This window comes from Bacillus sp. 2175, from assembly GCF_057812155.1.
In genome coordinates this window covers 4,250,411-4,365,753 of sequence record NZ_CM173819.1, presented here as the reverse complement: position 1 = coordinate 4,365,753, position 115,343 = coordinate 4,250,411, and the positions used below count along the sequence as shown (strand labels likewise).

Annotated in this window: 122 protein-coding genes, 4 pseudogenes and 5 other annotated features (2 of these 131 running past the window's edge); of the genes and pseudogenes, 94 read left to right on the top strand and 32 right to left on the bottom strand. The window is 36.2% G+C overall.

The window, feature by feature from the left end:
* On the top strand, positions 1-14 hold the final stretch of the coding sequence (locus ACXKY9_RS22640; RefSeq protein WP_000503989.1) for an amidohydrolase. Its footprint begins 1,555 nt before the window's first position; 14 of the gene's 1,569 nt are visible here — the last part of the coding sequence; the start codon falls outside the window, past its left edge; its stop codon occupies positions 12-14.
* A gap of 234 nt (positions 15-248) precedes the next feature.
* On the opposite strand, the gene ACXKY9_RS22635 is transcribed toward ACXKY9_RS22640, so the two are convergent.
* On the bottom strand, positions 249-1,052 hold the full coding sequence (locus ACXKY9_RS22635; RefSeq protein ID WP_000785187.1) for an NAD kinase: 804 nt from the start codon (positions 1,050-1,052) through the stop codon (positions 249-251).
* Between the two features lie 205 nt (positions 1,053-1,257).
* On the opposite strand from ACXKY9_RS22635, the gene ACXKY9_RS22630 reads away from it, so the two are divergent.
* From ACXKY9_RS22630 to ackA, 5 genes are all read left to right on the top strand, one after another.
* Positions 1,258-1,896, top strand: coding sequence for a DUF2953 domain-containing protein (locus ACXKY9_RS22630; protein WP_002101410.1), 639 nt, complete (start codon positions 1,258-1,260; stop codon positions 1,894-1,896).
* Between the two features lie 12 nt (positions 1,897-1,908).
* Complete coding sequence (gene ytfJ / locus ACXKY9_RS22625) at positions 1,909-2,304, top strand: GerW family sporulation protein (protein WP_000400935.1); 396 nt, start codon at positions 1,909-1,911, stop codon at positions 2,302-2,304.
* 134 nt (positions 2,305-2,438) lie between these two features.
* Positions 2,439-2,939, top strand: coding sequence for a thiol peroxidase (gene tpx / locus ACXKY9_RS22620; RefSeq protein ID WP_000024529.1), 501 nt, complete (start codon positions 2,439-2,441; stop codon positions 2,937-2,939).
* Between the two features lie 198 nt (positions 2,940-3,137).
* Positions 3,138-4,124 (top strand): class I SAM-dependent methyltransferase, encoded by a 987-nt coding sequence (locus tag ACXKY9_RS22615; protein WP_000084367.1) that lies wholly within the window; start codon positions 3,138-3,140, stop codon positions 4,122-4,124.
* A 299-nt stretch (positions 4,125-4,423) separates the two neighbouring features.
* Complete coding sequence (gene ackA, locus ACXKY9_RS22610; RefSeq protein ID WP_000034575.1) at positions 4,424-5,617, top strand: acetate kinase; 1,194 nt, start codon at positions 4,424-4,426, stop codon at positions 5,615-5,617.
* 47 nt (positions 5,618-5,664) lie between these two features.
* Here ackA and ACXKY9_RS22605 read toward each other — a convergent pair whose 3' ends face one another.
* Both ACXKY9_RS22605 and ACXKY9_RS22600 read right to left on the bottom strand, forming a co-directional pair.
* The gene (locus tag ACXKY9_RS22605) at positions 5,665-6,075 is read right to left on the bottom strand and encodes an NUDIX hydrolase (RefSeq protein WP_000283467.1); all 411 of its coding nucleotides are present in this window, start codon (positions 6,073-6,075) and stop codon (positions 5,665-5,667) included.
* 69 nt (positions 6,076-6,144) lie between these two features.
* Positions 6,145-6,780 carry a DUF1796 family putative cysteine peptidase gene (locus tag ACXKY9_RS22600; protein WP_001053732.1) on the bottom strand — a complete coding sequence of 212 codons (636 nt, stop codon included), beginning with the start codon at positions 6,778-6,780 and terminating at the stop codon, positions 6,145-6,147.
* 137 nt (positions 6,781-6,917) lie between these two features.
* On the opposite strand from ACXKY9_RS22600, the gene ACXKY9_RS22595 reads away from it, so the two are divergent.
* A complete protein-coding gene (locus ACXKY9_RS22595; protein ID WP_001256853.1) occupies positions 6,918-7,751 on the top strand; it encodes an EcsC family protein in 834 nt (277 codons plus the stop codon).
* A 31-nt stretch (positions 7,752-7,782) separates the two neighbouring features.
* On the opposite strand, the gene ACXKY9_RS22590 is transcribed toward ACXKY9_RS22595, so the two are convergent.
* Entirely contained in the window at positions 7,783-8,445 is a 663-nt protein-coding gene (locus ACXKY9_RS22590) for a YitT family protein (protein WP_001244515.1), read from the bottom strand.
* Positions 8,446-9,298: 853 nt separating this feature from the next.
* Between ACXKY9_RS22590 and ACXKY9_RS22585 the strand changes: the two genes are divergently transcribed.
* The gene (locus ACXKY9_RS22585; protein ID WP_000910674.1) at positions 9,299-9,508 is read left to right on the top strand and encodes a hypothetical protein; all 210 of its coding nucleotides are present in this window, start codon (positions 9,299-9,301) and stop codon (positions 9,506-9,508) included.
* A gap of 159 nt (positions 9,509-9,667) precedes the next feature.
* On the opposite strand, the gene ACXKY9_RS22580 is transcribed toward ACXKY9_RS22585, so the two are convergent.
* The gene (locus tag ACXKY9_RS22580) at positions 9,668-11,104 is read right to left on the bottom strand and encodes an IS4-like element IS231C family transposase (protein ID WP_001053969.1); all 1,437 of its coding nucleotides are present in this window, start codon (positions 11,102-11,104) and stop codon (positions 9,668-9,670) included.
* A gap of 90 nt (positions 11,105-11,194) precedes the next feature.
* A pseudogene (locus tag ACXKY9_RS22575) lies at positions 11,195-11,506 on the bottom strand (radical SAM protein); the annotation flags it as partial.
* A 166-nt stretch (positions 11,507-11,672) separates the two neighbouring features.
* Between ACXKY9_RS22575 and ACXKY9_RS22570 the strand changes: the two are divergent.
* The 3 genes from ACXKY9_RS22570 to ACXKY9_RS22560 all read left to right on the top strand — a co-directional run bounded on the left by ACXKY9_RS22570 (position 11,673) and on the right by ACXKY9_RS22560 (position 14,715).
* Positions 11,673-12,878: an argininosuccinate synthase gene (locus tag ACXKY9_RS22570; RefSeq protein WP_000412315.1), complete on the top strand. Its 1,206-nt coding sequence runs from the start codon at positions 11,673-11,675 to the stop codon at positions 12,876-12,878.
* The gene (argH, locus tag ACXKY9_RS22565) at positions 12,875-14,263 is read left to right on the top strand and encodes an argininosuccinate lyase (protein ID WP_000041287.1); all 1,389 of its coding nucleotides are present in this window, start codon (positions 12,875-12,877) and stop codon (positions 14,261-14,263) included. The genes ACXKY9_RS22570 and argH overlap by 4 nt, the downstream gene beginning before the upstream one ends.
* A 98-nt stretch (positions 14,264-14,361) precedes the next feature.
* Positions 14,362-14,715: a DUF3139 domain-containing protein gene (locus tag ACXKY9_RS22560; protein WP_000724675.1), complete on the top strand. Its 354-nt coding sequence runs from the start codon at positions 14,362-14,364 to the stop codon at positions 14,713-14,715.
* A 44-nt stretch (positions 14,716-14,759) separates the two neighbouring features.
* Here ACXKY9_RS22560 and ACXKY9_RS22555 read toward each other — a convergent pair whose 3' ends face one another.
* Entirely contained in the window at positions 14,760-14,939 is a 180-nt protein-coding gene (locus ACXKY9_RS22555) for a hypothetical protein (protein ID WP_000342766.1), read from the bottom strand.
* Between the two features lie 95 nt (positions 14,940-15,034).
* On the opposite strand from ACXKY9_RS22555, the pseudogene ACXKY9_RS22550 reads away from it, so the two are divergent.
* Positions 15,035-15,731, top strand: a pseudogene (locus ACXKY9_RS22550) (hypothetical protein).
* Positions 15,732-15,772: 41 nt separating this feature from the next.
* On the opposite strand, the gene ACXKY9_RS22545 reads toward ACXKY9_RS22550, so the two are convergent.
* Positions 15,773-16,231 carry a universal stress protein gene (locus ACXKY9_RS22545; RefSeq protein WP_001066673.1) on the bottom strand — a complete coding sequence of 153 codons (459 nt, stop codon included), beginning with the start codon at positions 16,229-16,231 and terminating at the stop codon, positions 15,773-15,775.
* 147 nt (positions 16,232-16,378) lie between these two features.
* Between ACXKY9_RS22545 and ACXKY9_RS22540 the strand changes: the two genes are divergently transcribed.
* From ACXKY9_RS22540 to ACXKY9_RS22500, 9 genes and pseudogenes are all read left to right on the top strand, one after another.
* Positions 16,379-17,170: an SDR family oxidoreductase gene (locus ACXKY9_RS22540; RefSeq protein WP_023901173.1), complete on the top strand. Its 792-nt coding sequence runs from the start codon at positions 16,379-16,381 to the stop codon at positions 17,168-17,170.
* A gap of 215 nt (positions 17,171-17,385) precedes the next feature.
* Positions 17,386-18,519 carry an alanine dehydrogenase gene (ald, locus tag ACXKY9_RS22535; RefSeq protein ID WP_001219402.1) on the top strand — a complete coding sequence of 378 codons (1,134 nt, stop codon included), beginning with the start codon at positions 17,386-17,388 and terminating at the stop codon, positions 18,517-18,519.
* Between the two features lie 139 nt (positions 18,520-18,658).
* Complete coding sequence (locus tag ACXKY9_RS22530) at positions 18,659-19,081, top strand: hypothetical protein (protein ID WP_000534936.1); 423 nt, start codon at positions 18,659-18,661, stop codon at positions 19,079-19,081.
* Between the two features lie 44 nt (positions 19,082-19,125).
* Complete coding sequence (locus tag ACXKY9_RS22525; RefSeq protein WP_000450931.1) at positions 19,126-19,458, top strand: cupin domain-containing protein; 333 nt, start codon at positions 19,126-19,128, stop codon at positions 19,456-19,458.
* A complete protein-coding gene (locus ACXKY9_RS22520; protein WP_000736729.1) occupies positions 19,455-20,243 on the top strand; it encodes a GNAT family N-acetyltransferase in 789 nt (262 codons plus the stop codon). Before ACXKY9_RS22525 ends, ACXKY9_RS22520 begins: the two co-directional genes overlap by 4 nt.
* A gap of 2 nt (positions 20,244-20,245) precedes the next feature.
* The gene (locus ACXKY9_RS22515) at positions 20,246-20,590 is read left to right on the top strand and encodes a DUF6176 family protein (protein ID WP_001100208.1); all 345 of its coding nucleotides are present in this window, start codon (positions 20,246-20,248) and stop codon (positions 20,588-20,590) included.
* A gap of 73 nt (positions 20,591-20,663) precedes the next feature.
* Positions 20,664-21,119 (top strand): GNAT family N-acetyltransferase, encoded by a 456-nt coding sequence (locus ACXKY9_RS22510; protein ID WP_001222923.1) that lies wholly within the window; start codon positions 20,664-20,666, stop codon positions 21,117-21,119.
* Between the two features lie 336 nt (positions 21,120-21,455).
* Positions 21,456-21,595, top strand: a pseudogene (locus tag ACXKY9_RS22505) (anti sigma factor C-terminal domain-containing protein); the annotation flags it as partial.
* A gap of 63 nt (positions 21,596-21,658) precedes the next feature.
* Positions 21,659-21,865, top strand: coding sequence for a hypothetical protein (locus tag ACXKY9_RS22500; RefSeq protein ID WP_001248905.1), 207 nt, complete (start codon positions 21,659-21,661; stop codon positions 21,863-21,865).
* Between the two features lie 14 nt (positions 21,866-21,879).
* On the opposite strand, the gene ACXKY9_RS22495 is transcribed toward ACXKY9_RS22500, so the two are convergent.
* Positions 21,880-22,704, bottom strand: a complete 825-nt coding sequence (locus ACXKY9_RS22495; protein WP_000941455.1) for a DUF2785 domain-containing protein — start codon at positions 22,702-22,704, stop codon at positions 21,880-21,882.
* Positions 22,705-22,799: 95 nt separating this feature from the next.
* Here ACXKY9_RS22495 and ACXKY9_RS22490 point away from each other — a divergent pair, with 95 nt between their 5' ends.
* Positions 22,800-23,174, top strand: coding sequence for a hypothetical protein (locus tag ACXKY9_RS22490; protein WP_000816708.1), 375 nt, complete (start codon positions 22,800-22,802; stop codon positions 23,172-23,174).
* Positions 23,175-23,215: 41 nt separating this feature from the next.
* Here ACXKY9_RS22490 and pepQ read toward each other — a convergent pair whose 3' ends face one another.
* Complete coding sequence (gene pepQ / locus ACXKY9_RS22485; RefSeq protein ID WP_000994032.1) at positions 23,216-24,313, bottom strand: Xaa-Pro dipeptidase; 1,098 nt, start codon at positions 24,311-24,313, stop codon at positions 23,216-23,218.
* Positions 24,314-24,462: 149 nt separating this feature from the next.
* Here pepQ and ACXKY9_RS22480 point away from each other — a divergent pair, with 149 nt between their 5' ends.
* Complete coding sequence (locus ACXKY9_RS22480) at positions 24,463-25,146, top strand: metal-dependent hydrolase (RefSeq protein WP_000868920.1); 684 nt, start codon at positions 24,463-24,465, stop codon at positions 25,144-25,146.
* 39 nt (positions 25,147-25,185) lie between these two features.
* Here ACXKY9_RS22480 and ACXKY9_RS22475 read toward each other — a convergent pair whose 3' ends face one another.
* Positions 25,186-25,347, bottom strand: a complete 162-nt coding sequence (locus ACXKY9_RS22475) for a hypothetical protein (RefSeq protein WP_000976306.1) — start codon at positions 25,345-25,347, stop codon at positions 25,186-25,188.
* Positions 25,348-25,591: 244 nt separating this feature from the next.
* Here ACXKY9_RS22475 and ACXKY9_RS22470 point away from each other — a divergent pair, with 244 nt between their 5' ends.
* Both ACXKY9_RS22470 and ACXKY9_RS22465 read left to right on the top strand, forming a co-directional pair.
* Positions 25,592-26,905, top strand: coding sequence for a CBS domain-containing protein (locus ACXKY9_RS22470; RefSeq protein ID WP_000201590.1), 1,314 nt, complete (start codon positions 25,592-25,594; stop codon positions 26,903-26,905).
* A 210-nt stretch (positions 26,906-27,115) separates the two neighbouring features.
* A complete protein-coding gene (locus tag ACXKY9_RS22465) occupies positions 27,116-27,379 on the top strand; it encodes a DUF3949 domain-containing protein (protein ID WP_000093045.1) in 264 nt (87 codons plus the stop codon).
* 7 nt (positions 27,380-27,386) lie between these two features.
* Here ACXKY9_RS22465 and ACXKY9_RS22460 read toward each other — a convergent pair whose 3' ends face one another.
* Positions 27,387-27,692 carry a YtpI family protein gene (locus ACXKY9_RS22460; protein WP_001144753.1) on the bottom strand — a complete coding sequence of 102 codons (306 nt, stop codon included), beginning with the start codon at positions 27,690-27,692 and terminating at the stop codon, positions 27,387-27,389.
* A gap of 159 nt (positions 27,693-27,851) precedes the next feature.
* Between ACXKY9_RS22460 and ACXKY9_RS22455 the strand changes: the two genes are divergently transcribed.
* Entirely contained in the window at positions 27,852-28,784 is a 933-nt protein-coding gene (locus tag ACXKY9_RS22455) for a DHH family phosphoesterase (protein WP_000545136.1), read from the top strand.
* 51 nt (positions 28,785-28,835) lie between these two features.
* On the opposite strand, the gene ytrI is transcribed toward ACXKY9_RS22455, so the two are convergent.
* Both ytrI and ACXKY9_RS22445 read right to left on the bottom strand, forming a co-directional pair.
* Positions 28,836-29,339 carry a sporulation membrane protein YtrI gene (gene ytrI / locus ACXKY9_RS22450; protein ID WP_001265740.1) on the bottom strand — a complete coding sequence of 168 codons (504 nt, stop codon included), beginning with the start codon at positions 29,337-29,339 and terminating at the stop codon, positions 28,836-28,838.
* On the bottom strand, positions 29,336-29,749 hold the full coding sequence (locus tag ACXKY9_RS22445) for a YtrH family sporulation protein (protein WP_002005839.1): 414 nt from the start codon (positions 29,747-29,749) through the stop codon (positions 29,336-29,338). The genes ytrI and ACXKY9_RS22445 overlap by 4 nt, the downstream gene beginning before the upstream one ends.
* Positions 29,750-29,791: 42 nt before the next feature.
* On the opposite strand from ACXKY9_RS22445, the gene dnaE reads away from it, so the two are divergent.
* The 8 genes from dnaE (at position 29,792) to ACXKY9_RS22405 (ending at position 40,620) form a co-directional block, all read left to right on the top strand.
* Complete coding sequence (gene dnaE / locus ACXKY9_RS22440) at positions 29,792-33,118, top strand: DNA polymerase III subunit alpha (RefSeq protein ID WP_000673729.1); 3,327 nt, start codon at positions 29,792-29,794, stop codon at positions 33,116-33,118.
* Between the two features lie 133 nt (positions 33,119-33,251).
* Positions 33,252-34,460 (top strand): NADP-dependent malic enzyme, encoded by a 1,209-nt coding sequence (gene ystJ, locus ACXKY9_RS22435; protein WP_161508111.1) that lies wholly within the window; start codon positions 33,252-33,254, stop codon positions 34,458-34,460.
* 14 nt (positions 34,461-34,474) lie between these two features.
* Positions 34,475-35,119, top strand: coding sequence for a FadR/GntR family transcriptional regulator (locus ACXKY9_RS22430; protein WP_000204440.1), 645 nt, complete (start codon positions 34,475-34,477; stop codon positions 35,117-35,119).
* Between the two features lie 185 nt (positions 35,120-35,304).
* Complete coding sequence (gene accD / locus ACXKY9_RS22425; protein WP_000942857.1) at positions 35,305-36,174, top strand: acetyl-CoA carboxylase, carboxyltransferase subunit beta; 870 nt, start codon at positions 35,305-35,307, stop codon at positions 36,172-36,174.
* Positions 36,162-37,136, top strand: coding sequence for an acetyl-CoA carboxylase carboxyl transferase subunit alpha (gene accA / locus ACXKY9_RS22420; protein ID WP_000818807.1), 975 nt, complete (start codon positions 36,162-36,164; stop codon positions 37,134-37,136). The genes accD and accA overlap by 13 nt, the downstream gene beginning before the upstream one ends.
* Before the next feature lie 128 nt (positions 37,137-37,264).
* Positions 37,265-38,224, top strand: a complete 960-nt coding sequence (pfkA, locus tag ACXKY9_RS22415) for a 6-phosphofructokinase (RefSeq protein WP_000821156.1) — start codon at positions 37,265-37,267, stop codon at positions 38,222-38,224.
* A 53-nt stretch (positions 38,225-38,277) separates the two neighbouring features.
* Positions 38,278-40,035, top strand: coding sequence for a pyruvate kinase (gene pyk / locus ACXKY9_RS22410; RefSeq protein WP_001232671.1), 1,758 nt, complete (start codon positions 38,278-38,280; stop codon positions 40,033-40,035).
* A 195-nt stretch (positions 40,036-40,230) separates the two neighbouring features.
* Positions 40,231-40,620: an FxsA family protein gene (locus ACXKY9_RS22405; RefSeq protein WP_000871630.1), complete on the top strand. Its 390-nt coding sequence runs from the start codon at positions 40,231-40,233 to the stop codon at positions 40,618-40,620.
* A gap of 630 nt (positions 40,621-41,250) precedes the next feature.
* Here the strand turns inward: ACXKY9_RS22405 and ytvI are convergent.
* On the bottom strand, positions 41,251-42,369 hold the full coding sequence (gene ytvI, locus ACXKY9_RS22400; RefSeq protein WP_001081388.1) for a sporulation integral membrane protein YtvI: 1,119 nt from the start codon (positions 42,367-42,369) through the stop codon (positions 41,251-41,253).
* Between the two features lie 562 nt (positions 42,370-42,931).
* Between ytvI and ACXKY9_RS22395 the strand changes: the two genes are divergently transcribed.
* From ACXKY9_RS22395 to ACXKY9_RS22375, 5 genes are all read left to right on the top strand, one after another.
* Positions 42,932-43,393: a DUF441 domain-containing protein gene (locus ACXKY9_RS22395; protein ID WP_000625507.1), complete on the top strand. Its 462-nt coding sequence runs from the start codon at positions 42,932-42,934 to the stop codon at positions 43,391-43,393.
* Positions 43,394-43,780: 387 nt separating this feature from the next.
* Positions 43,781-44,929, top strand: a complete 1,149-nt coding sequence (gene citZ, locus ACXKY9_RS22390; RefSeq protein ID WP_002101388.1) for a citrate synthase — start codon at positions 43,781-43,783, stop codon at positions 44,927-44,929.
* Between the two features lie 160 nt (positions 44,930-45,089).
* Positions 45,090-46,382, top strand: coding sequence for an NADP-dependent isocitrate dehydrogenase (icd, locus tag ACXKY9_RS22385; protein WP_000206898.1), 1,293 nt, complete (start codon positions 45,090-45,092; stop codon positions 46,380-46,382).
* 20 nt (positions 46,383-46,402) lie between these two features.
* A complete protein-coding gene (mdh, locus tag ACXKY9_RS22380; RefSeq protein WP_000153232.1) occupies positions 46,403-47,341 on the top strand; it encodes a malate dehydrogenase in 939 nt (312 codons plus the stop codon).
* Positions 47,342-47,556: 215 nt separating this feature from the next.
* On the top strand, positions 47,557-48,030 hold the full coding sequence (locus ACXKY9_RS22375) for a MaoC family dehydratase (protein WP_000914181.1): 474 nt from the start codon (positions 47,557-47,559) through the stop codon (positions 48,028-48,030).
* A 56-nt stretch (positions 48,031-48,086) separates the two neighbouring features.
* On the opposite strand, the gene ACXKY9_RS22370 is transcribed toward ACXKY9_RS22375, so the two are convergent.
* A complete protein-coding gene (locus tag ACXKY9_RS22370) occupies positions 48,087-48,218 on the bottom strand; it encodes a hypothetical protein (RefSeq protein ID WP_001237020.1) in 132 nt (43 codons plus the stop codon).
* Positions 48,219-48,307: 89 nt separating this feature from the next.
* Between ACXKY9_RS22370 and ACXKY9_RS22365 the strand changes: the two genes are divergently transcribed.
* The 12 genes from ACXKY9_RS22365 (at position 48,308) to dnaI (ending at position 61,490) form a co-directional block, all read left to right on the top strand.
* Positions 48,308-48,547, top strand: a complete 240-nt coding sequence (locus ACXKY9_RS22365) for a hypothetical protein (RefSeq protein ID WP_001267373.1) — start codon at positions 48,308-48,310, stop codon at positions 48,545-48,547.
* Positions 48,548-48,702: 155 nt separating this feature from the next.
* On the top strand, positions 48,703-49,422 hold the full coding sequence (gene phoP, locus ACXKY9_RS22360; protein ID WP_001065220.1) for a two-component system response regulator PhoP: 720 nt from the start codon (positions 48,703-48,705) through the stop codon (positions 49,420-49,422).
* The gene (phoR, locus tag ACXKY9_RS22355) at positions 49,415-51,178 is read left to right on the top strand and encodes a sensory box histidine kinase PhoR (RefSeq protein ID WP_001032106.1); all 1,764 of its coding nucleotides are present in this window, start codon (positions 49,415-49,417) and stop codon (positions 51,176-51,178) included. Before phoP ends, phoR begins: the two co-directional genes overlap by 8 nt.
* 285 nt (positions 51,179-51,463) lie before the next feature.
* On the top strand, positions 51,464-54,097 hold the full coding sequence (gene polA, locus ACXKY9_RS22350; protein ID WP_000412807.1) for a DNA polymerase I: 2,634 nt from the start codon (positions 51,464-51,466) through the stop codon (positions 54,095-54,097).
* A gap of 12 nt (positions 54,098-54,109) precedes the next feature.
* Positions 54,110-54,940: a DNA-formamidopyrimidine glycosylase gene (mutM, locus tag ACXKY9_RS22345; RefSeq protein WP_001114479.1), complete on the top strand. Its 831-nt coding sequence runs from the start codon at positions 54,110-54,112 to the stop codon at positions 54,938-54,940.
* A gap of 72 nt (positions 54,941-55,012) precedes the next feature.
* A complete protein-coding gene (ytaF, locus tag ACXKY9_RS22340; protein ID WP_000281745.1) occupies positions 55,013-55,645 on the top strand; it encodes a sporulation membrane protein YtaF in 633 nt (210 codons plus the stop codon).
* A 51-nt stretch (positions 55,646-55,696) separates the two neighbouring features.
* Positions 55,697-56,299, top strand: coding sequence for a dephospho-CoA kinase (gene coaE / locus ACXKY9_RS22335; protein WP_000219309.1), 603 nt, complete (start codon positions 55,697-55,699; stop codon positions 56,297-56,299).
* A gap of 109 nt (positions 56,300-56,408) precedes the next feature.
* Positions 56,409-57,437 (top strand): glyceraldehyde-3-phosphate dehydrogenase, encoded by a 1,029-nt coding sequence (locus ACXKY9_RS22330; protein ID WP_000198974.1) that lies wholly within the window; start codon positions 56,409-56,411, stop codon positions 57,435-57,437.
* A 390-nt stretch (positions 57,438-57,827) separates the two neighbouring features.
* Entirely contained in the window at positions 57,828-58,211 is a 384-nt protein-coding gene (gene speD, locus ACXKY9_RS22325; protein ID WP_098413228.1) for an adenosylmethionine decarboxylase, read from the top strand.
* Positions 58,212-58,494: 283 nt separating this feature from the next.
* Positions 58,495-58,956 (top strand): transcriptional regulator NrdR, encoded by a 462-nt coding sequence (gene nrdR / locus ACXKY9_RS22320; RefSeq protein WP_001203687.1) that lies wholly within the window; start codon positions 58,495-58,497, stop codon positions 58,954-58,956.
* A gap of 152 nt (positions 58,957-59,108) precedes the next feature.
* A complete protein-coding gene (locus ACXKY9_RS22315) occupies positions 59,109-60,518 on the top strand; it encodes a replication initiation and membrane attachment family protein (protein WP_000415029.1) in 1,410 nt (469 codons plus the stop codon).
* Positions 60,519-60,551: 33 nt separating this feature from the next.
* Positions 60,552-61,490: a primosomal protein DnaI gene (gene dnaI, locus ACXKY9_RS22310; RefSeq protein ID WP_000400105.1), complete on the top strand. Its 939-nt coding sequence runs from the start codon at positions 60,552-60,554 to the stop codon at positions 61,488-61,490.
* 34 nt (positions 61,491-61,524) lie between these two features.
* Here dnaI and ACXKY9_RS22305 read toward each other — a convergent pair whose 3' ends face one another.
* Positions 61,525-61,722, bottom strand: coding sequence for a DUF4177 domain-containing protein (locus tag ACXKY9_RS22305; protein WP_000464456.1), 198 nt, complete (start codon positions 61,720-61,722; stop codon positions 61,525-61,527).
* Positions 61,723-61,956: 234 nt separating this feature from the next.
* On the opposite strand from ACXKY9_RS22305, the gene ytxC reads away from it, so the two are divergent.
* The 7 genes from ytxC to ACXKY9_RS22270 all read left to right on the top strand — a co-directional run bounded on the left by ytxC (position 61,957) and on the right by ACXKY9_RS22270 (position 68,687).
* Positions 61,957-62,838 carry a putative sporulation protein YtxC gene (ytxC, locus tag ACXKY9_RS22300; protein ID WP_000569630.1) on the top strand — a complete coding sequence of 294 codons (882 nt, stop codon included), beginning with the start codon at positions 61,957-61,959 and terminating at the stop codon, positions 62,836-62,838.
* A gap of 31 nt (positions 62,839-62,869) precedes the next feature.
* Positions 62,870-63,098, top strand: a binding site (T-box leader).
* A 47-nt stretch (positions 63,099-63,145) separates the two neighbouring features.
* Positions 63,146-65,083: a threonine--tRNA ligase gene (gene thrS, locus ACXKY9_RS22295; RefSeq protein ID WP_000786083.1), complete on the top strand. Its 1,938-nt coding sequence runs from the start codon at positions 63,146-63,148 to the stop codon at positions 65,081-65,083.
* 210 nt (positions 65,084-65,293) lie between these two features.
* Positions 65,294-65,414 (top strand) — a sequence feature (ribosomal protein L20 leader region).
* 63 nt (positions 65,415-65,477) lie between these two features.
* Positions 65,478-65,981 carry a translation initiation factor IF-3 gene (gene infC, locus ACXKY9_RS22290; RefSeq protein ID WP_000973215.1) on the top strand — a complete coding sequence of 168 codons (504 nt, stop codon included), beginning with the start codon at positions 65,478-65,480 and terminating at the stop codon, positions 65,979-65,981.
* A gap of 21 nt (positions 65,982-66,002) precedes the next feature.
* Positions 66,003-66,203, top strand: coding sequence for a 50S ribosomal protein L35 (gene rpmI, locus ACXKY9_RS22285; protein ID WP_001125945.1), 201 nt, complete (start codon positions 66,003-66,005; stop codon positions 66,201-66,203).
* 37 nt (positions 66,204-66,240) lie between these two features.
* Positions 66,241-66,597, top strand: a complete 357-nt coding sequence (gene rplT, locus ACXKY9_RS22280; protein WP_001138362.1) for a 50S ribosomal protein L20 — start codon at positions 66,241-66,243, stop codon at positions 66,595-66,597.
* Positions 66,598-67,039: 442 nt separating this feature from the next.
* Complete coding sequence (locus ACXKY9_RS22275) at positions 67,040-67,531, top strand: dUTP diphosphatase (RefSeq protein ID WP_000365050.1); 492 nt, start codon at positions 67,040-67,042, stop codon at positions 67,529-67,531.
* A 70-nt stretch (positions 67,532-67,601) separates the two neighbouring features.
* Positions 67,602-68,687: a M42 family metallopeptidase gene (locus ACXKY9_RS22270; protein ID WP_000163555.1), complete on the top strand. Its 1,086-nt coding sequence runs from the start codon at positions 67,602-67,604 to the stop codon at positions 68,685-68,687.
* Positions 68,688-68,727: 40 nt separating this feature from the next.
* On the opposite strand, the gene ACXKY9_RS22265 is transcribed toward ACXKY9_RS22270, so the two are convergent.
* Entirely contained in the window at positions 68,728-69,345 is a 618-nt protein-coding gene (locus tag ACXKY9_RS22265; protein ID WP_000023672.1) for a TetR/AcrR family transcriptional regulator, read from the bottom strand.
* 297 nt (positions 69,346-69,642) lie between these two features.
* Here ACXKY9_RS22265 and ACXKY9_RS22260 point away from each other — a divergent pair, with 297 nt between their 5' ends.
* Positions 69,643-70,296: an HlyD family secretion protein gene (locus ACXKY9_RS22260; protein ID WP_001071421.1), complete on the top strand. Its 654-nt coding sequence runs from the start codon at positions 69,643-69,645 to the stop codon at positions 70,294-70,296.
* Positions 70,297-70,308: 12 nt separating this feature from the next.
* On the top strand, positions 70,309-72,108 hold the full coding sequence (locus ACXKY9_RS22255) for a DHA2 family efflux MFS transporter permease subunit (RefSeq protein WP_000095272.1): 1,800 nt from the start codon (positions 70,309-70,311) through the stop codon (positions 72,106-72,108).
* 22 nt (positions 72,109-72,130) lie between these two features.
* On the opposite strand, the gene ACXKY9_RS22250 is transcribed toward ACXKY9_RS22255, so the two are convergent.
* From ACXKY9_RS22250 to sspI, 5 genes are all read right to left on the bottom strand, one after another.
* Complete coding sequence (locus tag ACXKY9_RS22250; protein ID WP_002062504.1) at positions 72,131-72,487, bottom strand: hypothetical protein; 357 nt, start codon at positions 72,485-72,487, stop codon at positions 72,131-72,133.
* Positions 72,488-72,534: 47 nt separating this feature from the next.
* Positions 72,535-72,894, bottom strand: a complete 360-nt coding sequence (locus ACXKY9_RS22245) for a hypothetical protein (RefSeq protein ID WP_000493175.1) — start codon at positions 72,892-72,894, stop codon at positions 72,535-72,537.
* Between the two features lie 142 nt (positions 72,895-73,036).
* Positions 73,037-73,750 (bottom strand): CPBP family intramembrane glutamic endopeptidase, encoded by a 714-nt coding sequence (locus ACXKY9_RS22240; protein ID WP_001182126.1) that lies wholly within the window; start codon positions 73,748-73,750, stop codon positions 73,037-73,039.
* A gap of 139 nt (positions 73,751-73,889) precedes the next feature.
* On the bottom strand, positions 73,890-74,447 hold the full coding sequence (locus tag ACXKY9_RS22235) for an HD domain-containing protein (protein ID WP_000554786.1): 558 nt from the start codon (positions 74,445-74,447) through the stop codon (positions 73,890-73,892).
* A 176-nt stretch (positions 74,448-74,623) separates the two neighbouring features.
* Positions 74,624-74,833 carry a small acid-soluble spore protein SspI gene (gene sspI, locus ACXKY9_RS22230; protein WP_000009509.1) on the bottom strand — a complete coding sequence of 70 codons (210 nt, stop codon included), beginning with the start codon at positions 74,831-74,833 and terminating at the stop codon, positions 74,624-74,626.
* 82 nt (positions 74,834-74,915) lie between these two features.
* Between sspI and ACXKY9_RS22225 the strand changes: the two genes are divergently transcribed.
* The 5 genes from ACXKY9_RS22225 (at position 74,916) to ACXKY9_RS22205 (ending at position 81,593) form a co-directional block, all read left to right on the top strand.
* On the top strand, positions 74,916-75,713 hold the full coding sequence (locus tag ACXKY9_RS22225; RefSeq protein WP_001986644.1) for a TrmH family RNA methyltransferase: 798 nt from the start codon (positions 74,916-74,918) through the stop codon (positions 75,711-75,713).
* Between the two features lie 48 nt (positions 75,714-75,761).
* Positions 75,762-75,990 (top strand) — a binding site (T-box leader).
* A gap of 44 nt (positions 75,991-76,034) precedes the next feature.
* Complete coding sequence (gene pheS, locus ACXKY9_RS22220; RefSeq protein WP_000388219.1) at positions 76,035-77,069, top strand: phenylalanine--tRNA ligase subunit alpha; 1,035 nt, start codon at positions 76,035-76,037, stop codon at positions 77,067-77,069.
* A gap of 18 nt (positions 77,070-77,087) precedes the next feature.
* On the top strand, positions 77,088-79,508 hold the full coding sequence (pheT, locus tag ACXKY9_RS22215) for a phenylalanine--tRNA ligase subunit beta (protein WP_000498191.1): 2,421 nt from the start codon (positions 77,088-77,090) through the stop codon (positions 79,506-79,508).
* Between the two features lie 154 nt (positions 79,509-79,662).
* Positions 79,663-79,914 (top strand) — a binding site (T-box leader).
* 52 nt (positions 79,915-79,966) lie between these two features.
* Entirely contained in the window at positions 79,967-81,358 is a 1,392-nt protein-coding gene (gene asnS, locus ACXKY9_RS22210; RefSeq protein ID WP_000432177.1) for an asparagine--tRNA ligase, read from the top strand.
* Between the two features lie 100 nt (positions 81,359-81,458).
* Positions 81,459-81,593 (top strand): YuzL family protein, encoded by a 135-nt coding sequence (locus ACXKY9_RS22205; RefSeq protein ID WP_000039590.1) that lies wholly within the window; start codon positions 81,459-81,461, stop codon positions 81,591-81,593.
* A 41-nt stretch (positions 81,594-81,634) separates the two neighbouring features.
* Here the strand turns inward: ACXKY9_RS22205 and ACXKY9_RS22200 are convergent, their stop codons facing one another.
* The 3 genes from ACXKY9_RS22200 to rnhC form a co-directional block, all read right to left on the bottom strand.
* Positions 81,635-81,886 (bottom strand): hypothetical protein, encoded by a 252-nt coding sequence (locus tag ACXKY9_RS22200; RefSeq protein WP_000994764.1) that lies wholly within the window; start codon positions 81,884-81,886, stop codon positions 81,635-81,637.
* A complete protein-coding gene (locus ACXKY9_RS22195) occupies positions 81,883-82,152 on the bottom strand; it encodes a hypothetical protein (RefSeq protein WP_000925549.1) in 270 nt (89 codons plus the stop codon). The genes ACXKY9_RS22200 and ACXKY9_RS22195 overlap by 4 nt, the downstream gene beginning before the upstream one ends.
* A 116-nt stretch (positions 82,153-82,268) precedes the next feature.
* Positions 82,269-83,204 carry a ribonuclease HIII gene (gene rnhC / locus ACXKY9_RS22190; RefSeq protein ID WP_000071568.1) on the bottom strand — a complete coding sequence of 312 codons (936 nt, stop codon included), beginning with the start codon at positions 83,202-83,204 and terminating at the stop codon, positions 82,269-82,271.
* Between the two features lie 124 nt (positions 83,205-83,328).
* On the opposite strand from rnhC, the gene zapA reads away from it, so the two are divergent.
* The 13 genes from zapA to srtB all read left to right on the top strand — a co-directional run bounded on the left by zapA (position 83,329) and on the right by srtB (position 98,481).
* Positions 83,329-83,598 carry a cell division protein ZapA gene (gene zapA / locus ACXKY9_RS22185; protein WP_000082701.1) on the top strand — a complete coding sequence of 90 codons (270 nt, stop codon included), beginning with the start codon at positions 83,329-83,331 and terminating at the stop codon, positions 83,596-83,598.
* Between the two features lies 1 nt (position 83,599).
* Complete coding sequence (locus ACXKY9_RS22180) at positions 83,600-84,139, top strand: CvpA family protein (protein WP_000565412.1); 540 nt, start codon at positions 83,600-83,602, stop codon at positions 84,137-84,139.
* Between the two features lie 55 nt (positions 84,140-84,194).
* Positions 84,195-85,913 carry a DNA polymerase/3'-5' exonuclease PolX gene (gene polX, locus ACXKY9_RS22175; RefSeq protein ID WP_000867520.1) on the top strand — a complete coding sequence of 573 codons (1,719 nt, stop codon included), beginning with the start codon at positions 84,195-84,197 and terminating at the stop codon, positions 85,911-85,913.
* 19 nt (positions 85,914-85,932) lie between these two features.
* Positions 85,933-88,293, top strand: a complete 2,361-nt coding sequence (locus ACXKY9_RS22170) for an endonuclease MutS2 (protein ID WP_000893713.1) — start codon at positions 85,933-85,935, stop codon at positions 88,291-88,293.
* A 195-nt stretch (positions 88,294-88,488) separates the two neighbouring features.
* The gene (locus tag ACXKY9_RS22165; RefSeq protein WP_000700747.1) at positions 88,489-89,178 is read left to right on the top strand and encodes a 23S rRNA pseudouridine(2604) synthase RluF; all 690 of its coding nucleotides are present in this window, start codon (positions 88,489-88,491) and stop codon (positions 89,176-89,178) included.
* A 108-nt stretch (positions 89,179-89,286) separates the two neighbouring features.
* Positions 89,287-89,542 (top strand) — a binding site (T-box leader).
* Positions 89,543-89,657: 115 nt separating this feature from the next.
* Positions 89,658-90,983: a branched-chain amino acid transport system II carrier protein BrnQ6 gene (gene brnQ6 / locus ACXKY9_RS22160; protein WP_000842650.1), complete on the top strand. Its 1,326-nt coding sequence runs from the start codon at positions 89,658-89,660 to the stop codon at positions 90,981-90,983.
* A 491-nt stretch (positions 90,984-91,474) separates the two neighbouring features.
* On the top strand, positions 91,475-92,188 hold the full coding sequence (gene isdC, locus ACXKY9_RS22155; RefSeq protein ID WP_000757941.1) for a heme uptake protein IsdC: 714 nt from the start codon (positions 91,475-91,477) through the stop codon (positions 92,186-92,188).
* A 23-nt stretch (positions 92,189-92,211) separates the two neighbouring features.
* Positions 92,212-92,670 (top strand): NEAT domain-containing protein, encoded by a 459-nt coding sequence (locus tag ACXKY9_RS22150; RefSeq protein ID WP_000476162.1) that lies wholly within the window; start codon positions 92,212-92,214, stop codon positions 92,668-92,670.
* A 24-nt stretch (positions 92,671-92,694) separates the two neighbouring features.
* Positions 92,695-94,962, top strand: a complete 2,268-nt coding sequence (locus ACXKY9_RS22145) for an NEAT domain-containing protein (protein ID WP_001083184.1) — start codon at positions 92,695-92,697, stop codon at positions 94,960-94,962.
* 69 nt (positions 94,963-95,031) lie between these two features.
* Complete coding sequence (isdE, locus tag ACXKY9_RS22140; protein WP_002101379.1) at positions 95,032-95,913, top strand: heme ABC transporter substrate-binding protein IsdE; 882 nt, start codon at positions 95,032-95,034, stop codon at positions 95,911-95,913.
* Positions 95,914-95,940: 27 nt separating this feature from the next.
* Positions 95,941-96,924: a FecCD family ABC transporter permease gene (locus tag ACXKY9_RS22135; protein ID WP_001036847.1), complete on the top strand. Its 984-nt coding sequence runs from the start codon at positions 95,941-95,943 to the stop codon at positions 96,922-96,924.
* Complete coding sequence (locus tag ACXKY9_RS22130) at positions 96,914-97,684, top strand: ABC transporter ATP-binding protein (protein ID WP_000403760.1); 771 nt, start codon at positions 96,914-96,916, stop codon at positions 97,682-97,684. Before ACXKY9_RS22135 ends, ACXKY9_RS22130 begins: the two co-directional genes overlap by 11 nt.
* Positions 97,685-97,716: 32 nt before the next feature.
* Positions 97,717-98,481 (top strand): class B sortase, encoded by a 765-nt coding sequence (gene srtB / locus ACXKY9_RS22125; protein WP_001086121.1) that lies wholly within the window; start codon positions 97,717-97,719, stop codon positions 98,479-98,481.
* Between the two features lie 72 nt (positions 98,482-98,553).
* On the opposite strand, the gene isdG is transcribed toward srtB, so the two are convergent.
* Positions 98,554-98,877, bottom strand: coding sequence for a heme oxygenase (isdG, locus tag ACXKY9_RS22120; protein ID WP_000587826.1), 324 nt, complete (start codon positions 98,875-98,877; stop codon positions 98,554-98,556).
* 295 nt (positions 98,878-99,172) lie between these two features.
* On the opposite strand from isdG, the gene ACXKY9_RS22115 reads away from it, so the two are divergent.
* A complete protein-coding gene (locus tag ACXKY9_RS22115; protein ID WP_001255971.1) occupies positions 99,173-100,372 on the top strand; it encodes a class I SAM-dependent rRNA methyltransferase in 1,200 nt (399 codons plus the stop codon).
* 38 nt (positions 100,373-100,410) lie between these two features.
* On the opposite strand, the gene ACXKY9_RS22110 is transcribed toward ACXKY9_RS22115, so the two are convergent.
* Positions 100,411-100,605 (bottom strand): YwbE family protein, encoded by a 195-nt coding sequence (locus ACXKY9_RS22110; protein ID WP_001014310.1) that lies wholly within the window; start codon positions 100,603-100,605, stop codon positions 100,411-100,413.
* Complete coding sequence (locus ACXKY9_RS22105) at positions 100,606-100,779, bottom strand: hypothetical protein (protein ID WP_001293578.1); 174 nt, start codon at positions 100,777-100,779, stop codon at positions 100,606-100,608. It abuts the gene before it with no gap.
* A gap of 168 nt (positions 100,780-100,947) precedes the next feature.
* Here ACXKY9_RS22105 and ACXKY9_RS22100 point away from each other — a divergent pair, with 168 nt between their 5' ends.
* The 7 genes from ACXKY9_RS22100 (at position 100,948) to ACXKY9_RS22070 (ending at position 106,146) form a co-directional block, all read left to right on the top strand.
* Positions 100,948-101,640, top strand: coding sequence for a response regulator transcription factor (locus ACXKY9_RS22100; RefSeq protein ID WP_000018029.1), 693 nt, complete (start codon positions 100,948-100,950; stop codon positions 101,638-101,640).
* 1 nt (position 101,641) lies between these two features.
* Positions 101,642-102,577: a HAMP domain-containing histidine kinase gene (locus ACXKY9_RS22095; RefSeq protein ID WP_000609140.1), complete on the top strand. Its 936-nt coding sequence runs from the start codon at positions 101,642-101,644 to the stop codon at positions 102,575-102,577.
* Between the two features lie 125 nt (positions 102,578-102,702).
* Positions 102,703-103,626: an ABC transporter ATP-binding protein gene (locus ACXKY9_RS22090; RefSeq protein WP_000221066.1), complete on the top strand. Its 924-nt coding sequence runs from the start codon at positions 102,703-102,705 to the stop codon at positions 103,624-103,626.
* Positions 103,619-103,780 (top strand): hypothetical protein, encoded by a 162-nt coding sequence (locus tag ACXKY9_RS22085; protein WP_000931763.1) that lies wholly within the window; start codon positions 103,619-103,621, stop codon positions 103,778-103,780. Before ACXKY9_RS22090 ends, ACXKY9_RS22085 begins: the two co-directional genes overlap by 8 nt.
* A gap of 34 nt (positions 103,781-103,814) precedes the next feature.
* Positions 103,815-104,519 (top strand): ABC transporter permease, encoded by a 705-nt coding sequence (locus ACXKY9_RS22080; RefSeq protein ID WP_000945212.1) that lies wholly within the window; start codon positions 103,815-103,817, stop codon positions 104,517-104,519.
* Positions 104,520-104,553: 34 nt separating this feature from the next.
* Entirely contained in the window at positions 104,554-105,426 is an 873-nt protein-coding gene (locus tag ACXKY9_RS22075) for a DUF4097 family beta strand repeat-containing protein (protein WP_000239297.1), read from the top strand.
* A 24-nt stretch (positions 105,427-105,450) separates the two neighbouring features.
* Positions 105,451-106,146, top strand: coding sequence for an ABC transporter permease (locus ACXKY9_RS22070; protein ID WP_000945179.1), 696 nt, complete (start codon positions 105,451-105,453; stop codon positions 106,144-106,146).
* 65 nt (positions 106,147-106,211) lie between these two features.
* Here ACXKY9_RS22070 and ACXKY9_RS22065 read toward each other — a convergent pair whose 3' ends face one another.
* On the bottom strand, positions 106,212-106,544 hold the full coding sequence (locus ACXKY9_RS22065) for a YfjL-like protein (RefSeq protein WP_001093292.1): 333 nt from the start codon (positions 106,542-106,544) through the stop codon (positions 106,212-106,214).
* Between the two features lie 136 nt (positions 106,545-106,680).
* The gene (locus ACXKY9_RS22060) at positions 106,681-107,184 is read right to left on the bottom strand and encodes a DinB family protein (protein ID WP_000284977.1); all 504 of its coding nucleotides are present in this window, start codon (positions 107,182-107,184) and stop codon (positions 106,681-106,683) included.
* A gap of 184 nt (positions 107,185-107,368) precedes the next feature.
* Between ACXKY9_RS22060 and ACXKY9_RS22055 the strand changes: the two genes are divergently transcribed.
* Both ACXKY9_RS22055 and ACXKY9_RS22050 read left to right on the top strand, forming a co-directional pair.
* Positions 107,369-107,923: a sigma-70 family RNA polymerase sigma factor gene (locus tag ACXKY9_RS22055; protein ID WP_002101375.1), complete on the top strand. Its 555-nt coding sequence runs from the start codon at positions 107,369-107,371 to the stop codon at positions 107,921-107,923.
* Positions 107,916-108,584 (top strand): hypothetical protein, encoded by a 669-nt coding sequence (locus ACXKY9_RS22050; protein WP_001031137.1) that lies wholly within the window; start codon positions 107,916-107,918, stop codon positions 108,582-108,584. The genes ACXKY9_RS22055 and ACXKY9_RS22050 overlap by 8 nt, the downstream gene beginning before the upstream one ends.
* A gap of 78 nt (positions 108,585-108,662) precedes the next feature.
* On the opposite strand, the pseudogene ACXKY9_RS22045 reads toward ACXKY9_RS22050, so the two are convergent.
* Positions 108,663-108,849 (bottom strand): annotated as a pseudogene (locus ACXKY9_RS22045) (ABC transporter substrate-binding protein); the annotation flags it as partial.
* Between the two features lie 312 nt (positions 108,850-109,161).
* Between ACXKY9_RS22045 and ACXKY9_RS22040 the strand changes: the two are divergent.
* The 6 genes from ACXKY9_RS22040 to etfA all read left to right on the top strand — a co-directional run.
* The gene (locus ACXKY9_RS22040; protein WP_000100323.1) at positions 109,162-110,946 is read left to right on the top strand and encodes a BclA C-terminal domain-containing protein; all 1,785 of its coding nucleotides are present in this window, start codon (positions 109,162-109,164) and stop codon (positions 110,944-110,946) included.
* Between the two features lie 188 nt (positions 110,947-111,134).
* Positions 111,135-112,820: a long-chain-fatty-acid--CoA ligase gene (locus ACXKY9_RS22035; protein WP_000414742.1), complete on the top strand. Its 1,686-nt coding sequence runs from the start codon at positions 111,135-111,137 to the stop codon at positions 112,818-112,820.
* A gap of 106 nt (positions 112,821-112,926) precedes the next feature.
* Positions 112,927-113,514: a fatty acid metabolism transcriptional regulator FadR gene (fadR, locus tag ACXKY9_RS22030; protein WP_000742223.1), complete on the top strand. Its 588-nt coding sequence runs from the start codon at positions 112,927-112,929 to the stop codon at positions 113,512-113,514.
* An 11-nt stretch (positions 113,515-113,525) separates the two neighbouring features.
* Positions 113,526-114,302, top strand: coding sequence for an enoyl-CoA hydratase (locus tag ACXKY9_RS22025; protein WP_000911292.1), 777 nt, complete (start codon positions 113,526-113,528; stop codon positions 114,300-114,302).
* Between the two features lie 78 nt (positions 114,303-114,380).
* Positions 114,381-115,154: an electron transfer flavoprotein subunit beta gene (gene etfB / locus ACXKY9_RS22020; RefSeq protein WP_001029028.1), complete on the top strand. Its 774-nt coding sequence runs from the start codon at positions 114,381-114,383 to the stop codon at positions 115,152-115,154.
* A 36-nt stretch (positions 115,155-115,190) separates the two neighbouring features.
* On the top strand, positions 115,191-115,343 hold the 5' portion of the coding sequence (gene etfA, locus ACXKY9_RS22015) for an electron transfer flavoprotein subunit alpha (protein ID WP_000101949.1). 825 nt of this gene lie beyond the right edge of the window; only the first 153 of its 978 coding nucleotides appear in the window; it begins with the start codon at positions 115,191-115,193; the stop codon falls past the right edge of the window.

The window sequence follows — 115,343 nt, the reverse complement described above, 5'->3', positions numbered from 1 at the left end:
GAAAAAATGCGTAAAAATATATCAGCGATTTTCGGAATATATCGACTGTAACTCGAAATATATAAGCGATTATTGAAATATATCTATCGTAACTCGAAATATATGAGCGATTATTAAAATATATCGACTTACCGACAAAAACTGACAAGAATAACGGGTGGATAGTAAGAGAGTATTGTCCGCGCCAATCGGGGTAAATAAATAACCGCAGAATTATGGAATTCCATAATTCTGCGGTTATTTTAATCCTATAAAAACGTTCTCTGTACTTTTTCCCAGAAAGAATTGTTTTTTAATTTAACTGTTTTAATTTGTTTATCGCTTAAGCGTACAACAGCTTTTTCCACTTGTTTAATGCTAAGCGCTTCGTTATCCATGCCGATAACAGGATAATCGTTACCGTCTGGTCTTAGTTTTAAAGTTAATGTACGTTCGTGATTTAAAATGAAAGGTGAACCGAGCGTACGGTAAGTGTTGTTGTTTAAAGATGCTAGTTCGCTTACTTGGAAACATGGAATAAGTGGGTCAACAACTGCGCCATGCAATGATTTATTGTAAGCAGTACTTCCTGTTGGGGTAGAAACTACTAAACCGTCACCTCTAAATGTTTCGAAATATAAATCATCAACGTGAACATCTACAACGAATGTTTTTATAATACTAGAACGTAATGAGAACTCATTTAAACAATGGAAAGATGTACTGTGATCTACATCTACCTGAATTGTTGGATATTTACGCACTTCAATTTCATTTTTTGTAATTTCTTGAAGGGCTGTATCAACGTGATCAATATGGAAATCACAGTAGAACGAAGTTTCATCTTTCGTAGAAATCCCTGCGTATAAGCAATCTTCCCTAAAACCAGTTTTACGAACGGTTTGTAAGAAGGTTGCATCATCTCCAACACTGACGATAGCGTTTGCATTTTTTGGATGATCTAATATGGTAAATCCATTCTCTTCTAAAATACGATAGATTGGTTTCATTTTTTCAACGAGCGTTGCTTTGTCATCACCATAAAAGAAAAATAAATTGCGACGATCTGCCATTATGTATCCCTCCACTGCAGTTAAATTTTCTGTTTTTCGTGCTACATATCATTAGAGTCCGTTCCCTGATGATATGTTCAAATAATATATTTCGATATAAAATGTCAAAACACCTTTTTATTTTTAGAAAAATTTTTATATTCAATCTTATAGAACTCTGTTTAATGATGAATAAAGTTGTCGATAATGGGTACGGAGTGAAAGGATGATACGTATGAAGTGGCTCGTAATTGGAATAATAATTCTTCTTCTTTTTATTTTGTTTATACTATTGTCAAAAATAAAGCTTAAGGTGACATTTTTATATTCAGAAATGGAAAAGAAATGTTTGCTTCAAGTGAAAATATGGATGATTCGATATACATTTGATGTGTTGGAAAGAATTGAAAAACAGCAGAAAAAGACAGGACAGAAAATCGAAAAAGCTGAAGAGGACGGCGGACTCGATAATAAAATTATGGCGCAACTTGACAGCATTGGTGAACTGATAAAAAAGCTTCAAGAAGTTCATACTATTGTTAAAGATTTTCTCAAACGAGTGAAAATCAATGGTTGGAAATGGCATACACAAATTGGAGCAGGCGACGCAGCTAGTACTGGAATTGTCACTGGATATGCATGGGGGACAAAAGGTATGGCTGCTGGAGTTGTCGGACAATATATGCATATTGTCGACGTACCAGAATTTGAAATTACCCCAGTTTTTCAAGGAAAAGGATTTGCATCAAGATGTGAGTTAACAGCATCTTTTCGTATATTCCGCACTATAAAAACAGCGGTGAAATTGCTCATATTTATGAGGAAGCAAAGATCTGGTATGACAGAAAAATCTGTTCAAGCATAGGGGGGATATAGAATGGAACATCCAATTCAAGGTTTAATGACAACAGCAATGCAGCATTTAAAACAAATGACTGATGTAAATACAATTGTTGGTGACCCAATTAAAGCGGCAGATGGAAGTGTAATTCTTACTGTTTCGAAAGTAAGTTTCGGGTTTGCTGCTGGTGGAAGTGAATTTGGTAAAGTAGAACATTCAGGCCGCCATCCATTTGGCGGGGGAAGTGGTGGAGGAGTTTCTATTAATCCTGTTGCCTTTCTTGTTATAAATGGAGATGGTGTGAAAGTATTGCACTTAGATAAACAAACACATGTCATCGATAAAATAATTGAATTAGCGCCACAAGCTGTTGATAAAGTGAAAGAAATGATGGATAAACGAAAAGAAGATGATCCTGAATTTCAAATTTAACGAATAAAGAAGCTAATCAATAGGTTAGCTTCTTTAATTTTTTTGTAAATAAAGCGATTTTATTTGCATTATCGATAGGGACAAACTATCATTTACATTGTACATATTTTGTTTAAATAAGGGAGGATTTTCAAGTGGCAAACGTAACTTTTAAAGGTAATCCAATGACTTTAGTTGGAACAGAAGTTAAAGTTGGCGATCAAGCGCCAAACTTCCAAGTATTAGCAAACGACTTATCTCCAGTAAGTTTAGAAACATACAAAGGCGAAGTGAAATTAATTAGTGTTGTACCTTCAATCGACACAGGTGTGTGTGATGCACAAACACGTCGTTTTAACCAAGATGCAGCAGGTATTGAAAACGCGAAAGTATTAACAATTAGCGCTGATTTACCATTCGCTCAAAAACGCTGGTGTGCAGCAAACGGTTTAGAAAATGTTGTAACACTTTCTGACCACCGCGACCTTTCATTCGGTGAAGCTTACGGCTTAGTAATGAAAGAACTTCGTTTACTTGCTCGTGCAGTATTCGTAGTAGATAGCAATGACAAAGTAGTTTACGTAGAATACGTAAGCGAAGGTACAAGCCATCCAAACTATGAAGCAGCATTAGAAGCAGCTAAATCTGCGAAGTAATGTGAAGAAAATGACCTCTTATAAAGAGGTCGTTTTTTCTCATATATTGCTCTGTAACGGCATCGATATATGAGAAAAAACGTTATATCATATATAACTAAAGGGGAGCTCTTTACAGGAGGTCGCTTTTTCTTTTTGGAAAAAATCACTTTGTGGTATGATATAAGTTATGTGTAAAAGAGAGAAGGAGGAATGTACGTGAGTCAGACAGTAGAAACATTATTTTCTATTTTTGATTCTTCTGCGGTAGTTTTACGTAAAGAATTAGATGTAACATATTTAGAGGCGCTTGTAGAAACAGGTGATAACTTGTTTGAGGGAGCGATTTTACAAGAGGAATTATCCGAATCAGCAATTGAAAGGCTGAATCGTGAATATAGTACGTTTAATGAAGAAACATATAAAGGTGAAGAAATTCGTAAAGCATTTCAGTTAGCCATCTTAAAAGGAATGAAAGAAGGCGTACAAGCGAATCACGAAATGACACCTGATGCAGTTGGGATGTTCATGAGTTACTTATTCCATAAATTTATGCAAGGTCAAAATGAAATTACAGTTTTAGATCCTGCAATTGGAACAGGTAACTTAATGACTACAGTGTTTAATAGCGCTAAAGAAGGACTAACAATGAGTGGATTTGGTGTAGAAGTGGATGAAGTGCTAATTAAACTTGCTTTAGTAAATGCAAATTTACAAAAGCATGCAATCGAATTCTTCCATCAAGATGGACTAGCACCACTTTATATCGATCCAGTTGATGCAGTCGTTTCAGACTTACCGGTTGGTTATTATCCAAACGAAATCGGTGCAAGTGAATATAAATTAAAAGCAGATGAAGGAATGTCGTATGCCCATCACTTATTTATTGAACAAAGTGTGAAACATACGAAAGAGGGCGGTTACTTATTCTTCTTAGTACCAAACTTCATTTTTGAAAGTGACCAAGCACCGAAATTACATGCATTTATTAAAGAAACATGCTTTATTCAAGGGTTATTACAGCTTCCTGTTTCCATGTTTAAAAACGAGAAAAATGCAAAAAGTATATTTGTTCTCCAAAAGAAAGGCGCTAATGTAACAATGCCAAAACAGGCGTTATTAGTGGAGTTGCCTAAATTCTCTAATATGAAGGCGATGGAAGACATTATGGATCAATTAAATACTTGGTTTGCAACACATAAATAAAGCTAGGTATATGTAACAGCATTAGTGATTTATGTAGTACAGTTTTATATAATATGTCATATTTTTAAATATATACAAGATTTAACTGAATTTTTTTGAAATCTGTAATATATATTTTTTCTTGGTGTTACAATTTTTTCACTTGAAATATATGTCGGACGATGTTTAAATTAAAATCGTGAGTATAAAATTTGCTAATGATGAAACGTTTTCATATTTAGTGAATTTGATCAGATAAAATCGAGCGGTTTGTGGAAACATCCACACAACTACCAAGAGAAAAAGGGGCGAAAGACTAGATGTCAAAAATCATCGCGATTAACGCAGGAAGCTCTTCCTTAAAATTCCAATTATTTGAAATGCCAAGTGAAACAGTATTAACAAAAGGTTTAGTAGAACGTATCGGTTTAGAAGATAGTATCTTCACTATTACTGTAGATGGCGAAAAACAAAAAGAAATTACAAACATTCCAGATCACGCAGTAGCAGTTAATATGCTTCTTAAAAAGTTAACTGAAAACGGAATCGTTAAATCTCTAGATGAGATTGGCGGTATCGGTCACCGTGTTGTTCACGGCGGCGAAAAATTTGCTGACTCTGTTTTAATTACTGATGAAGTATTAGCTGATATCGAAGAATTAAGCGATTTAGCACCACTTCATAACCCAGCAAACGTTGTTGGTATTAAAGCATTCCAAGAAGTATTACCAAACGTACCAGCAGTAGCAGTATTCGATACAGCATTCCACCAAACAATGCCGGAATCTGCATTCCTATACAGCTTACCATATGAGTACTATGAAAAATTCGGCATCCGTAAATACGGTTTCCACGGAACTTCTCATAAATATGTAACTGAGCGTGCGGCTGAATTATTAGGTCGTCCAATTGAAAGCTTAAGCTTACTTTCTTGTCACTTAGGTAACGGTGCAAGTATCGCAGCAGTAGAAGGCGGTAAATCTATTGATACTTCTATGGGCTTCACTCCACTTGCTGGTGTAACAATGGGTACACGTTCTGGTAACCTTGACCCTGCGTTAATTCCATACATCATGGAAAAAACAGGCCAAACAGTAGAAGAAGTAGTTAACGTATTAAACAAGAAGAGTGGTATGTTAGGTCTTACTGGTTACTCTAGTGACCTACGTGACATCATTGCGAAAGAAGAAGAAGGCGACCACCGTGCGAAAGTAGCACTTGATGTATTCGTAAGCCGTATCCACAAATACATCGGTTCTTACACTGCTCGTATGAAAGGTGTAGACGCAATCATCTTCACAGCTGGTGTAGGTGAAAACAGTGCGATTATTCGTGAGCGCGTATTAGAAGGCCTTGAGTACATGGGCGTATACTTCGATGCAAAACGTAATAACGTATTCGGTGAAGAAGCATTCATCAGCTTCCCACACTCTCCAGTAAAAATTATCGTAATTCCAACTGACGAAGAAGTTATGATTGCTCGTGACGTACTACGTCTTGGAGATATTGGTTAATATATGAAAAAAAAGACGAGATCCTATAGGATTTCGTCTTTTTTCTTTTAGATGTATTTTAAAACTCCATCCGGATATAATATTTTTTCTTTCTGAATGAATGCCGTAATAGGAATCCATTTCGCATATGCTACTGTTTCCTCATCTTGTATATTTAATATTTTCATTTCATATAGTGACGTGTCTAATAAACGCAAAGAATATAGTTGAATAATTTCATGACCAATGTCTCCATCTAGATGAAAGACATTTTCTAAACAGCCTAAATAATTGGTGATTTCCACTTCTGTATGAAGCTCTTCCCTAAATTCACGAATAACGGTATGTGCTGATTGTTCACCAAGTTCAATTGAACCACCAAGAGGTCGGTAAAATGTTTCATCGGCTGAATGATATTCTTGTACGAGAAGACGCCCGTGATGTATAGCAATGCCAAAAGCCTTTGCACGTGGATACATATACAATCACTCCTTATTTTTTTGTATAAGGAAGATTATAATATGTTTTGTAGTAAAGGTGTCATGTATTTAAGAATGTGGTCTAATCGTAATTCCATCAAATAAGTCTTTCCAAAATGCTTCATTGTATTGGTATACATCCATAATAGGACATTTCATAACGCAAACACGTTGTAATCCCCAATCTTCTTGGGTGATAGTTGGTATATCGGCAGGAATTAGTAACAGGACAGAGAATGTATGTGTAACGATTTGAGATAAAATTTGTTCTAGGGAACATGCTTCTTCATATGTTCCTCCAGTTCGAATAAATAATATGGATTCGGCCGTTTCAATTGTAGCTAGAAAACGATTAATACGATGTTCATAATTTAACTTAATTTCTGTATAAGAAGGCCAAGAAGTTGGTGTGTTTACATCTGTTTTAAAGTCATGACAGGAGTCAATTTCATAAAGGTTGTCCCTTAATCTTAATTTTGCATCATCATCCCAAAATGAGATGAAGGATAAATTTTCGAAATTTAAAAAGCGGTCAAATCGATTTTGTAATAATACATTCACTTTTTCTAATGAGGGGCTTAGCATAAAATCAATAACGCCAAAAAATGGTGATAATTCTAATTGATATAATGCCCAAGCAGGCCAGCAGTTTTGTCCTAAGCTGAATACCGCATTATATTCTTTTTTTATATCGGATAGATTCATGTGATTTATCTCATCCTTTTTGTTAATATTTTATGCCATTCAAAAATGGTATGTGAATAAAGATAGACAAGCATATTTGCAAAGAATAAGCAGAAATATGTTACAATAGAAAAAAATCGAACGAGGTGGTTGTTACGATGCGATCGAAGCGAGAACAAGCCATTTTAGACAATATAAAAGAATGGGAAGCGCAATTAGTTGAGCAAGAAGCGACCGATTTTCAAAAAGTGTTTGATAAATGGTTACATACTACAGTTGCGAAATTACCTGAGAAAAAGCGAAAAGAATTCTTCACGAAAGCAGATGGATGGCTCTTTCATTTGCATGCATTTATTCAAAGTTCACAAGCACAGTTAGATGCACGTAATCGGATTTTAGGAACATCAAGATTATTTGATGAATCGATTGAACAGCTTGAAGATTTGAAAGCATTATCTATTGATCAATTAACATACATAGCAGAGCAGCAAACAGCACGTCATCGTCTATATTCATTTGTACAAGGCGGGGCAACAGGTGCTGGAGGTTTATTATTATTAACGGCGGATTTTCCGGTTATGATCGCATTAAATGTGAAGGCAGTCCAACTTATTGCAACATCATTTGGACATGATGTGAACAAGCCGTATGAAATGATGCTTGCGTTAAAGGTGTTTCATGCGTCATTACTACCAGGAAGACTTCAGCAATACGCATGGTACAATTTATTGCAAGAGCTGGAGCAAGAAGATTCGTTCTTCTACGAAGGAGACGAAGCAGTGCTACAAACAGCTTCTACTGAGGTTGTGTTAAAACAAATTTTGAAGACATTTTCGATTTATGCTCTTCGTCGTAAATTATTCCAAGGTATACCGGTAATTGGAATGGCAATTGGATCTACAGTGAATTATCGTTTAACAAGAAACGTTACTGAATTTGCAAATAGATTTTATCAAGTGCGCCATATAGTCGAGAAAGAAAAAAGAGCATAAAAAAAGCGAGAGGCCGAAGCCTTTCGCTTTTTTAATTTGTTGCATGTTTTTTAGACATTGGAACAGATACTGGCTGCTTTTCTGCTGTTTTTTCTGTTTTTGGATAATAAATTAAATCCAATGTTTTTGCCTGTACGGCAATCGAAAGAATAGTAAAAGCAATTTCTGTCCAATTTAAATAATATAATGAAAGCGCAAGAACAATCGCGTCAAAGACGAAGAAAATTTGCCCAATTGTAAAACGAGTTCGTTTACTTAATACAATTGTTAAAATATCGTCTCCACCGGTTGCACCGCCAAATCGCAATATAAAACCGAGTCCAATACCAGCTAACGCACCGCCAACTACTGCAGCTATAAATAAGTTATTTGATAAATCTACCGTAAATGGAGAATAATTTTCCATAAAGGAATAAAATACTCCGAATGAAATTGAACCTAGGAATGAATAGCCAACCATTTTTCTACCTAAAAATGAAGCACACAGTAAAATAATTGGGATATCCATTAATACAGTTGAAATAGATGGTGAAATATCATAAAAGTTTTGAATGAATAGTGCAATTCCTACAAAGCCACCTTCTGTTAAGTGGTTTTGGAAGTGAATGTGATATAGCGCTGCTGCTAAAATAAATGAACCGATTAAAACCATAAAAATTTCTTTAATAATTTGCCGACTTTGGATGTTCCTCATCGTTATTCCTTCTTTCCGTAGTTAGTAGTCCTTTTTGTGTTGTAAACTAACTACGAGCTCACATGTAGCTTTCAGTTAGTTTACGAAAAAACTAACTACGCTATATGTCGCTGAAGAAATAACGAATAATCCTCTCGTCCATCAATTCTCCCTACCTTCGTTTTAGTTTAAGTCTTAAAACGACTAAACAAAACGTGGAGTAGGATTCTTCATTTAGCAATCCTGCTCTTCTTTGTTTTGTTTAGTTAGTAACAATTAAGTCCTAAACAAAACGCTATGTGTAAGAAGAGTCTTTTTTTTGCCAAATTATCCTTCGGGCAATCATAATTTCCCCACTCTCGTATTTTTTTCGCTAGACTAAAGTATCTGAGCTGAAAAATACGCTACGTGTATGATTCGTCAATACGATGCCACATGCTCCTTCGAGCGATCATGATATCAAAATCCCTTCCTTCAAGATTTATACTATTATATCATACTTTTAAAAAATGTATGCGGATGGAAACCGACAATAAACGGAGGGAATCTACAAAAAATGTTATGTTTAAATATTTTTGTAGAAAAGCCTAAGTTATTTCGGAGGATTGGACAGTTTGTAACGGTTTGTCCAATAAGTAAGAAAAAAAGGTTTTATTCCGTTGTATTCTTTTCATCACTTTTATCTTTGAAAAACGCATCCCAACTAATCACACTTAAAAAAGTTAAAGCGATAATAACGAAAGCACGCATAAGCTGTAGACCTCCTTTTGTACATAGTATATGAATCATTCGATTCGGAATGTGTCATTTTTTTACAAGTCTTAACTATTATGAGAGTATATTAATATAGATAGATGAAGGGGAGAGTGAAGGTATGCTAAAAGAAATGTTCAAAAGAAAAGAATTAATATGTATTTCATGTCAGAAAAAAATTCAATATGAAGAAGAGCTTGTTGCTTTTGTAAAGTTGCCGAAAGAAAGAAGTATATTAGTTGGCCCTTTTGATGTGTGTTTGGCAAAAACAGCACAAGAGATATATTGTAAATCATGTTACGACAAAAAAAGCATGACCCAAAGTAATTGAGGGACATGCTTTTTTCATTGGTGTGCTTTCCCCATGCCCATCAACTTAAGGATAGAAACTCTACGGTTTTCCATTAATTGAAATGAACAAACTTTTAAACAGTATAATCCTCTTAAAAATGAGCATACGAAATAAACCCTAACGGGTTTCATTTTTTTCTTATGCAGCTTTCTTTTGTTTTCTCAATCCATTATACTCATAGACAACACCCATAATATCAAAGATAGTTTTCTTCTCATATCGATGGGATTTCCGGCCATTTTTCTTTAGTAGGGTAAACAGGCGGATTAAAACCTTTGTTATTATACGGGTGTTTCTCTGTATCGCTTGATATAACAGGGATAGATGATCTTGAATCATCCCAATTGCTTTATATTCGCTTAGTTCTCTTTTGTGCTTTTGCAACAGAAGTTGGCGCATCTTAAACATCGTGGAAGAACATATAAAAATGGCAATGAGTTTTCCATACACATGGCATTCTAATCGCTCTTGTTTGATAGTTTGCCAATGATGAATTTGAAATAGAGATTTCCACGTTTTAAATATGATTTCGATCTGCCAGCGGAGGGAGTAAAAATCATGGATTTGTTCCATCGGAACCACTTCCCAAGGCGTATTCGTAACATATATGTTGATACCCGTTAATCGTTTACTCTTTTCTGAAAATGTAATCCCCTTTTTACTTTCGGTATAGCTTTGTTTTTTTCTACGTTCCAGTATTTGTTCCTCTGTTAATCGGTAGATAATTACTCTTGTAAATAATCTTTGATTCTTGCCAATATACGACTCTTTTATTTCATACGTTTGTCCTGGTTTTAACGTGTGCATAATGTTCTCTAAATCAACTTGGATATACTGTGACTGTTTTTTGATTGTCCCATTTCGAAAGTATTCTGGAAATGGATTTTTCGTATAGACGGTATGGTTTAACTTAAGTCTTGATATATAGCACACGCCACGTTGATCCATTTGATCTAAGTCTTCCAATGAAAAATATCCTAAATCACGAATACACAGATCACCCGGCCGTAAGGTATCTAAGCAATCTGTTCCAAATGTTTTATCATTATTTTTTCCAGGACCTACCTGGAAGTTTAAAAACTGTCCGCTGTGTAAGTCATATTCTAATTGAATCTTGATACCTGCAGTTTGTGCACAACCACCTGACCCAGGATATACATGTGCTAAATGTTTCGGTACTTGGAAAATCGTCGCATCTAAAATACGGATTCGTTGAAAATACGTGAGTGCTGCACTTGAAATGGCTGATGTTTTACAAAGTTTACTTTTCCATAATGCAGAAAAAATATATTTCAAAAATTCAACCGCTTTTTTATCAAAGCGTTTATTGAGTCCTTCTGGACTCATAAGAGTGCCTGTGGCGGCGTGTAATTGACTGCATAGTCGAACGAGAGAATCACTCGCTGTACGTTGACTGACCCAGATACATATGGTAGCTAATTCATTTCCTGAAAACTTTCGTTTTCTTTTTACAAAACCTAATTCTTTAGCGAGTTCTTCCAAAAGAGAAGGGGTTAAATGACGATACAGCTCTTCAGAAAATAGTTGTAATTCATCTTGAATTGAAAGATTCATAAAAAATGTCATCCTTTCTAGCTAGCTTTTTAGAAAGAATAACGTTTTTTGACACTTGGGGGTAGTGCAAATTCTTAAGTTGATGGGCATGTGTGCTTTCCCCTCAGATACATTTTGAGTGAGTCGATACCAAAGCCAAAGGTCATTAATGATGGAAGCAAGATCGGCAATTTCTGAATTTAGTTTACAAGAAACTTCGAAGTCTTCTTCGTTATTTAAATAATGTTGTTTTTTATTAATATAGTGCTCAAGTTCTTTTATACGATCAGGAATTTTCCCGCGAACTTGTTCCCATTTTAGTAAAATAGCATGTTGCATTTTTTCGGGGATTTCTTCCCAGTCTTCTTGTAAATGTGGAATTTCAATTCCTAGATGTTCATCGTATAAGAAATACTTTTCCATAAGTTCACCCCCGTTTTCCTGCTTATATTGTACAGAAAAACAGAAAGAAGTTCGACGAAATTGTTTGAAAAAATTTGAAAATGACTCTTGATACATTTTGTGAAAGGTGTTAAAGTGTGAATTATTATAAAAGAAAATGAATATTTATTCTTTAGGAGGATGCAAAATGGAGAAGAAAAAAGTTGTATTAGCATATTCCGGAGGTCTTGATACTTCCGTTGCAATTAAATGGTTACAAGAGAAGAATTATGATATTATCGCGCTTTGTTTAGACTTAGGGGAAGGTAAAGACTTAGCATTTGTAAAAGAAAAGGCACTTTCAGTAGGTGCAATTAAATCATATATGATTGACGTTCAAGAAGAATTTGCAAACGAATATGCATTGATGGCGATGCAAGCACACACATTATACGAAGGAAAATACCCTCTTGTCTCTGCATTATCTCGTCCGCTTATTGCGAAGAAATTAGTAGAAATCGCAGAACAAGAAGGCGCAACTGCAGTTGCACACGGATGTACAGGAAAAGGAAATGACCAAGTTCGTTTTGAAGTTTCTATCCAAGCATTAAATCCTTACTTAGAAGTGATTGCGCCTGTACGTGAATGGAAATGGTCACGTGAAGAAGAAATTGCATATGCAAAAGAAAACGATGTACCAATTCCGATTAATTTAGATAGCCCGTTTTCAATCGATCAAAACTTATGGGGACGCAGCAACGAATGTGGAATTTTAGAAGATCCATGGGCAGCGCCGCCAGAAGATGCATATGAGATGACATTAGCGTTAGAAGATACACCGAATAAACCAGAGTTTGTAGAAATCGGATTTGAAGCGGGCGTACCGACTACTTTAAATGGCACTGCATATTCACTTGCAGAATTAATTAAAACGTTAAATGCGCTTGCTGGAAAACACGGCGTTGGACGTATTGATCACGTAGAAAATCGTCTTGTCGGTATTAAATCTCGTGAAGTATACGAATGCCCAGCAGCAATGACGTTAATCACTGCGCATAAAGAGTTGGAAGATTTAACACACGTAAAAGAAGTAGCGCATTTTAAACCAGTGATTGAACAGAAAATAACAGAACTTATTTATAACGGTTTATGGTTCTCACCTTTAAAACAAGCGCTTCATGCATTTTTACAAGAAACGCAAAAGAATGTAACAGGTACAGTGCGTGTGAAATTATTTAAAGGTCATGCGATTGTAGAAGGACGTAAATCTGAATACTCTTTATACGATGAAAAATTAGCAACATATACTGCCCAGGACGAATTTAATCATGATGCAGCAGTTGGATTCATTTCATTATTTGGTTTACCGACGAAAGTATACAGCCAAGTGAATCAAAAGAAGGTGGAAGCGTGAGCAAACTTTGGGGCGGACGTTTTACTGAAGAAGCGGAAGCGTGGGTTGAAGAGTTTGGAGCATCCATCTCTTTCGATCAACAATTAGTAAATCAAGATATAAACGGGAGTATTGCACACGTAACGATGCTAGCAAAGCAAGGCATCGTTACGAAAGAAGAAGCAGAGAAAATAAAGGTAGGTCTTCAATATTTATTGAAAGAAGCAAAAGAGAATAAGCTACAATTTTTAGTAGAAGCAGAGGATATTCATTTAAACATCGAAAAAATGTTAATTGAACAAATTGGCGAAGTAGGAGGAAAACTTCACACTGGCCGAAGTCGTAATGATCAAGTAGCGACAGATATGCATTTGTATTTAAAAGAAAAGGTAGAACATATTATAAAAGCTACAAAACAATTGCAAACTGTTCTTGTTCATCAAGCAGAAAATAATATTGAAACGATTATGCCTGGCTATACGCATTTGCAACGTGCTCAGCCGATTTCATTTGCTCATCATATTCTCGCTTACTTTTGGATGTTAGAGCGTGATGTAAATCGTTATGAAGATTCGTTAAAGCGTATTAATATCTCCCCATTAGGAGCAGGAGCGCTAGCTGGGACGACATTCCCGATTGACCGAGAATATAGTGCGGAGCTTCTTGGATTTAATGGAATATATGAAAATAGTTTAGATGCAGTAAGCGATCGTGATTTCATCTTGGAGTTTTTAAGTAACTCATCTATGCTTATGATGCACTTATCGCGCTTTTGTGAAGAACTTATTTTATGGAGTAGCCAAGAGTTTCAATTTATTGAAATGAGCGATCAATACGCAACTGGAAGCAGCATTATGCCGCAAAAGAAAAACCCGGATATGGCGGAACTAATCCGTGGTAAAACAGGCAGAGTATACGGTAATTTATTCAGTTTACTTACAGTAATGAAAGGATTACCGCTCGCTTACAATAAAGACTTGCAAGAAGATAAAGAAGGAATGTTTGATACAGTAAAAACAGTAGAAGGATGCCTTCATATTATGGCGGGCATGCTTGAAACGATGACTGTAAACAAAGAAAAAATGGGGCAAGCTGTGACGCAAGATTTCTCCAATGCAACAGAAATTGCCGACTATTTAGCAAACAAAGGACTACCATTCCGTCAAGCTCATGAAATTGTTGGGAAGTTAGTGCTATATTGCACACAAAAAGGAATTTATTTATTAGATGTCTCGCTTGAAACATATAAAGAAATGAGCTCTTTATTTGAAGAGGATTTGTATGAAGTTCTTTCACCATATGCGGCTGTAAAGCGTCGTAATAGTTCGGGTGGAACAGGATTTGAACAAATCAAAAACGCTTTGGAGAAGGCGAAGGGGTTAACGAAAGAATTTATTAAGAATTGAGTTGGGAAGTACGCCAGTCTAGTAAAGTCTGGCGTACTTTGTTTTTTAATAATATTTAAGTTACAATATAGTAAAAAATAACAATTTAGGGGAAGTCTATGAAAAAAATAGTGTTTATCATTGTACTGGTAATTAGTTTAATTGCAAATGCTAAAGTGTTTCTTTTGGACAAATATATGTATGTTGGTGAAAAAGAAAAGCGAGAAGAAGCGATTATCGCAACGATGTGGCATTTGCAAGATAAAGGATATAAAGAAAGTGATATTTTATATATAAAACCGGCCTTTTATAGCAAAATGGATTCGTATGGAATGAATGTGCAGTTTAAAGATGAACCAAATGAATCATATACATATAGAGTTTTAAAAGATACGAAAACAAATAAACTAACTGTACACCAAGATAGCAATGAGCAAGGTGGTATGGGCGGGAAGCATCAAGAGCTTAAATAAAGAAAGAAAACGACTGATGGCATTCGCCTGCAGTCGTTTTTCTTTTAATCATACTTATGTCGTTCTTCCGTAATTCGAATATACTCAATATCCATCAAATCTCTAAGTAATGCACCGTTACTTAGTTCAACGCCATGTTTCTCTTTAAAATGAGTACGAATCGTATCTAGCATTTCGAGTTCTTTCCCATTCACATCTAAAATAATACGTTCAGAATCATCCATGTTGCATCCTCCTTTTTTACACATATATATTTTGTCCGTCTATTTCTAAAAAATGTATGTTAACGTAATGTTAGGAAATAAGAAAGGGATGAAAAATGAGACGTATTTATTTTATAGGGTTAATTTTGTACACGCTAATTGTATTACACGTTGCATTCCCAAATATCTTTTCATTTGAGGATTTAGAAACAGTACACGTTGCGATATTTATTTTTGCTCTATTTGTAGTAGATTGCTTTATTTCTATATGGATTTCGAAAAGAAAAGATATACAAGGTGAAAAAGAAATGGAACGGAAAAAGAGAAAACATTCATTTTGGATGATGACATACTGTTTGTCTTTAGTGCTTACTGCTGCTTTTTTTAGTGAACATATTCCATTAGAAAGATTAAATATTGGATTTGGAGCGTTCGTATTCGCATACTATTTTTTTTATGCACTTTCTTCCTTATATGAAAGAAAAGCGAGGAGAAGAGGAAAATCCGCTTGTAGAAGAAGCGAAAGAACAAGAGAGTAAGAGAATTGAAGGAGATATAAAGAAACTTGGAGAACAAAAATGGTATTTAAAATCAAAAATCATATATGTTCTTTGCTTCATTACGCCGCCAATCGGCTATTTGTACGTCTTCTTACTTCGTAAAAAAATGACAGAGGGTGCAAAGCAAACGTACTTAACGATCGCGACAATCATGATGGCGTTATGGTCTTTGAAGTTTCTTCCGCCTTATGTGTTGGCAATTACCGTTGTTGTCGTAGCATGTCTTGTGTTTATAGTGAAGTTTATGAAATGAAAAACACCAAGCCTATGTGGACTTGGTGTTTTATCTATAAATTAAAGCTCACCTTGCTCTTCATCACCACGAACAACAAGGACATCGCATTTCGCATAGCGAATAATATGTTCAGAGACGCTACCAATTAGGAAACGCTCAACAGCATTTAAACCAGTCGCACCACACATAATTAAATCTACTTTATGGTTTGGAGCGATTTCTTTTGAAATTTTTGATTTAGGATTACCGAATTCTAATACAGTTTCAATTTTTTCAAGACCAGCTTCAAGCGCAGTTTTTTTGTAGTCTTCTAATAAGTCTTCTGCAAATAGATTTGCCCGTTCAGCAATTGCACGGCTATAAGCTTCTACTGCTGAGTATGCTTTTACATCAACGATATGAGCAATTGTTAATGTTGCATTGTTGCGCTTTGCGACTTGAATTGCTTTTTTAAAGGCTTTTTCTGCTTCTTTAGAACCATCCACCGCGATTAAAATATTTGTATATGTATTATTCATAGTAAATTCCTCCCAATCTGTTTTATAACTGTTTACAACTTAATTATAAAACAAATTTTGGTAACGTGCTTGCCAGAAACGTTACAGAATTTTGAAAACTCTGTTTCAATTCATTTTAGTTGTAATTGGAGCGAGAACTTGTTACATATGAAGTATAGCAATTTAAAAGGGGGCAGTTTTGTGAGACATGCGCTCATTACAGCCGGTACGAAAGGTTTAGGAAAGCAAGTAACAGAAAAGTTATTGGCTAAAGGCTATTCAGTAACAGTAACGTACCATAGCGATACCACGGCTATGGAAACGATGAAAGAAACATATAAAGATGTGGAAGAGCGTCTACAATTCGTGCAAGCGGATGTCACGAAAAAGGAAGATTTACATAAAATAGTAGAAGAAGCGATGAGCCATTTTGGCAAAATTGACTTTTTAATTAATAATGCTGGTCCATATGTATTTGAACGAAAAAAGTTAGTTGATTATGAAGAAGATGAATGGAATGAAATGATTCAGGGGAATTTAACAGCGGTATTTCATTTATTAAAACTTGTCGTCCCGGTCATGAGAAAACAGAACTTTGGCCGTATTATTAATTACGGATTTCAAGGGGCGGATAGTGCACCGGGATGGATTTATCGTTCAGCTTTTGCCGCAGCGAAAGTAGGACTTGTTTCATTAACGAAAACAGTTGCTTATGAAGAAGCGGAGTATGGTATTACTGCGAACATGGTATGTCCTGGTGATATTATAGGCGAGATGAAAGAGGCAACTATTCAAGAAGCACGTCAGCTGAAAGAGCATAACACACCGATTGGTAGATCTGGAACAGGTGAAGATATTGCAAGAACCATTTCGTTTTTATGTGAGGACGATTCCGATATGATTACCGGTACAATTATTGAAGTGACTGGTGCAGTGGATGTTATTCATAGACATCGATAGAATAAAATAAGATGAAGTTTCGAATAATTGGACAGTTTATCCATTGTGCTGAGAGGTGCGGATAATACTGTCCTTTAATATAAAATTAAATCTATCGGAAAACTCGTGTTATTTTTTTGTCAAATATTGAGATATTATGTTAAAATATAAGAGCGTAGAAAGCGCTTTAAAAAAATGATTCAGGGGTCATTTCATAACTCAAGGGGGAACTAATCATGCGTATCGGTATTCCAACAGAAATTAAAAACAATGAAAACCGTGTGGCAATGACGCCAGCGGGAGCAGTACATTTAGTACAAAATGGTCATGAAGTTTTTGTTCAAAAAGGAGCAGGTTTAGGATCTGGCTTTACGGATGAAGAATACGTACAAGCTGGTGCGAAACTTGTAGAAACTGCTGAAGAAGCATGGAATCAAGATATGGTTATGAAGGTAAAAGAGCCAGTAGCAAGTGAATACGGCTATTTCCGTGAAGGTTTAATTTTATTCACATACTTACACTTAGCTCCAGAACCAGAATTAACGAAAGCATTAATCGATAACAAAGTTGCATCAATCGCATACGAAACAGTACAATTAGACAATCGTTCTTTACCATTACTTGCACCTATGAGTGAAGTAGCTGGTCGTATGTCTGCACAAATCGGTGCACAATTCCTTGAGAAAAACAAAGGTGGTAAAGGTATTTTACTTGCAGGCGTTCCAGGGGTAAAACGCGGCAAAGTAACAATCATCGGCGGTGGTCAAGCTGGTACAAACGCAGCTAAGATTGCAGTAGGTTTAGGTGCAGATGTAACAATCATTGACTTAAGTGCAGAACGTCTTCGTCAATTAGATGATATTTTCGGTAACCAAGTAAAAACATTAATGTCTAATCCATACAACATTGCAGAAGCTGTTAAAGAATCTGACCTTGTTATTGGAGCAGTATTAATTCCAGGTGCAAAAGCGCCAAAACTTGTAACTGAAGAAATGATTCAATCAATGGAACCAGGTTCTGTCGTTGTAGATATCGCGATTGACCAAGGTGGTATTTTCGAAACAACTGATCGTATTACAACTCATGACAACCCAACTTACGAAAAACACGGCGTTGTTCATTATGCAGTTGCTAATATGCCAGGTGCAGTTCCACGTACGTCAACTCTTGCATTAACAAACGTAACAGTACCATATGCAGTACAAATTGCGAACAAAGGTTACAAAGATGCTTGCTTAGGCAACACTGCATTACTAAAAGGTATTAACACATTAGATGGCTATGTAACATTCGAAGCAGTTGCAGAAGCGCACGGCTTACAATACGCTGATGCGAAAGAGCTTCTTGAAAAAGCTCCTGCTTTATCATAATAGAAATACATTCGAGACCTTCCTTTATGAGGAGGGTCTTTTTTTATGGAGAAATAACATGTGAATAATTGTTATTTATTGGTGTAAATCATTTTTTATTATGATAATTTAGAATTATATAATAAAAAGAGGGGATTCAATGGGGAGTAAAAAGAGGAAGAAAAAGCAAGCAAAGAGACAAAAGTACATAAAGAAAAAACAGGAGCAGAACATACCTTTTTCACAAAAAGTAGTCCTTATGATAGAAAAAGTATTTCGATATATTTGTATGTTCTTGTATGTGATTTTTTGTGTGTTTTTATGTGGGATGGTTAAATGTTTGGGGATAACACCTAATGTTATTGAAGGTATTTTTGGCGTTATGCTTGTTATGGTAGAAGGAATCTTATTCTTTATATTATTTGATAAGGTTTGGCCTAGTCATGAAAGTAAAAAAGATAGAAAAAGAAGCAAAAAATCTTCATCCAATTCAAGCTCATCAAGTGGATTCGGTGACTACAGTAGCAACGATTGTAGCAGCTCAAGTGATGGCGGAGGAGATTGCGGAGGTGGTGGAGACTAAGTTGGTTTTTCAGAAGAACGACTAATGGAAGGATGGGATGAAATATGGAAACTGTGAACTTAATAGAATTAACAAAAGACATTCAAGATCAACATAAAAACTTCGTCGTTTCAAACATAAACAGTCATTGCTTACGCATCGCTGTATTTACTGGTGAATATGATTGGCACTATCATTCTAATTCGGATGAATTATTTATTGTGCTAGAGGGAGAGTTACTTATTGATTTTGAAGATGGAGAAACGGCGGTTTTAAAGCCAAATGATTCTATTTTAATTCCAGCATGTACGATTCATAGAACGAGAGCATTAAAGAGGACGGTAAATCTTTGTTTTGAACATATAGAGGCTGATACGATTATAGTGGAGCAATTATGAAAAAATTATCTGTAGCCGAGTATAGAAAAATCATTCCGATTTTGGAAAGTAATACAAGAACGACGACATTTGCTTATGCGGTATGTGATCAAATGGTAGATGGTGAGGTTTTTGCCAACGAGAAGTTAACAGCAGGATTAATTCGTACAGTTAACGGTATCTATTATTTATTTGGTCATACGGATGATCAAAATTATAATGAAGATTTATTGATGTATTTAAAAATGGCTATTGAAAAAACAGAGAAGAGATTTACACTATTCGCTTCAAGTGAAGAGTGGGAAATGATGATTGAAGGGTGTTTTAGTAATGTACTTCGGAATATGCCACGAATGAAATTCCAAAGAGAAATCTTTGAAGAGCGAACACAAGATGCAAATAAAAATACATATGCAGTGAAGCGTATTGATAAAAGTGATATAGAACGAAGCAGTGAATTTACAGAGGAGTACTACAAAGGATATTGGGGATCAAAAGAAACGTTTTTGAATAGTGGTTTTGGATTTTGTATAGAACAAGATGGGATAATTGTAGCTGAATGTGTCTCAATATTTAGCGGGAATGGTTATGCTGAAATAGATATCGCAACACATGAAGCATATCAAGGAAAAGGATTAGCTCAAGCTGTTGCGACACGGTTCGTTGAGCATTGCATGCAAAATGATATTACACCGTGCTGGGATTGTTATGTAGACAATATTCCTTCGCAAAAACTAGCTAGTAAATTAAGTTTTCATAATCCGATAGAATATAGATTGTTTGTAAGTAAGAAAACGGGGGAATAAAAATGAATGTGGAATTAACGAGATTTAAAGTTAAGCCTGGTAAGAGTCATCGAGTAGATGAATGGATGCAGCTTCTTAATGACAATATGAAAGAAGTCCTTTTGACATTAAACGACGAAAAGATGTACGTTGAGACAATTTTCCGGGAAATAAGAGATGGAGAAGAGTACTTATATTGGTATTCTGTGCAAGGAGAAGGCGGGGCTCTTGTCGAAAATTCTCATTATGAAATCGATAAAAAGCACTTAGCGTTTTGGTATGAATGTATTGATGAAGAAGCAATGTCTATTGATATGAAAACAGAAGTTGTTATGATTCAAGATGTTGTGAGGGAAGCGATGGAGTAATAGAGTAATATTTTGTGAACAAAAAACAGTCTTATTTTTTTGCTGAAATATATATTATTGGAGATGCTATAGGATGAGAATTAGTAATAAATATATCACTCTCGATGAAATAGAGATAATAAGAGAATCCTTAAATAAATTGCATGAATATCATAATAATAAATCAAAATATTTTTCTGGCGATTACCCAAGAATGACATTTGAGGAACGTATTGAAAATTATAAAAAGAACTCAAAGTACGGAGAATATAGAATTGAATTATTGATTGAGTCAGAAACAGATAATATATTAGGATTTTGTATAGCGTATAGTAAAAGCGTAAGCGGAAAGATTGAAGTTTTATTTGTTGATGAAAAATACCGAAGAAACGGATTTGGTTTGAAATTAATGAATAGTGCAGTGGAATGGTTTAAAGTGAAAAAGATAGATGAAATTGAATTAACAGTAGTGTATGGAAATGAAGCTGTATCATTTTATGAAAAGCTGGGATTTTATCCTCGTTCAATTATTATGGCAACTAAGTCATAACGATAGTATGGGGAGAGATGAGTGGGAGTTTTTGTTTCAAAAAAATGGTTCATATTTTACTAAATTATATGTGAAGAGCACATCAAAATAAATGTGCTTTTTATTATGGAAAAATTTATAAAAGCTGTATTTGGATATCTTTAAGTGAAAATAAAGAGGGATATCGAGAATATTTTAGGATAAACTATAAAGTGAAACTTTAATCAGTGGGGGGGGCATCCCCTACTGATTATCAGCCCTCACCAATCGGGCTTTTACGAGCAGTCCGCCCCCCCCTAACTTCTTTGCTTCCGCTGAATTTTGATGTGGGGGTCTTACTGCCTGTTAATGCGGGATAAAGAAATAAAAAACACCAAAACAAAAGACTTACCAATATACGGTGTAGTCGTAACAGGAAAACAGAGGATTTACAAAGTTTACAAGGGTCACCGTATATTAAGGCTGCTGTAAGAGGTGTAACAGTTGAGAAATATTGATTACGAGTAATTAATGTGAATAATCAGAAAACTTATGTTATAATATGGGAAAAGGAGGTTTATATGAGGCAAATACATGGAGCAATTTATATTTACATAACAATGTTTTTCGTGGCGATATCCTATGGATTGGGGCACGTGTATTCGCATCCTATACTAACTTTTTTAAGCGGAGCATGTATGGCGTTTGCGCTTCTTGTCCACCTTTTCTCAGTTTGGATCGTGAAATTTCAATTAAATATTAGTGAAATAGAAGAAGGCACTTTCTAAGTGGCCTTCTTTTTTTAATAATATTTTGGAAGGTCTTGCAGCAATTTTTCAATTTTGCATTCGGTTTCTTCACATATAGACAGTGTGCGTAGTCGGAAAAACAAACTACGTAAGAAAGATTTTATATTTCCGTATAGGTACTCGTACGATTCAGTATGTAATGTCTGTTTTTTGACGGGTAATTGAGCTACTAATTCATGAAGGGCTAATAGGAGTACCTCTTCCTTTAGACCATTTTGTAGCATTGCGACAATCGGATAAACGAGACGTTCGTCTTCTTCATATTTGTAGTAAATAGAATGGACACAAACTTTGTTTAATAAAGTTTGTAATATTTCTTCGTAATATAAAGTTTCCAGTTTAGGACTACGAACAAGCGCCTCAAATGTATCAGAAGCGTGAGCGATACTATGTGCCCAGCCGTGGTCTTGCACATATCCGCGGAAATCATGCTCGTTGTTCATATATAACACTAATCGATCTTTTACATGTAAAAGATCAGCCTGTGATAAGAAATTATGATTTGTATCGGCATCAATAATGAGTGCAATTAATAATGTTGTAAATGCACGGGTAAATACCGCATCTTCGTCATCCGAATGAATCTTATACAATAAATATTTGTCACTGATGCTTTCTAATAATAGTTTCTGTAATTGTGTGTGTGAAAGGTAGTCCTTTTTGATGAGATGGTAAAAAGTAGAGCAAATAAGTTTGTCCCTTAAATAGCTATCGGTAACACCGATATGTTTAAGCATATTGGAAATTAAAGAATCCATGTTAATTGTATCCATTACGTAATGATTATTACGAATTTCTTCTAACTGTTGTTGTAACATATAAACCACCTATTTTAGAAAATTCTGTATTTTAATAGTATAATAAGAGGAAGAAATAGACAATAAATAAATGCTTTTGAATGGAGGGGGGCATTATGAAGAGAGCATTATTCTTTTTCATTAGTATTTTCTTTTTAGGAAGCTGTTCCATTTCGTATGTTACTTTTTCTAGCGAGAGCAAAAGTTGGACTGGACAATATAAAGGGCATATTAAGGATGACAGTGAAGATGGGATGTTTACGTTTCAATATAAGGGCGGGGATGGAAAGACAGAATTTAAAAACTTAGAGATTGCTATTAATGGAGCCTTTAGTACAATGACACAAACGTCAGAAGTTCATAGAGGAGCAAAGATTGAAATGAAGTCTTCTTGTGTAAGTTGCGCGCCTATCTCTAAAGATGAACCTATAGAAGTTGTGATTAAATGGGATGATAAGTATGAGGAGAAGATGGTGCTAAATTTGAAATAGTAGAGAAATAGAAAAAGGCAGCAATCCCGCTGCCTTTTTTATTATTTTACAAATTGTAATTCTTTCGGGAATTTCGTTAAAATTTCTGATCCGTCTTTTGTGATGTAAATATCATCTTCAATACGAACGCCACCTACGTTTGGTACGTAAATACCTGGCTCGATTGTGAAGACCATACCTTCTTTTAATGGAGACTCGTTGCCAGCTTTTACATCTGGATATTCGTGTACGCTAATTCCAAGTCCGTGACCCAGGCGGTGTGGGAAGAAGTCACCGTAACCTGCATCTGCGATAACAGAACGAGCAGCGTTGTCGATTGCGCCAAGTGTAACACCTGGTTTACATGCTTCAACTGCTTGTAGTTGTCCAGCAAGTACAGTGTTGTAAATGCGAGTTTGCTCTTCAGAAATTTCACCGAATGCTACTGTACGTGTAATATCAGAGCAATAACCATCAATGATTACGCCTAAATCAAATAGTACGAAATCGCCGCGTTTCATTTTGTTTGCGCCAGGAATACCGTGTGGAAGAGCAGAGTTCGCACCTGCTAATACCATCGTATCAAATGACATTTTATGTATGCCTTTTGTTTTTAATTCGTGTTCAATAATTGCTAATACTTCTAGCTCGCTGCGGTTTTCTTTAATTGCATTTACACCAACTTCAACAGCATAGTCCGCCATTTTAGCTGCTTCGCGTAAAATAGAAAGTTCTTTTTCATCTTTAATTAAACGAAGTTCGCGAACTTTCTCCTCAGCTGATTTGAAAGCTGCATTTGGGAATAATTTCGTTAATTCTTCGTAGCGCTCTACGTTTAAATGTTCTTTTTCAATTGCAACTGCATTTGCATTGATGCCGCGGTCTTTAATTGCTTTTGCAATCATATCCCATGGTCTGTCAGTATCAGTAAATCCGATAATTTCATGTGCCCAGCCAGCGTTACGCGCTTGACCTTCTTCCATTTTAGGGCAAATTAAAATAGGTTCTTTTTCTTGGAATACAAACATACCAAGTAATCTTTCGTGTGGTTCACAGTGGAAGTTTGTCATGTAGAAGACGTTCGGTGTAGAAGTTAAGAACGCAGCTTCTACGTTTTTTTCTTTTAGCCATTGCATTAAATTTTCTAATCTAGCATTCATCGATTGGCACCCCCGAGATATTTAATTACAAATATAACTTTAACTCGGAAGAAAGTGTTATGACAAGTAAATAGATGTTAGAAAAGACAGGGAATTGAAAAATCATGTAGAATAAAAAGTGAGAATGTGAATAGGGGAGGAATGTAATAATGAAAGTATCTTATCATGGACATTCAGTTGTGAAAATTGAGGCGAATGAAAAAGTTATTTTAATTGACCCGTTTTTAACAGGTAATCCGAAAACAGATTTAAAAGCTGAAGATGTAAAAGTGGATGCAATCCTTTTATCGCATGGACACGGTGATCATGTTGGAGATACAGTAGAGCTTGCGAAGAAAAATAATGCAGTTGTTGTAGCGCCATTTGAACTAGCAACATTTTTAAGTTGGCAAGGTGTAAATACACACCCGATGCATATTGGTGGTTCACATGAATTTGACTTCGGAAAAGTGAAGTTTACACAAGCATTCCACGGCTCTAGTTATATTGATGAAGAAAATAAGACGATTACATATACAGGTATGCCAGCAGGTATTTTATTTACAGCAGAAGAGAGAACTGTATACCACGCAGGAGATACTGCACTATTCTCTGATATGAAGTTAATTGGGGAATTAAATAAAGTTGATCTAGCATTTTTACCAATTGGTGATAATTTCACAATGGGACCAGAAGATGCTGTACTAGCGGCAAAATGGATTAATGCGAAAACTGTTGTACCGATGCATTACAATACGTTCCCAGTTATTGAACAAGATCCATATCAATTTGTAGAAAAGCTACAAAATTGTACAGGGAAAGTATTAGAAGCTGGAGAAAGTATTACACTATAGAAAAGAAACCCTTCATTTGAAAAGAAAAGTGAAGGGTTTTTACGTGTGTAGGACAGCTTTTAATACTTGTATTTGTTTTGGTGATTCTTTTCTTTTGGTACGTGGCTGCTCAGGTGTTTCATTCAATTCCATTGTAACTTTTTTCCCATCTACGAAAGCTAAAAATACAGCACCTACAACCTCTAAAAGTTTTTTCATCATGTGTTCGCTCCTTTGTTTTATTTCTTGTCTTAATTGTATAGGTAATCAAGTGTGCGAACTATCGAATGAGATGACAATAGCATTACATTGTTGTAATAGAATGACTGGTGGAATGTAAGAGTCATTTTGTTATAAAAAAAATAGTACAGGTATGCAAAGAGAGAGTGTAACAGTTTTGAAAATATAGTATACTGAAAGTACAACACATGAAGAATTTAGGGAAAAGAAAGTATGGTGAAACCATTTGGCTACCAAGCATAACCAAATTTTAGAACATATTAATAGCCTGCCAGTAGGCCATAAAATTTCTGTAAGACAAATTGCGAAAGATTTGAGTGTAAGTGAAGGGACCGCTTACCGTGCAATTAAAGATGCAGAAAATAAAGGGTATGTTAGTACAATTGAACGTGTCGGAACAATTCGAATTGAACAAAAGAAGAAAGAGAATATCGAAAAACTGACATATGCAGAAGTCGTTAACATTGTCGACGGTCAAGTACTTGGAGGCAGAGAAGGACTACATAAAACGTTAAATAAATTCGTAATCGGGGCAATGAAATTAGAAGCGATGATGCGCTATACAGAAGCTGGGAACTTACTTATTGTCGGTAACCGTACGAACGCACATCAATTAGCGTTAGAAACTGGAGCCGCTGTATTAATTACGGGCGGATTTGATACGGAAGATCATGTGAAGAAATTAGCAGATGAATTAAAACTGCCGATTATTTCAAGTAGTTACGATACCTTTACAGTTGCAACGTTAATTAACCGTGCGATTTACGATCAGCTTATTAAGAAAGAAATTGTACTCGTTGAAGATATTTTAACGCCAATTGAAGAAACGTTATATTTAAAGCCAAATGATACAGTGCAGCAATGGCATGCCTATAATGAAGAGACGATGCACGGAAGGTATCCGATTGTTGATGAAAGTAACAAAGTGCTAGGAATCGTGACTTCAAAAGATATGATCGGTGTAGCGAAAGAAACACCAATTGATAAAGTGATGACAAAACACCCAATTACAGTGAACGGTAAAATGTCTGTCGCAGCTGCGGCACGTATGATGGTGTGGGAAGGTATTGAGTTACTTCCTGTTGTTGATGAAGGAAATAAACTACAAGGTATTATTAGCCGTCAAGATGTACTTCAGGCACTGCAAATGATTCAACGGCAGCCACAAGTTGGAGAAACCATTGATGATATTGTAACGAATCAATTTATGACGCCGAAAGAAGCGAAGAATGAGCATCTATATCAATTTTCGGTGACGCCGCAAATGACGAACTCAATCGGAACGTTATCGTACGGTGTATTTGCAACAATTGTGACAGAAGCGACAAATCGCGTCATTCGTGCGCAAAAGAAAAGCGATTTAATTGTTGAAAACTTAACGATTTATTTCGTAAAGCCGGTTCAAATTGATAATGTTGTATCTGTTCATCCGAAAGTATTAGAAATTGGGCGTAAATTTGGTAAGGTCGATGTAGAGGTGCATCATGAAGGTAATGTTGTTGGAAAGGCATTACTTATGGTGCAGTTAATCGATAAATAAAAAGATGGAACAAATCGTTTTGATTTGTTCCATCTTTTTTTGTTGTTTTAAATTTGAAAGGCATGATTTTAGATGGGAGTTTTAGTGAAATATGTATGGAGTGGAGTGGAAAAGTAACGTAAGAAAAGACAGAATAGTAATTCAATTTAGTTGTATATTGTGTTATGATTATATTGTAAGAAAATGGAATTCTGAAAGGTGGTATGCATTATGTCGTCAGCCGTACTCTTTTTTGGTAGTATCGCACTATTTTACTTTCTTGTAATGATACCGATCCAATATTTATATTTACAAGGTTTACATGAAAAAAAGGAAAAGACAGGATTATCTCAGCGAGAGCTATATGAAAAAATGTCTTTTGGAGAAGAACAACTACATTTTCATGTACAAGGTAACCCATTTAATATACCATCTGCGTTTGTTGCATATATGATTTTGAAAGTTAAGGGACGTAAAAAAGCATCACAATATTGATGCTTTTTTATGTTGCTTCATAGACTTCGGCTTCTTTAACTGCTAATGGCAAGAAATGTTTGTATTGGCGAAACCCGTTAAATACACTTGCACTACCAAATAGAACGAATAAAACACCAACGATAATACGAGCGGTTGAAAGTTCTAAAAAGAATTGGTTTATCCCGAAAAATAAAACGAATGAACCGAGTGCCATTGCGGATTTTCCTGAGAGCCAACCTTTCTCCATTGGGCGGTTTGTACGAAAGTATTTTGTTTTGTAAAAGAGGTACAACATAAATGAGATGATAATACAGAAGACTAATACTGGCATAGTGAACACTCCCATCGCTTTGTGAAAAATAATAGAAAAGAAAAAGAAATATCTAAACTTTCTAACTTTTATTATAAAGCAATTGTTCGCATGAATGAAATACTTTCCGTTATAATGGAGGATAAAGTGAAGAAGTTGATTAAAAAGGAGATTATACATATGCATGAGCAAATTTTAGGAGCAATTAAAGAGTTTGATACAATTATTATTCATCGCCACGTGCGTCCGGACCCAGATGCGTTAGGTTCACAGGGTGGTCTTGGTACAATTCTACAAGAATCGTTTCCAGAGAAAAATATTTATACGGTTGGGTACAATGAACCGTCACTAGCATACTTACGAGTAATGGATGATATTGAAGATAGTGTATACGAAAATGCGCTTGTTATTGTTTGTGATACTGCGAATCAAGAACGGGTTGACGATCAACGCTATACAAAAGGGAAGATGTTAATTAAAATTGATCATCATCCAAATGAAGATCCATATGGAGATATTACGTGGGTAGACACGACAGCGAGTTCTACAAGTGAAATGATTTATGAGTTTTATAACTATGGAAAAGATAAAGGATTAAAAATAACAAAAGAAGCAGCTCGCCTTATTTTAGCAGGAATTGTTGGAGATACAGGTCGTTTCTTATTCCCAAATACGACAGCAAAAACACTTCGTTACGTAAGTGAGCTTGTTGATATGGGTGTGAAATTCACAGATTTATACAATGAAATGTATAAGACAAAAGAAAAAATTGCTCGTTTAAACGGTTATATTTTACAAAACTTTACGATGGTAGAAGAAGGAGCAGCTTACATTAAATTAACGAAAGAAGTATTAGAAGAGTTTGATGTACTTCCTTCTGAAGCATCTGGTGTTGTTGGAGCGCTTGGCAATATTGATGGATTAAAGGCGTGGGTTCTATTTTTAGAGGAAGATGACGTAATTCGTGTTCGTCTTCGTTCAAAAGGACCAGTTATAAACAAATTGGCAATGCAATATAACGGCGGAGGGCATCCGATGGCTTCTGGTGCCAAGGCATCTTCTTGGGAAGAAGCGGATCGTCTTTTTGCTGATTTACGTGAGATTTGTAAATAAAAGACTATATGTTAGAACGAAAAGAAGGAGCGGCGCTAAAGCCCTCCTTCTTTATTTTTCTTTCTCTATAGTAATGCTAATTTCAAGCACTGTATCAAAAGATATTGTATCGACTTTAAAACGGTATAGGCGATCGTAATGTTTGTATGTTTTATTTTCGATTACCTTTTTTAGTAGGTCTTTATTTTTTGCGATACTTTGAATGTTTTTCGTTAAAAGATGCTGGAGATCATTATGAATAGATGTAGTCATATTTTCGAGTGTAAGATTGTCTAAATCGTATTTTTCTCGATTGATAAGTTTTATTTTAATCTCTTGAATGGTTAAGAGCCGTTTATTTTCAGTGTTCAATTTTTCTTGATCTTCGAGAAGGACGTGGAGCTTTGCTTCTTGTTTTTCTATAATTTCTCTTTGTTCTGCTATTTTACTAGCTTGTTCTTGTTGAAAAACACCGTATATGTACAAAAAAATAAACCAGCTCAACACGCCTCCAACAGCAGCACCAGCTAATACTAAGTACCATCTTTTTGCTGTATTGGCACTTGGTACTCTCATACATGTTCCTGCGTTAGCCATTTAATAATAATGAGACCTGTTTGCATACCACCAGTTGCGAAAAAAATAAGGAGAATTTGTTTTACGATATCTTTCATATCTCCGCCAAAGAAACTTCTTTCAAAGCTATAAAAGGTATCGAATGTTCCGCCGATTGCTGCAACGAGTGCCCAAATTCTTAAATTTTGGGCGAATTGATTAATGTAAGTTAGAGCTGGTTTTCCGATAAGAAACGCACCAAATCCACCAATTAATGAACCGCCAAGTATAACCCCAAAGGCAATAAAATAACTAATAATAAGCAGAGAGAAAAAAGTATGTTCTCTTACATCCATCGTCATTCCCCTTTCTTCTTCATATATATGGACAAAGTATAAGAAGTATGTTTTGATTTCCGCTTTCCTCATCACCTATAATAAAAGTAGTCAAATAGGTAAAGAGAGGGTACAACAGTGAAGTTTGTGCATTTACAATGTCAAACCGTTTTTAGTTTATTAAAAAGTGCTTGTAAAATTGATGAGCTTGTAGTCAGGGCGAAAGAACTTGGTTTTTCATCGCTAGCTATTACGGATGAAAATGTTATGTATGGTGTTATTCCGTTTTATAAAGCATGTAAGAAACATGGTATACAGCCTGTTATTGGATTAACCGCTTCTATTTTTAGTGAAGAAGAAGAAAGGTCTTATCCGCTTGTATTACTTGCTGAGAATGAAATAGGCTACCAAAATTTATTAAAGATTTCTAGCAGTATTATGACAAAGTCCAAAGAAGGTATTCCTAAGAAGTGGCTTGCGCATTATGCGAAAGGATTAATTGCTATTTCGCCAGGTAAAGATGGCGAAATTGAGCAATTATTACTAGAAGACAATGAGAGTCAGGCTGAAGAAGTAGCTCGCACGTATCAAAATATGTTCGGCCATTTTTATATGAGTTTGCAGCATCATGCAATTCAAGATGAGTTGCTTTTACAAGAGAAACTACCTGAATTTATTAGTAGGGTTAATATTCCAGTCGTTGCAACAAATGATGTGCGCTATATCAATCAAAGTGACGCGCTTGTTCACGAATGTTTACTATCTGTTGAAAGTGGAACGAAAATGACTGATCCAGATAGGCCGAGGCTGAAAACAGATCAGTATTATTTAAAGTCATCGGATGAAATGGAAGCACTATTTTCCCATGCGCCGGAAGCAATCCAAAATACAATAAAAATTGCAGAGCGTTGCCAAGTAGAAATACCGTTCCATGTAAATCAACTTCCGAAGTTTCCTGTTCCGTCTAATGAAACGAGTGATATATACTTGCGTCGTGTTTGTGAAGAAGGTTTGCGGAAACGATATGGTGAACCGAAAGAAGTGCATATAAAGCGTTTGGATCATGAATTAAATGTTATTTCTCGTATGGGATTTAGTGATTATTTCCTCATCGTATGGGATTTTATGAAGTATGCACATGAAAATCATATTCTAACAGGACCAGGTCGTGGATCGGCAGCTGGTTCACTCGTTTCATACGTATTAGAAATTACAGATATTGATCCAATTGAATACGATCTATTATTTGAAAGGTTTTTAAATCCTGAACGTGTGACGCTTCCTGATATTGATATTGATTTTCCAGACGTAAGACGTGATGAGATGATTCGCTATGTGAAAGATAAATACGGTCAGCTCCGTGTTGCGCAAATTGTAACGTTTGGTACGCTTGCAGCAAAAGCGGCAATTAGAGACATTGCCCGCGTAATGGGGCTTCCGCCGCGAGATATTGATATATTTTCAAAACTTATCCCATCAAAGCTTGGTATAACGTTAAAAGATGCATATGAAGAATCACAATCACTTCGTGAGTTTATACAAGGGAATCTTTTGCATGAGCGTGTGTTTGAAATCGCAAAACGTGTAGAAGGTTTACCACGTCATACGTCTATTCATGCGGCTGGTGTTATTATGAGTCAAGAACCGCTAACAGGCAGTGTAGCAATTCAAGAAGGACATAACGATGTTTATGTTACGCAATATCCAGCCGATGCGCTAGAAGAACTTGGGTTGCTTAAGATGGACTTTTTAGGATTACGTAATTTAACGTTACTTGAAAATATTATAAAATTTATCGCGAACAAAACTGGGAAAGAAATCGATATAAGAAACTTACCTCTTCAAGATGAAAAGACATTCCAATTATTAGGGAGAGGAGATACAACAGGTGTATTCCAGCTTGAGTCAGGCGGTATGCGAAATGTACTTCGCGGGTTAAAACCGAATGAGTTTGAAGATATCGTAGCTGTTAACTCGTTATACAGACCAGGACCGATGGAACAGATACCGACTTTTATTGAATCGAAACATGGAAAAAGAAAAATCGAATATTTACATCCGGATTTAAAGCCAATTTTAGAAAGAACATACGGCGTCATTGTATACCAAGAACAAATTATGCAAATTGCATCGAAGTTAGCAGGGTTTTCGCTTGGAGAAGCAGATTTACTGCGCCGTGCAGTGAGTAAAAAAAATCGTGATATTTTAGATCAGGAACGTAAGCATTTCGTCCAGGGATGTTTGCGAAATGGATATGATGAGACGTCTGCTGAAAAAATTTATGATTTAATTGTAAGATTTGCGAATTACGGTTTTAACCGAAGTCACGCTGTAGCTTACAGTATGATCGGATATCAGCTTGCCTATTTGAAAGCGAACTATACGCTGGAATTTATGACGGCATTATTATCAAGCGCAATTGGAAATGAAGATAAAATTGTACAGTATATACGAGAAACGAAGCGGAAAGGTTTTCACGTTTTGCCGCCGTCTCTTCAGAGAAGTGGTTATAACTTCCAAATAGAAGGGAATGCGATACGTTACAGTTTACTTTCGATCCGAAATATTGGAATGGCTACAGTGACGGCATTATTAGAAGAACGAGAGAAAAAAATGTTCGAAGATTTATTTGAATTTTGTCTCCGTATGCCGTCAAAGTTCGTAACGGAGCGTAATTTAGAAGCTTTCGTCTGGTCGGGATGTTTTGATGATTTTGGTGTTTCGAGAACGAATTTATGGAAAAGTATTAAAGGGGCGTTAGAGTACGCGAATCTCGCACGTGATTTAGGAGATGCTGTTCCAAAATCAAAATATGTACAAGGAGAAGAGCTATCTTTTATTGAACAACTAAATAAAGAGAAAGAAGTACTTGGCTTTTATTTATCAAGTTATCCGACAGCGCAATATGTGAAGTTAGCAAAAGAATTAGAAATTCCATCTCTCGCTCAGGCGATGCGACACAAGAAAAAAGTACAAAGAGCTATTGTGTATATAACAAGTGTTAGAGTGATTCGTACGAAAAAGTTTCAAAAGATGGCATTTATTACATTCTGTGATCAAAATGATGAAATGGAAGCGGTCCTCTTCCCGGAAACGTATATACATTTCTCGGATAAGTTGCAAGAAGGAGCAATTGTTTTAGTTGACGGTACGATTGAGCTAAGAAATCATAAGCTGCAATGGATTGTAAATGGACTATATCCGCTAGAGGAAATGGATGTTTATGAAGAAAAGAAAGACGCATCTGTTTACGTGAAATTGCCATCTCAGTATGAGAAAAAGCTTTTAAATCGGGTTACGAAAATATTGTTCGACTATTCAGGTTTTGCGAAAGTACTAATTTATTATGAAAAGGAACATAAAATGGTACAATTATCTCGGAGTTTATCGATTCATCCAAGTGAAGAATGTTTAGGAGCACTTCGTGAAATTGTCGGGGAAGAAAATGTAGTTGTGAAAATATAATGGACAATTTCCCTACACTTCGATTATTATAGTAGTAGTGTTCGTGGTCAGACCACTTGGAGAAATTGATATCAGCAAGAATAATTTGAGGAGAGTGGATAGTTTGTCAACACTTCGTGAAGAAGCACTTCACATGCATAAAGTGCATCAAGGAAAATTAGAAACTGTATCAAAAGTAAAAGTAGAAAATGCAAAAGATTTAAGTCTTGCATATTCTCCAGGGGTTGCAGAACCTTGTAAAGAAATTTATGACGATAAAAGTAAGGTATATGAATATACGATGAAGGGAAATATGGTAGCAGTTGTGACAGATGGAACAGCTGTACTTGGTCTTGGTAACATTGGACCTGAAGCATCTCTTCCAGTAATGGAAGGTAAAGCTGTATTATTCAAGAGCTTTGCTGGTGTAGATGCATTCCCAATTGCCTTAAATACAAACGATGTAGATAAAATTGTTGAAACTGTAAAATTAATGGAGCCAACTTTTGGCGGCGTTAACTTAGAAGATATCGCAGCACCAAACTGCTTCATTATTGAAGAGCGTTTGAAAAAAGAAACAAATATTCCTATCTTCCATGATGATCAACACGGAACAGCTATTGTAACAGTAGCAGGTCTTGTAAATGCACTGAAATTAGTTGGAAAGAAAATGTCTGACATTAAAGTTGTCGCAAATGGCGCAGGTGCAGCAGGTATTGCAATTATTAAACTTTTATATCGCTATGGTGTACGCGACATTATTATGTGTGACCGTAAAGGGGCAATCTATGATGGTCGTCCTACAGGTATGAATCCGGTGAAGGATGAAGTTGCAAAATATACAAATAAGAATCGTATAGAAGGTTCTTTAGCTGATGTTGTACAAGGTGCAGACGTATTCATTGGTGTATCTGCAGAAGGTGCATTAACAGAAGAGATGGTTCGTACAATGAATGACGATGCGATTATTTTTGCAATGGCGAATCCAGTTCCAGAAATTATGCCAGAATTGGCAAAAGCAGCGGGCGCAGCTGTTGTTGGAACAGGTCGTTCTGACTTCCCGAACCAAGTAAATAATGTACTGGCGTTCCCTGGTATTTTCCGCGGTGCACTTGACGTACATGCGACACAAATTAACGAAGAAATGAAGATGGCAGCTGTACAGGCTATTGCTGAGCTTGTAGCAGAAGATGAGTTAAATGCAGACTATATCATTCCGGCACCATTTGACGCGCGTGTAGCGCCTCAAGTAGCGGCTTACGTTGCAAAAGCAGCAATGGAGACAGGAGTAGCTCGCCGTCAAGTAGATCCAAATGAGATCGCTGAAAAAACAAAACAATTAGCGCTGATTGGTAAAGAATAAGCGAGGAAATTCCATTGACATCATCAAATACAAAAGTATATCTCGAAATTGTAAAAAAAATCCGTTCCATTATGGAAGAGGATGGATTGGTGGCGGGGGATCGTTTGCCGTCTGAGCGTGAGTTAAGTTCACGCTTAAACGTAGGACGTTCCTCTGTAAGAGAAGCATTGCGTGCTTTAGAACTGGTAGGATTGATTGAAACGAGACGTGGTGAAGGGACGTTTATTCGAAACTTTTATGATAACGGTCTTGTACAATTAATTGCTCCGTTCTTATTGCAAGATGAGAAAACAATTCGTGATTTATTACAAACGAAACGATTACTCGAGAAAGATATGATTCGAATTGTATGTAATTTACCGAAAGAAACGTTTTCTAAAGTGCTAAGTAAATTACACCAAGTACTTGAAGGAAATGAAAACTCAATCCCAACGCTTCATCAAACGTTCTTTAAAACACTTATTGAACAAGTCGATAATTATTTACTATATCGCATTTGGATGATCGTAAATGATTACGTATCAACGCTTTCTTGTAAAGTTTCAAGAGATTCTATCGATATGTATAGAAAGCTTTACGCTACTTTGGAAGAAAAACAAGAAAATGATGCACTAAAAATTTACGATGAATTAGTAGAGAATATACAGTTTCACTCGTAATGTATAAAATTTGTCGAAATGACCATGACACGTTATGACAAACATTCTACCGCGTAGCGGTTAAAGTTAAACGTAAAGAGTGAGGTTATTAGACAGATTGAGAAGATAAGGCTAACATCAAACTTTGGTGTTAGCCCCATTTTCTTCTTACGCTAACCTTAGCTCTCAACGAAGGGGGTCAAATTGTGCTAAGAGATTTATTCGTGAAAAAGAAAAAGTACGCTGCAATACCTTCAGAACAAGTACGAAAAGATGTGCCAGATGGCGTTATGACAAAATGTCCGGAATGTAAAAAAATCATGTATACGAAAGAACTTCTAAAAAATTTAAAAGTATGTGTGAATTGTGGATATCATCATCCTATGAATGCATGGGAACGTCTTGATAGTATATTGGACGAAGGGTCATTCCGTGAGTATGACAAAGAAATGGTTTCATTAAATCCACTCGAGTTTCCAGGTTATGAAGAGAAACTAGAGAGCGATCGTAAGAAGACTGAATTGAACGAAGCGGTTGTAACTGGTGAAGGAACAATTGATGACATGCTTGTTGTTGTTGCAGTAATGGATTCTCGTTTTCGAATGGGGAGCATGGGCTCTGTAGTAGGAGAAAAAATCGCCCGTGCGGTTGAAAAGGCGTACGACTTACAAGTTCCATTTATTATCTTTACTGCTTCGGGTGGTGCCCGTATGCAAGAAGGTATATTAAGTTTAATGCAAATGGCAAAAACAAGCGTAGCTTTGAAAAAGCATAGTAATGCAGGAGGATTATTTATTTCTGTTATGACTCACCCAACGACGGGCGGGGTTTCAGCGAGTTTCGCTTCACTTGGTGATTATAATCTTGCAGAACCAGGTGCACTTATCGGATTTGCTGGTAGACGTGTAATTGAACAAACGGTGCGTGAGAAACTACCGGAAGATTTCCAAACGGCAGAATTCTTACTAGATCATGGTCAATTAGATGCGGTGGTGCATCGTGATGATATGAGAGAATCGCTTCGTAAGATTTTAGAAGTTCATCAAGGAGGGGAAGTGGCTGTATGGCAGAGCTAGAATTTGAAAAACCAGTTGTTGAGCTAAGAAATAAGATTCGTGAACTGAAAGACTATACGAAAAACAGCCAGATGGACTTCAGTGAGGAGATTCGTATTTTGGAAGAAAAGCTAGAAAATTTAGAGGAAGATATATACGGCAATCTAAAAGTATGGGACCGTGTTCAAATTGCTCGTCATGCAGAACGACCGACAACGCTCGATTATATTGAGCACTTATTTACTGATTTTTTCGAATGTCATGGAGATCGTCTATTTGGCGATGATGCAGCGATTGTCGGCGGCATTGCGAAATATAAAGGGATGCCTGTAACTGTAATTGGGCATCAGCGCGGAAAAGATACGAAAGAAAATATTCGCCGTAACTTTGGAATGCCTCATCCAGAAGGATATCGAAAAGCACTGCGTCTCATGAAACAAGCGGAAAAGTTTAATCGTCCTATTATTTGTTTCATCGATACGAAGGGAGCTTATCCTGGTAAAGCAGCTGAAGAACGTGGACAAAGTGAAGCTATTGCCCGCAACCTATTTGAGATGGCAGGTTTAACGGTACCAGTTATTTGTATCGTTATCGGTGAAGGCGGTAGTGGTGGTGCGCTAGGCCTTGGAGTAGGAGATTACATTCATATGCTAGAAAATTCCACTTATTCTGTTATTACACCAGAGGGTGCAGCGGCAATTCTTTGGAAAGATGCAGGAAAAGCAAAGGAAGCTGCAGAGGCAATGAAAATTACAGCAGCAGATTTGAAAGAATTAGGTGTAATTGATGAAATTATTCCAGAGACAAAAGGTGGAGCTCACCGTAATATTTTGAAACAGTCAGAAAATATAGACTTAATAATTAGAAAAACTTTTGAACAATTAAACGGAATTTCGAAAGATGAATTAATCGAAAAACGTTATGAAAAATATATGAAAATTGGGCAAGTTTCGTTTTCAAACGCTTCCATTGGGATAAAATAAGAAAAGCGTGCGTTCCTCTTCGCGAATGCACGTTTTTATTATGAAAAGACACATCTTCTCCATTGTGTTTTTATATTTTTTCGTGTTATTTTATTATAAGGCAAATAATCTTTATGAGGTGAGTACAAATGAAACGTATTGGTGTATTAACAAGTGGTGGAGATTCACCTGGTATGAATGCTGCCATTCGTGCAGTTGTTCGTAAAGCGATTTTCCATGATATTGAAGTATATGGTATTTACCATGGATACGCTGGATTAATTTCTGGTCACATTGAAAAATTAGAACTTGGTTCTGTTGGCGATATTATCCACCGCGGTGGTACGAAATTATATACAGCAAGATGTCCTGAGTTTAAAGACCCAGAAGTACGACTAAAAGGTATCGAGCAATTAAAGAAACATGGTATCGAAGGACTTGTTGTTATTGGTGGAGATGGTTCTTACCAAGGCGCTAAAAAATTAACTGAACAAGGATTCCCATGTGTTGGTGTACCAGGTACAATCGACAATGATATCCCTGGAACAGACTTCACAATTGGTTTCGATACAGCTTTAAACACTGTTATTGATGCAATTGATAAAATCCGTGATACAGCTACATCTCATGAACGTACATATGTTATCGAAGTAATGGGACGTCATGCTGGAGATATCGCATTATGGGCTGGTTTAGCTGATGGTGCAGAAACAATCTTAATTCCAGAAGAAGAGTATGACATGGATGATGTAATCGCTCGTCTAAAACGTGGTAGCGAACGTGGTAAAAAACACAGTATTATCATTGTAGCTGAAGGTGTTGGAAGTGCAATTGACATCGGTAAGCACATTGAAGAAGCAACAAACTTTGATACTCGTGTAACTGTATTAGGTCACGTACAACGTGGTGGATCACCAAGTGCACAAGACCGTGTATTAGCAAGTCGTCTTGGTGCAAGAGCAGTTGAGTTGTTAATTGCTGGTAAAGGTGGACGTTGTGTAGGTATTCAAGATAATAAACTTGTTGATCATGACATTATCGAAGCGTTAGCTCAAAAGCATACAATCGATAAAGATATGTATCAATTATCTAAAGAATTATCCATCTAATCGGCGTAATGTCAGATATTTGGGAACGGTTTCATAATTTTCGGAGGTGCAATATGCGTAAAACTAAAATTGTATGTACTATAGGTCCTGCTAGTGAAAGTATTGAAAAATTAGAGCAATTAATCGAAGCAGGTATGAACGTTGCTCGTTTAAACTTCTCTCATGGTAGCCATGAAGAGCACGGAGCTCGTATTAAAAACATTCGTGAAGCTTCAAAGAAAACTGGTAAAACAGTTGGTATCTTACTTGATACAAAAGGTCCAGAAATCCGTACTCACGACTTCGTAGACGGACAAGCTGAGCTTGTAACAGGTGCAGAGGTAGTTCTTTCTACTGAGCAAGTATTAGGTACTGCAGAGAAGTTCTCTGTATCTTATGCTGGTCTTTATGACGATGTAGACCCAGGTTCTCGTATTCTAATCGATGACGGTCTTATCGAACTAGAAGTAATCGAAAAAGCTGATGGAAACATCCGTACAAAAGTTCTTAACAGCGGAACTGTAAAAAATAAAAAAGGTGTTAACGTACCAAACGTAAGCATTAAGCTTCCTGGTATCACTGAAAAAGACGTAAAAGATATCATCTTCGGTATCGAGCAAAAAGTTGATTTCATTGCAGCTTCATTCGTACGTAAAGCGTCTGACGTATTAGAAATCCGTGAATTATTAGAAGAGCATAACGCTCAATACATCCAAATCGTACCAAAAATCGAAAACCAAGAAGGTATCGACAACATCGATTCAATCTTAGAAGTTTCTGACGGTTTAATGGTAGCTCGTGGTGATATGGGTGTAGAAATTCCACCAGAAGAAGTACCGTTAGTACAAAAACGTCTAATTAAAAAATGTAACGTGTTAGGTAAACCGGTTATTACTGCAACACAAATGTTAGATTCTATGCAACGTAACCCACGTCCAACTCGTGCGGAAGCAAGTGACGTAGCTAACGCAATCTTCGATGGTACAGATGCAATCATGCTTTCAGGTGAAACAGCTGCTGGACAATATCCGGTAGAAGCAGTAACAATGATGGCTAACATTGCGGTACGTGTTGAAAAATCATTACAATATGAAGATATGTTCAAAAAACGTATTAAAGAGTTCACTCCAACAATTACAGATGCAATTAGCCAATCTGTTGCGCATACAGCACTTGCTCTTGATGTAGCTGCAATCGTAGCTCCAACAGAAAGTGGATATACTGCGAAAATGATCTCTAAATACCGTCCAAAATCTCCAATCGTAGCTGTAACATCTGACGAGCAAGTAGGACGTCGTCTTGCACTTGTTTGGGGTGTACAAGCATTTATGGCTGAGAAGCGCGCAGCTTCAACTGACGAAATGTTAGATACAGCAATTCAAACAGGCATGGATGCGGGTCTAATTGGACTTGGAGATACTGTAGTGATTACTGCGGGTGTACCAGTTGCTGAAACTGGTACAACAAACTTAATGAAAATCCACGTTGTTGGTGAAGAAATTGCTAAAGGACAAGGAATTGGTCGTAAAGCTGCAAAAGGTAAAGTAGTTGTAGCAAAAACAGCTGCTGAAGCTGTAGCGAACGTAAACGAAGGTGATATCCTTGTTACAACAAGCACTGATAAAGATATGATTCCTGCAATCGAAAAAGCTGCGGCTTTAGTTGTAGAAGAAGGTGGCTTAACAAGCCATGCAGCTGTTGTAGGCGTATCAATCGGTATTCCTGTTATCGTTGGTGTAAACTGCGTAACAGCAACTTTAAAAAATGGCCAAGAAGTAACAGTTGATGCAGCACGCGGAATTGTTTATAATGGACATGCGGAAGTGCTATAAGTAATACGGAGAGAAGGATCGGAGTCCTTCTCTTTTTTTTACACAAAAACGAGATAGAATTAGCTTAAAGCGCCTAGAATTGCTTTTAAAAGCTGTTTGTTATGTGTTTTAATATGAAAGAGTATCTATATTTCATATGATGTATATAGGCGTTGTGAGGACGTTAAAAGTGAGTTGTGAGAGAGGTGTAGAACTATGAAGTGGTTACTATTCTTGTTTATTTTAATACCGGCGATTGAGATTACGGTCTTAATTGGATCAAGTCATGTAATAGGTTTATGGTCTACGTTCGCTATGATTGTATTTACAGGTGTTGTAGGTGTGTATTTGGCGAAAAGACAAGGGTTTAAAGTGCTTGGAGAGATTCAATCTAAGTTGAATAGAGGGGAAATGCCAGGTGAGGCGGTACTAGATGGTATTTTTGTATTTGTAGGAGGTATTCTCTTAGTGCTTCCTGGGTATGTGACAGATGTGCTAGGGTTTATCTGCGTGATCCCTATTACGAGAGCTTTATTGAAGCCGTTTGTTATGAAGTGGATGGAATGGAAATTTAGAAAGAACTCTACTATTATTATTCAGAAATAGCACTTAGATTGTAGAAATCTAAGTGCTATTTTTTGTGTTGTAAGAGGAGAGGAACTTTCTGGTTGAAGCTTTGCTTTGCCGCGCTATTTGTGGGGTGGAATTTCTATCTCAAAGCTGGGCTGCTCGTAAGTGTCTGGTGTGGGGCGAATGATGAGTGGGGATGAACAAAACGTTCGCTTATTATATGTGCTATATAATTTTCGTTTGAATTCTTGTGTGTACTTCGATTAAACTTGTGATTTTTTAGTGCTATTAATTTAGATGAATAAGATGGAGGGAACGCTGCTGAATTAAATTTTTGCTTTCTCATATAAAGGAACGATTGGTGTAAAAAATTCATATAAAAAGGCGGAGATTGTTAGTTGAAGTCTTGTTTTATGCTATTTTGTATATTTATTCATTTACATAAAAAGTAATAAATGTAAATGATAATTATAAAATAAATAGAATAAATATGTAAAAACACCACGAAATATGCGTTTTTCATGCAAAAAAACAAGAGAATTATCTTTTTTGAGTGCAATTCTCTTGTTTTATGTAATGAGTATGAAAAATAAGTACAAGGAATAATCAGTGGGAAATTCCCACTGATTACATGTAAGTTTTTTGTTGTGTATGAATTAGAAACTATTATTTTGAAGGTGAACCTTTAATATATTTCCACAAGTCATGGAAGACATTAGCTTTGTGTAATGTATTAAGTAGTACTAAGGTGACTGGGCCGATGATTAATCCTAAAAAGCCAAAAAGTTTAAAGCCGACAAATAGAGCGACGAGTGTTGCTAATGGATCGAGACCGATGTTAGATGAAAGTACTTTCGGCTCCATAATTTGTCTTTGGACAATCACGACGATGTATAAAATGAGAAGACCAATGGCGAATGCGGTATCGCCAGTGAAAAATACGTATATAACCCATGGAACGAAGACTGCGCCTGTTCCTAAGTATGGTAGTAAATCTACAACTCCTGTAATAATCGCAATAGTAATGGCGTATGGTACGCGTAATATTAAAAGTCCGATTAGTACAATGACGGTTGTCATAGATACGAGTGTAAGTTGTGCTTTCACAAAACCAAACAAAGCTTTTCTTAAGTCGACAAAAATAGTTTTTCCATAGCCATGTACACGATTCGGTAGCAATTTTCTTGCTTTCTGAGCAAGACGGTGCCAATCGTAACTAATGAAGAAAGTGGCTAATAAAATGAATACAAGAACAGTTAAAGTTGTTGGCAGTGCACTAATGAAATTCGTTAACCCGCTTATAATGGCGGTTAAAAGTTCTTTCATTTGTGTTGTTGCTTCTGTTCCTAAGTTTTGAATGTTTTGTGTAATTGTATAGCGCTGTGGTTCTCCAAGATGATTAAATTTAGAGATTAAATCATCGTAGAGAGGCATAATATGATTAAGTGCAAATTGCTGAGCGAATGTAACGATATCTGGAAACTTTACTGTAACAAGTTGTAGTAAGTATGTTGTGGCAGATATTGCTTCAGTCACAAGATATGTAACAAGTCCAACGATAGCTCCAAATACGAGAATTAAGCTAACGAGTACTGCTAGTGCGCGAGGAAATTGTAGTTTTTGATTAAGGAAATTGACGACAGGATTAATCAAATAAGCAAATGCAAAAGCGATAATAAAAGGATAGATAAGCCCTGACATGTATAGTAATACATAGAACCCAGCTACCGTTGCTACAATGACAAATATGAGTCGCAATATCATATATAGTAAGTTTCGGTTCAAAGATGTATACCTCCCATTCCAATTTGGATTATCCTAATTCGTTCAACTTATAACGAGTGTGCTCCACTGATTAAAGTTTCACTTTACCCCGCATTAACGGGCAGTAAATCTCCTACCCGAAGTGCGGCTGGATCAAAGGAGTTAGCTGGAGATAAACTGCCCGTAAAAGCCCGATTGGTGAAGGCTAATAATCAGTGGAAAATGCCCCACTGATTAAAGTTTCACTTTATGTTATAGTGGAATGATGGATTTTTCCTGCTTTTTCAGTATATGAGTGACTGTGAAAGCTTGGTGTTGATGCTTCTACTATATGGTAAAAACTTCATTTTCTCTTCTTTTTATTTTACCTGTTTCTAATTAGAAAAGAAAGAAGAGACGCCCGTTTTTTAAAATGTATACATGCTTAAATTTTGATGGTGAAAGTCTCAGTTTGTCATTTTAAAATACATAAAAAATGAAGTAATTCATGTTGAATAGGCATCGATATAGCATGTATAACGATAGGTTTAAAGGTATTTTTGTTTGGAAATGAGTTCATTATTTTCAGAAAGGAAGTGCAAACATGATTAGTCAGTCAACGTTATTTTTATTCATACTACTTATTATAGGACTTATTGCTAAAAACCAATCGCTTACTGTAGCTATTGGTGTGTTATTTTTATTGAAGTTTACGTTTTTAGGAGATAAGGTCTTTCCTTATTTACAAACGAAAGGAATTAACCTAGGTGTAACGGTCATTACAATAGCGGTGCTCGTACCGATTGCGACAGGGGAAATAGGTTTTAAACAACTTGGAGAAGCGGCGAAATCTTATTATGCGTGGATTGCTTTAGCTTCAGGTGTAGCGGTCGCTTTGTTAGCGAAAGGCGGCGTACAATTGTTGACGACGGATCCTCACATTACAACTGCGCTTGTTTTTGGGACAATTATAGCGGTTGCGCTATTTAATGGGGTTGCTGTTGGTCCGTTAATTGGGGCTGGAATTGCCTATGCGGTTATGAGTATTATACAGATGTTTAAATAAGGAATTTTATAGTAATATAAAATTTTTGAATTCTTTCTGTTCACAAAAGTCAGATAATTGTTTATAATAGGATTAGAAACTTTGAAAAGTTACATAACAGCAGAGACTTTACACCAGATAAAATAAAAACAACATAAAACAATTTTATAATGATATTGTTTTATGTTGTTTTTATCATAAAACTCTTCGGAATGTATTTTCCTCACTAACTTGTTGTTTTGAGCGTGAGGATTCGGGGAGACATTCACGCTCATGCTTTCCATGTAAACAATGGACAATAAGAGGGGAACATCGCAACAAATTTGCATGATCGTGCATTTTGCTTGCCTAAAGAGTGAACGGGCGTTCATAATTCATAAGGGGAGCAAATAGATATAAGGAGCAAGATTGGGAGAATTTTCAGGAAAAGGAGAGAATGTCATGACTGTTATTCGAGGTTTAGAAGGGGTAGTAGCAACAACATCATCTGTGAGCTCTATTATTGATGATACATTAACTTATGTTGGGTATAATATTGATGATTTAGCTGAGAATGCTACGTTTGAAGAAGTAGTGTACTTATTATGGCACCGCAAGCTTCCTAATGAAAAAGAACTAGCGGAATTTAATGAAATTGTATCTGAATACTATAAAGTTCCAGGTGAGATTTTAACATATTTGAAACAAGTAGATTTAAAAATTGCACATCCGATGTCTGTTTTACGAACTGCAATTTCCATGCTATCATTATACGATGAGAGCGCTGAAATTATGGATGAAAAGTCCAATTATTTGAAAGCGGTTAAATTACAGGCGCAAGTCGGAACTTTAGTTGCTGCTTACGCGAGAATCCGTAAAGGTTTAGATGTTGTTGAGCCAAGAAAGGATTTATCATTAGCTGCAAACTTCTTGTACATGTTAAATGATCGCGAGCCAAATGAAGTTGAAATTGAAGCTTTTGATAAGGCGCTTGTACTTCATGCAGATCATGAGTTAAACGCTTCTACATTTACTGCACGTGTTTGCGTAGCTACACTTTCAGATGTATATTCTGGTATTACAGCAGCAATCGGTGCATTAAAAGGTCCTCTTCACGGTGGGGCAAATGAAAATGTAATGAAGATGTTAACTGAGATTGGTGAAGAAGAAAATGTAGAGTCATATATTCATAATGCTCTTCAAAATAAAGTGAAAATCATGGGCTTTGGCCACCGTGTGTATGAGCAGGGTGATCCACGTGCAAAACACTTACGTGAAATGTCTAAGAGATTATGCGTGCTTTTAGGAGAAGAGAAATGGTATAATATGTCTATCAAAATTGAAGACATTGTAACAAAAGAAAAAGGTCTTCCACCAAATGTTGATTTCTATTCAGCTTCTGTATACCATTGTTTAGGAATTGACCATGACTTATTTACACCTATTTTTGCAATTAGCCGTATGTCAGGCTGGTTAGCTCATATTCTAGAACAATATGAAAACAACCGTTTAATTCGTCCGCGTGCTGATTATAATGGACCAACGCATCAAGTGTATGTTCCAATTGCACAACGATAAGCGAATAACACTATTTTGATAGTGAAAATACGCTTTCAAAAGTCTGATTTTTTCGGAAAGATGTAATGATTAGAATATTTTAATTTGACTAACGGTTTGAACTGAGGGGTTATTCCCTCAGTTTCATACATATGAAATTTCAAACATGGGGGTTATCACATTGACGACAGGTGAAAAAATTACTGTAACTAATGGTGTTATGAATGTACCAAACAATCCGATTATTCCATTTATCGAGGGAGATGGAATTGGTCCTGATATTTGGGCGGCTGCATCTCGCGTACTAGAAGCAGCAGTTGAAAAAGCTTATGATGGTGAGAAGAAAATCGTTTGGAAAGAAGTGCTTGCAGGGGAAAAAGCATTCAACCAAACAGGCGAGTGGTTACCAGAAGAAACTTTAAACTTAATTCGTGAATATTTAATCGCGATTAAAGGTCCACTTACAACTCCAGTTGGCGGTGGTATTCGTTCTCTAAACGTAGCACTTCGTCAAGAATTAGATTTATATGTATGTCTACGTCCAGTTCGTTATTTTGAAGGTGTTCCTTCACCTGTAAAACGTCCGGAAGATACTGATATGGTTATTTTCCGTGAAAATACAGAAGACATTTATGCTGGAATTGAATATGCACAAGGATCTCCAGAAGCAGAAAAAGTTCTTGCTTTCTTAAAAGAAGCAATGGGTGTTAATAAAATCCGCTTCCCAGAAACATCTGGTATTGGTATTAAGCCGATTTCAGAAGAAGGGACAAAGCGTCTTGTTCGTGCTGCAATTCAATATGCAATTAACGAAAAACGCTCTTCTGTTACATTAGTTCATAAAGGAAACATTATGAAATTTACAGAAGGTGCTTTCAAAAACTGGGGTTACGAAGTAGCGGAACAAGAATTCGGCGACAAAGTATTTACTTGGGCTGAATACGATCGTATCGTTGAAAAAGATGGTAAAGATGCAGCGAATAAAGCGATGGCAGACGCTGAAGTGGCTGGAAAAATCATCGTAAAAGATTCTATTGCAGACATCTTCTTACAACAAATTTTAACTCGTCCACGTGAGTTCGATGTTGTTGCAACAATGAACTTAAATGGTGACTATATCTCTGATGCACTTGCTGCACAAGTAGGTGGAATTGGTATTGCACCTGGTGCAAACATTAACTATGTGACTGGACATGCTATCTTTGAAGCTACACACGGTACAGCTCCAAAATATGCAGGTTTAGATAAAGTAAACCCATCTTCTGTTCTTCTTTCAGGTGTATTATTATTAGAACACTTAGGATGGAACGAAGCTGCGAAATTAGTAACTGCTTCTGTTGAGAAAACAATTGCTTCAAAAGTAGTAACTTATGATTTCGCACGCTTAATGGAAGGTGCAACAGAAGTGAAATGTTCTGAGTTCGCTAATGAACTTATTAAAAACATGGATGTAGCGATAATCAAAAACGCATAATTAAAGCGGGGGGGTAAATTATGACAATCAAACGCAAGAAGGTTTCAGTCATCGGTGCAGGATTTACAGGAGCAACAACGGCATTCTTATTAGCACAAAAAGAACTGGCAGATGTTGTATTAGTGGACATTCCACAACTGGAAAATCCAACAAAAGGGAAAGCGTTAGATATGTTAGAAGCGAGCCCAGTACAAGGTTTTGATGCTAACATTATTGGAACATCTGATTACGCAGATACTGCTGATTCTGACGTTGTCGTTATTACAGCAGGTATTGCACGTAAGCCTGGTATGAGCCGTGATGACTTAGTAGCAACAAACTCTAAAATTATGAAAAGTATTACGCGCGACATTGCAAAACATTCACCAAATGCAATTATTGTTGTGTTAACAAATCCAGTTGATGCAATGACATATTCTGTATTTAAAGAAGCAGGATTCCCGAAAGAGCGTGTTATCGGTCAATCGGGTGTATTAGATACAGCTCGTTTCCGTACATTCATCGCACAAGAATTAAATCTTTCTGTAAAAGATATTACAGGATTTGTTCTTGGTGGACACGGTGACGACATGGTACCTCTTGTGCGTTATTCATATGCAGGCGGTATTCCGTTAGAAACGTTAATTCCGAAAGAGCGTTTAGAAGCAATCGTAGAACGTACACGTAAAGGTGGCGGTGAGATTGTAGGCTTATTAGGAAACGGTAGTGCATATTACGCACCAGCAGCTTCTTTAGTTGAAATGACAGAAGCAATCTTAAAAGATCAACGCCGTGTATTACCGGCTATTGCGTACCTTGAAGGTGAGTATGGTTATAGTGACCTTTACTTAGGGGTACCAGTAATTCTAGGTGGTAACGGAATTGAAAAAATTATTGAATTAGAACTTCTTGCAGATGAAAAAGAAGCGTTAGATCGCTCTGTAGAATCTGTACGTAACGTAATGAAAGTTCTTGTTTAATAATTGAATAGTAGTGAAAAAGATTCGGGATTCCGAATCTTTTTCTACTATTTACCGAATTGTTTTTTTGAAATAATATGAAAACGCTATCATTTGTAATATCCTATAATGAAACTGTAGATTTATACTATACATTGCCCTCATCATAGTAAATTTCGGATAAGGTATCGCTTTTAGTAGGATAATAAGGTGAAAAAATCGGAGGGGGTTGTAACATGTTAAAGAAAAAAGTTCAAATTGGTCGTAAAATGGATGAAATTACAGTAGGAGAGAAATTATCTATCACTGAAAAAATTGAGGATAAAGATTTGTTATTGTACTTAGGGTTAACGAATGATGCCAATCCATTATATATTCAGCATGATTACGCATCCCAAACTCCGTATGAAAAGCCGATTGTACCAAGCATTATGCTAACGGGAATGATTACAACGGCGGTTACGAAATATTTACCGGGTCCAGGAAGTCATATTACGAGAAAGGACCTTACATTCGTGAAACATGTTCACCATTATGAAACGTTACAAATCCACTTTGAAGTTGTGGCTGTTTCTGAGGAGGAACATACAATTGATATGCTTGTATCTGCTCATGATGAAAAAGGAGAAACTGTTGTAAAGGGTTCATTAACAGTAACGCCACCTTATAAATCTGTTTCCATTATGGAAAAAGCATTAGATAACTTTTAAAAGATGAAAATAAAAATAGCGCTAGCATACCTTTAATAAGGATGCTAGCGCTATTTTTAGTTGAAAAACCCTTCTTTGAACCCTTCAGCAAATTCTGAGCAACCCGTTTTAATCGTATCCCAGCTAGGAGCGTTAAAAGCAAGGATACATGTGATTGCTAAAGATAGAATGGATAGTATTAGTCGCATAATAGACCTCCGAATATTATTAATTTATATATTAAGATTAATAATATTATTATCGGTAATTGAAGTCAATTAAAGGAGTGATTTTTTAGGTGAGGTGGAAAAGAGAAGACGCGATCTTTGAAACGGTAAGAGAAGCTGAAGTGTGGGCAGACGGGTTTGTGAATGAAATGTACGGGAGAGTATTTGATGGATATGAAACACCAGATTATAAAATAGCGTATGCTTTATCTTTTCTCTTAGCGCAAAATCGAGAACTCAATATTCATACGGAAGTAGAATTTAATAACGATATGGAAGTATATAAAGTATGGATAACAAAACATAATTGAGGCGAACGTAATTGTTTTTAGGAATAACAATAGCACAATCCGAATCCATGAATAGACAATTATATTGAGAGGGACCTTGTTTTCTAGTATGATGAGAATAACGGGGAAAATACTAGGATGAAGAAGGTTTCAAGTCTATAACTTGGAGGAAAAGAATGAACAATCGTATTTTAGTAGTTGATGATGAGGAATTTATCTTAACTTTAATCGAATTTAATTTACAACAAGCTGGGTTTGAAGTTATAACAGCGATGGATGGAGAAATGGCGCTTCAAAAAGCGACAACAGAACGCCCAGATTTAATTATATTAGATTTAATGCTTCCGAAAATGGATGGTATGGAAGTGTGTAAAGAATTACGATTGCAGCGCGTTATGACGCCGATTTTAATGTTAACGGCAAAAGATGATGAGTTTGATAAGGTGCTAGGCCTTGAACTTGGGGCAGATGATTATATGACAAAGCCATTTAGTCCAAGAGAAGTAGTTGCTCGTGTGAAGGCGATTTTGCGCCGTACGAAATTACAACAAGAAGAACAAGTTGCAGAAGCGCCAGATGAAGATAGCATCACAATTGCAGAACTTAAAATTTTACCGGAGTTTTATGAGGCTTATTTCCAAGGAAGAAAGCTTGAATTAACACCAAAAGAATTTGAACTACTTGTGTATCTTGCGAAAAATAAAAGTCGCGTGTTGACACGTGATCAATTATTAAGTGCTGTATGGAATTATGATTTTGCTGGTGATACACGAATTGTTGATGTTCATATTAGCCATTTGCGCGATAAAATTGAACAAAATACGAAAAAACCGACGTACATTAAAACGATACGTGGTTTAGGATATAAATTAGAGGAGCCAAAAGGGAATGAATAAATTTCGTTCCAGGCTTCTTTTTACATTTGTTTCTCTTATTGTATTTATTTTAGTTGGACTAGGTTTATTACTAGAAACTGTGTTTGAAAACTACTATATAGATCATGCTAAAGAGAGAATGGTAAAAGAGACGGAGTATGTTGCGACGTTAGCAGAAGAGCAAGGTTTTGATAATGTCTTAAAAAATCCATACGTATTTGAAAAGTTAGAAGAAAAAATACCAGCTTCTATCGTATTTTTGGATGAAAAAAAGAAAGTTCAATATAGAAAAGGACAAGAATTGGCATTTAGTCCAGAGACGATTAAAGAACTTTCTTCGGAAGTGGCAAAACAACGAAGTAAAGTAATTACGAAAGAAACGGATCGAAAGAATGAATTTTATCATGCGGTGTTCGTTCAAGATGTAGAAGGAAAACAAGGATACATTTTGGTGAAAAGTATAATTGATCCTTTAAGAGACGTACATCAAAAAACGTGGGGATTATTAATTATCGGATTTGTCATTGCTTGTCTCGTAGTTGTATTTTTAGGTATGAAAATTACAGGGCAATATATTAGGCCAATTGAATCGGTTACGAAAGTTGCAATTGAATTGGCAAAGGGTAATTATAAAGCACGTGCATACGAAAGTCATTCGGATGAAACAGGAATGCTGAGTAAAGCGATTAATATTTTAGCACGAAATTTACAAGAGATGACACTTGAACAAGAAATGCAGCAAGATCGTCTGCATACGTTAATTGAAAATATGGGAAGCGGAATGATTTTAATTGATAGCCGAGGATATATAAACCTTGTAAACCGCTCTTATAAGGAAACTTTCCACGTAACAGATGAAGAATATTTAGATCGCTTATATTATGAATCGTTTCATCATACAGAAATTATTGAGCTTGTAGAAGAAATCTTTATGACAGAAGTGAAAGTGCGTAAACAAATGTTATTACCACTTGGAATTGAACGGAAGCATTTCGAAGTATATGGAGCGCCTATTATCGGGACAAACCATGAATGGAAAGGGATTGTTCTCGTATTCCATGACATAACAGAGTTAAAGAAATTAGAACAAATGAGAAAAGACTTTTTAGCGAATGTTTCTCATGAATTAAAGACACCGATTACTTCTATTAAAGGTTTTTCAGAAACACTCTTAGACGGAGCGATGGATAATAAAAAATTCTGCGAACATTTCTTGCACATTATTTTAAAAGAAAGTGAGCGCATGCAAGGATTAATTGAAGATTTATTAGATTTGTCGAAGATCGAACAACAAGGATTTAAATTAAATATGGGAACCGTTGACATGAAGGGGCTGCTTGAAGATATTCATATGGTGCTTGATAATAAAGCAGGAGAAAAAGAAATCTCTTTACAAGTGAATGTATTAAAACGTGCCTCTGTTATTGGAGATCCAAGTCGTTTGAAACAAATCTTTATTAATTTAATTAATAACGCAATCGTATATACACCGGCTGGAGGCGTTGTTTCAGTAGAGTTAGCGGAAGATAAATATAATGCTTATATAAAAGTATCGGATACTGGAATTGGTATTAGTAAAGAGGAAATTCCGCGTATTTTTGAACGTTTCTACCGGGTGGATAAAGCAAGAAGTAGAAATACTGGTGGTACCGGCCTTGGATTGTCGATCGTAAAGCATTTAGTTGAGGCGCATCAAGGTACGATTACAGTAGATAGTGAAGTTGGAGAAGGAACAACGTTTACAGTTGTTTTACCGAAATCAGCAACTGAAAAATAGGATGAAGGATGTTTACAATATATTAACAATGGCTTAATTAAATATTAATAAAGCTCTGTTAATATAATACATGAAAACCCCTTCATCCAAGGAGTAATTTTGGACGAGAATAGTTAAGCTGTTCTCGTCACTTCCCTTTATGCCAATATAAGTCTGTTTTATATATGAAAGAAAATAGCCGTTATTTTTCTTCTCTCTATTAGTCATGTTAATATAGAGAGAGGAAAGGAACGGTTTTTTTCTGTGAAAAAAATCATTTCAAATTTGTATGGGGAGGTTTCAATTTTGGAAAAAAAGGTCGTATTAGTAGATGGTAATAATATCGCGTATCGTGCATTCTTTGCACTACCGCTTTTAAATAACGACAAAGGTATACATACGAACGCAATTTACGGTTTTACAATGATGTTAATGAGAATATTAGAGGAAGAAAAGCCAACTCATATGTTAGTGGCGTTTGATGCAGGCAAAACAACGTTCCGTCATAAAACGTATAGTGAGTATAAAGGAGGGCGTCAAAAGACTCCACCTGAATTATCAGAGCAGTTCCCGTTTATTCGTGAGATGCTGGATGCGTTCAATGTACCGCGTTATGAATTAGAAAATTATGAAGCGGATGACATCATGGGAACGTTAGCGAAAGAAGCGAGTGAGCAAGGGGCAAGTGTAAAAGTTATTTCAGGAGATAAAGATTTACTTCAACTTGTTTCTGATAACACGCTTGTATGTATTCCGCGAAAAGGGATTACAGAAGTGGATGAATATACGAAAGAAGCTTTATTTGAAAAATACAGCTTATCACCAAAGCAAATTATCGATATGAAAGGTTTAATGGGAGACCAGTCAGATAATATACCGGGTGTACCAGGAGTTGGTGAAAAAACGGCAATTAAATTGTTAACACAGTTTGGAACGGTTGAAGCGGTGTATGAAAATATAGATCAAGTAAGTGGGAAGAAATTAAAAGAAAAACTGGAAGAAAATAAAGAACAAGCTCTTATGAGTAAGGATCTTGCAACTATTATTACAGATGCGCCGATTACAGTTCGTGTGGATGATATGGCGTATAAAGGATATGAAGCAAGTGATGTCATTCCAATGTTCGAGAGTTTAGGATTTACATCCCTTTTAAATAAATTAGGCGTTACGCCAGAAGAAACTGCTCCAGCTGAATTAGATGATATTACATTTGATATTGTGGAAGAAGTTACAGAAGAAATGCTTCAGCAAGATAGTGCGCTTATCGTTGAAGTACAAGAAGATAACTATCATAAAGCAGACATTCAAGGTTTCGGTATTCAAAATGAAAATGGATGTTACTTTATTCAGACAGACATTGCTCTTAAGTCAGATGCTTTTAAAGAGTGGCTTGCAGATGGAGAAATGAGAAAGCATACATTTGATGCGAAGCGTGCAATCGTTGCACTGAAATGGAATGGGATAGATATGCAAGGGATTGACTTTGATCTATTAATCGCTGCTTATTTACTTGATCCAGCTGATACGGATAAAGACTTCCGTACTGTAGCGAAAATGAAAGAAACGCATGCTGTGAAATCTGATGAAGAAGTTTACGGAAAAGGTGCGAAGCGTGCTGTTCCAAAGTTAGAGGTAGTAGCGGAGCATGTGGCTCGTAAAGTGCATGTATTATATGATGTAAAGCAAACATTCGTTGAAGAGTTAAAGAAGAATGAGCAATATGAACTGTTTACAGAGTTAGAATTGCCGCTTGCACGTGTATTAGCTGATATGGAAGTAAAGGGTGTAAAAGTTGATACAGAGCGTCTTCGTAATATGGGAGAAGAACTTGCGGGTAGATTAAAGGAAATGGAACAGGAAATTTATAAGCTTGCGGGAACAGAATTTAATATTAATTCACCGAAGCAGCTTGGTGTTATTCTGTTTGAGAACTTAAACTTGCCGGTTATTAAAAAGACGAAAACAGGTTATTCTACGTCAGCTGATGTACTAGATAAGCTTATGAATCACCATGAAATTATTCCAAATATTTTACATTATCGTCAATTAGGGAAACTAAATTCAACTTACATTGAAGGTTTGCTGAAAGTTGTACATGAAGATTCATCTAAAATTCATACTCGCTTTAATCAAGTGTTAACGCAAACAGGTCGATTAAGTTCAACGGATCCGAACTTGCAAAATATCCCAATTCGATTAGAAGAAGGAAGAAAGATTCGTCAGGCATTTGTTCCGTCAGAAGAAGGATGGATTATGTATGCGGCTGATTACTCACAAATCGAACTGCGTGTATTAGCTCATATTGCAAATGATAAAGGGCTAGTTGAAGCATTCCAACATGATATGGATATTCATACGAAAACAGCTATGGATGTATTTGGCGTTAAAAAAGATGAAGTAACTTCAAATATGAGACGACAAGCGAAAGCTGTTAATTTCGGAATTGTATATGGTATTAGTGATTATGGTCTTTCACAAAACTTAGGAATTACAAGAAAAGCAGCAGCGGAATTTATTGAAAAGTATTTAGAAAGTTTCCCTGGTGTACAAGAATACATGGAGGACATCGTAAAAGATGCGAAACAAAAAGGATATGTGGCTACATTATTAAATCGTCGCCGTTATATTCCAGAAATTACGAGTCGTAATTTCAATTTACGTAGCTTCGCTGAGCGTACAGCGATGAATACACCAATTCAAGGTACTGCCGCAGATATTATTAAAAAAGCGATGATTATTATGGCGGATCGTTTAGAAGAAGAAGGATTACAAGCACGTCTTCTTCTGCAAGTACACGATGAATTGATATTTGAAGCGCCAAAAGAAGAAATTGAAAAATTAGAGAAGCTTGTACCTGAAGTAATGGAGCATGCAATTGAACTTGCAGTTCCGCTGAAAGTTGATTATTCTTACGGTCCAACTTGGTACGACGCAAAATAAGGAAGTGATGAAATGCCTGAATTACCAGAGGTTGAAAACGTCAGACGGACACTTGAAAATCTTGTAACAGGAAAAACGATTGAAGATGTTATTGTTACTTATCCAAAAATAGTGAAACGACCGGATGATGCAGAAATCTTTAAAGAAATGCTAAAAGGCGAGAAGATTGAAAATATAAAGCGAAGAGGAAAGTTTTTGCTTTTATATGTAACGAATTATGTTATTGTTTCACATTTGCGTATGGAAGGTAAGTTTTTACTACATCAAGAGGATGAGCCGATTGATAAACATACGCACGTCCGTTTCTTATTTACAGATGGAACGGAATTACATTATAAAGATGTGAGAAAGTTTGGTACGATGCATCTCTTTAAGAAAGGTGAAGAAATGAACCAAATGCCTCTTGCGGACTTAGGTCCGGAGCCATTTGATCCTGAAATGACACCGCAGTATTTACAAGAAAGATTACAAAAGACAAATCGTAAAATAAAAGTTGTGCTACTGGATCAGCGTCTTTTAGTAGGGCTTGGAAATATATATGTAGATGAAGTTTTATTCCGTTCTCAAATTCATCCGGAACGAGAAGCTTCGTCTTTAACAGTAGAAGAAATTGAGCGAATTTATGAGGCTACCGTTACAACGCTAGGCGAAGCAGTAAAGCGTGGCGGAAGTACAATTCGGACGTATATCAACTCACAAGGGCAAATTGGTTCGTTCCAAGAACTCCTAAATGTATATGGGAAAAAAGGAGAGCCGTGCGTAACTTGTGGCACGATATTAGAAAAAACAGTTGTTGGCGGGCGAGGAACGCATTACTGCCCAATTTGTCAGCCTAGAATATAGAAAAGAGATAACATCGGATAGGCATTTGTCATATACATACAGCAGAGCTATGTATAAGGGAGGAGCTTACCGATGTACCTTTATTTATCTCTTATTTTATTAGCTTTTACATTAAGCTTGGATAGCTGTAGTGTAGGGCTAACATATGGTTTAAGAAGCGTAAGAATTCCACTAAGATCAATTATAATTATCGGAATGTGTTCAGCGGCTGTTATGCTTGTTTCAATGGGAATTGGACATATGATCGCGAAAGTATTTTCACCTGTTATCGCAACGCGTATCGGTGGGCTTGTTCTTATTGGAATAGGGATTTGGGTATTATATCAATTTTTTCGAAGTGAGAAAAAAGAAGAACCGAAGCAAGAGGAGAAGGTCTGGAAATTAGAGATTGCCTCGCTAGGGCTAGTGATTCAAATTTTACGGAAACCGACTGTAGCAGATTTTGATAAATCAGGAACCATTTCTGCAGGAGAAGCATTGCTTCTTGGTATCGCTCTTTCTGTAGACTCATTTGGTGCCGGAATTGGTGCATCTTTATTAGGGTATGTACCCGCTATGATGGCGATATTAGTTGCAATTATGAGTTCTTTGTTTTTATTTATTGGAATGAAACTTGGAACGGTTTTATCGAATATGAAGTGGTTACAAAAATTTACATTCCTGCCTGGAGTATTACTCATTATTATTGGAATTTGGAAAATGTAAGTATGGGCGTGGAACATTAGTTTCGCGCCTTTTATTATGAGGAGGATTATGATGACAGTAGTAATTGGATTAACAGGAGGCATTGCAAGTGGAAAAAGTACAGTGTCTCAAATGTTTCGTGAACTGAGCATACCAGTTATTGATGCAGATATTATTGCACGAGAAGTTGTAGAGCGAGGAAAACCAGCATATAACAAAATAGTAGAAGTATTTGGAACGGAAGTGTTACAAGAAGATGGAGAACTAGATCGTCCAAAACTAGGAAGTGTCGTTTTCTATAATGAAGAAAAACGATTGGAGTTAAATAAAATTGTTCATCCTGCAGTGCGTGAGGAAATGAATAGGCAAAAGGAAATGTACATAAAAGAAGGTATGCAAGCGGTTGTGTTAGATATTCCTCTCTTATTTGAAAGCAAATTAACAAGTCTCGTTGACCGAATTTTAGTTGTAGCGGTTAAGCCGCATACGCAATTAGAACGTTTAATGAAACGAAATAACTTTTCAGAAGAAGAAGCAACAGCTCGTATTCAATCTCAAATGCCGTTAGAAGAAAAAGTGAAAAATGCAGATGAAGTGATAAATAATGATGGCACAATTATGGGAACGAAAACACAATTGCAGGTAATTTTAAAGAAGTGGAACATTATTGACTAAAAAATTGTGAAATTAATGAAAATGCTTAGTGACATATCCCCTTTTTGTGTTATACTATTATTGGGATTGGAGATAAATAGTATAACGCATTCAAGGGGGATAACATATTATGACTCGTGTGGCAATTAATGGATTTGGACGTATTGGGAGAATGGTATTTCGTCAAGCAATAAAAGAAAGCGCATTCGAAATTGTAGCAATCAATGCAAGCTATCCATCTGAAACGTTAGCACACTTAATTAAATATGATACAGTTCATGGCAAGTTTGACGGAACAGTAGAAGCATTTGAAGATCACTTATTAGTTGATGGGAAAATGATTCGCCTTTTAAACAACCGCGATCCAAAGGAATTGCCTTGGACAGATTTAGGTGTTGAAGTTGTAATTGAAGCAACTGGTAAATTTAATTCAAAAGAAAAAGCAATTCTTCACGTTGAAGCTGGAGCGAAAAAAGTAATTTTAACAGCGCCTGGTAAAAATGAAGATGTAACAATTGTAGTTGGTGTGAACGAAGACCAATTAGATATTACAAAACATACTGTTATTTCAAATGCATCTTGTACAACAAACTGTTTAGCGCCTGTTGTGAAGGTGTTAGATGAGCAGTTTGGAATTGAAAACGGTTTAATGACGACAGTTCACGCCTATACAAATGACCAAAAAAATATTGATAACCCACATAAAGATTTAAGAAGAGCACGTGCTTGCGGACAATCAATCATTCCGACAACGACAGGTGCTGCGAAAGCGCTAGCAAAAGTTCTTCCACATTTAAACGGAAAACTTCATGGTATGGCACTTCGTGTACCAACACCAAACGTGTCTCTTGTTGATTTAGTAGTAGATGTAAAACGCGATGTGACAGTTGAAGCCATTAACGATGCATTCAAAACTGTTGCAAACGGTGCGTTAAAAGGTATTGTAGAATTCAGCGAAGAGCCTTTAGTATCTATCGACTTTAATACAAATACACACTCAGCTATTATTGATGGTTTATCTACAATGGTAATGGGTGATCGTAAAGTGAAAGTACTTGCTTGGTATGATAACGAGTGGGGCTACTCTCGTCGTGTTGTAGATCTTGTAACGTTAGTTGTTGAAGAGTTAGCGAAACAAGAAAATGTGCAACACATTTAAGTGAATAAGGGAGGAGAGGGCAAGGCAACATTTGCCCTCTTTTTTTAATTTTTTCTGAAAAGGAAAAAAATTATATAAGTATATTTAAAAAAGTGGACATACCACGAAGCGTTGTGATTACTGCATTTGTGAATCGTTTATTTTTTTTAGGGAAAAGTAAAGAGGAAAATATGACAGAAAATCGAAAAAACTGTTGTTGCAAAATGAAAATAAACAAAGTATACTAACACTCGTAAACTTAAGAGCTGAGGTACGTAGTCACTACTTAAAGGGTTAGGACCTCTCTGGACTAACTTTCCCCCGTGGTAGTGGAGCAAGCCAAATTGCAAATTAGTTTTCAATTCGAACAGTTAGAATAAATTTACAAGGGGGAACTGTAGAATGGATACTATGGATACGATGGGTCGTCACGTGATTGCTGAACTTTGGGATTGCGATTTCGACAAACTGAATGACATGCCGTATATTGAACAATTATTTGTGGATGCAGCACTAAAAGCTGGTGCTGAAGTGCGTGAGGTTGCTTTCCATAAATTTGCACCACAAGGTGTAAGTGGAGTAGTAATTATCTCGGAATCACATTTAACAATTCATAGCTTTCCGGAGCACGGTTACGCAAGTATTGATGTTTATACTTGTGGGGATCGTATTGATCCAAATGTTGCTGCAGAATATATTGCAGAAGGTTTAAACGCGAAAACGCGTGAGAGCATCGAGCTTCCTCGAGGAACTGGTAGCTTCGAAATTAAGCAGAGAGAAACAAAAGCTCTTTAAAAAAGAACATAATTGATTTAAAATGTAAAGAGGTGTATAATGCACCTCTTTTTTAGTTTATAAAAAAGGAAAAATATAACGTACTCGTTAGTTGAATAAATTGGATTCTTGCAAATGAGGTAGTGCTCTATATACCATCTTATTTTTAAGGATGAGATGATAAAGTGATGCGCTGAAACTTAAAGTGGTAAGAGAGTTAGAATGAGTTATATAATATTGTATATATATTTTAGGTGAAGTGAGTAGAGAAAAATAAAGAGTATAGTGTAAAGGAGTGAATGTATTGCGTTGTCCATCCTGTTCTCATAATGGTACAAGAGTGTTAGATTCGCGTCCGGTAGACGAGGGGCGCTCTATTCGAAGAAGGAGAGAGTGTGAAAGCTGCTTAAGTCGCTTTACGACCTTTGAAAGGGTAGAAGAGTCACCTCTTATCGTTGTAAAAAAAGAAGGCACACGAGAAGAGTTTAATAAAGAAAAGATTTTACGTGGTTTAATTAAAGCGTGTGAAAAAAGACCAGTATCTTTAAGACAATTAGAAGAAGTAACACAAAGCGTGGAACGTGAACTGCGTAATTTAGGTATATCAGAAGTGAAAAGTGATATGATTGGTGAAATTGTCATGGAAGAACTTCGCGATATTGATGATGTTGCTTACGTACGTTTTGCTTCTGTATATCGTCAATTTAAAGATTTAAATGTATTTATTGAAGAATTAAAAGATATACTGCAAAAAGAAAGAGAGTAGAAGTTGTATTTTATTCTCTTTACATACCGTAAATAATAGGATAAGAGAGCTAGAAGCGCAAGCTAATAGCTCTTTTTCACTAAGAATTTATATAATGAAGATAGAACGAATGAAGTAGAGGATAGATTGGATGAGAGAAAGGAAAAGCAAGAATGGAAAAACAGTCATGGATGGAGCTATTGCCGATTGATCGTTATAAAGTAAGTGCGAAAGGGCTACTGCACAATTACGACCGAAAAGTGTTAACGATGTTGTATCAGCCGTTAATAGGTAGTAGAGCTTTTAGCTTATACATGACACTATGGGGAGAGCTAGAGCAAGATCGTGTATTTGGAAAAGAGAATACGCATCATTCCCTTATGGTGACTATGCAAATGCAACTTCCTGAAATATATGAGGAACGAGTAAAGTTAGAGGCAATTGGGCTATTGAAGGTATATATTAAGAAAGAAAAAGATATTCGAATGTTCATATATGAGTTGCAACCACCTTTATCTCCGAAGCAGTTTTTTGATGATATTGTTTTAAGTATCTTTTTATACAATCGATTGAGCCGGACAAAATATAATCAAGTAAAGCAATATTTCTTAGAAGAAGAATTTGATTTTGCTTCTTATGAAAATGTTACGCGTTCTTTCAATGATGTGTTTGGTTCGTTTAATCCAGGACAGCTTGAGCATGCGCAAGAAGACCTTCGTATTCCAAAAACGACAACTATGCCAAGTAACGAGAAGGGAGACGCTCCGAAAGTTTGGAATGATTTCTTTGATTTCTCTTTATTTGTAGATGGATTGTCCGCTCTTGTTCCTAAAAAGGCGATTACAGATCAAGTGAGAGACTGCGTTATAACACTTGCTTACGTGTATGGTGTAGATGTGTTATCGATGCAAAATATCGTTCTTGGTGCAGTGACAGAGATGCAAACAATTGATACGGAAAGGCTTAGAAAAGGAGCGCGCGATTGGTATCAATTTGAAAATGGTCAAGCATTACCGGTATTAAGTGAAAGAGTACAGCCTCATGCTGCACGTACGATGAAAGAGAAAGAGCCTTCATCGCAAGAGGAGATGTTAATAAAGCAGCTAGAGGAAATCTCGCCAAAACAACTATTGAAAGAGATTTCTGGTGGTGCAGAGGCAACGAAAGCGGACTTGCAGATCGTTGAAGATGTCATGATTAATCAAAAATTGACACCAGGAGTTGTGAATGTACTTATTTATTACGTTATGCTACGCTCAGATATGAAACTTGCGAAAACGTATGTCGAGAAGATTGCTGGGCATTGGGCACGTAAAAAGGTCGGTACAGTAGCGGACGCGATGGCGTTAGCGAAAGAAGAGAACCGTCAATATCAAGAGTGGGCTGAGACGAAGAAAAAAGGCCGTACGGCGAAGAAAACGGTGCGGAAAGAAATGGTGCCAGATTGGCTTAAGGAAGAAGAGCCGAAAGAACAAGAGAAAGAAACAGAGAAGAAAGATACAAGTGTAGAAAAAGATGCAAGTACGCTAGAAGATGAAAGAAAACGACTAGAAGAAGTGTTAAAAAAATATAAGCGTGATTAATAGAAGAGAATGAACGCTCTTTGAGGTGAGAAAATGGAGCATATTCAAAATTCATTTGCAAAATTAATGGAAAATGAAAACTTTAAAAATAGATATGAAGTACTAAAGGCAGAAGTAATGGCGCATCCGCGGGTGAAAGAATTTATAGACGAACATAAGGGTGAAGTAACGACTTCTATGATTGAGCGCAGTCTTGTGAAGTTATATGAATATATTGGACAAAGTGTAGGTTGCGTGGATTGTCCGGATTTAGGTTCATGTAAAAATATGCTACAAGGTTATGAGCCAAAGCTTGTTATTCAAGGGAAGATGATTGATATTCAATACGATCGCTGCGTTAGAAAAGTAGCGCATGACGAGAGAAAGAAATATGAAAAACTCGTTCAAAGTGTATATATGCCAACGGATATTTTGCAGGCAACTATGGAAAACTTAGACCCTTCTGATTTAAATGCACGTATCGATGCAATTGGTGCAGCGAATGAATTTTTAAGTACATATGAACCAGGTAAAAAAGCACAAGGTTTATATTTGTACGGTAAATTTGGTGTAGGAAAAACGTACCTTTTAGGAGCAATAGCGAACGAGCTTGCTCGAAAGAAAATAAGTTCGATGCTCGTATACTTCCCGGAATTTTTACGTGAAATTAAAAGTTCAATTCAAGATAATTCGATTGGTGAAAAGATTGATGCGGTTAAACGCGTACAAGTTTTAATGTTAGACGATATCGGGGCAGAAGCGATGTCAAGCTTTGTGCGTGACGATGTGCTTGGTGCAATCTTGCAATTCCGTATGTTAGAAAACTTACCGACGTTCTTTACGTCTAATTTTGATTTTAAACAACTGGAACACCATTTAACGTATACGCAGCGTGGTGAGGCTGAAGAAATGAAAGCAGCACGTATTATGGAAAGAATTAAATATTTAGCGAAACCAGTTCCAATTGGTGGGAAAAACCGTCGTCATAAGTAAAAGAGTAAGCTTCTCAGCTTGCTCTTTTTTTGTATTATAGTGATATTTTCTTTTCGAATATGAGATCGAAATATTCAGGTTGTCCAGAACTGCCAAACGTAGGGGCAACAATCTGTACGAACCTCCAGCCATCTCTAGCATGTTCTTGAATAATTTCTTGGTAGTCTTCAGCTGGTTTTGAGCGAGTGAACCCCCAATGTAATTCGACTTTTACGAATTTATATTCAAACATTCAGATACCCCCTTTTATTGATAAGTAAAGTATACAATAAAAATTCATAGTAGCTTGTATCATTTTTTTCTCCCTCCCTTAATATATATAAAATTAGCAAGCCATATTGAGTGGATTTTCTAACGATAGGAAATGTGATTCTACTAAGAGTGAAATTCACGCGGGACGGACTCTTATAGGATTTGTAACGTATAGATACAGTCCTTTAGAGCGGGGATAAAAGGGGGGACAAAAGTGATTGAAATTTGCTTCGAAGAAAAAAATGATGCTATGCACGTATATAGACAATTGCTGAAAAGAGCGGAAGTGTTATATAAGGAAACGAGTGTGTATTTACAGGAACAAAAAGTGGTGATTCACATACCAGTACGTGAATCGAATTATATTGAAAAAATCTTATTGCCAGTAATGGTGTATTTCATTGTGAATGTGAAACAAAATGAGTGGATTTATACGATTTTAAAAGAAAAGTTTTTTTATGAAGAACAAGAAGAGTGTCATCAAATATTGCACATGGCACATGAGATTTTAAAGGGAAGAAGAAAAGGTGTAGCTCAGGATTTAACGCGTAACGCATTTGAGTCATATATTAAGTCTTCTTTAAATAATTGGCTTTGTGATCCGCTCTCATTCTCGTTTTCATCATATATCCGTTTTCGTCTTCGTACATATAGGGAAATGGTGACTAAACTTGCGGAAGTGGCAATTGATGAATATAAGATGGAGCAAGAATACCAAATGTTCATTGAGACGCTTCGGCAACAAGTAAGTAGCCGTAAATCACGTTTGTCTTGCGTGCATCTTATTTTTGATGAAAGCTTTATCTTTTATGATGATAAAGGTAGACGTTTAAAACAGGAGAAGTTGGTCCAATATATAGATGAGGAATTATTAAAGCAAAATGATGTATATATTGATACGAAAGTAATTGCGCCGCTTCTTTCTATTTCGCCTAAAAAGATTTATTTATATACGAAAGAACAAGACCATAATATGATTATTACTTTGCGAAATGTGTTCCAAGAACGGGTCCAATTACATGGATTACATGATTTTGAGCGCAATGTGAAAAATTTAAAAAATAAAGGTAACGCCCTTGATTTTCTAAGTTTTTGAGCATATAATTACCTACATAAATGAAATATATTGAAATGTCATGATGAGGACATGAGTAGTTTTCTACGATTTTCAGAGAGGGAAGCCTTAGGGTGTGAGCTTCCTAGTACGGGATTATTACTTACCACCTCTAAACTTTAGCAGTGAACGGTTTTTCTAGTAATTGCTAACGGACAACACCGTTATGTTGAACTTGAGCAATTAACAATTATGTTAATTGGAACAAGGGTGGAACCACGAATTCAACACTCGTCCCTTTTTACGGGATGAGTGTTTTTTATTTTGAGAAAAAGAGGAGTGACCAGTGATGGCAGATGTAGTTAAAATTACTTTCCCTGATGGAGCTGTGAAGGAGTTTCCAAAAGGCGTAACAACTGAAGAAATCGCAGCTTCTATTAGCCCAGGCTTAAAGAAAAAAGCTGTAGCTGGAAAATTAAACGATGAGATGATCGATCTTGTTACACCAATCGAAGAAGATGGTGCAGTTTCTATCATTACATTAGATTCTGAAGATGGCCTATATATTTTACGCCATTCAACAGCCCACCTTTTAGCACAAGCGTTAAAACGTTTATATAAAGATGTTAAGGTTGAGCTTGGCATTGGTCCAGTAATTGAAAATGGCTTCTACTACGATATTGATATGGAAGAAGCAATTACAGTTGAAGACTTCAAGAAAATCGAAAAAGAAATGCAAAAAATCGTGAACGAGAACTTAGAAATCGTTCGTCATGAAGTACCACGTGCAGAAGCAATTCGTCGCTTTGAAGAAATCGGCGATGAGTTAAAATTAGATTTAATTAACGATCTTCCAGAAGATGCAGTTATTTCAATCTATGAGCAAGGCGAATTTTTCGACCTTTGTCGTGGTGTTCACCTTCCATCTACAGGGAAAATTAAAGTGTTTAAATTATTAAGCGTTGCAGGTGCTTACTGGCGCGGCGATAGCAATAATAAAATGCTACAACGTATTTACGGTACTGCATTCGTTAAGAAAGCAGAATTAGATGAGCACTTACGTATGCTTGAAGAAGCGAAAGAGCGCGATCACCGTAAATTAGGTAAAGAATTAAAACTATTTACTAATAGCCAAAAAGTAGGACAAGGTTTACCACTTTGGTTACCAAAAGGTGCAACAATCCGCCGCATTATCGAGCGTTACATCGTTGATAAAGAAGCAAGCTTAGGCTATGATCACGTATATACTCCAGTACTAGGGAGCAGAGAGCTTTATGAAACTTCTGGTCACTGGAACCACTACCGTGATGGCATGTTCCCATCAATGGAAATGGATAACGAAGAATTAGTTCTTCGTCCAATGAACTGTCCTCATCATATGATGGTTTATAAAAATGATATTCACAGCTACCGTGAATTACCAATCCGTATTGCAGAACTTGGAACAATGCACCGTTATGAAATGTCAGGTGCGTTATCTGGATTACAACGTGTACGCGGAATGACTTTAAACGATGCGCACATTTTCGTTCGTCCAGATCAAATTAAAGAAGAGTTAAAACGTGTTGTAAACTTAACTCTAGAAGTGTACAAAGATTTCGGTTTAGAGAACTACTCATTCCGTCTATCTTACCGCGACCCAGCAGATACTAAAAAGTATTATGCGGATGATGAGATGTGGGAAAAAGCACAAGGTATGTTAAAAGAAGCTATGGATGAAATGGGTCTTGATTACTATGAAGCTGAAGGTGAAGCGGCATTCTACGGTCCAAAACTTGATGTTCAAGTTCGTACTGCTCTTGGAAAAGACGAAACACTTTCAACTGTACAATTAGACTTCTTACTTCCAGAACGCTTTGAATTATCATACGTTGGTGAAGACGGTAAACAACATCGTCCAGTTGTAATTCACCGTGGTGTTGTATCAACTATGGAACGTTTTGTAGCCTTCTTAATTGAAGAATACAAAGGTGCATTCCCAACATGGTTAGCTCCAGTTCAAGTACAAGTAATTCCAGTTTCTCCGCAAGTACATTTAGACTATGCGAAGAAAGTACAAGACGAATTGCGTCGTGCTGGTATCCGTGTTGAATTAGACACTCGTGAAGAGAAGATCGGTTACAAAATCCGTGAAGCACAAATGCAAAAAATTCCGTACATGCTTGTAGTAGGTGACAATGAAGTAACTGAAAACGGCGTAAACGTACGTAAATATGGTGAACAAAAATCAGAAACAATCGCATTAGATGCTTTTGTTGACATGATTAAAGTAGAAGGAAAACGATAAGAAAAAGCCGCGGTATACCGCGGCTTTTTTATGTAATATACTCGAGAGAAATTAGAAAAAATAACCATGTGACACTTATCATAAAAAAGTATTGCAAGTATGTTAGTTGTTTGTTACAATATTTCTTGTTGTTAGTAAAACACATCGCGTCTTCTTGACAGACGTCATGTCCTATGATAAACTCATCAAGGATAATAGAATATTGTTTTGTGGAACAAGTAGAAGCACCCGCTTCTCACCTGATGGACGCATTCGCAGTTAACAGGTAAATGTATTTCTTACTTAAGATTTTACAAGTGTGGGTGTCGTATGCCCGCACTTTTTTTGTTCGGGTTCTATGACTACAAAATATGTTCTGAGAAAACCTTGGAGGTGGCTTACTATTAGCAAGGATATGATGATTAACGAGCAAATTCGTGCACGTGAAGTACGTTTAGTTGGCGCAAATGGCGATCAACTTGGAATCAAGTCTCGTAATGACGCTTTAGACTTAGCTGCAAATCTTAATCTTGATTTAGTATTAGTTGCTCCAAATGCGAAACCGCCAGTATGCCGCATTATGGACTACGGTAAATTCCGCTTTGAGCAACAGAAGAAAGAAAAAGAGCAGCGCAAAAATCAAAAAGTAATTAGCATGAAAGAAGTTCGTTTAAGTCCAACAATTGATGAACACGACTTTAACACAAAACTTCGTAATGCTATCAAGTTTTTAGAGAAAGGCGACAAGGTTAAAGCGTCAATTCGCTTTAAAGGACGTGCCATTACTCATAAAGAAATCGGTCAACGTGTTTTAGATCGCTTCTCAGAAGCTTGTGCTGAAGTTAGTACAGTTGAATCTAAGCCTAAAATGGAAGGACGCAGTATGTTCTTAGTTTTAGCACCGAAAAACGATAAGTAATAGATAGAGGAGGAAATACCTATGCCTAAACAAAAAACTCATCGCGGCGCTGCAAAGCGTTTCAAAAAGACTGGATCAGGTAAACTGAAACGTTCTCACGCTTACACAAGCCATTTATTCGCTAACAAATCTACAAAAGCTAAACGTAAACTACGTAAAGCTGGTGTAGTAAGCGCTGGTGACTTCAAACGCATTCGTCAAATGCTTGACAACTTAAAATAAGTTCGGCTGATATATAGAACAATTAGGAGGTAATATTATGCCAAGAGTAAAAGGTGGTACAGTTACTCGTCAACGTCGTAAAAAAGTAATTAAATTAGCAAAAGGTTACTACGGTTCAAAAAATACATTATTCAAGGTTGCTAACCAACAGGTTATGAAATCTCTAATGTATGCATTCCGTGACCGCCGTCAAAAGAAACGTGACTTCCGTAAATTATGGATTACACGTATCAACGCAGCAGCTCGTATGAATGGTCTTTCTTACAGCCGCTTAATGCACGGTCTTAAAAATGCTGGCATCGAAGTTAACCGCAAGATGCTTGCTGACTTAGCTGTTCATGACGAAAAAGCTTTCGCTGAATTAGCAACAGTTGCAAAAAACAACATTAACTAATTAATTAGTTAAAACCTTAGAAGAATTTTCTTCTAAGGTTTTTTATTTGTATTCAAAGAGAAGTTAGAAGTGAAAAGAAATTCTAAAGATTAACGACTATGTCATTATCAATATGACAAAATCAATATAAAAGTTATAGCAGTATAGAAGAATATATATATGAAGTCAGGAGAATACTCCTGGCTTTTTTTAATTCTGCTCTTTTGGAAAGAAGAGTATCTTTCCTAGCCGAAACGACACTGCTATAATGGAAAGATGATATGGAACTTTCATCAGATGAACAATTTAAGAGCGATGACTGAAACGTATTTGTAAATTAAGGACAAGCTATTTTATAAAGAGGTAGATAGCTGACTTATTCATAAGAACTGAAACATAATAATGAACTTTGAGATGAAACAACATTGTTGCGAAAAATGCGATGTTGGAGGAGGACAATAGAATGGACTTACTACAACTATTTAAATTACAAAAAGAATTAGATGACCGTATTGCAAAAGAACATGACTTACAACCGAAAAAATTGTTAAAAGAAAAAATGTTAGCTCTTCTTGTAGAAATTGGAGAACTTGCAAATGAAACACGTTGTTTTAAATATTGGAGCAACAAACCAGCTTCGGAACGTGAAGTAATATTAGAAGAGTACGTAGATGGTTTGCATTTTATTTTATCAATCGGAATTGATTTAGGTATTGATAAAAACTTCCTATTCTATAAATGTGCACAAACGAATAAAACACAAGTGGAAATTTTCTTAGACACATATGCGAAAGTAATTCGTTTTACAGATCAACCATCTATTACAAACTATATTGAATTATTTACGAGCTATCTTCGACTTGGACAAGCACTTGAATTTGAGCAAGAAGAGATTGAAAAAGCATATTTAGATAAAAATGAAGTAAATCATCAGCGTCAAACACAAGGATACTAATTTAATTTTTGAATATTTCAATTTAATTATTGTATAATAAATTGACTGAAGAAAAAGGAGGGTGTTGGCAATGACAAAATTAGACGCGACATTGACAATGCTAAAAGAATTAACAGATGCACGTGGTATTGCCGGTAACGAGCGTGAACCACGTGAAGTAATGAAGAAATATATCGAGCCGTTTGCGGACGAACTTTCTACTGATAATTTAGGGAGTTTAGTTGCGAAAAAAGTAGGGGAAGAAAACGGTCCGAAAATTATGGTTGCAGGTCATTTAGATGAAGTTGGATTTATGATTACACAAATCGATGACAAAGGTTTCCTTCGCTTCCAAACGGTTGGTGGCTGGTGGTCACAAGTTATGCTTGCGCAGCGCGTGACGATTGTAACGCGTAAAGGAGATGTAACAGGTGTAATTGGTTCAAAACCACCGCACATTTTACCTCCAGAAGCTCGTAAAAAGCCAGTTGAAATTAAAGACATGTTCATCGATATCGGTGCTTCTAGCCAAGAAGAAGCAATGGAGTGGGGCGTACGACCAGGAGATCAAGTTGTACCTTACTTTGAATTCCAAGTGATGAAGAATGAAAAAATGTTACTTGCAAAAGCATGGGATAACCGAATCGGTTGTGCAATTGCAATTGACGTATTAAAACAATTAAAAGATGAAAAGCATCCAAACGTTGTATACGGCGTTGGAACTGTACAAGAAGAAGTTGGTCTTCGTGGCGCAAAAACATCTGCGAATTATATTAAACCAGATATCGCGTTCGCAGTAGATGTTGGTATCGCTGGAGATACACCGGGTGTAACGTCAAAAGAAGCGCAAAGTAAAATGGGCGATGGACCACAAATCATTTTATATGATGCTTCTGTTATTGGACATACAGGTTTACGTGATTTCGTAGTTGATGTTGCTGATGAATTACAAATCCCGTATCAATATGATTCAGTAGCGGGCGGAGGAACGGATGCGGGTGCGATTCACATTGCTGTAAATGGTATTCCTTCTATGGCAATTACAATTGCAACGCGCTATATCCATTCTCATGCGGCAATGTTACACCGTGATGATTATGAAAATGCAGTAAAGTTAATTGTAGAAGTTATTAAACGTCTTGATAAAGAGGCTGTACATAACATTACATTTAATTAATAGAAAAAGCGAAGGACATTCTCCTTCGCTTTTTTATGTTTTAAAAAGGCCGTTCTAATCCCGCTGCAGTATGAGCACCTAAAATAATTAAACGAGTTAATTGCATCGCCATAAAATGCGGGGTATATATCATCCCTCTTTTTAGCCATGACATAATCATCCCTAGATGGGCACCAGTAACATAACTAATGAGAATATCGCGTGGAACCATTAGTTTTTCATCGTTAGGTTGTGAAATAGAGAGGCTTAATGTTAAATGCGTTTGAATTGCTTTCATCATCTTATACGTATAGTTTCCGGCCGCTTTATCACCAAGCATGACGTTATAGAAGTTAGTGTTTTCTGCAATATGTTCGAACAAGGCCAAAAAACTTGGATGTGGCGAATCAAATGTTAGTTGGAAATCTTCTTTATTTCTATTTCTTGGTTTAATTACTTCAGTTAGCTTTTCTAACATTTCTTCAATGCTTTTGTCTAGTAAGTCATATTTATCGTGGTAATGGCTATAAAATGTAGCGCGGTTTACAGGAGCGCGTTCTGCAATATGTTGAACAGTTACATTTTCAAAACCTTTTTCGCCTACTAAAGCGACAAAAGCATCCTGTATGAGTTGTCTCGTCCGTTTTACACGTGGATCATTTGTATTTTTAATAGACATTTTTATTTCCCCTCGTTTAATTTTCTATACTTAAACAACATATTGGTATTATATTGTTGTTTAACCGACATTTCATACATAAATTGTCGGTTGTAGATTCAAAATAATTATTTATAATTATAAACGATAGTCCTTCAGAAATCAGCACCGCTCGCAGGTAGATAAATTTCGATTTACGCTGCAAATGGTGTGATTTTTTTGTTAAAAGGTTAATATAATTAACAATTAAACAATCTAAACAATAAGGACATAAATAGTTTAGAAAAAAATTATATGCGATATAAGGAGAGGAATGCAATGAATCAGTTTCGAAGAATGGTAATTATCAACATTATCACATTAATTGTACTAGTTGGCGGCGGTATTGGCGGTTATTACTATTACAATCAAACGGAAAATTACTTAAAAACAGACAATGCAAAGATTGATGGAAAGGTAATTCCGGTTGCTTCACCAGTAGCAGGTAAACTAACTGAATGGAAAGCTGAAGTAGGAAAAAATTATAATGAGAACGATAAATTAGGTACTGTTACTGTAGCGGCAGCTAATGGAGAACAAACAGTAGATGTAACAATTCCACAAAATGCAACAGTTGTACAATCAAACGCGACAACAAATGCTTTCGTTGGAGCAGGTAGCCCGATTGCTTATGCATTTGATATGAACAATTTATGGGTAACAGCAAACATTGAAGAAACAGATGTTGATGATGTTCAAAAAGGTCAAAATGTAGATGTGTATGTAGATGCATACCCAGATACAACGTTAACAGGAAAAGTAGAACAAGTTGGCTTAACAACAGCGAATACATTCTCTATGTTGCCATCAAGCAACGCAACAGCGAACTATACGAAAGTAACACAAGTAGTACCAGTTAAAATTTCTTTAGATCATAGCAAATCAGTAAATATTGTTCCTGGCATGAATGTGACAGTTCGTATTCATAAGTAAGGGGGAGATGAGATGTCCTCAATTGTAATTGCAGGATATGCACTATTTTGTATAATCGTCTTCTTCCTTGTAAATCGTCTTTTACGAAAGAAAAAAACGAAAATGGGAGAAGAACAAGTCCCAGCCGTAAGTAAAATAGAAATAAGTAAAGTTGAAACAGAAGAGAAAGAAATTGAACGAAAGCAAGAATCGGAAATTTCTAATGTAGTTGAGTTAGAAACAGGAAAGCAAGAAGAAGTAAAACAAGAAAAAGAAGTGCCGAAAAAACAAATGTCTACGCCTGTAGAGAATGTGAACGTAAAAGCAGTTGTAGCTGTATTAATTCTCGGCATGTTCGTTTCTATTTTAAACCAAACAATCATTAACGTTGCATTACCTCCGTTAATGAATGAATTTAACGTATCAACTTCAACAGCACAATGGTTAATTACAGGCTTCATGCTTGTAAATGGTATTTTAGTACCGATTAGTGCATTTTTAGTTTCACGATTTACGTATCGTAAATTATTCGTAGCAGCAATGTTATTCTTCACGGTAGGATCTATCATTTGTGCTACTTCCGGAAACTTTACGATGATGATGACGGGCCGCGTAATTCAAGCAGTTGGTGCGGGTATTTTAATGCCGGTTGGTATGAATATCTTTATGACATTGTTCCCGCCTCATAAGCGCGGAGCAGCGATGGGGTTACTAGGTGTAGCGATGATTTTAGCTCCAGCTATCGGACCGACTGTAACAGGTTGGGTAATTGAAAATTACAGCTGGAACTTAATGTTCTATGCGATGTTTATTATCGGTTTAATTATTACGTTCCTATCTTTAAAATTCTTTACACTAGCTCAGCCAGTGTCTAAAACAAAATTAGATGTATTTGGTGTTGTTAGTTCAAGTATTGGGCTAGGAAGCTTGCTGTACGGATTTAGTGAGGCTGGAAATAATAGTTGGACTAGTGCAGAAGTTGTTATTTCACTTATCATTGGTGTAATTGGTTTAGCGTTATTTATTTGGAGAGAGTTAACAACGGACAATAAAATGCTTGATTTACAAGTATTTAAATATCCAGTATTTACTTTCACTTTAGTAATTAACGCAATCGTTACGATGGCATTATTCGGAGGTATGTTATTGCTTCCAGTATATCTGCAAAACATTCGTGGCTTTACGCCAATTGAATCTGGTTTACTACTTCTTCCAGGATCATTAATTATGGGGATCATGGGACCAGTAGCGGGTAAATTATTCGATAAATATGGCATTCGTCCATTAGCGATAATTGGATTGGCAATTACGACGTATGCGACATATGAATTTACAAAATTATCGATGGATACACCGTATAGCGTTATTATGACGGATTATATTATACGTTCAATTGGTATGTCATTCATTATGATGCCAATTATGACGGCTGGTATGAACGCGCTGCCGATGAAATTAATTTCTCACGGTACAGCAACGCAAAATACGTCAAGACAAGTAGCGGGTTCAATCGGAACAGCGATTTTAATTACACTTATGACGCAACAAACGACTGCTCACGTAGCAGATTACGGCAACATGTTAACAACATCAAACCCAATTTTAGTTGATAAAATACATGGCATGGGGCAAAGTTTAGCGGCCTTAGCTGGATCAGCTCAAGCAGGAGACGCGATGAGCACACAACTATTATATGGACAAATTTCAAAGCTATCTGCAATTAACGGTATTAACGATGCCTTCTTAATCGCAACGATACTAGCAGGTATCGCTTGGGTGTTATCGTTCTTCTTACCATCAGGCAATAAACCAAATAGAAAAGCAGGGAATTAATTTCCCTGCTTTTTTTGTCTTTTTAAAGAGTAAGATATAAAAGGTAATAACCACTTACAGAGCATAATCCTGTTATAAATAAAATCGTCCCCATAGAACGAATACTCGATATGTGTCTTCCGTTTACTATAGCTAATAGTCCAGCTAAAGAGAAGAGACCCCAATATAAAGTTCCTGAAATTGGAATCATCCCCTCTAAGTCTATTCCATAACCTATACAAATGATAGGAACAACGATAAGAGATATGCTAATTAAACCAGCTATAATAGTAAATGATTTACGACATTTCATACCAGCAATAATTAAAAAAATGCCGACGATGAATTCGCATAACATTAAAGTAAAAGCTAAAATCATCCAAATTAATATTCCGAACATTTCTGTATTACCTCCGATTTGTGGGTTTCGAAAAAAGTTATATAGAATCAATCACCTACAGACATGAGTACCCAGAAGATAACCCCTAATATTCCAATGGTAAAAATAATGAACCCCATATTACGTATACTTTTAATTTTTGCTTGGAATCCACTTATCCCTGCTAATAATCCAGTTAAAGAAAATAGGGTCCAGTAAAGAGCAGTTGGAATGGGGAATATTGTATCCATATTAATTCCTATACTTAAAAAAACAAAAGGTAGTGTGACAAAGGATAGGCTAAGTAGCCCCATTAAACCAACGAGTAATTTCCGATATTTAATTCCTGTTACTATTAAAAAAATACCACCAGCAATCCCGCATAGTAAGAGAAGTGGCGTGAAAAGCATCCAAATAACACTAAACATATGTAAACTCCTTTATATGAATTAAGTTATATTTTACTACATGAAGTTTATTTTGGATAATATTAATAAATATGTATAAATTGATGGAAATGAGAAGTGATTATACGAATTAATAAAAGAGGTATCGTGAGGATACCTCTTTCTAATTCAAGAATGCCAACATATTATTCATAATATGAAATAACATAGCTGGAATAATGGATTTTGTTTTTTTACATAAAATAGCCATTAATAATCCCATGAAGAAAGTAATGACCATTACGCCAAGTGAGTATGTATGAGCGATACCGAAGAAGAAGCTTGTTATAATCGCTGCAATCCAAAATGGAAAGCGTTCTGAGAAAAAGCGAAGTATAAAGCCACGGAAAATAAGCTCTTCAAAAATTGGTGTGAGTATTGCAAAGCCGAGAAGTAATAATATTTGATACTGCTTAAAGACATCTAAGTTTAGTGCGGAAGATTGCTGCTTTGTAGCGTCTTGGAACACATAATTTAACAAGATGTAATTGAGTAAAATGTTTATAGCGAAGAAAAGAAGTAAGTATACGTATGTACGCCATTCTTTCAGTGCTTTAAAGTTAAATGATTGTAGTAGTAATTTTTTTGCGGGTTCGAATTTAAAAATGAAGAATAACAACACGGCTAGCTGTAATACAATACTTGCAGTATTTACGATAGATTCATACAGGGCAATTTGTTTTTTATCTGTAAGACTGGCTGTATAAATTGTTAAGGGCATTGCGAGGAACACAGTAATAAGTCCGGTTCCGAAAAAAGCGAATACAACGGAGCTAATAAATTGTCCCCATGACATAGAGTATTTCTGTTCATTAGAAAGTTGTGTAGCGGGTTGCATATGTAGAATCACCTCTTTATATTTGTATATTTAATTATAAGGCATTTTGTTTTCAGGCGTAATATTTAAATATTACATATAAAGGTGTATTTTCCATAAAATAATAAAAGAGGTATCACCCTGTAGTGATGCCTCTTTCTCATTGATAACTATGTTCTGTCTTGTTATTCAATTTTGCTTGCTCTATTTGCAATTCACGCTCTACCAATCGATCTAATTGCTGAATTGCTTTAAGTGCTTTTTCATAAGAAATTGTTCGATAATGATGCGCTCCGCCCGGTTCTTCATCTGCTTCGTCTGCCCATTTAATAATATTTTGAAGAGATGTTCTTTCAATTTCTTGTTCCACTAAGAAAGAATCTGTATGAAGAAGAATTGCAATAGAAATTTCTTTTGCTAGTTTTGGATGTTCTCCTAATCTAATAAGTAATTTATGTGCTCTTTCAGCGCCTTTAATTGCGTGTATATCATTCTTTTTATATAAGTCATAATCCCATTCACCGCCTGTGTACCACGTATGATGTCCGATATCATGAAGGAAGCCAGCTTTTGTGGCAGCATCGACTGAGGCGTGATGCTTTTTGGCTAGGTGAAACGCATGGTAAGCGACAGCGATCGCGTGGACCATTCCAGAACGGTTTACGTATTTTTGTGTAATGTGGTGTTTAAAAATTTGTTCAAGCGTAATACGGTGCATAAAACATTCACTCCTTTTATCTTATGGTGTATATGAAGAAAAATCGATCGGTTTAAATGTATTTTGAACATTGTACTCCATCATAGTTCGTTAGTAAAGTAGAAATGTTTAGGAGAAGAAAAAATTTTTCTGCAAAAAAATCACCTTAGCTTATGCAAAGGTGATTTTCAAATTGCTTATTTTTTTAATCCTTGCTCTAGTGTTTCTAACATTTCGTGCTTTTCATTTTCATCAGCGTTTTTCCAAATGACTTCAAATAAAACGCCAAGACCTGGAAGCATTTTTTCTTCACCGCTTTGAATTGCATCGACGATTGTTTCTTGTAATTGATCTTGTGAATTTCCAGATACATTCGCTAATACAGCACCGCGTAAATTAAAACTCATTGCTTTCACCTCTTCTTCAGAATTGAAACTGACGTTAGTTTTTGTTCTTTTTTATGTAAATATGTATGAAAAATAGGCTATAATGATAAGACAAGAAGAGAGGGAAATACATATTATGAAAAACATTGATTCAGTACAAAATCCGCGTGTAAAGCAGTGGAAAAAGCTGCAAACGAAAAAAGAACGCGATAAAAAAGGTTTATTTTTTGTAGAAGGATTCCACTTAGTCGAGGAAGCTTTGAAGGCAGGAATTGTAACAGAACTTATCGTTTCAGATCAGACAGACCTTCCGAAAGATTGGACAGTTAATGATGTGGAAATGTATATCGTACCTGAGGCGATTGTCAAAATACTTCGTGAAACAGAAACGACACAAGGTGTATTTGCTGTTTGTGAGAAGCATGAGAAAGAAGTAGCTCTTACTGATGGGAAATTCCTTTTATTAGATGGCCTGCAAGACCCAGGTAATTTAGGAACAATTATTCGTACAGCTGATGCAGCTGGTATTCACGCCGTTGTGCTTGGAGAAGGTTGTGTTGATGTTTACAATAGTAAAGTACTCCGCTCTACACAAGGCTCTATTTTCCACTTACCAATTGTAAAAGGGAACTTAGAAGAATGGGTAGACAAGTTAAAAGAAAACAACGTTCCTGTATATGGAACAGCTCTTGAAAATGGAGTTCCGTATGGTGAAGTAACGCCGGCTGGCAGTTTTGCATTAATTGTAGGAAATGAAGGAAATGGCGTACGCCAAGAAATTCTTGCAAAAACGGATCAAAACTTGTATATTCCGATTTACGGCGGGGCAGAATCATTAAATGTTGCGGTTGCAGCAGGGATTTTAACGTATTATTTGCAAAGCCCGGTTGCGAACAAATAAAAAACTTCTTATAATAAGTTGAAGTACATTATATTAAAAGTTAAATAACGAAAAACGTTGATAGAGAAGAGTAACTTACAAAATCGCCATATAGGGAGAGAGTGCCGTAGACTGAAAGCATTCTTATGGTAGACGGAAGTGAATTCACCTCTGGAGTTGACGCCAGGACCATGTATATGTAAAGGCGTTCCGGTCAGAATTGATCGTTATAACTAATGAGTGGGCAGACTTGTTCTGTCAATTTAGGGTGGTACCGCGAATTTACCTCGTCCCTTTTTGGGAGCGAGGTTTTTTTATTTTTAAAATTAGGAGGGTTCCAAAATGGAAGCACGTTTAAAAGAGCTAAAGCAAAAAGCGTTAGAGCTTATTGAAGAAGCGAAAGAGCTAAAGGGCTTAAACGACGTACGCGTAGCGTATTTAGGAAAAAAAGGCCCAATTACAGAAGTATTACGCGGCATGGGAAAATTGTCAGCAGAAGAGCGTCCACGTATGGGAGCATTAGTAAATGAAGTGCGTGAAGCGATTCAAACGCGTTTAGATGACAAAATTAGTAACTTAGAAAAAGCAGTAATCGAAGCGAAATTAGCTACTGAAACAATCGATGTTACACTGCCAGGTCGTCCTGTTGAAACAGGTTGTCACCATCCGTTAACAGCTGTTGTTGAGCAAATTGAAGATGTATTCATCGGTATGGGTTATGAAGTAGCTGAAGGAACAGAAGTAGAAAAAGACTACTACAACTTCGAAGCACTAAACTTACCGAAAGATCACCCAGCGCGTGATATGCAAGATACATTCTACATTACAGAAGAAACGTTACTACGTACACATACATCTTCTGTGCAAGCACGTACGATGGAAAATAATAAAGAAAAAGGCCCAATCAAAATTATTTGTCCTGGTAAAGTGTATCGCCGTGATGACGACGATGCGACGCATTCGCATCAGTTCATGCAAATTGAAGGTCTTGTAATTGATAAAAACATTCGTATGAGTGACTTAAAAGGTACACTGCAAGTATTCGTGAAAAAGATGTTCGGTGAAGATCGTGAAATCCGTCTTCGTCCAAGTTTCTTCCCATTCACAGAGCCATCTGTAGAGATGGATATTTCTTGTATGATGTGTCATGGCAAAGGTTGCGGCACTTGTAAAGGAACTGGCTGGATTGAAATTCTAGGCGCAGGTATGGTTCACCCGAACGTACTTGAAATGGCTGGTTATGATTCAAAAGAATATCAAGGTTTCGCATTCGGTATGGGCGCAGAGCGTATCGCAATGTTGAAATACGGAGTAGATGACATTCGTCATTTCTATACAAATGATGTACGTTTCTTACAACAATTCAAACGAGCGTAAGGGAAGGAGAGGATAAATATGTTCGTATCATATCGTTGGTTACAAGAGTATGTAGATATTAAAGATGTAACAGCACAAGAACTAGCAGACAAAATCACGAAAAGTGGTATTGAAGTAGAAGGCGTTGAAGTATTAAATAAAGGTGTAAAAGGTGTTGTAGTTGGTCACGTATTAGAATGTGAAAAACACCCAGAAGCTGATAAATTAAGCAAATGCTTAATCGATATCGGTGAAGAAGAGCCAGTTCAAATTATTTGTGGAGCTGCTAACATTGCAAAAGGTTTAAAAGTACCAGTTGCAAAAGTTGGTGCTGTACTTCCTGGTAACTTCAAAATTAAAAAAGCAAAACTACGTGGTGAAGCTTCTCACGGTATGGTTTGTGCTCTTCAAGAGCTTGGCATTGATGGAAAGTTAGTTTCAAAAGAATATGCAGATGGTATCTTCATCTTCCCAAGTGACGCTGAAGTTGGTGCAGATGCACTTGAAATTTTAAACTTACACGATGAAGTACTTGAGCTTGGTTTAACACCAAACCGTGCAGATTGCCTAAACATGTTAGGTGTTGCATATGAAGTAGCTGCTATTTATGGCCGCGAAGTAAAACTTCCAGCTATCGACTTACAAGAAACAGCAGAAAAAACTTCTGATTATATTTCTGTAAGTGTAGAAGCGAAAGAAGAAAACCCGTTATACATTGCAAAAATGGTTAAAAACGTAAAGATTGGTCCATCACCAATGTGGATGCAAACTCGTCTTATGGCAGCTGGCATTCGTCCAATTAGCAACGTAGTTGATATTACAAACTACATTTTAATGGAATACGGTCAACCGTTACATGCATTCGATTACGATAAATTAGGTTCAAAAGAAATCGTTGTTCGTCTTGCAAAAGAAGGCGAAAAAATTGAAACGTTAGATGATCAAGAGCGTACATTACAAAGCCACCATCTTGTAATTACAAACGGCACGAAAGCTTTAGCTGTTGCTGGTGTAATGGGCGGGGCGGATTCTGAAGTTACAAATGAGACAGTAAACGTTCTAATTGAGTCTGCATACTTTGCAGGTCAAACAGTACGTCGTACATCAAAAGACTTAGGTCTTCGTAGTGAATCAAGTGCACGTTTCGAAAAAGGAATCGATCCAACACGTACATTTGAAGCAATTCAACACGCAGCTGCTTTAATGGCGAAATATGCTGGCGGTGAAGCACTTGAAGGTGTAGTAGAAGCTGACAACTTACAAGTACAAGAGCGTACAGTATCTGTTACTGCTGAAAAAGTAAACCGTGTATTAGGTACAAATATTTCTGCGAGTGAAATGGGTACAATGTTCACAAACTTGAAATTCCCATTTACAGAAGTAGAAGGAACATTCCATGTAAATGTACCAGCACGTCGTCCTGATATTACAATTTCAGAAGACTTAGTAGAAGAAGTGGGCCGTCTATACGGTTATGACCACATTCCAGTTACATTACCTTCTGGAACGATGACTCGTGGTAAATTAACATCAGCACAAACGAAACGTCGTAAAGTACGCCGCTTCTTAGAGGGTGCTGGTTTATATGAAGCAATTACGTATTCATTAACAAGCGCTGACAAAGCGAAACAATATATGGTTGAGCCAAACGAAAAGGCGCCTGTAGGTCTTGCACTTCCAATGAGTGAAGAACGTAGCCAACTTCGTTTAAGCTTAGTACCGCAATTACTAGAAGCAGTTTCATACAATGTCGCTCGTAAAAACGACAGCGTTGCTTTATACGAAGTAGGTTCTATCTTCTTACCGACAGAAGAAGGAGAACTTCCGAAAGAAGAACAACATCTTGCAGGTGTTATGACAGGTCTTGCTCTTCACCATGCATGGCAAGGTGAGAAGAAAGTAGTAGACTTCTTCGTTGTGAAAGGTGTACTAGAAGGACTATTCGACGTGCTTGGCGTTTCAAATCAAATCACATATGCACCAGCAAAACGTGAAGGTATGCACCCAGGCCGTACAGCTGACATCGTATTAGATGGCGAAGTAATTGGTTTCATCGGTCAATTGCACCCAGAAGCAGAAAAACAATTAGATGTGAAAAATACATTCGTATTTGAATTATCTCTTGTAAAAGTATTCGGTGCAGACGCTGAGGAAACTTACTACTCAGCAATTCCACGTTTCCCATCTATGACACGTGACATGGCTGTTGTAGTAACAAAAGAAACAAAAGCTGGTGAAATGAAGCAAGTCATTGCTGAAGCTGGCGGAGAACTTCTGAAAGACGTAACACTATTCGACTTATACGAAGGTGAAAAAATGGAAGAAGGCAAGAAATCACTTGCATTCTCTATGACTTACTTCGATGCAGAACGTACATTAACAGACGAAGAAGTAACAGAAGCACATAACCGTGTACTAACAACGGTAGAAGAGAAATTCGGTGCGGAGTTACGTAAGTAATTAGAAAATTGCCGGATTCATTCCGGCAATTTTTTTATTGGATTGGTTGTCGGACACTGTCGGTAAGTCGATATATTACAAAAATCGCTCATATATTTTCCGACACCTTGCATCTTTCTCTCGAATGTAGTACATTAATTTTAGTTTAACAAAATGAAAGACGATGATAAGGAAAAGTAGTATATACTATAATCCAAAGCGAGTCAGGGACGGTGAGAGCCTGATGAGGCGGTATATGTGAAGAACACCTTGGAGTTGCTAACCGAAATTGAATTTTGTATTCAAGAGTAGACTTAGACGGGAATCCGGCCTGTTACAAACCGGGAAGTATGTATTACATACGAGTTAAAGTTGGTCTTTATGACAAATTGGGTGGTACCGCGAAGTTTAACCTTTCGTCCCTTTATGGATGAAAGGTTTTTTTGTATTTAAATATATGAGCAAAGGAGAATTTCACTATGGAAAACACATTAGTAAAAAGTCTGTATAGAGATACAGAAAAGTATGCAGATCAAACAGTACAAGTATCAGGGTGGATTCGTAACTTACGTGATTCAAAAGCATTTGGTTTCATCGAATTAAACGACGGTAGCTTCTTTAAAAGCGTTCAAATCGTTTTCGATACAGAATTAGAGAACTTCAAAGAAATTGCAAAACTTCCACTTAGCTCTTCAGTTAAAGTAGAAGGTAAAGTAATTGCAACGCCGGGAGCGAAGCAACCATTTGAAATTAAAGCAGAAAAAATTGATATCGAGGGTTTATCAGATTCTGATTACCCACTTCAAAAGAAACGTCATACGTTTGAATACTTACGTACAATCGCTCACTTACGTCCAAGAACAAATGCATTCTCTGCAACGTTCCGCGTACGTTCTATCGCAGCATTTGCGATTCACCAATTCTTCCAAGAGCGTGGATTCGTACATGTTCACACACCAATCATCACTGGTAGTGATACAGAAGGTGCTGGCGAAATGTTCCGCGTAACAACGCAAGATTTAAATAACCTACCAAAAGGTGAAGACGGAAAAGTTGATGAGTCAAAAGACTTCTTCGGTAAAGAAACAAACTTAACAGTAAGTGGACAGCTGAACGCTGAAGCTTATGCATTAGCATTCCGTGACGTATACACATTCGGACCTACATTCCGTGCAGAAAACTCAAACACAACTCGCCACGCTGCTGAGTTCTGGATGGTTGAGCCTGAGATTGCATTCGCTGAACTAGGGGACGTAATGAACCTTACAGAAGATATGCTGAAATATGCAATGAAATACGTATTAGAGCATGCACCAGAAGAAATGGAATTCTTCAACAGCTTCGTTGATAAAACAGTTCTTGAGCGCATGAACAACGTAATTAACTCTGACTTCGGTCGCATCACTTATACAGAAGCAATTAAAGTGCTTCAAGAATCAGGTGCTGACTTCAAATACCCAGTAGAATGGGGAATTGACTTACAAACAGAGCACGAAAGATACTTATCAGAAGAAATCTTCAAACGCCCTGTATTCGTAACTGACTATCCGAAAGACATTAAAGCATTCTACATGCGTTTAAATGAAGACGGTAAAACAGTAGCTGCTACTGACCTTCTAGTTCCTGGCATCGGCGAATTAATCGGCGGAAGCCAACGTGAAGAAAGAATGGACGTTTTAGTAGACAGAATTAAAGAATTAGGTATGAACGAAGAGGACTACTGGTGGTACTTAGAACTTAGAAAATACGGCGGTACAAAACACGCTGGATTCGGTCTAGGTTTCGAGCGCTTCCTAATGTACATCACTGGTATGGCTAACATCCGTGACGTAATTCCATTCCCAAGAACTCCAGGTTCTTCTGAATTCTAAAATATGAAAAAAGGCGAGAGGATTTCCTCTCGCTTTTTATTTTACATATTGTATAGTTTATTCCCTCGTAGCAAAAAGTAACGCGAAGGGGTGAATATAAATGAGTAAAAAAGTGAAAAAAGATCATTCAAGATCGGGCCTAGGTTCTCCAGAAGTTGAAGGACAAGGAACGACGACACATGAAACAGGTTCTCATAAAGTATCTTCATCAAATAAGAAGCAGAAACGAAGCTAACATAACAAAGGAGAGTCTTAAGGGCTCTCCTTTGTTATGTGTTACATCTTATTATCGTTAATTTCTTTTGTAATCTTATTTATGTCTTTGTCTAATCGATCTAAATAGAAAAACCACAGTAAACTCATGAACACGTAATAGATGGCCATCACGCCAAGATTATCATATATATTTTCGAATGTGGATTTAGTAGTGAAAAAAGCTCCCCAAATGATAGAAATAGTGAGGTAAGAAAGTGGACCTACGAGGTGTACGAAAGCATATCGTACCTTTTTAACTTTTACAGCGTTCATATGAAAAACCTCCTTTTTCTAATCATACATTCAAGTTCTTCACAGAAGTGTTGTAGTTTTGCTGGATTATGTATTAACAAGCGTGCATCGTGTTTCCCGATAAATCTTCGAATCCGAAAGTTTAATAAGAAAGATCGACCATAACGTTCTATTAAATCGTTGAACGCTGGTTGTCCACTTAGTAGCTGAATGTTTTCTCTAATTTCGAACTGTCTTTCGTGTGGATCGCCTAGTAAAATATTTAGAATCATTTGTAGAAGTAGCAATGTAGATCTCCTCCTATGTTAGAATAATCTGTATATTATAATTATAACAAAACTATAAGGACAATAGTAGGATGAAACAAAAAACAGGAGTTTGTAGGCTCCTGTTTTTGTCGATACTATTTTAATAAGCGAAGCGCCTTCTCCGTATTAGCGAAATGCAGTTTCACAAACTCGGGTAATCGTTCTTTACCAAGCTTTTGAATTAATTTAGCAGCAGCGATATCAACTTGTTTACCAGCACCTTTCGGAAGTGGCATACCAGCTTTTTTACTTAGTTCGTCAAACTGTTTTACGAATGAGTAGCGAGCTAAAATAGAAGCAGCGGCTACTGCTAAATGGACGCTTTCACCTTTCGTAGCAAAATAAACATTTTCACGCTGTACCTGTTTTTGTTTTGCTAAATATTTGTAGTATGTATCAGGTTGTGTGAATTGGTCGATTAAGACGCCTTCAGGTTTTGTAGGTGCCATTTTCGCTAATAAGTTTGTAATAGCTTTATTATGTAGCAAGGCTTTTAACTTACCTTGGTTGTTTCCTTTATCAAATAGCTCGTTATATTTTTCATTATGAAGGACAAGAGAGCTATAAGGAACAACGTGTAGAAGTTGTTTCGCAATGGCAATAATTTGATCGTCATTTAAGTTTTTAGAGTCTTTTACACCAAGTTCTTTTAGTAGTGGAATTTGCTTCGCATCCACATATACAGCAACGACTGTCATCGGTCCAAAGAAATCTCCCGTACCAACTTCATCAGACCCTACAATAGACATTGTACTGATGGAAGTAGGCGGCGCATAACGATGGGAATCGACAGATTTTTTTACAGCTGTTTTCGGCGCGTGAGAGACAGTTTGCCAACGAGAAGCTTCTGCTTCAGCGCGGCCTCCTTGGAACATTACTTTTCCAGATTTATACGCTGTAATCGTGCAAGATGGCACCTTAGCCATAAAGATACCGCCTTGCGGAATTTTCGGGCTAAGTGAATGTTTATATTGTTGTTTCATGTCTTCAATTACTGTAGAATTTGTTTGAATTACGATAGAATTTGACATAATGGTCGCCCCTTTTTTTATATTGTTATTTTTATCATATCGGATTGTTCTTTCTGTTTCCATATTATGAAGGTTCATGGTATGATAAACTTTAGGATTCTGTACGTGATTGGAGGCCGGTGAGTTGTCACAACAAAAGGGAAAGAAAAGTCGAATTAATGTAGAAATCTATGGTCAGCAATATTCAGTTGTTGGCGATGAAAGTACAAGTCATATCCGCATGGTAGCAGCGATTGTGGATGATAAAATGCGCGAACTCAATGCCAAGAATCCTTCGCTTGACACGAGTAGACTAGCGGTATTGACGGCGGTAAACGTCATACACGATTACATAAAATTAAAAGAAGAACATGAGAAATTGAAAGAAAGTATGACAAAAAAAGGAATGGAATAACATGATTGATATTATTATCATTTTACTGCTTGTTATGGGATTTTTCCTCGGCTTACGCAGAGGGTTTATTCTGCAACTTGTAAAGTTAACAAGCTTTATTATCGCATACCTTGTTGCATACTGGTACTGTAAAGATTTAGCGCCAGCACTTGCGAAATTTATTCCGTATCCATTTGATAAAAACGTATCTGTTCCAGAATGGATTGATGCAAATAATATTGAGACAGTATTTTATCAAGCGCTTGCGTTTATCATATTGTTTATTATTACAAAAATAGCACTTTCATTACTTGGTAATTTGTTAAATATGTTTGCAGAAATACCGGTTTTAAAGCAAGTAAATGCGTTTGCGGGGGCAATCCTCGGATTTTTAGAAGTATATATTGTTTTGTTTGTCTTAATTATCATTGGAAACATTCTTCCGATTGAACAAGTACAAACACCATTACAAAAATCATCAATTAGCAAAATAATTGTAGACGATACACCGATTCTATCTGAAAAGGTGAAGGAACTATGGCAGACAGGTAGCAGAGTATAACTTCTCTTTTTTCGGAAAGAGAAGTTTTTTTCTATGAAAGAAAGGCGGGGTAATGATGAAAGTAAATAAAAAACAAGTTATCAAATTATTAGAGACAATCGGGCTTTTTATGGAACTAAAGGGTGCGAATCCATTTAAAATATCTGCATTTCGTAAAGCGGCAGCAGCATTAGAAAGTGACGATCGTAGTCTTTCTGAGATTGAAGATTTCACAAAGATTCCGGGCATCGGAAAAGGAACAGCAGCCGTTATTCAAGAATATATAGAATCGGGAACATCTGAAGTATTACAAGAACTTGAAAAAGAAGTACCGAGTAGCTTATTGCCGTTATTAAAACTACCAGGTCTTGGTGGTAAAAAGGTGGCTAAGTTATATAAAGAGCTAGGCGTTATTGATATGGAGACGTTAAAAGCTGCTTGTGAGGAAAATAAAGTACAAGCTTTAGCTGGTTTCGGTAAGAAGACAGAAGAGAAAATATTAGAAGCAATCGATCAAGTAGGCTCTCGTCCAGAGCGTTTACCAATTGCGATGGTATTGCCTATTGCCGGGGAAATAGAGGAGAAATTGTCGAATATTGCTGAAGTAATTCGTTTCTCTCGCGCTGGTAGTTTGCGCCGTGTTCGTGAAACAGTGAAAGATTTAGATTTTATCATTGCAACGACAGAACCAGCAACGGTACGTGAGCATTTACTACAATTCGATAATATGATTGAGGTAATCGCAAGTGGGGATACGAAAGTTTCTGTTCGTCTTCAATATGAATATGATATTTCAATCGATTTCCGCTTAGTAAAACCAGAAGAGTTTATTACAACACTTCACCATTTCACAGGATCAAAAGACCATAACGTAAAAATGCGTCAAATCGCAAAAGATAAAGGCGAGAAAATTAGTGAGTACGGTGTAGAGAACTTAGAAACAGGTGAAGTGAAAACATTTGAGACTGAAGAAGACTTCTTTGCTCATTTCGGTCTACCATTTATTCCGCCAGAAGTGCGTGAAGATGGAAAAGAAATTGAATTAATTAAAGAGTATCCGAACTTAATTCAGTTTTCCGATATACAAGGTGATTTACATATGCATACAACTTGGAGTGACGGTGCTTTTTCTATTGAAGAAATGGTACAAGCGTGCCGTGCTCGTGGATATAAGTTTATGGCGATTACTGATCACTCGCAATACTTAAAAGTAGCGAATGGTTTAACGAAAGAGCGTCTTCGTGAGCAAGCGAAAGAAATTGAACGTATGAATGAAAAGTATCCAGACATTACAATTTTACGCGGAATTGAAATGGACATTTTACCAGATGCCTCGCTTGATTTTGATGATGAAGTATTAGAAGAATTAGACTATGTTATTGGAGCGATTCACTCTAGCTTCTCACAAGACCGTGAAACGATCATGAAGCGTCTGCGTACTGCACTTGAGAATAAACATGTCACAATGATTGCTCATCCGACAGGACGTCTTCTCGGGCGCCGTGAGGGTTATGATGTAGATACAGATTTATTAATTGAACTCGCAAAAGAGACAAATACAGTTTTAGAATTAAATGCGAATCCGAACCGTCTAGATTTAAGCGCTAAATTATTAAAACAAGCACAAGATGCTGGTGTAAAAGTAGCGATTAATACAGATGCTCATACACTTGAAATGTTAGAAGATATGGAAACAGGTGTAGCAGCAGCACGTAAAGGTTGGATTCAAAAAGATAACGTGATTAACACATGGGATATTGAACGTTTATTAGACTATATTAAACGTAATAAGTAACGCAAGGGGGACCTGCAACATGTTAGAAAGAACGTTGCGTGTATTAGAATACAATAAAGTAAAAGAACAATTACTTGAACATACAGCCTCTTCACTTGGCCGTGACAAAGTGAAGCATTTAGTGCCGAGCACTGATTTTGAAGAAATTGTAGAAATGCAAGATACAACGGATGAAGCAGCGAAAGTTATTCGTTTAAAAGGTAGTGCACCATTAGGTGGTATTACGGATATTCGCTCAAATGTGAAGCGTGCAAAAATTGGGAGTATGTTAAGTCCAAATGAATTACTTGATATTGCGAATACGATGTATGGTAGTCGTAATATGAAACGTTTCATTGAAGATATGGCTGATAACGGTGTCGAGCTTCCGATTTTAGAAACTCACGTCGCTCAAATTGTATCTTTATATGATTTAGAAAAGAAAATTACAAATTGTATCGGTGACGGCGGTGAAGTAGTCGATAGCGCAAGTGATAAACTGCGTGGTATTCGTACTCAAATTCGTACTGCGGAAAGCCGTATTCGTGAAAAATTAGAAAATATGACGCGCTCTTCAAATGCGCAAAAGATGCTGTCTGACTCGATTGTAACGATTCGTAACGAACGTTACGTAATCCCAGTAAAACAAGAATACCGCGGCGTATATGGTGGTATTGTTCACGATCAATCAGCTTCTGGACAAACGTTATTTATTGAACCGCAAGTCATTGTAGAATTAAATAACGCACTGCAAGAAGCTCGTGTGAAAGAGAAACAAGAAATCGAACGCATCTTATTGATGTTAACAGAAGAAGTGGCAGTAGAAGCCGATATCGTTTTATCAAACGTAGAAGTAGTTGCGAATCTTGATTTCATTTTTGCGAAAGCTTTTTATGCAAAGCGAATTAAAGCAACGAAACCAATCGTAAATAACGAGCGTTATATGGATTTAAGACAAGCTCGCCATCCGCTAATCGATCCAGAAATTATTGTGCCAAATAACATTATGTTAGGTAAAGATTTCACGACAATTGTTATTACAGGACCGAATACAGGTGGTAAAACAGTTACGCTGAAAACAGTTGGTATTTGTGTTTTAATGGCGCAATCTGGTCTTCACATTCCAGTAATGGATGAGTCAGAGATTTGTGTGTTTAAAAATATATTTGCTGATATCGGTGATGAGCAATCGATTGAACAAAGTTTAAGTACGTTCTCCTCACATATGGTGAACATCGTTGATATTTTAGAAAAAGCTGATTTTGAAAGCTTAGTTTTATTCGATGAATTAGGTGCTGGAACAGACCCACAAGAAGGGGCTGCACTAGCAATTTCGATTTTAGATGAAGTATGTAATCGCGGTGCTCGCGTTGTTGCAACGACGCATTATCCAGAATTAAAAGCATACGGATATAACCGTGAGCAAGTTATTAATGCGAGTGTTGAGTTTGATGTAAATACATTAAGTCCAACTTATAAATTATTAATCGGTGTACCAGGCCGTAGTAATGCCTTTGAAATTTCGAAACGTCTTGGATTATCTGATCGCGTTATTGACCAAGCACGCAACCACATTAGTACAGATACGAATAAAATTGAAAATATGATTGCGAAGTTAGAAGAAAGCCAGAAGAACGCAGAGCGTGACTGGAACGAAGCAGAAGCACTTCGCAAACAATCTGAAAAACTTCATCGTGAATTACAACGTCAAATTATTGAATTTAACGAAGATCGCGATGAACGATTATTAAAAGCGCAAAAAGAAGGGGAAGAAAAAGTCGAAGCTGCAAAGAAAGAAGCAGAAGGCATTATTCAAGAACTTCGTCAATTGCGTAAAGCACAGCTTGCAAACGTGAAAGACCACGAGTTAATTGAAGCGAAGAGCCGTCTAGAAGGCGCAGCACCAGAGCTTGTTAAGAAACAAAAAGTAAACGTGAAAAACACTGCGCCGAAACAACAGTTACGTGCAGGTGATGAAGTAAAAGTATTAACGTTCGGTCAAAAAGGTCAATTACTTGAAAAAGTAAGCGATACTGAGTGGAGCGTACAAATCGGTATTCTGAAGATGAAAGTAAAAGAATCTAACATGGAATACATTAACACACCGAAGCAAACAGAGAAAAAAGCAGTTGCAACGGTAAAAGGTAGAGACTATCACGTTTCATTAGAACTTGACCTTCGTGGTGAGCGATTTGAAAATGCAATGGCGCGCGTTGAGAAATACTTAGACGATGCCCAGCTTGCAAGCTATCCTCGCGTATCAATTATTCACGGTAAAGGGACAGGAGCACTTCGCCAAGGTGTACAAGATTACTTGAAGAAGCATCGCGGTGTAAAAACCTTCCGTTACGGTGACATGGGCGAGGGAGGCCTAGGCGTAACAGTTGTCGAATTAAAATAGAAAACAACGAAACAAAGGGGAAACCATTATATGTTTATGGACAAACTTGCAAAAGTATTGTTAGCTTGTTGCGGAATATTTTTGGTGATTGGGGTTATTTATTTAGTTGTTTTTGCGAAGTGAAAAAGCGTCAATCGTGGCAGAATGATATTGCCATAGATTGACGCTTTTAATATATGTGAAAAGGAATAGAACATGAAAATCAACCAATACATAAGCGAAGCAAAATCATGCTCCAGACGTGAAACAGATCGCCTCATTAAAGCTGGACGCGTGGCTATTAATGGTGAAATATGTACGCACGGTGAACTTGTGAGCGATGGTGATGTTGTAACGATTGATGGGCAAGTTATTGTAAAAGAAGAGAAAGAAAAGGTGTACATAGCCTTTCATAAACCAGTCGGAATTACTTGTACAGCAGCTGATCATATTGAAGATAATATTATTGATTATATCAATTATCCAGAGCGAATCTTTCCAGTTGGACGATTAGATAAAGTATCGGAAGGACTTATCTTATTAACGAATGACGGCGGCATTGCGAATCGAATTTTACATGGTGATCATGAGCACGAGAAGGAATATGTTGTCACAGTCGATAAACCTTTTACGGACTGGTTTATTAATGAGATGTCCAGCGGTGTAAAGATTAAAGATGGAATGACGAAGCCGTGCAAAGTGACAAGAGTCGATCAATCAACATTTCGTATCGTTTTAACGCAAGGAATGAACAGGCAAATTCGTAGAATGAGTCGTGCTTTCGGATTTACTGTAATAAAGCTAAAGCGAGTACGCATTATGAATATAGAGCTAAATGAGCTTGAAGTTGGAAAGTGGCGGAGCGTTACAGCTGAAGAGTTAGAAATTTTAATAGGGCAGTTATAGGGAGGGAAAATTTTCTCCCTATATTTTTTTGTCAGAAAAAATAAAACTATTGATTTTTTAAAAAATAGCCCATATAATAAAAAACAACAAGTTTCGACAAGATATTTTATAAAAGTAATGATGAGGACATGAGTTGTATTTTACGATTCTCAGAGAGGGAAGCCTTAGGCTGTGAGCTTCCTAATACGAAAAGACAAGCTTACCACCTCTAAACTTCAAGAGTGAACTGCATACATGATGCATTGTAATTCTTGGCGGATAAAACCGTTATCAATTTACACGAGCTATAAAATGAGCTTATTTCGTTATGAATTCATTTTATTAGAATAAGGGTGGAACCACGATTTCAACACTCGTCCCTTTGTTAGGGACGGGTGTTTTTTGCGTTCTTTTACGGGGAAGTATGCTTGAAAGAGGATATGTGACGGATTTTAATTCAGAATATTTTGTTAATTAATTATTTTAGGAGGTTAGTAGGAATGAAATCATCTTTAAAGTTTTCGGAGATGTTTGCAATAAGTTTAATGTTATTTGCACTGTTTTTTGGTGCAGGTAATATGATTTTTCCACCAGCGTTAGGGCAAGGTGCTGGAACGGACGTATGGATCGCGCTGTTTGGTTTTATCGTAACAGGCGTTGGACTACCTTTATTAGGAGTAATTGTTATAGCTTTAAAGGGAGATATTAATGAGCTAGCAGGACGTGTACATCCTATATTCGCACTTGTTTTTATCACTGCAATTTATTTATGTTTAGGCGTATTCGTAAGTGTACCGCGTACAGGAACAGTAGCTTATGAGATGAGTGTTGCACCGTTTTTACCAAGTGAGATAGCTGGTCAGTCATATCCACTTGTTATCTTTACACTTATTTTCTTTGCAGTCACTTTCTATTTAGCTTTAAATCCTTCGAAATTAGTGGGTCGTATTGGTAAGGTGCTAACTCCAATATTATTAGCTGTTATTGCAATTATCGTAGGTAAAGCACTTATTACACCAATTGGAGAATTTGGTGCACCGACAGAAGCGTATAGTGCTCCTCTCTTTAAAGGATTTATTGATGGATATTTAACTTTAGATGGACTTGCAGCACTGGTATTCGGAAATGTTGTAATTCATGCGTTAAAAGAAAAAGGAATTACAAATAAAAACAGTATTGCAAAAGTAACAATCTTTGCAGGATTTATTGCAGCACTTGGTCTACTACTTGTGTATTTAGCACTTGCTTATCTTGGAGCTTCTAGTGTGTCACTTGGAATGGGCGCAAACGGAGGAATTATTTTAACAAATGTCGTGAATCATTTATTTGGTAGCTACGGAACTTTATTACTAGGGATCGCAATTACAGCAGCATGTTTAACAACTTCTGTAGGTATTGTTGCAGCTTGTGGTGATTACTTCTCTTCCTTATTACCAAAGCTTTCTTATCAAAAAGTCGTTTTCATTTTCTGTGTATTAGCATTTATGGTAGCAAACCTTGGGTTAACTCAGTTAAATGCATTAGCATTACCAATCTTAATCGCAATTTATCCAATTGGAATCGTACTTATCGTATTATCACTTGTTGAAAACTACGTTCGTCTTCCATTAGCGATGTATGTGGGCGGGATTGTAGGAGCATTTGCAATAAGTTTCTTTGATGGATTACACAATGCAAACCTTCAAATTGCAGCGCTAGCACCTATTTTAGATAAGATTCCATTATATAGTGTAGGAATTGGTTGGTTAGTTCCAGGCATAATCGGTATAGGATTTGGTTATATAGTTTCTAAGTTTCAAAAGCAGGAAATTGCTGTAGAAAAATAGAGAAAAGAGGCTTTCTATTATAGAAAGTCTCTTTTTTTGTAAAAAAAGCCGTATATAGAGAAATTCAGATATTAAAAATTTTATACGTAATATAGTTGACAAAAAATTTATGAGTAGGCTAAGATTGACTTAGTTGTGGAAATATTGGAAGGGAAGTGAGGGAAAAGGGGTTTCTATAACTATAGTGTTGTTGTGGGAAGAGGTGAAAGAAGAGGAGAAGAGATAGTTTATTTTTTTTTGATTTACATTGAGAATGATAATCAATAAATGCGTTTTATCATTTTTTCTCAGTTTCTATGCCTTCGTATAAGGAATAGGGTGAGATATTATTTTTAATATTCAATGAGAATGATAATCAATAATACTTATGTTACATAAAAGAATGCTAATTAAATAATAGGTAGAAGAGATTATTTTTTTTCTTATAAATTGAGAATAATTATCATTTTCAAAAAGTGAAATGAAAGATAACCAAGGAGGAAACAAGAAAAATGAAAAAGGTTTCTGTATTACCCGCTTTTATTATAACGTTCGTATGTATGCTAGCTTTTCTTGTAATGCCATACGGGAATGCTTCAGCAAAACTAGCTGATGGTACTTACGATATTAATTACGTAATTCAAAAAGCGGAAAATGATTCAGCTTCAATGGCAAATGACTATTTTGAAAAGCCGGCAAAATTAATAGTGAAAAACGGTGAGATGAGAGTACAAGTTCCGATGAATCATAGTGCTTGGATTACAGAATTTAAAGCACCAGAGAATGGGGATTTTGTTGATGCGAAAGTTGTTAGTAAAGATGAATCGGCAGATAAAAGAACAGTAGAGTTTAAAGTAGATGATTTATCCAAACCGGCAGCTGTAAAAATTCATGTTGTTGTACCAAATGCAAACTATGACCACCACTACACAATTCGTTTTGCTTTTGATGCAAATGTAAAAGCTGTAGGTGGCGATAACGGCGTAGCTGCTACAACAAAAAATAATGATCAAGCGAAAACAGATACACAAGTAAAAGAAGAGAAAACAAAAGTAGAGAGTAAGGAAACAGCTAAAGAAGTGAACAAAGAAACAAAAAATGAAAATGGAAAAGCTGAAAAAACAGATAACCCAAAAACAGGCGATGAAGCACGTATTGGATTGTTTGTAGCGTTAATTCTTATTTCAGGTGCTTTCTTAATTCGTAAAGTGAAGTTGAGTAAATAAATCTTTTGAAGGGGGATGAATATATGTTTAAACAATTTAAAATGATTATTGCTGTATTTGCTGTTTTATTTACGTTTATCGCAACACTAGGTTTACAAGATGCAAAGGCTGCTACAAAACTAGCTGATGGAAAATATAATATTGCTTTTACTGTATGGAAAGGCGATAAAGATGAATCGTCTAGAATGAATAGTTATTTTGAAAGCCCAGCAACATTAACAGTTAAAAATGGAAAACAATATGTTTCATTTAAAGTGAAAGATAGTGCTTCTATTAAAAGTTTCCAAGTAGAAAAAGATGGTCAATTTGTAGAAACAAACGTGTTAAGTGAAAACAAAAAAGATAATACTAGAGTAGTAGAATTTGAAGTTGCTGACTTGTCAAAAAAACTAAATGGAAAGGTGGAAATTAATATTCCAATTATTAATTATAATGCTTCATATGATATTCGCTTTGTATTTGATGGGAGCAGTATTAAATAATTTTCAAAAGGGAGAGTCGTTCCATTGAACAGGTATACAAAAATTATTGTTGCTATGTTTTTAATGATATTTACATTCGTATCAACATTACAACCACTTGCAGTTCAAGCAGCTACCAAGTTGGCTGACGGTGAATATTCAATTGGGTTCAAAGTTTTAAAAGATACATCAGATGAAGAATCAATGATGAATCAATATTCAGTAAGTCCGGGAACTTTAAAAGTGAAGGATGGGAAAAAGAAAGTATCCTTTACATTAACGAATAGTTCATGGATTACGAAGTTTGAAACAGAAAAAGCAGGTAAGCTAGTTGCGACAAATGTAATTAGTGAAGATAAAGAAAAAGATACAAGAGTAGTAGAATTTGATGTAGAAGATATAGAGAAGGTATTAAATGCAAAAGTAAAAGTAGATATTGATTTTTTAAATTATCATCATGAGTACGACGTTCGTATTGCATTTGATCAAAATAGCATTACACCAATTCATGTAGAAAAACCAAATGAAAAAGAGGACCCAGCTAATAAGCCAGATCCAAATGAAACTACCGATCCAGGTCAGAAGCCCGACCAAAAGCCTGACCCAGATCAACAACCAAATTCTAACACAATTACAGATGGTACGTACAGCATTCCATTTAAAGTATTAAAAGATCAAACAGATGAAGAATCTAAGATGAATACTTACATGGTAAATCCAGGAGTATTAAAAGTAGAAAACGGTAAGAAAAAAGCAATTGTAACACTAAAAAGTAGCTCATTAATTAAAAATTTCCAAACGGAAAAAGATGGCGCATTTGTTGATGCAAAAGTAGTGAGTGAGGATAAGGAAAAAGATACAAGAGTAGTAGAGTTTGAAGTAAACGATTTATCTAAAAAACTAAATACAAAAGTATTTATCGAAATGGCATCAAGAAATTATAAGCAAACGCATGATGTACAACTTTTATTTGAACAAGATAAACTTGAACAAATTAAAAATGAAGAGAAACAACCAGAAGCAGAAAAACCGGAAGCAGAAAAACCGGAAGTAGAAAAACCAGATGAAAATAAAAAACCAGATGCTGAAACAATTAAAGATGGTGAATACAGCATCAATTTCAAAGCATTAAAAGATCAAACAGACGAAATTTCAATGATGAACACATATACAAAAAGTCCAGGTGTGCTAAAAGTAAAAGATGGTAAGAAGTATGTATCATTTACGTTAACGAACAGTTCTTGGATTACAAAATTTGAATTTGAGAAAAATGGTTCGTTTGTTGATGCACATGTAATAAGTGAAGATAAAAAAGCTGATACACGCGTAGTGGAAGTAGAAGTACCAGATTTATCAAAAAAGTTAAATGCAAAAGTAAAAGTAGATATCGATTCAATGAATTATCACCATTTTTACGATATTCAATTTGCATTTGATAAAGGTAGCATTAAGCCGTTAGATAGCCAAGGCGGAAACAACAACCAAGGCGGAAACGACAACCAAGGCGGAAACAACAACCAAGGCGGAAACGACAACCAAGGCGGAAACGACAACCAAGGCGGAAACGACAACCAAGGCGGAAACGACAACCAAGGCGGAAACGACAACCAAGGCGGAAACGACAACCAAGGTGGAAACAACAACCAAGATGAAAATAATAAACCGAGAGTAATAGTTGATTCGAAAAATTTAGTAGATGGCCAATATGATATTACATTTAAAGTATTAAAAGATAAAACAGATGAGATTTCAAAGATGCATGACTATGTTGTAAATCCAGCGAAATTAATCGTAAAAGATGGTAAAAAATATATTGAGATGACGCTGAAAAATAGTGCGTGGATTACGAAATTCCAAGCGGAAAACAATGAACTATTCGCTGATGCGAAAGTAGTAAGCGAAGATAAAAATGCAAATACGCGAGTAGTACAGTTTGAAGTAGAAGATCTATTTAAAAAATTAAACGCAAAAGTAAAGGTAGACATCGATGAGATGAACTACCATCATTTCTACGATGTACAAATTCAATTTGATACAAATAATATCGGCGCGTTAGGAACTATTAAAGAGGAACCGAAAAATGAACCGAAAAATCCAGTGACTACACCGAAAGTAGATAATGTAAAAACAGTAGGTACTCCTGATTTTAACCGAAATGCAGATGGTCAGAAGAAAAAAGAAGATACAAAAAATGATTCAAAAAAAGAGAAAAACTCAAAAACTGCAGATACAGCACAACTTGGTTTATACATGGTGTTACTGCTAGGTTCACTTGCTTTACTAGTTCGTAAATATAGAGCAGGTAGATTGTAATTTTTGGAGTCTTGATGCATGTTCGCGTGCATCAAGACTTGTTTCATATTGTATGGAAAGGAGTGGTGATTGAGAGTGAAGAAAATTGCAAGTGTACTAATGGCTATCATTTTGTTAATGGGTATAGCCGGGTGCTCATCACCAAAAAAAGAATCAGCAAAGCAGGTAAAGAGTGAAAGTAAAGAGCACGTTGTTGCAACAACAGTGGCTGTTACTGAAATTATGGATGCGTTAGAAGTAGATTTAGTCGGCGTTCCAACAAGTTCTAAAACTTTACCGAAGCGATATAAAGGTTTACCTGAAGTTGGGAATCCAATGAGTCCAGATATGGAAAAGGTAAAGTCATTAAAGCCTTCAGAAGTGTTATCTGTGACAACACTTGAATATGAATTAAAGCCAGTTTTTGATGGTGTGGGTATGAAAGCAAACTTTTTAGATTTAACGAGTTTGAAAAATATGCAAAGTTCTATTAGCGATTTAGGTAAGAAATATGGGCGTGAAAAACAGGCCGAAGCAGTAGTAACTAAATTAGATAAAAAGGTTGCTAGCATTCAAAAAGAAGTAAAAGGAAAGAAAGAACCGACAGTGCTTATTTTATTAGGTGTGCCGGGAAGTTATTTAGTAGCAACAGAGCATTCTTATATTGGAGATTTAGTGAAACAACTAGGTGGTAAAAATATTGTGCAAGGTGAACAAGTAGAATATTTAGCTTCTAATACAGAGTATTTAAAGAAAGCTGATCCAGATATTATTTTACGAGCAGCTCATGGTATGCCTGATGAAGTTGTAAAAATGTTTGATAAAGAATTTAAAACAAATGATATTTGGAAACACTTTGCTGCGGTTAAAAATAACCGTGTTTACGATTTAGAAGAGCGTTTATTTGGAACGACAGGTAATTTAGCAGCAATTGAAGCATTAGATGAATTGAAAAAAATGATGTATCCGTGATGCATTTTAATATAAAGGAAGAGTAGAATGAATAAAAAAACTTGGAGTTTCCTCATTGTTACTGCATTGCTTATTGTTATGACATCATTGTCAGCGATGAAAGGTAGTTTAGAAGTAGGTATTGTTGAACTTGTACAAGGGATATTTACAGGTGGAAATGAAGATGTTGAAGTCATTAAAGATTTACGTTTTCCGCGTATTATTATTGCGTTGTTCACTGGAGCGGCTCTCGCTGTTTCAGGTGTGCTTTTTCAAGCTGTTATGAAAAATCCACTCGCTGATGCTGGGGTAATCGGTATATCTTCAGGAGCAAGTTTTATGACACTCGTTATTATTACGTTGTTCCCGCAATTCTTTTTCTGGACACCCGTATTCGCCTTTTTAGGTGGTGCGCTTGCATGTTATCTCGTTTATTCGTTTTCATGGAAATCAGGATTAAGCCCGCTTCGCATTATTTTAATTGGTATTGCCATTAATGCAATGTTTACTGGATTAAATGAATCATTCGTTACGATTTGTGGATATTTTATTAAGAGTATTAAGCAAACGACGACTTCTAACATAACAATGAAGACGTGGGGCGATGTAGAAATAATGGTGACTTATGGAACGATTGGTCTTATTCTTGCTCTGTTCGTAGGAGCTTGGTGTAACTTATTATCGCTACAAGATAAGACTGCGAAAAACTTAGGCTTGCACGTGACGAGAGTTCGTCTTATTATTTCTGCCATTGCAGTACTCTTAGCGGCAGTATCAACAGCGATTGCAGGTGTTATTGCTTTTGTAGGATTACTAGTTCCGCATATTTCAAGACAATTAGTCGGTTCAGACCATAAAGTATTAATTCCATTTTCTGCTCTTGCAGGGGCGTTATTAATTTTGACGGCAGATACGATTGGAAGGTTAATTGTGCCACCTAACGAAATTCCAGCAGCAACAATTATGGCGGTTATTGGTGGTCCATTCTTAATATTCTTGCTTGGAAAGAGTGATAAAGTTCATGGAAATTAAAAATGTAACCTTTTCATACGATAACGTAACAAATCGATTAAAGTCTGTTAGTAGTGAAATAGAAATTGGGAAAATTACAACAATCATTGGACCGAATGGATGTGGGAAATCAACATTACTTAGTGTCATGTCTAGAAACCACGCTCCTAGCAGTGGAGAAGTAATACTTGATGGGAAAGCGATTAGTGAATATAAACCGAAAGAGTTTGCTAGAAAACTAGCGGTTGTCCATCAACAAAATGAGGCTCCAGCAGATATTACAGTGGAAAAGCTAATAAGCTTCGGGCGTATGCCATATAAAAATATATTCTCTCCGCAAACAGATGAAGATAGAGAAGCGATTGAGCGTGCGCTAGTATGTACGAATTTACAAAGTAAGCGTGATAAGCCAATTTATGCTTTATCTGGTGGAGAGAGGCAGCGAGTTTGGATCGCAATGACATTAGCTCAAAATACACCAATGCTCTTCTTAGATGAGCCGACCACATATTTAGATATTTACTATCAGCTAGAAATATTAGAGTTAGTGAAAGAGTTAAATGAAGTGCATGGACTAACGATTGTAATGGTATTACATGATATTAATCAAGCCATTCGTTATAGCGACCATATTATCGTTATGAAAGATGGAGAAATCATTACGAAAGGTAATCCTAATGATGTAATAACAGAAGAAATGATTAAAGCAATATATGGTGTAGATGTCATTGTAAAGCAGGATGAAGATACCGGATTGTACATGGTACCTATGGGAATCTAAAGGCTGAGCATAATCCGTTTTGAGGTGATAATTTGAATAGTAAGAAAGGACGGAAAAAGAATTCTTTTTTTCAACGCATACTTACAATTGTGTTTTTAGGAATCTTTTTCTATTCAATGTATGAGTTGGGCGGGATTTTCATGGATTATTATGAAAATCGTAAAGTAATGGCTGAGGCACAACATATTTATAAAAGAAGTCCAATGGAAGAAAAATCAGAAGATGGAGAGGTACGTAAACAGTTTCAGGATCTCCAGAAAATTAATCCAGAGATAGTCGGATGGATTACGATGGATGATACACAAATTAATTATCCAATCGTTCAAGCAAAAGATAATGATTACTATTTATTTCGTAATTATAAAGGTGAAGATATGAGAGCGGGAAGCATTTTTATGGACCATCGTAATGATGTGAAATCTCAAAATCGAAATACGATTTTATATGGCCATCGTATGAAAGACGGTTCTATGTTTGGTAGTTTAAAAAAGATGTTGGATGAAGACTTTTTTATGTCTCATCGTAAATTATATTACGATACATTATTTGAAGGATACGACGTGGAAGTTTTTTCAGTATACACGACAACAACGGACTTTTATTACATTGAAACGGATTTTGAAAATGATGCAGCATATACATCGTTCTTAAAGGAAATTCAAGAAAAATCACTGTACAAAACGGATACGGAATTGACGGCTAATGATGAAATCGTAACACTTTCTACTTGTGACTATGCGCTTGATCCAGAGGCTGGAAGGCTAGTTGTACACGCAAAATTAATAAAAAGAAATTAAAGAAAAAAGTATAGAATATGAGAAGTGATAGATAACGCTTCTCATATTCTATACTTTAAAAAAGGACTGTTTTTACTGTGCTGCAGCCATTGGCATACGTACAACTTTTACATCATAGTAAGCAATTTTATTATCAAGAATATATTCTGGCATTCCGCCTTGATGTGAGTGAGCATCTTTAAATGCAGCGCTCTTTGTCCAACCTTGGAAATCTTCTTTTGCATTCCAGCGAGTGCTAATTGTTACTTCATCATAATCAACTGTATTTTGCGTTAAAAGAACTTCTAGACCTAAAAAGCCTGGCATCGTTTCAACTTTACCTACTTTATTAAAACGCTCAATTAATTTATATCCATTTCCCTTTGTAATTTTAGCTGTATTTGTAACGATAATCATGTTTATTCCTCCTATAAATATAGCCTTTATTTTCGAGAACTCATATACATTAAATGATAATGAAAATCATTATCATTGTCAATGCTAAATGTGAAATATAAAAGTTTTTTATATTATATTGGACAGTAAGATTTCCAGTTCAAAATGTAGTAAATATGTGGCAGTTAAGCGAGAGAATGAGCGAGTTGTACTAGCAAAGCAATAATATGGTATAGTGAAACGAGGCTGTTTTTTCAGTCTCGTTTTTTAAATGCTTCCTGTAGAGAAAGCATGCAAATGGAAAGGAAGTTATTATATGCGATCAGAAGTAACTGTAAAAATAAAACCGAAATTTATAAAAGAAATTAAAAGTGGATATCCGCTTATTTTAAAAGATGCGATTCAAAATTTAAATGATGTTCGTGAAGAAGGAACAATCATTAAAGTAGTAGATGAGAAGAACCAATTTATCGGAAAAGGCTATTATGGAAAACAAAATAAAGGGTACGGCTGGATTTTAACGAGAAAAGAGAGTGAACAAATTAATCAATCTTTCTTTGAAAGTAAAATCAAATCTGCCTTACATAAACGAAAGCAATTTTACAAATCAAGTGATACGACAGCATTCCGTGTGGTGAATGGTGAAGGTGATGGTCTTGGAGGACTAATTATCGATTATTATGATGGCTATTATGTAGTAAGTTGGTATAGTGAAGGGATTTATACTTTCAGAGATGAGATTATAGCCGCTCTTCAAAAAGTAGCAAACTTTAAAGGTATTTATGAGAAAAAGCGTTTTGATACGAAAGGGAAATATATTGAGGGGGATGATTTCGTAGCAGGAGAGCGCGGCGAGTTCCCACTTATCGTAAAAGAAAATGGTGTAAACTTTGCGGTGTATTTAAATGATGGGGCAATGGTTGGGGTATTTTTAGATCAACGTAACGTTCGAAAACAAATTCGTGATAAATATGCAAAAGGAAGAACAGTGTTAAATATGTTCTCTTATACAGGTGCTTTCTCTGTATTTGCAGCGCTTGGCGGAGCGAGTAAAACGACGAGTGTTGACCTTGCAAATCGTAGTTTAAGTAAAACGATTGAGCAGTTTAGTGTAAATGAAGTTGATTATGAAGCGCAAGATATTATTGTAGAAGATGTATTTCTTTACTTCAAATATGCAGCGAAGAAAAAAATGAAATTTGATATGGTCGTACTTGACCCTCCAAGCTTTGCACGCTCAAAAAAATATACATTTAGTGCAGCAAAAGATTATAAAAATTTATTAAAAGAAACAATTGCTATTACAGAAAATAACGGTATTATCGTTGCTTCTACAAATTGTAGCGCATTCGATATGAAAAAGTTTAAAGGCTTTATCGATACAGCCTTTAAAGAAATGAATGGCAAATATAAAATATTAGAAGAACATTCTTTACCAGAAGATTTCCGTACCATTGATCAATTTAAAGAAGGAGACTACTTAAAAGTAGTTTTCATCGAGAAAATTAAAGGTTAATAAAGAAAAGGAGCTCGAGTTTACTTGAGCTCCTTTTCTTATTGAACGATATTTTGTACTCTACCGACTTGCCCGTCCTGCAATCGCACTTTAATGCCATGCGGATGGGAAGGGGAGTTTGTTAAAATATCTTTTACAATTCCACGTGTTAATTTGCCTGTTCGTTGATCTTGTTTTAATACAATATCAACTTCAAGACCGGGGGCGATATTAGAACGTTTTTGTCCGTTCATTTATACACCTGTACGTCTACGTTGGTTGTTTGTTTTCTTTGTTTGTTGGTTTTGTAATTTTTTTGTTTCTTGGCTTTGATTTTTTGCATTTTGACCATTTCCATTTCCTTGCTTTTTCTTAGCAAGTTGTTCACGCATTAAATCAGCTAAGCTTACTTTTTTGTTTTCTGACATGATAAGTCTCCTTTATATAAAGTTAATTATGAACAATCGTAGTGAATTTCATCATATCATTGTTAAGGAAGGAAGGGAAGTTGGTTTGAAAATTCATATAATTGTTTCCAGTCTGTAGTAGTTACGATACAATTGGATTGTTAACGTTTGTAAAAAGGGGATAGACATATGTCACATCATATTTTATTAGTTGAAGATGATATCTCAATTCAAGAGATGGTGGAAAAGTATTTAATAAAGGAAGGCTTTCAAGTTACGATTGCGTCTGATGGAGAAGAAGGCGTGAACACATATTTAAAAGGTTCATTTGATTTGATTATCCTTGACATTATGATGCCAAAGCTAGATGGCTTAGAGGTTGTACGAATCATTCGAGAAAAAAGTGCAGTTCCGATTTTAATGATGTCGGCAAAAGATACAGATGTTGATAAAGCTGTTGGATTAGGACTTGGAGCAGATGATTACATTTGTAAGCCGTTTTCTATGATTGAATTGGCTGCACGTGTAAAAGCAGGTATTCGGAGGTCTACGAAATACTCGGCTACAGAAACAATAGAAAAAATGATTCAAATTGGTGATTTAACAATTGATCCAATTAATTTTACTGTAGAAAAAAACGGGAAGCCTCTCAAACTTACTTTAAAAGAATTTGAGATTTTAAAGCTATTCGTAAAGAACCAAAATCGTGTATTTACGAAAGCGCAAATATATACGTTAGTTTGGAATGAAGAGTATTACGGTGACGATAACGTTATTAATGTTCATATGAGAAGATTGCGTGAGAAAATCGAAAGTGATCCATCTAATCCAGAATATATTAAAACGCTATGGGGCATCGGCTATAAGCTGGAAGTGATGTAATATGATCAATTTGTTAATAGGTATTATTTTTATATTGTTATGTGTTATTTATATGCAATATAAAATGAGAAAAAATAGTAGTAAAAATTTACGATACACATATGAAAAGTTAGAAAGTATTGTAAATGAAAAAACAGGTGAGACGTTACTCGTTATGACAGATGATCTAGAATTGCAAAAATTATTAGTGGCGATTAATCAATTATTAGATGCAAAACAGAAAACGAATGCAGATCATGCAAAAGTAGAAATTTCGATGAGAAAAATGCTTTCAAATATTTCGCATGACTTGAAAACACCACTAACAGTTATTCTTGGATATACAGAAATGTTAAATAAGGATAAAACGATAAATAAAGAAGAACAACAAATATTACTTGAGAAAGTGCATACGAAAACACTAGAAGTGATGGAATTAATTCATAAGTTTTTTGATTTAGCGAAATTAGAATCTGGTGACAAAGCAATTGAAATGACAAAAATAAATATGAATGAAGTTTGCCGCGAGAAGATTTTATCATTTTATGATTTAGTGACGACGAAAGGTTTTCAGGTTCATATTGATATACCAGAAAGAAATATATATGCACTTGGAAATGTAGAAGTATTAGGTAGGGTATTGAATAATTTAATATCAAATGCAATTACATATGGAGACGATGGAAAGGCACTCGGTATGACGTTAAGAGATGATGACACGGGCGTGTATATAGATGTATGGGATAAAGGAAAAGGGATTGATGAATCTCATATTGATAAAGTGTTTGAGCGTATGTACACACTTGAAGATTCAAGAAATAGATTGTACCAAGGAAGCGGTCTAGGATTAACGATTACGAAACGGCTTGTGGAAGCGATGGACGGAAAAATTCATCTTTCTAGTAAACCGTATGAAAAAACAATTTTTACAATTGCATTAATAAAGATACAGTTTTAGCTTGTAGAGCAGTAGATTCTACAAGCTTTTTTTCAGCGTAAGGAATTTGTAAGAAACGGGTAAGAAAAAAGAGATTTCCGTTGTCTATTATAGAAATATAGAGTATTGCGAAAGGGGAAAGTAACATGACATATATATTAAAAACAAACCAGTTAACGAAGGTGTTTAAAGGGAAAGAAGTTATTTCCGGTGTTAACATGCATGTGAAAAAAGGAGAAATTTACGGTTTTTTAGGACCAAACGGTGCTGGTAAAACAACGATTATGAAAATGATTACAAATTTAATAAAACCGACGAGTGGTGATATTGAAATCTTCGGTGAGAAATTAACAGATACATCTTATGAAGTATTAAAAAGAATGGGGACAATTATTGAATACCCAATCTTTTATGATAAATTAACGGCGAAAGAAAACTTAGACCTACATTGTGAATACATGGGCTACTACGATAAAAATGCAATTGACCATGCTTTACATTTAGTGAAACTACAAGGGGTAGATAATAAAAAAGTAAAAGATTTTTCATTAGGAATGAAACAACGACTCGGTATTGCAAGAGCAATCGTGACAAAGCCAGAATTGCTCATTTTAGATGAACCAATTAACGGTTTAGATCCAATTGGTATTAAAGAGTTACGAGACTTATTTAAAATGCTCTGCAAAGAATATGGCATTACATTATTAGTTTCTAGTCATATTTTAGGTGAAATGGAACTAATGGCCGATACAATTGGTGTGATTCAAAATGGAAAACTAATAAAAGAAGTTTCAATGAAGAGTATTAACGGAAAACAAACAGAGTACATTGAAATCACTGTTCCTGATGTGAAACGTGCAGCTTATATTTTAGAAGATAAACTTGGTATAAAAAACTACAAAATAATGAGTGGAACCATGATTCGTGTGTATGATACGTTAGCGTCTCAGCAGGCCATTTCAAAAGCACTTATTATGAACGATGTGGAAATTGAAAGTATTAATAAGAAACATAGTTCCTTAGAAGAATATTTCTTAAATGTAATGGATGGAGAGGGCATTCATGCTTAATGGATTGTTAGTGAATCTACTAAGTGGATTGATCGTAATGTTCATAAGTGGGATTTTATATTATAGAAAACCTGAGCGGAAATGGTTGTTAATTCTAATAGTAATAGGAATGTTAAGCTTCGTTACTGCTGGAATTAGAATGTTAGCAGCATAAAGACAGTTATATAAAGAATGGAGGAGTGGTTTGTATGCTTAGATTAATGAAGCTCGAATGGAAGAAACATAAATTATCTAGTTACTTTAAAGGGGTAGCAATTTGTATTATAGCAATTTTCGCTGCAGTAAGCCTTATGGCGTTGGGAATGAAAGCCGAGGGAGACGTGCTCTTCTTTGACTTCACGCAACAAATGGTTTTAATAAACACTTTTATTAGGATAACATTCATTATTTTTAGTTCGGTCATTTTATCACGTTTAGTAATTGATGAGTATAAGAACAAAACGATGCAATTATCGTTTATGTACCCGCTGCAAAGGAAAATGCTAATGAGGGCGAAATTAACAATTGTTTTTTGTTTTTGTTTTGTGAGCACGATTATCGCTACTTTCAGTATCAGTTTGCTTGTATATTTTGTGAGTCCAATGATGGGACTGATTGAAACACCAGCTACGATAGGTGAAATAATATCTATCGTTCCAACTACTTTTATAAGTGCATTTATGATATCTGGTATAAGTTTAATTCCTTTATTTTTTGGGATGAGAAAGAAATCGACACCCACAACAATTACTTCTGCAGTAATAATCGGAATGCTAATTAGTAGTAACTTTGGTCCTGGAAACGGTCAAGTAAGTCTGTTTAATTTTATAGCTATCCCAATAGTGCTCTGTTTATTAGGAATTTTCATCAGTTATCTTTCATATCGTAAAATCGATAAGATTGATGTGGTGTGAAGCAAGCTTAAAACAACAATGAACTGGGGTATGAATGGTGAAAAAGATAATAGTAATTGCAATATTATTCATTACAATTGCTAGTGTAGTTTTTGGTATTAAGGTATTTCAGGGGAAAGATTTTAAGAAAGAAAAGTCTTTTGAGATAAATAATATAAAAGAAATAGAAGTAGATAATGAAAACTGGAATCTTGAATTTAAAAGTACAGACGCTAATAAAATAGTAATTTTCGCTCAAGGTGAACAAGCAGATAAAGAGATAGATCCTGTCAAAATAGAAAATGATGAAAATAAAATTGTGATTAAGCAAAAACAAAAGATGAACAGATTTTTTAATGGTTTCACGTTTAGGAAGAAAAATAGTATATCTATAGCTATTCCGAAGAAAGAAATAGATAAAATTGTAGTAAATAATAAATCGGGTGATGTGAAAATAAGAGATATAGTAGTAAAAAATATCATGACAAAAGGCAAGTCTGGAGATGAAATGATTACAGGACTATCAGCCGAGAAAGGTGAATTTATATCGCAAAGTGGAGAGTTAGTTTTAAAAGGTAGTTCAGTACAAGAATTAAATATAAAGTCTACGACTGGTGATAACTATATAACAAATGTAAGTAACTCAAATATGAACATCACATCAACATCTGGGGAAGTATTACTGAAAGATATGACAGAAGGAAAATCATTATTTATAGAAACAAAATCAGGTGATATTGGCGTACGGTATAAAGGTGTCCCTGCATCATTGAAGCTTATGGCTAAAAGTAATTCGGCTGACGTAATAGTGGATTTAAAAGGACTTAAGAAAGATAAAAATACAGACAAAATAAAAGTAGGAACGATTGGTGATGCAAAAAATGAAGCGAAGATTTTAAGTGAAACAGGAGTCATTTATATTGATTAAGTCCAAGGAGGAAGGAGGAATATCATGCTACGTCTTATGAAGTTAGAATTGAAGAAATTTAAGTTTGGATGGTATGTGAGGGGAGCAGTTATTGCAAATATTATTATACTGGCATTATTAATCTTTGTTAGTTTCATTGCACAAATAGAAGGAGATCCAGAAATAAGAGATCCGCAGATGATTTTGTTAATGGCTAGTACAGTAGTAAGAGCAACATTTATTATTTTTGGTAGTGTATTAATAGCAAGGTTAATAATTGACGAATATAAAAATAAAACAATACTACTCATGTTTTCTTATCCCATTAATCGAAAGAAAATGATGGCTAGTAAGTTGGCTATTACAGCGATAGTAACATTTATAACAGTTATTGTATCTAACATTTTAGTAGTAGGAATTTTCTTTGGGATAGATAGTTGTTTTTCAATTCTTCCTCATTCATTCACAGTAGATCAATTGGTGCAAGAAGGAATAAAACTAGTTCCTTTAGCCATTGCAACTGCGGGGATGAGTTTAATCCCATTATATTTCGGAATGCGTAAACGTTCAGTGCCAACTACAATTGTTTCATCTCTTATCGTTGTAGCAATTGCAATGAATACCAACCCAGAGTTTCCTACAGCAACTTTACTTCCCCTTCAACTAGCACTCGCAGCAATTGGAGCTGTGATTGCATATTACGGAATTAAAAATATAGAGAAGGAAGATATAACAGTTTGACAAGAATAAATAAAAAAAGAGTTGGCGTTACACCAACTCTTTTTTTGTATATGTATGCTTCGGTACTACTCTGTAAATTTATAGTGTTTACTTAAATACTCTTGCACTCCTGGAGAAATGTTAAAGTTATTAGGACTTTTATATTCGATAGTAAACTCTCCGTCTCCACTTGTTTCAAAGGCGATTGCATAGCTATTCATTTTAGCATCGTAAGAAGTGTTTTTGACTTCTGCATCTAGATTAAAATATTTTGTAATATATTCTTTTGATTCCGTAATTGCTGCTTGTTTTCCCCAAGGGGTACCATAATAGGTGAAATAAAGAGATACACTAATAACTCCAATAATAGAAGTTAATAAAATAGTGCCCATAGCTATTTTTTTATTCTTTGTATTCAATTTGGTTACTCCTCTTCATAGTATGTATTCATTTTAACCTATCTTTTCCATAAAACAACTATTAAGAAAAAATAGTTTCACATGAAACAAGTTACAGAAAAAGACAAGATATGTAAACATCTTGTCTTTTTTGTCGTTACATTTTAGGAGCTTCCATTCCAGCCGCAGCCCATTCTTCTTTTGCGGGGCCATATACGCCAGGAACTGTTAAGCCAGCTTGTCGCATTAAAACCGTCATTTGTCCGCGGTGGTGATTTTGATGATTAATGAGTGTCATTAAAAATATAGAATTCGGCATAGGGCGACCAAAGAAGTCATTAATAGTAGCTAAGTCTTTATCAGTCCATTTACTTTGAAGTGTTTCAACAAAAGCCGCGTTTACTTTACGGTATTCATCTGCAATTGTTTTTGCAGAAGTTGGAACAGGATAATCTTTCGTTTCTCCTTCAAACTTTAGCCCTGTGCCAGATAGTATCACAGGAACTGCCGTCACGATGTGCCAAGCAATTCTTCCTAACGTCCAGTGCCCAGGTGCAATTTCCTGTGATAAAGATGCATCGGTTAATGAATCAAGCATTTTCTGAGTAGACTCAGCCTCGTATGTCCATGATTGTAAAAAGCCTTCAATTGTTTGGTACATAGTTATCCCTCCTATTTTTGTTCATAGATTAAATTCGTGAGAGATAATATAATCCCTGTTCCACAAGAAATAATTAATTAAGCATTGCTACAATATGAAAACAATTAGAAAATATTTGTAAAAGTGTCAGGAAACGAATGTGCTCATTCGTATATATAATGAATAAAGAATGGGATAAAGAGTGGTGATAAGGGTGAAGGATATAGAAATAGTAGAAGGTCTTCGAAAACAAGATATGTTAGCATTACATACAGCGATTGATCGATATGGAGATTTAATTTATAAGGTAGTTCATAGTATTTTAGATACGGCACATAGTAAGGTGTTAGTGGATGAATGTGTTGACGATATTTTATTAATCGTTTGGTACAACATTAGTAGTTATGATGAAAATCGTGGGAAGTTTAGAAACTGGCTTATATCTGTCGCTAAGTTTAAAGCCATTGATTATAAACGAAAAAGTAATAAGGCTTATCAATTACAAGAGTTTCAGCAAGAAAGATATGAAGATAGAAAAAATGTCAATTTAACAAAAGAAGAGAGAGATTATAATTTTTACGTTTTAATTAAAGAATTGAATGAAGAAGATAAGAAAATTTTTATAAAAAGGTATTTAGATGAATATAGCGTACAAGAAATAGCGCTTGAATTCGGTATGACACGAGATACGGTATATAGCAGGCTGTCAAGAGGGAGAAAGAAATTGAAGAAGCTGTTGGGGGGGAAAAGCAATGAATAAAGAAAAGTTACTTCAGGAATTAAATAACTTACAGTATAGCGATAATTTTGTAGATGATTATAGAAATGATGAGAAAATAGATAAAACGAAAATAGATCGTACAAAAGAAACTGTAACCAAAACAATTTTAATGAAACGTTGTTATGAGGTTGTACAAGAAGAGTTACAGGGAAGCGAAGAGATTTTATATAGTATGCTTGCCGAAAATCATCATGTGAAAAATTGGCAGACAGGCACAGCCATGACATTAGGGGTAGGCGTTCTTGCAATGAACTTCGGTATTAATAATGTGTTAATCGTTACAAATAAACGGTTGTATGTGTTTTTTATGGATCGTTATTATAATGAAGTTGATTTAAAGGTATGTGTATTGAATGAAGTAGCTTATATGAAAACAATATTAGACCGTAAAGGTGGAAGCGAGTTTCTGCATATAAAGTATAAAAATGATAAGGAATACGTATTATTGGGAAATGCTGATGATTACAGAGAGTTATTTCAAATAGTAGGTAGGTTGAAAATAGCAAATGGAATAGAATTGAGATTACAAGATAAGAAATTAAAGAGAAAGTTAACTTTAAAACGAAGTGTATTCAATATAATCATGTATTTACTTGTTATATATATTATGTACAAAGCCTATATTAATTTTCTGCCATAATAGGAAAAGACGGCTTCACATATATGAAGCCGTCTTTTAATTAACTTTCTTCCCACTTTTCCTCATCAACCATAAGAAATAAGGTGTTCCAAGTATAGCAACTTTTTTCGCCGGTTTATCTAATTTTGTTTCCCCTTCAGTATGTTTAATTGTTATAGTTTGCTTTTTATCTTCTATCGTTGTTACCTTTTTCTCCTCTTTTTTGCTGTCCGCATTCAACAGCGAATAGAAGAACAACCATGAAAATACTAAGAATTTTCTTCATCTTCTTTCCCAAAATAAGTTTTTTATTCGTAATTATATTTTTAAAATTTTGCTGAAAAATAACGAATTATACGAATATCGTTATGTAAGATTAAAATCCATATGTGTATGAAGAATTTAGAAAAGGAATTTCATTTAACTAGAGAGGCGAAAGTACAAGCAAAAGGAGATAGTATCGCATGTAATAATTATTAGAATGTACGGGATAAATCTATATTTATCTCCACTGAATAAAGCTTTCGGTCTGATTTGATAAATGTTTTTTAATTTCTTACTTGTACTTATAAGATTGAATTTGAAGGAAGGAATCAACATGTCTTCATGGCTCAATAATACAAATGGATATTGTAGTTGTAATAATCAAAATGGTGTACATGTTGATTCGTGTTGTTTTAGTTGTGATGGGACAGTCCCTAAGCTTGGTCCAACAGGTCCAACGGGAGCAACGGGTTCAACAGGAGCAACGGGTTCAACAGGTCCAACCGGAGCGACAGGTTCAACAGGTCCGACGGGAGCAACGGGAGCAACAGGAGCAACGGGTTCAACAGGAGCAACAGGTCCGACGGGATCAACAGGTCCGACGGGATCAACAGGTCCAACGGGTTCAACAGGTCCGACGGGATCAACAGGTCCAACGGGAGCAACGGGTTCAACCGGTTCAACAGGTCCAACAGGTCCAACAGGTCCAACGGGATCAACAGGTCCAACGGGAGCAACAGGTCCAACGGGAGCAACAGGTCCGACGGGTTCAACAGGTCCGACGGGATCAACAGGTCCAACGGGTTCAACAGGTCCAACAGGATCGACGGGATCAACAGGTCCAACGGGTTCAACCGGTCCGACGGGTTCAACAGGTTCAACCGGAGCGACAGGTTCAACAGGTTCAACAGGTCCGACGGGAGCAACAGGTCCAACAGGATCAACGGGAGCAACAGGTCCAACGGGAGCGACAGGTTCAACAGGTTCAACAGGTTCAACAGGTCCAACGGGAGCGACAGGCTCAACGGGAGTAACAGGTCCAACGGGAGCAACGGGATCAACAGGAGCAACAGGTCCAACGGGTTCAACAGGCTCAACAGGTCCAACGGGAGCAACAGGTCCGACGGGAGCAACAGGTCCAACGGGATCAACGGGTTCAACCGGTTCAACGGGTTCAACCGGTCCAACGGGAGCAACAGGTCCGACGGGTTCAACAGGTCCAATAGGAGCAACAGGTCCAACGGGAGCAACAGGTCCGACGGGTTCAACAGGTCCAACAGGAGCGACAGGATCAACAGGTCCGACGGGAGCAACAGGTCCAACAGGATCAACGGGAGCAACAGGTTCAACAGGATCGACGGGAGCAACAGGTCCAACGGGAGCAACAGGTCCGACGGGTTCAACAGGTCCGACGGGAGCAACGGGTTCAACCGGTTCAACAGGTCCAACAGGTCCAACGGGAGCAACAGGTCCAACAGGATCAACGGGAGCAACAGGTTCAACAGGATCGACGGGATCAACAGGTCCAACGGGATCAACGGGTTCAACCGGTTCAACAGGTCCAACAGGATCAACGGGATCAACAGGTCCGACGGGATCAACAGGTCCAACGGGATCAACGGGTTCAACAGGATCAACAGGTCCGACGGGAGCGACAGGTCCAACGGGATCAACGGGTTCAACAGGTCCAACCGGAGCAACAGGTACAAGTATCACGGCGACATATGCATTTGCAAATAATACGTCGGGAACAGCGATATCTGTAGTTCTTGGTGGAACGAATGTCCCGCTTCCAAATAATCAAAACATCGGTCCAGGAATTACTGTTTCTGGTGGAAACACAGTATTTACGGTTGCAAATGCTGGTAATTATTATATTTCATATACAATTAATATAACGGCTTCATTATTAGTCAGTTCACGGATTACAATTAATGGAGGGGCACTTGCTGGGACGATTAATGCTCCTGCGGTAGCAACCACATCATTTAGTGCAACAATCATTACAACTCTTGCAGCAGGAGATGCTATTAGCTTGCAATTATTTGGTTTGTTAGCTGTCGCAACATTATCAACAACTACTCCAGGAGCAGTGTTAACGATAATAAGATTAAGTTAAACTATAACTCTCTTACTCTTTTAAGATTAAGAGAGTTTCTACATATAATAAGAAGTTAATGAAGTAAAGCATAGTTATACAAAAGTCAGAATATTATGATTGTAACGCTATGGTGACTATAATATAATGAAAATAACCATCATGAATGAACATTCATTTATTTTTATGTATTTGAAGGGGGAATGAAGGTGGAAAAACCATGGTTGAAAAGTTATCCAGAGGAAATTCCGAGTACGATTTCTTATGATATTCAGCCGCTTCATAGATATGTAGAACAGATGGCTTCTCGCTACCCAGAAAAGAAAGCGCTTCACTTTTTAGGGAAGGATATTACGTTTTCGGACTTCCATGATAAGGTGAAGAGGTTTGCAAATTATCTTCAAAAGCTCGGTGTGGAAAAGGGTGATCGAGTTGCTATTATGTTGCCGAATTGTCCGCAAGCTGTAATTGGTTATTACGGCACATTACTTGCGGGAGGTATCGTAGTACAAACAAATCCACTGTATACAGAGAGAGAATTAGAATATCAGCTTCATGACTCGGGAGCAAAAGTAATTCTTTGTCTCGATTTAGTGTTTCCAAGAGTAACGAATGTTCAATCTGCTACAAAAATTGAGCATATTATCGTAACTCGTATTGCGGACTTTTTACCATTCCCTAAAAATCTATTGTATCCATTTGTGCAGAAAAAACAGTCAAATTTAGTTGTGAAAGTATCAGAGAGTGAAACGATTCATCTTTGGAATTCAGTAGAAAAAGAAGTGAATACGGATGTTGAGGAGCCTTGTGATCCTGAAAATGATCTAGCTCTTTTACAGTACACAGGAGGAACAACCGGATTTCCGAAAGGCGTTATGTTAACGCATAAAAACCTCGTCTCTAACACGTTAATGGGAGTTCAATGGTTATATAATTGCAAAGAAGGAGAAGAAGTCGTTCTTGGGGTTCTTCCATTTTTCCACGTGTACGGCATGACGGCTGTTATGAATTTGAGTGTTATGCAAGGATACAAAATGGTCCTTATTCCAAAGTTTGATATGAAAATGGTTTTTGAAGCGATTAAGAAGCATAAAGTGACACTATTTCCAGGGGCACCAACTATTTATATCGCTCTTTTAAATAGCCCACTTTTAAAAGAATACGATATTTCTTCTATTCGTGCTTGTATTAGTGGATCAGCACCACTGCCAGTAGAAGTACAGGAAAAGTTCGAAACAGTTACAGGTGGTAAACTAGTAGAGGGATATGGTTTAACAGAATCCTCTCCAGTTACACATAGTAATTTTTTATGGGAAAAGCGAGTGCCAGGTAGCATTGGAGTTCCGTGGCCAGATACAGAAGCAATCATTATGTCACTTGAGACTGGTGAGGCATTACCGCCAGGAGAAATAGGGGAAATTGTAGTGAAAGGTCCTCAAATTATGAAAGGATACTGGAATAAGCCAGAGGAAACAGCGGCTGTATTGCAAGATGGCTGGCTCCATACAGGTGATGTTGGCTACATGGATGAAGATGGATTTTTCTATGTAAAAGATCGCAAGAAAGATATGATTGTCGCGAGTGGATTTAATGTGTATCCTCGTGAAGTTGAAGAAGTATTATATGAGCATGAAAAAGTGCAAGAAGTAGTGACAATTGGAGTTCCAGATCCGTACCGAGGAGAGACAGTTAAAGCATTTGTTGTGTTAAAAGAAGGTACGGAGTGCTCTGAGGAAGAATTAAATCAGTTTGCACGTAAATATTTAGCGGCTTATAAAGTGCCGAAAGTATATGAGTTTAGAGATGAATTGCCGAAAACGACAGTAGGGAAAATTTTGCGCCGTGTTCTAATAGATGAAGAGAAGAGAAAGAATGAGGATGAGCAAACGGGCTAAGGCCCTTTCTTTTTGAAAAAATAGGATTGACACTTTTCTAAATAGTCAGTATTATAAGAATATGAATGACTATTCATTCAGTCATCTTCTTGAAGGGGACAGTAAAGTGAAGAAAAATAGACCGAAATACAATCAAATTATTGATGCGGCAGTCATTGTGATTGCGGAGAATGGGTACCACCAAGCGCAAGTTTCTAAAATCGCAAAGCAAGCTGGGGTAGCTGATGGCACGATTTATTTATATTTTAAAAATAAAGAAGATATATTAATATCCTTATTCCAAGAGAAGATGGGAGAATTTGTCGAAACAATTCGTCAAAAAACAGCAGGAATTGAAAGCGCTGTATCGAAGTTATTCATGTTGGTAGAAACGCACTTCTTGCTGTTGTCGCAAAATGATCCTCTTGCTATCGTTACGCAATTAGAGCTGAGGCAGTCCAATCAAGACTTGCGCCTTAAAATAAATGAAGTATTAAAAGGCTACTTACAAGTTATGGATGAGATTTTAGAGACTGGTATAAAACAAGGTGAATTTCAAGCAGATTTAAATGTTCGCGTGGCAAGACAAATGATCTTTGGAACAGTGGATGAAGTTGTGACCAATTGGGTAATGAGCGATCATAAGTATGATCTGGTCGCACTTTCAAAAACGGTACACGGGCTACTTATTGCAGCTTGTGGTTATCGTCAATAATGGGAGGGATCATGTTGAAATTCCTATCTGTAAGAGTTGAAGATCATATCGCGGTGGCGACGTTAAATCACGCACCAGCGAATGCGATGTCTTCACAAGTTATGCATGACGTTACTGAATTAATTGATCAAGTGGAAAAGGATGATAACATTCGTGTTGTTGTTATTCATGGTGAAGGACGTTTCTTCTCAGCGGGAGCAGATATTAAAGAATTTACATCTGTTACTGAAGCGAAGCAAGCAACAGAATTAGCACAGCTTGGACAAGTTACGTTTGAGCGTGTTGAAAAATGTTCAAAACCAGTTATTGCGGCAATTCATGGAGCGGCACTGGGCGGCGGCCTTGAGTTTGCTATGTCTTGCCACATGCGCTTTGCAACTGAAAGTGCAAAACTTGGTTTACCTGAATTAACACTTGGATTAATTCCTGGCTTTGCAGGTACACAGCGCTTACCACGTTATGTTGGGAAAGCGAAAGCTTGTGAAATGATGTTAACAAGCACACCAATTACTGGTGCAGAAGCATTAAAGTGGGGACTTGTTAACGGATTGTTCTCTGAAGAATCTCTTTTAGATGATACGCTTAAAGTTGCAAAACAAATTGCTGGAAAAAGTCCAGCAACAACTCGTGCTGTACTAGAGTTATTGCAAACGACAAAATCGTCTCATTACTATGAAGGTGTACAACGTGAATCACAGATTTTTGGTGAAGTATTTACGAGTGAAGATGGAAGAGAAGGTGTAGCTGCATTTTTAGAAAAGCGTAAACCTTCATTTAGTGGCAGGTAGTTCAATTATTTTTTTAATATAAATTAACAGAAAATTAAAATTGATAGAATCTTTCTGAAAAACAAGGGGGTAAATGGAATGAACATCTACGTACTCATGAAACGAACATTTGATACAGAAGAAAAAATCGTAATTAAAAACGGTGCAATTTACGATGGCGAAGCGGAATTCATCATCAACCCTTACGATGAATATGCAATTGAAGAAGCAATTCAAGTAAGAGACGCACAAGGTGGAGAAGTTACAGTTGTAACAGTCGGTGGCGAAGATAGTGAGAAAGAACTTCGTACTGCATTAGCAATGGGCTGTGATAAAGCTGTATTAATTAATATTGAAGATGACGTAGAAAATGGTGACCAGTTCACGACAGCAAAAGTGCTTGCTGAATATTTAAAAGATAAAGATGCAGATTTAATTTTAGGCGGAAACGTTGCAATTGATGGTGCATCTGGACAAGTAGGACCACGCGTAGCTGAAGCGTTAAATATTCCGTATGTAACGACAATTACAAAACTTGAAATTGACGGTACAAATGTGAAGATTGAGCGTGATGTTGAAGGTGATACAGAAGTGATTGCAACTTCATTACCAGTTTTAGTAACAGCACAGCAAGGTTTAAATGAACCGCGTTACCCATCGCTTCCAGGTATTATGAAAGCGAAGAAAAAGCCGCTAGAAGAATTAGAATTAGATGATTTAGATTTAGAAGAAGATGATGTGGAAGCAAAGACAAAAACAATTGAAATCTATTTGCCTCCTAAGAAAGATGCAGGAAAAGTGTTACAAGGCGAGCTGCAAGATCAAGTAAAAGAACTTGTATCGTTGCTCCATACAGAAGCGAAAGTAATCTAATAAAATACGAAATTATATATGCAGGAGGGAAAATCTATGGCTCGTAAAGTATTAGTAATGGGTGAAGTTCGTGATGGATCGCTACGTAACGTTTCTTTTGAAGCGGTAGCAGCAGCAAAAACAATTGCAGAAGGCGGTGAAGTAGTAGGTCTTCTAATTGGAGACAGCGTTGCCTCTTTTGCAAATGAA

What these genes read in the sequence shown, in the direction of transcription:
- ACXKY9_RS22635 (WP_000785187.1), bottom strand. Translation starts at nt 1,052, where the DNA reads ATGGCAGATCGTCGCAATTTATTTTTCTTTTATGGTGATGACAAAGCA.
- ACXKY9_RS22630 (WP_002101410.1), top strand. Translation starts at nt 1,258, where the DNA reads ATGATACGTATGAAGTGGCTCGTAATTGGAATAATAATTCTTCTTCTT.
- ytfJ (WP_000400935.1), top strand. Translation starts at nt 1,909, where the DNA reads ATGGAACATCCAATTCAAGGTTTAATGACAACAGCAATGCAGCATTTA.
- ackA (WP_000034575.1), top strand. Translation starts at nt 4,424, where the DNA reads ATGTCAAAAATCATCGCGATTAACGCAGGAAGCTCTTCCTTAAAATTC.
- ACXKY9_RS22605 (WP_000283467.1), bottom strand. Translation starts at nt 6,075, where the DNA reads ATGTATCCACGTGCAAAGGCTTTTGGCATTGCTATACATCACGGGCGT.
- ACXKY9_RS22600 (WP_001053732.1), bottom strand. Translation starts at nt 6,780, where the DNA reads ATGAATCTATCCGATATAAAAAAAGAATATAATGCGGTATTCAGCTTA.
- ACXKY9_RS22595 (WP_001256853.1), top strand. Translation starts at nt 6,918, where the DNA reads ATGCGATCGAAGCGAGAACAAGCCATTTTAGACAATATAAAAGAATGG.
- ACXKY9_RS22590 (WP_001244515.1), bottom strand. Translation starts at nt 8,445, where the DNA reads ATGAGGAACATCCAAAGTCGGCAAATTATTAAAGAAATTTTTATGGTT.
- ACXKY9_RS22585 (WP_000910674.1), top strand. Translation starts at nt 9,299, where the DNA reads ATGCTAAAAGAAATGTTCAAAAGAAAAGAATTAATATGTATTTCATGT.
- ACXKY9_RS22580 (WP_001053969.1), bottom strand. Translation starts at nt 11,104, where the DNA reads ATGAATCTTTCAATTCAAGATGAATTACAACTATTTTCTGAAGAGCTG.
- ACXKY9_RS22570 (WP_000412315.1), top strand. Translation starts at nt 11,673, where the DNA reads ATGGAGAAGAAAAAAGTTGTATTAGCATATTCCGGAGGTCTTGATACT.
- ACXKY9_RS22560 (WP_000724675.1), top strand. Translation starts at nt 14,362, where the DNA reads ATGAAAAAAATAGTGTTTATCATTGTACTGGTAATTAGTTTAATTGCA.
- ACXKY9_RS22555 (WP_000342766.1), bottom strand. Translation starts at nt 14,939, where the DNA reads ATGGATGATTCTGAACGTATTATTTTAGATGTGAATGGGAAAGAACTC.
- ACXKY9_RS22545 (WP_001066673.1), bottom strand. Translation starts at nt 16,231, where the DNA reads ATGAATAATACATATACAAATATTTTAATCGCGGTGGATGGTTCTAAA.
- ACXKY9_RS22540 (WP_023901173.1), top strand. Translation starts at nt 16,379, where the DNA reads ATGAAGTATAGCAATTTAAAAGGGGGCAGTTTTGTGAGACATGCGCTC.
- ald (WP_001219402.1), top strand. Translation starts at nt 17,386, where the DNA reads ATGCGTATCGGTATTCCAACAGAAATTAAAAACAATGAAAACCGTGTG.
- ACXKY9_RS22530 (WP_000534936.1), top strand. Translation starts at nt 18,659, where the DNA reads ATGGGGAGTAAAAAGAGGAAGAAAAAGCAAGCAAAGAGACAAAAGTAC.
- ACXKY9_RS22525 (WP_000450931.1), top strand. Translation starts at nt 19,126, where the DNA reads ATGGAAACTGTGAACTTAATAGAATTAACAAAAGACATTCAAGATCAA.
- ACXKY9_RS22520 (WP_000736729.1), top strand. Translation starts at nt 19,455, where the DNA reads ATGAAAAAATTATCTGTAGCCGAGTATAGAAAAATCATTCCGATTTTG.
- ACXKY9_RS22515 (WP_001100208.1), top strand. Translation starts at nt 20,246, where the DNA reads ATGAATGTGGAATTAACGAGATTTAAAGTTAAGCCTGGTAAGAGTCAT.
- ACXKY9_RS22510 (WP_001222923.1), top strand. Translation starts at nt 20,664, where the DNA reads ATGAGAATTAGTAATAAATATATCACTCTCGATGAAATAGAGATAATA.
- ACXKY9_RS22500 (WP_001248905.1), top strand. Translation starts at nt 21,659, where the DNA reads ATGAGGCAAATACATGGAGCAATTTATATTTACATAACAATGTTTTTC.
- ACXKY9_RS22495 (WP_000941455.1), bottom strand. Translation starts at nt 22,704, where the DNA reads ATGTTACAACAACAGTTAGAAGAAATTCGTAATAATCATTACGTAATG.
- ACXKY9_RS22490 (WP_000816708.1), top strand. Translation starts at nt 22,800, where the DNA reads ATGAAGAGAGCATTATTCTTTTTCATTAGTATTTTCTTTTTAGGAAGC.
- pepQ (WP_000994032.1), bottom strand. Translation starts at nt 24,313, where the DNA reads ATGAATGCTAGATTAGAAAATTTAATGCAATGGCTAAAAGAAAAAAAC.
- ACXKY9_RS22480 (WP_000868920.1), top strand. Translation starts at nt 24,463, where the DNA reads ATGAAAGTATCTTATCATGGACATTCAGTTGTGAAAATTGAGGCGAAT.
- ACXKY9_RS22475 (WP_000976306.1), bottom strand. Translation starts at nt 25,347, where the DNA reads ATGATGAAAAAACTTTTAGAGGTTGTAGGTGCTGTATTTTTAGCTTTC.
- ACXKY9_RS22465 (WP_000093045.1), top strand. Translation starts at nt 27,116, where the DNA reads ATGTCGTCAGCCGTACTCTTTTTTGGTAGTATCGCACTATTTTACTTT.
- ACXKY9_RS22460 (WP_001144753.1), bottom strand. Translation starts at nt 27,692, where the DNA reads ATGCCAGTATTAGTCTTCTGTATTATCATCTCATTTATGTTGTACCTC.
- ACXKY9_RS22455 (WP_000545136.1), top strand. Translation starts at nt 27,852, where the DNA reads ATGCATGAGCAAATTTTAGGAGCAATTAAAGAGTTTGATACAATTATT.
- ytrI (WP_001265740.1), bottom strand. Translation starts at nt 29,339, where the DNA reads ATGAGAGTACCAAGTGCCAATACAGCAAAAAGATGGTACTTAGTATTA.
- ystJ (WP_161508111.1), top strand. Translation starts at nt 33,252, where the DNA reads ATGCATAAAGTGCATCAAGGAAAATTAGAAACTGTATCAAAAGTAAAA.
- accA (WP_000818807.1), top strand. Translation starts at nt 36,162, where the DNA reads ATGGCAGAGCTAGAATTTGAAAAACCAGTTGTTGAGCTAAGAAATAAG.
- pfkA (WP_000821156.1), top strand. Translation starts at nt 37,265, where the DNA reads ATGAAACGTATTGGTGTATTAACAAGTGGTGGAGATTCACCTGGTATG.
- pyk (WP_001232671.1), top strand. Translation starts at nt 38,278, where the DNA reads ATGCGTAAAACTAAAATTGTATGTACTATAGGTCCTGCTAGTGAAAGT.
- ACXKY9_RS22405 (WP_000871630.1), top strand. Translation starts at nt 40,231, where the DNA reads ATGAAGTGGTTACTATTCTTGTTTATTTTAATACCGGCGATTGAGATT.
- ACXKY9_RS22395 (WP_000625507.1), top strand. Translation starts at nt 42,932, where the DNA reads ATGATTAGTCAGTCAACGTTATTTTTATTCATACTACTTATTATAGGA.
- mdh (WP_000153232.1), top strand. Translation starts at nt 46,403, where the DNA reads ATGACAATCAAACGCAAGAAGGTTTCAGTCATCGGTGCAGGATTTACA.
- ACXKY9_RS22375 (WP_000914181.1), top strand. Translation starts at nt 47,557, where the DNA reads ATGTTAAAGAAAAAAGTTCAAATTGGTCGTAAAATGGATGAAATTACA.
- ACXKY9_RS22370 (WP_001237020.1), bottom strand. Translation starts at nt 48,218, where the DNA reads ATGCGACTAATACTATCCATTCTATCTTTAGCAATCACATGTATCCTT.
- phoP (WP_001065220.1), top strand. Translation starts at nt 48,703, where the DNA reads ATGAACAATCGTATTTTAGTAGTTGATGATGAGGAATTTATCTTAACT.
- phoR (WP_001032106.1), top strand. Translation starts at nt 49,415, where the DNA reads ATGAATAAATTTCGTTCCAGGCTTCTTTTTACATTTGTTTCTCTTATT.
- mutM (WP_001114479.1), top strand. Translation starts at nt 54,110, where the DNA reads ATGCCTGAATTACCAGAGGTTGAAAACGTCAGACGGACACTTGAAAAT.
- ytaF (WP_000281745.1), top strand. Translation starts at nt 55,013, where the DNA reads ATGTACCTTTATTTATCTCTTATTTTATTAGCTTTTACATTAAGCTTG.
- coaE (WP_000219309.1), top strand. Translation starts at nt 55,697, where the DNA reads ATGACAGTAGTAATTGGATTAACAGGAGGCATTGCAAGTGGAAAAAGT.
- ACXKY9_RS22330 (WP_000198974.1), top strand. Translation starts at nt 56,409, where the DNA reads ATGACTCGTGTGGCAATTAATGGATTTGGACGTATTGGGAGAATGGTA.
- speD (WP_098413228.1), top strand. Translation starts at nt 57,828, where the DNA reads ATGGATACGATGGGTCGTCACGTGATTGCTGAACTTTGGGATTGCGAT.
- ACXKY9_RS22315 (WP_000415029.1), top strand. Translation starts at nt 59,109, where the DNA reads ATGGAAAAACAGTCATGGATGGAGCTATTGCCGATTGATCGTTATAAA.
- dnaI (WP_000400105.1), top strand. Translation starts at nt 60,552, where the DNA reads ATGGAGCATATTCAAAATTCATTTGCAAAATTAATGGAAAATGAAAAC.
- ACXKY9_RS22305 (WP_000464456.1), bottom strand. Translation starts at nt 61,722, where the DNA reads ATGTTTGAATATAAATTCGTAAAAGTCGAATTACATTGGGGGTTCACT.
- thrS (WP_000786083.1), top strand. Translation starts at nt 63,146, where the DNA reads ATGGCAGATGTAGTTAAAATTACTTTCCCTGATGGAGCTGTGAAGGAG.
- infC (WP_000973215.1), top strand. Translation starts at nt 65,478, where the DNA reads ATGATGATTAACGAGCAAATTCGTGCACGTGAAGTACGTTTAGTTGGC.
- rpmI (WP_001125945.1), top strand. Translation starts at nt 66,003, where the DNA reads ATGCCTAAACAAAAAACTCATCGCGGCGCTGCAAAGCGTTTCAAAAAG.
- rplT (WP_001138362.1), top strand. Translation starts at nt 66,241, where the DNA reads ATGCCAAGAGTAAAAGGTGGTACAGTTACTCGTCAACGTCGTAAAAAA.
- ACXKY9_RS22275 (WP_000365050.1), top strand. Translation starts at nt 67,040, where the DNA reads ATGGACTTACTACAACTATTTAAATTACAAAAAGAATTAGATGACCGT.
- ACXKY9_RS22270 (WP_000163555.1), top strand. Translation starts at nt 67,602, where the DNA reads ATGACAAAATTAGACGCGACATTGACAATGCTAAAAGAATTAACAGAT.
- ACXKY9_RS22265 (WP_000023672.1), bottom strand. Translation starts at nt 69,345, where the DNA reads ATGTCTATTAAAAATACAAATGATCCACGTGTAAAACGGACGAGACAA.
- ACXKY9_RS22260 (WP_001071421.1), top strand. Translation starts at nt 69,643, where the DNA reads ATGAATCAGTTTCGAAGAATGGTAATTATCAACATTATCACATTAATT.
- ACXKY9_RS22255 (WP_000095272.1), top strand. Translation starts at nt 70,309, where the DNA reads ATGTCCTCAATTGTAATTGCAGGATATGCACTATTTTGTATAATCGTC.
- ACXKY9_RS22250 (WP_002062504.1), bottom strand. Translation starts at nt 72,487, where the DNA reads ATGTTCGGAATATTAATTTGGATGATTTTAGCTTTTACTTTAATGTTA.
- ACXKY9_RS22245 (WP_000493175.1), bottom strand. Translation starts at nt 72,894, where the DNA reads ATGTTTAGTGTTATTTGGATGCTTTTCACGCCACTTCTCTTACTATGC.
- ACXKY9_RS22240 (WP_001182126.1), bottom strand. Translation starts at nt 73,750, where the DNA reads ATGCAACCCGCTACACAACTTTCTAATGAACAGAAATACTCTATGTCA.
- ACXKY9_RS22235 (WP_000554786.1), bottom strand. Translation starts at nt 74,447, where the DNA reads ATGCACCGTATTACGCTTGAACAAATTTTTAAACACCACATTACACAA.
- sspI (WP_000009509.1), bottom strand. Translation starts at nt 74,833, where the DNA reads ATGAGTTTTAATTTACGCGGTGCTGTATTAGCGAATGTATCTGGAAAT.
- ACXKY9_RS22225 (WP_001986644.1), top strand. Translation starts at nt 74,916, where the DNA reads ATGATAAGACAAGAAGAGAGGGAAATACATATTATGAAAAACATTGAT.
- pheS (WP_000388219.1), top strand. Translation starts at nt 76,035, where the DNA reads ATGGAAGCACGTTTAAAAGAGCTAAAGCAAAAAGCGTTAGAGCTTATT.
- pheT (WP_000498191.1), top strand. Translation starts at nt 77,088, where the DNA reads ATGTTCGTATCATATCGTTGGTTACAAGAGTATGTAGATATTAAAGAT.
- asnS (WP_000432177.1), top strand. Translation starts at nt 79,967, where the DNA reads ATGGAAAACACATTAGTAAAAAGTCTGTATAGAGATACAGAAAAGTAT.
- ACXKY9_RS22205 (WP_000039590.1), top strand. Translation starts at nt 81,459, where the DNA reads ATGAGTAAAAAAGTGAAAAAAGATCATTCAAGATCGGGCCTAGGTTCT.
- ACXKY9_RS22200 (WP_000994764.1), bottom strand. Translation starts at nt 81,886, where the DNA reads ATGAACGCTGTAAAAGTTAAAAAGGTACGATATGCTTTCGTACACCTC.
- rnhC (WP_000071568.1), bottom strand. Translation starts at nt 83,204, where the DNA reads ATGTCAAATTCTATCGTAATTCAAACAAATTCTACAGTAATTGAAGAC.
- ACXKY9_RS22180 (WP_000565412.1), top strand. Translation starts at nt 83,600, where the DNA reads ATGATTGATATTATTATCATTTTACTGCTTGTTATGGGATTTTTCCTC.
- polX (WP_000867520.1), top strand. Translation starts at nt 84,195, where the DNA reads ATGAAAGTAAATAAAAAACAAGTTATCAAATTATTAGAGACAATCGGG.
- ACXKY9_RS22170 (WP_000893713.1), top strand. Translation starts at nt 85,933, where the DNA reads ATGTTAGAAAGAACGTTGCGTGTATTAGAATACAATAAAGTAAAAGAA.
- ACXKY9_RS22165 (WP_000700747.1), top strand. Translation starts at nt 88,489, where the DNA reads ATGAAAATCAACCAATACATAAGCGAAGCAAAATCATGCTCCAGACGT.
- brnQ6 (WP_000842650.1), top strand. Translation starts at nt 89,658, where the DNA reads ATGAAATCATCTTTAAAGTTTTCGGAGATGTTTGCAATAAGTTTAATG.
- isdC (WP_000757941.1), top strand. Translation starts at nt 91,475, where the DNA reads ATGAAAAAGGTTTCTGTATTACCCGCTTTTATTATAACGTTCGTATGT.
- ACXKY9_RS22150 (WP_000476162.1), top strand. Translation starts at nt 92,212, where the DNA reads ATGTTTAAACAATTTAAAATGATTATTGCTGTATTTGCTGTTTTATTT.
- ACXKY9_RS22135 (WP_001036847.1), top strand. Translation starts at nt 95,941, where the DNA reads ATGAATAAAAAAACTTGGAGTTTCCTCATTGTTACTGCATTGCTTATT.
- ACXKY9_RS22130 (WP_000403760.1), top strand. Translation starts at nt 96,914, where the DNA reads ATGGAAATTAAAAATGTAACCTTTTCATACGATAACGTAACAAATCGA.
- isdG (WP_000587826.1), bottom strand. Translation starts at nt 98,877, where the DNA reads ATGATTATCGTTACAAATACAGCTAAAATTACAAAGGGAAATGGATAT.
- ACXKY9_RS22115 (WP_001255971.1), top strand. Translation starts at nt 99,173, where the DNA reads ATGCGATCAGAAGTAACTGTAAAAATAAAACCGAAATTTATAAAAGAA.
- ACXKY9_RS22110 (WP_001014310.1), bottom strand. Translation starts at nt 100,605, where the DNA reads ATGAACGGACAAAAACGTTCTAATATCGCCCCCGGTCTTGAAGTTGAT.
- ACXKY9_RS22105 (WP_001293578.1), bottom strand. Translation starts at nt 100,779, where the DNA reads ATGTCAGAAAACAAAAAAGTAAGCTTAGCTGATTTAATGCGTGAACAA.
- ACXKY9_RS22100 (WP_000018029.1), top strand. Translation starts at nt 100,948, where the DNA reads ATGTCACATCATATTTTATTAGTTGAAGATGATATCTCAATTCAAGAG.
- ACXKY9_RS22095 (WP_000609140.1), top strand. Translation starts at nt 101,642, where the DNA reads ATGATCAATTTGTTAATAGGTATTATTTTTATATTGTTATGTGTTATT.
- ACXKY9_RS22090 (WP_000221066.1), top strand. Translation starts at nt 102,703, where the DNA reads ATGACATATATATTAAAAACAAACCAGTTAACGAAGGTGTTTAAAGGG.
- ACXKY9_RS22085 (WP_000931763.1), top strand. Translation starts at nt 103,619, where the DNA reads ATGCTTAATGGATTGTTAGTGAATCTACTAAGTGGATTGATCGTAATG.
- ACXKY9_RS22080 (WP_000945212.1), top strand. Translation starts at nt 103,815, where the DNA reads ATGCTTAGATTAATGAAGCTCGAATGGAAGAAACATAAATTATCTAGT.
- ACXKY9_RS22075 (WP_000239297.1), top strand. Translation starts at nt 104,554, where the DNA reads ATGGTGAAAAAGATAATAGTAATTGCAATATTATTCATTACAATTGCT.
- ACXKY9_RS22070 (WP_000945179.1), top strand. Translation starts at nt 105,451, where the DNA reads ATGCTACGTCTTATGAAGTTAGAATTGAAGAAATTTAAGTTTGGATGG.
- ACXKY9_RS22060 (WP_000284977.1), bottom strand. Translation starts at nt 107,184, where the DNA reads ATGTACCAAACAATTGAAGGCTTTTTACAATCATGGACATACGAGGCT.
- ACXKY9_RS22050 (WP_001031137.1), top strand. Translation starts at nt 107,916, where the DNA reads ATGAATAAAGAAAAGTTACTTCAGGAATTAAATAACTTACAGTATAGC.
- ACXKY9_RS22040 (WP_000100323.1), top strand. Translation starts at nt 109,162, where the DNA reads ATGTCTTCATGGCTCAATAATACAAATGGATATTGTAGTTGTAATAAT.
- ACXKY9_RS22025 (WP_000911292.1), top strand. Translation starts at nt 113,526, where the DNA reads ATGTTGAAATTCCTATCTGTAAGAGTTGAAGATCATATCGCGGTGGCG.
- etfB (WP_001029028.1), top strand. Translation starts at nt 114,381, where the DNA reads ATGAACATCTACGTACTCATGAAACGAACATTTGATACAGAAGAAAAA.